The organism is Arsenophonus endosymbiont of Crataerina pallida, assembly GCF_964020125.1.
Taxonomy (GTDB): Bacteria; Pseudomonadota; Gammaproteobacteria; order Enterobacterales; family Enterobacteriaceae; genus Arsenophonus; species Arsenophonus nilaparvatae.
Genome location: NZ_OZ026540.1, coordinates 1822432 through 1937774 on the forward strand (window position 1 = coordinate 1822432; position 115343 = coordinate 1937774).

Below are 115343 nucleotides of genomic sequence, written 5' to 3' on the forward strand. Positions count from 1 at the left end.
TGCAAAAAAGAGTGATGCAAGCGCCAAGAGAAGCGCGATATGCACTTGATAATTTAGCTAGAATTAAACGTGAGCAACAACAAAGTGAGCAGACTAAAACTGAATATCAGCATTTATCGTTATCGCAACTAGAGAGCCAGTTAAAAAATAAATTAGAAATATTACAAAACCAGCAGGAAAATCTAGCCAATATTAATAACAACTTAGTTGCATTACAAACCCAGCCAGAGCGAGCAATGAATATAATGCTAGAAAATGCTCGGCGGCTACAAGATATTCGTTACCAACTAAATAATGATTTTTCTTCCAATGACGATATTCGGCCTTCTTTGCAAGTATTATTACAAGTGGAACAATTATACCTGCAGCAGCAAAATAAATTTCAACAACACGCATTACAAGCTAATACTCAATTACAGGATGTGCTACAGAAGCAACGTGATTATACAGCAACTTATCTTGAGTTAATTCAAAGTGATATACAATATATTCAGGCTACTATTAATAATAAACGCTTAAATTATTCTGAGGAAACCGCTAAAGAAGCGCAACGCTCAACGATAAATAGTCAGGAAGTGGAAGAATATCCGGTAATTAAACATGAAAAAGCGATTAATAAAGCACTGAGTGAACGTTTGATCTCAGTAACTCAAGATAGTAACCAATTAGTACAAAAAGGAATAAGGATTAAATCTTGGCTAGAAAGAGCCATACAAGTAGAGAGTAATTTAAAAGAGCAAATTACTGTTTTACGAGGAAGTCTATTACTTTCACGCATCCTTTTTCAAAAACAGATTAATTTGCCACCGAATATACTGACAAAAAATCTGCCCACCTTAATTGCCGATTTACGGCTGGAACAGTTTGATATTAACCAAGAGCGTGATCAGTTATATCAGTCTTCTAATTATATTAATAAGTTGGCCGATACAATAAATGACTCAATGGTAGATAAGACTAAGACCATGCCACTTTCGAAGGAAGTCTGGCGGGCTTTGGAGTCACTGATTGATATACGCCGTGACCTTTTAGATCAGTTAAATATTCAACTGGGTAATCAGATTTCTCAGGCGATTAATTTACAGTTAGATCAACAACAATTACTGGGTGTCATTGATTCTTTAGAACAGACATTAGCTCAGCAAATTTTTTGGGTGAATAGTAATAAACCGATTGATCTGACATGGCTAACTTCTTTTCCTGATGCGGCGAAAGCTGAAATTACTACTTTTAATTTTAAATTACCATTAGTTAGCATAGTCAAAGGCTTAATTAACTCTTCTGTTGTCACGATTCCTCTTTTGTTGGCTTGTCTGTTCTTTTTTTGGATGAATCGCAAGTTTAAACAGCGTTTAAAAGAAATCAATGAGGAAGTTAGAGTCTTCAAAAAAGATAGCCAATTACATACCCCTGTAGCGTTAATTTTAACCCTAATGATGACGTTTCCTGGTGCTTTTATTGTACTCGTTGTCGGTTACTGGTTTTTAAAAACAGGTAATCCTCATGGTGATTTTGTTTGGAGTTTTGCCCTGCAATTGGCTTTATTTTGGGTTTTATTTAGCTGGTGTATTAATATTCTTAAGCCTGATGGTATTGCAGAAAATCATTTTTTAATTGCTAAAAAAGAGAATACCTGGTTACGCCAACATTTGATAAATTTGATGCTGCCGTTGATTGTGTTGATTTATTGGTCAAGTTATGGCGTCATGTATCCTTTGCGGTTGGCGGATGATGTCATTGGACAATTGATTGTTCTAATATTCCTGTTTTTAGTTTTTCTATTTACTTTGCCGTTTTGCCGTCGGATCTGGCAACTAAAAGGTGGGCATTTAACTCGCACGATTGTTATTACCATACTGGCTTTTTCTCCATTAGTGCTAATTGGTTTAATGATGGTCGGTTATTATTACACTACTCTTCGGCTTTCAAGTCGTTGGATTGATAGTCTCTATTTATTACTCCTTTGGTATATTATTTACCATAGTTGTATTCGTGGATTATCGATTGCAGCGCGCAAGCTTGCATATAAAAGGGTGTTAGAGCGTCGTCATAATATGACGCGAGAAGAACAAGAAAATGAACCGATCACCGAACCACCAATGTCAATTGAATTGATTAGTCAACAATCTCTACGTTTAACCAGTATGGTACTGTTTTTGATCTTTATCGTCGCTTTTTATTGGATTTGGTCAGATTTCATTACTATTTTCTCATTTTTAGATGGTATTCAACTTTGGCATACGAATGTACAAAATGAGGCTGGTCATACTTTACAAGCAGTTACCCTCGCTGATTTAATTTTGGCGATTATTATTTTTATTGTCGCTTTAGTGATGACACGAAATCTACCAGGTTTGTTAGAGGTTTTAGTATTGTCCCGGCTTAAGCTGCGGCAGGGATCAAGCTATGCGATCACCACGATGCTGACCTATATTATCATCGGTATTGGTACAATTATTGTATTAGCAATGTTAGGTGTCACCTGGAATAAGTTACAGTGGCTAGCGGCAGCATTAACATTTGGTTTAGGTTTTGGTCTACAAAAAATTTTTGCCAACTTTGTTTCGGGTATTATTATTCTGTTTGAACGGCCGGTCAGAATTGGTGATACCGTTACGATTGGTAATTTTTCAGGCACAGTGAGTAAAATTCGTATTCGAGCAACCACCATAACTGATTTTGATCGCAAAGAAGTCATTATTCCCAACAAAGCATTTGTGACTGAACGTTTAATAAATTGGTCGTTAACAGATACTATTACCCGTATTATTATCAAGCTAGGCGTTGCTTATGGTTCTGATCTTGATAAAGTGAAGGCGATTTTATTACAGGCAGCGCAAAGTAATAATAAGATCATGTCAGATCCTGCGCCATTAGTATTTTTTACTGATTTTGGCGACAGTACTCTCAATCATGAATTACGTTTTTATGTTCGCCAGATAGCGGATAGAAGTACAACCTTGGACGAAGTTAATCGACTGATTGATCGCTTATGTCGAGAACAAAATATCAGTATTGCTTTTAATCAGTTAGAAGTTCACCTTCATAATAGCAAAGGTGATTCTGTGCAAGAAGTTGAGCGTACGCTAGGTGATGAAAAGCGATCGAAACAGCAGGATAAAAATAATCGAGATAATGTTGTGGAATAATCATTGAATTATTTTTATCAACGCTTTTTAGTTGCATTGGCAAATAATAAAATGGCTTCTTTATTCTCATAATCTTTTTTTACAATATCAAGTGCTTTGAGTGCGGTAGTGGGTTCTATTTGATTAATTTCTAGAATATAAATTAAATCAATGGCAACTTGGATTTCTATTGAAGCATTCTCTAAATTCATTAAATATCACCTATATTATTTTTTATTCAATACTTTGATTTTCATAGCGTTCAATTGCCCTTTCTATGCGTGAAAGAGCCTGACGGCATCTCACTAATCTTCCAGTTAATGCAGCTATTTCTTGTTGCAGCTTCTGGCAAGCAACGTATGACTGCTGTTTATCTAATTTTTGCTCTCGATCATTTATCATTGCGATTAGGCGGCGTTCATAATCTTGATGTTGAACTAAACGTTCGTAAAGATCTATGGTTTTTTCTTTTTGGCTATGTTGACTTTCTTGTTCTCTTAAAGTTTGGGTTGCAGATTCTCGCGTTATAGCACCAATTTGGGCAATGATTTTTTCTGTCAAAAAAGTAACTTGTTCTGAACGTGACGTAATAACCGCATGTTTTAATTGATTAAAATGTTGCTTGATTTCAAATAAACATTCGCTTAATTGATGGCTTTTTCGATGAAATAATTTTTGATCAAAACGTAATGTTATAAAAGAAGAGTGTGCAATTGGTTTTATTTTTTCTGCCAATGCTTCAATTTGCTCTTCAAGCGCGTTTAGCAACTTTTGTGTTTTCATATATTAAGCCATAATAATAAAATATGTAATTGCGATTTGACTTCTTACAGTAAAAACGCGCATATTGGTAAGCTAGTTATTGCATTTTTATAATAGTTTTCATAGATTGTAGCGTTTGATTATTTTATCTATGATGATAATTATGATGGTTAATGAAAAAAAAATACAATTTATAAAAGATAGTATTGAAACAATTCCAGATTATCCAATACCAGGTGTATTGTTTCGTGATATTACAACCTTATTGGATAATCCGGACGCTTATCAGGCCACAATTGATCTACTCGTTGAGCATTATAAAAATAAAGGTATTACTAAAATTGTTGGCACTGAAGCGAGAGGATTTTTATTTGGGGCGCCGCTTGCTTTGCGTTTAGGTGTAGGATTTGTACCAGTGCGTAAAGAAGGAAAATTACCGCGCGCCACATTACGACAAAATTATGAGCTAGAATATGGTACCGATGCACTAGAGATCCATAAAGATAGTATTTCAGCCAAAGACAATGTTTTAGTTGTTGATGATTTACTCGCTACAGGTGGAACGATTGAAGCGACAGTACGCTTGATCCGGCAGCTTGGTGGTAAAGTTAATGAAGCGGCATTTATTATCTGTTTGCCTGATTTGGGTGGTATTGAACGTTTAAAAAAGCAAGGGGTCAATTGTTTTAATTTGGTTGAATTCCCAGGGAGTTAATGCGCAAAATTTTCTAGCAAAATGTGCTGACTAGCGAACAGCGATAGGTTGGCAAATCTATATACTTAACGTCTAATAGGAATCATGAGCTACCAGGTACTTGCCCGTAAATGGCGCCCACAAACATTTACCGATGTTGTTGGGCAACAACATGTTTTGACCGCGCTGGCAAATGGTTTGCATCAGCAGCGGCTCCATCATGCCTACTTATTTTCTGGTACACGTGGAGTTGGCAAAACGACCATTGCGCGGCTGTTTGCGAAAGGGCTTAACTGTGAGGTAGGGATAAGCCAAAACCCTTGTGGTAAATGTGCTAACTGCCTAGAGATAGCGGATGGGCGATTTGTTGATTTGATTGAAATTGATGCCGCTTCGCGCACTAAAGTTGAGGATACCCGCGAGCTACTAGATAATGTCCAGTATGCACCGGCACGCGGTCGATTTAAAGTGTACTTAATCGACGAAGTTCATATGCTATCTCGTCATAGCTTTAATGCTTTACTCAAGACGCTGGAAGAACCACCAGAACATGTGAAATTTCTATTAGCAACGACAGATCCACAGAAATTACCGATAACGGTTTTATCACGTTGCCTTCAATTTCATTTAAGATCACTTGATATTGACCAAATAAGCAGTCAACTTGAACGTATTTTAGCGGCTGAGCAAATATCGAGTGATAAACGTGCCCGCCAATTAATCGCTAGAGCTGCCGAAGGTAGTTTACGTGATGCATTAAGTTTAACCGATCAAGCTATTGCTATGGGGCAAGGGCAAGTATCGGCAGATTCAGTTAGCCAAATGCTAGTCATATTAGATGATGAACAGCCGCTAGCGATCATTGAAGCGATTGTGCATGCTGATGGTCCAAAAATGATGGCTTTAGTAGAAGATATTGCTTTGCGAGGCGGTGACTGGGAAAGCGTATTGATTGAAATGTTATCATTAATTCATCGTATTGCGATGATCCAGCTTTTACCTGTGGAGATGCAAGATACTGCATCACCCATAGACGAGCGTCTACGTTTACTTGCGCGCTTGATTACGCCAACGGATTTACAGCTCTATTATCAAACCTTGTTAGTCGGACGTAAAGAGCTTCCCTATGCGCCAGAAAGGCGGATGGGAGTTGAGATGACATTGTTACGTGCATTAGCATTTCATCCTAAGTCTGTTAATGATATTGAAATTCCATTGGTGTCATCACCAAGTCTCTCTGAAACAACTACTATAGCCAATGATATTGATAATCATGTCGATATTTCTGTTAACTTAAAAGATAAAAAAAAAATCATCAATAAAGCCACAAGCTCATCGGATGAAAAATTAATTAGTACGCCTACATTGCAATTATTGCAAGCAAAAGAATCGCTAAATAAAGAGCAAGAGAAGACGCCGTTAAAAAAGTCTGAAACAGCATCACCAAAGACAAAAACGCCACTAGCGATGTCGGCGTTAGAAAGGTTAGCTACCGTTTCGGCACAGCATCAGCTCTCTGTTTTAAATCAGCCTAAAATAGCTAATAAAAATGAAAAAAATCAAAAGGGTAAATCTTATCAATGGCGCCCGCAAAATGTTTCTGAACAAAAAGTAGAGCGAGTAACCACGCCTGGCAATATTAAACAAGCTTTGGAATATGAAAGGACGCCGGAACTTGCCAATAAAATTGCGCTTGAAGCTCGAGAACGTGACCACTGGTCGGCAGAAATTTGTCAGTTAAAAATGCCAAAATTGATAGAACAACTTGCGTTAAATGCTTATAAGGAAGCGTTAAGTGAAACGGAAATTTGTTTACATTTACGCTCAACGCAACGGCATTTGAATACTGAACCGGCGCATAAAACATTAACAAAAGCCTTGAGTGAGTTATATGGTAAGCCGATAAAACTGGTTATCATTGAAGATGATAATTCAGCCGTCAAGACACCTTTGGAATGGCGGCAAGTAATTTATGAAGAGAAGCTAGCACAGGCCCGTCAATCTATTATAGTGGATAAAACGATTCAGACTTTGCGCACGCTGTTTGATGCGCAGTTAGATGAAGAAAGTATTCGGCCGGTGTAGCCGAATGCATACCTTTAAGTATAATGTTGCAATGTTAAAATCTATTTTTGTAACAGATCAGAAAGAGAGAATATTATGTTTGGTAAAGGTGGGCTGGGTAACCTGATGAAACAGGCTCAGCAAATGCAAGAAAAGATGCAAAAAGTTCAAGAAGAGATTGCTAACATGGAGGTTACCGGCGAATCGGGTGCAGGTCTTGTTAAAGTAACCATTAATGGCGCGCATAATTGTCGTCGGATTGAAATTGATCCTAGTTTAATGGCAGATGACAAAGATATGTTAGAGGATCTTATTGCTGCTGCATTTAATGATGCTGCGCGTCGTATAGAAGAAGCCCAAAAAGAAAAAATGGCCAATGTATCTAATGGCATGCAATTACCTCCAGGCTTTAAGATGCCATTTTGATGCAAACGAGCCCTCTTCTTGAATCTTTAATGGAAGCGCTACGCTGTTTACCTGGTGTAGGACCAAAATCAGCGCAACGTATGGCTTTCCATCTTCTGCAACGCAATCGTAGTGGTGGCATGCAATTGGCTCAGGCATTAACACGTGCAATGTCGGAAATTGGCCATTGTCAGGGTTGTCGAACATTTACTGAAAAAGATCACTGTTCTATTTGTACTAATCCGAGGCGTCAACAAACTGGCCAAATATGTGTAGTTGAAAGTCCGGCTGATATTTATGCAATTGAACAAACAGGGCAGTTTGCCGGGCGTTATTTTGTTTTAATGGGGCATTTGTCGCCATTAGATGGTGTTGGACCTAAGGATATCGGCCTGGAAAGCTTAGCCGATAAACTCGCGACTGAGACGGTATCAGAAGTGATACTGGCGACCAATCCAACAATTGAAGGGGAAGCAACCGCTAATTATATTGCTGGCATATGTGCTCAATATGGGGTGATGGCCAGTCGTATTGCTCATGGCATTCCTGTTGGCGGTGAGCTTGAAATGGTTGACGGAACCACGCTATCACATTCAATTATTGGCCGTCAGAAAATTAATTATTGATAGTATAAGCGTAATATAAAATAAACATATGCAGAGGTTAAAGACTCTGCTTATTTTTTTGTGAAAAAGTTAATCATATCGGCTATCAAGCACGCTTTTCACGACGGTGAACTTGAAATTTTCAAGTTATATCCCCATCTGAGTTTCATAACCATTCAACCTAATAAAATTATTCTAAAATTGAGGCTATTTAATGAGTATGAAAGGACAAGAAACTCTTGGATTTCAATCAGAAGTAAAACAGTTATTGCAATTGATGATCCATTCTCTTTATTCCAATAAAGAAATCTTTCTACGCGAGCTGATTTCAAACGCATCTGATGCAGCGGATAAATTACGTTTTAAAGCACTATCACAATCTGATCTTTATGAAAATGACGGTGATTTAAGAGTTAGAATTGCTATTGATAAAGACAAAAAAACTTTAACAATTAGTGATAACGGCATTGGCATGACGCGCGAAGAGGTTATTGATAATTTAGGGACGATTGCTAAATCTGGTACCAAGGCTTTTTTACAGTCTTTAGGTAACGAACAAGCGAAAGATAGCCCATTAATCGGTCAGTTTGGTGTTGGTTTCTATTCAGCTTTTATTGTTGCAGATAAAGTGACAGTGCGTACTCGGGCAGCGGGCGTAGCCGCCGATAAAGGGGTTTTCTGGCAATCTCAGGGTGAGGGTGAATATACCGTTGCTGATATTGAAAAAGCAGAGCGTGGGACTGAAATTACCTTACATTTACGTGAAGACCAAACGGAATTTTTAGATAACTGGCGTTTACGTTCAGTGATCAGCAAATATTCAGATCATATTGCCCTGCCAGTGGAAATTGAAGCTAAGAACGAAGAAGATGATACTGTTATTTGGGAAAAAATTAATAAAGCCCAGGCGCTATGGACACGTAACAAAAACGATATTACGGCTGAAGAATATAAAGAGTTTTATAAGCATGTTTCCCATGATTATGCAGATCCTTTAATATGGAGTCATAATCGGGTAGAGGGTAAACAAGAATATACCAGCCTACTTTATATACCGACTAAAGCGCCTTTTGATTTATGGAATCGTGATAATAAACATGGTTTAAAGCTTTATGTTCATCGTGTTTTTATTATGGATGAAGCAGAGCAATTTATGCCAAATTACTTGCGTTTTGTCCGTGGGTTAGTTGACTCCAATGACTTACCATTAAATGTTTCGCGCGAAATTTTACAAGATAGTGATATCACCCGTAGTTTGCGCAGTGCATTAACCAAACGCGCATTGCAAATGTTGGAAAAATTAGCCAAAAGTGAACCTGAACAGTATCAACAATTCTGGCAGGAATTTGGACTAGTGTTGAAAGAGGGGCCTGCGGAAGATACAACTAATAAAGAAGCGATTACTAAATTATTACGTTTTGCATCAACGCATAATGAGAGTAATTTACAGAATGTTTCTTTAGAAGATTATGTTAGTCGTATGATTGAAGGGCAGGAAAAGATCTATTACATTACTGCAGATAGTTATGCCGCTGCGAAAAATAGCCCGCATTTAGAACTATTCCGTAAAAAAGGGATTGAAGTTTTATTATTATCTGATCGGATTGATGAGTGGATGATGAACTATTTGCCAGAGTTTGAAGGCAAATCCTTTCAATCTGTTAGTAAGACAGATGAGTCACTAGAAAAACTGGCTGATGAAGATAAGAAAGAGCAAGAAGAGACAGATAAAAAACTGGAGCCTTTCGTTGAGCGGGTAAAAAAATTATTAGGCGAGCGGGTGAAGGAAGTGAAGTTAACACACCGTTTAACAGACACGCCGGCAATCGTGACGACCGATGCGAATGATATGAGTACTCAGATGGCAAAACTTTTTGCTGCAGTGGGTCAATCAGCGCCGGAAGTAAAATATAATTTTGAACTTAATCCTGAACATCCATTAGTTAAAAAAGCGACAGAACTAACTGATGATGGCTTATTTTCTGAGTGGATAGAAGTATTATTAGATCAGGCGTTGTTTGTTGAACAAGGTAGCCTAGAAGATCCTAATCAATTTATTCGCCGTATGAATAAGTTACTTTTGGGCTAAAATTTATTTAATTAACCAAGTTGTTCATAAAACCACGTTTTAGTTATTTTAAGACGTGGTTTGTTTTTTTAACGAAAATAATTTGATTATTCAATGGTTATCTGTTTTCTTGAGTTATAGGTATGCCTAATGATAAGGTAACTTTTCTTTCAAATTATAAAAATGAAATAGCAAGGGGTTTACGCAATGCGTATTATTTTGCTCGGCGCGCCAGGCGCAGGTAAGGGGACTCAGGCACAATTCATCATGGAAAAGTATGGTATTCCACAAATTTCTACCGGTGATATGCTACGTGCTGCCGTAAAGGCGGGTTCAGAGTTGGGTCTACAAGCGAAAGAATTAATGGATAATGGTAAGCTTGTTACTGATGAATTAGTTATTGCTTTAGTTAAACAGCGTATAGCCCAGGATGATTGCCGAAACGGTTTCTTACTAGATGGATTTCCTCGCACTATCCCACAAGCAGACGCAATGAAAAATGCGGGTATTGCGGTGGATTATGTGTTGGAGTTTGATGTACCCGATGAAATTATTGTTGAACGCATTGTTGGTCGTCGAATTCATACGCCTTCGGGGCGTGTTTATCATATTAAATTTAACCCACCGAAAATAGCAAACAGAGATGATATTACCGGTGAAGAATTAAGTATTCGCAAAGATGATCAAGAAGAAACGGTCCGCAAGCGATTAGTGGAATATCATCAGTTAACTGAGCCTTTAATTGCTTATTATCGTCAAGAAGCTGCTGCTGGTCATACTAAGTACTTTAAATTGGATGGTACCCGTAAGGTTACTGAAGTCAGTGAAGAGCTGGCTAACATTTTAGGTTAGTTGTTAGTTGATAAAATAGGCATCCAATTTGGGTGCCTATTTTTTATTTATGGCTAATTAGTGGAAATAAAAATATTTAATAAGTTATGATAAAGTTATAAATAATTAGCGATAAATAAAATGGAGCCAAGTGGCATGAGCATTAAGAAGTATGGTGTTTTATTAGTTAATTTAGGGACGCCTGATGCACCAACGCCTACAGCAGTGAAACGTTTTTTGGCAGAATTTCTTAGTGATGTAAGAGTTATTGATATTTCGAGGATAATTTGGAAGCCACTATTACATTTGGTTATTTTACCAATACGCTCGCCAAGAGTAGCTAAATTATATCGGTCAATTTGGACCGAAGCTGGTTCCCCATTGCTAAATTATAGTTTGCAACAGCAGGCTGCGCTGGCAAAACAACTGCCCGATATTCCTGTGGAATTAGGTATGAGTTATGGTTCGCCTGCTATTGCCGAAGCAATTGATAAACTATTAATTCAGCAGGTTGAAAATATTATTGTGTTACCGCTTTATCCACAATATTCTTGTTCAACCACAGCGGCAGTTTTTGATGCGATTAGCCGAGCGTTAAAAAAATATCGAACGATACCCGGTCTTAACTTTATTCGTAGTTATGCTGCTCACCCTTCTTATATTGATGCATTAAAAAGGTCGGTGGAATTAAGTTTTGAACGCTATGGTAAACCAGAGAGATTATTGCTTTCTTATCATGGTATTCCTAAACGGTATGCAGAAACAGGTGATATTTATCCGCAGGAATGCGAACTGACAACCCGTTTACTCAGTGAATTAATTAATTTCCCTGCTGATAAAATCATCATGACTTATCAGTCACGCTTTGGCCGTGAGCCTTGGCTTACACCTTATACAGACATTACCTTAAAAAGGTTGGCAAAGCATGGAATAAAACATGTTCAGCTGTTGTGCCCAGGTTTCTCGGTGGACTGTTTGGAAACTCTAGAAGAGATTGCTGAGCAGAATAAGAAATTATTTTATGCTGCTGGTGGCGAAAAATATCATTATATACCTGCGCTTAATGCCTCTGACAGTCATATTATGTTAATGGCTGAATTAGTCACAGATTTAGCCATTATTTAAATGGAAATCTAGCTAAAACTAAAAGTTATTTTAATGATTGTAATGCTATTACATATTTAAATTTATCGCTATAACAAATTGTTTTAAATGATTAATTTTAATTAATGCTTATAAAAATCTATATTGAATCCAGTAATATTAATTATTTATTGTATAAAATATTAAATAATTTTTATGACATTTAGTCTGTTTTAAGCAATTTTTTATTATTTACTTTTATATTTAAGAATAATTAGTATTTGGTTAAATTTTATTTGATTATTTTAGTATGCTAATTAGTTGAAATATAGTGATTGCAAAAATAAAAACATTATTGATAAATATGAGTTATTTGTTTCATTAAGGTTGGCAATATAGAATATAATGACTAAACTTTTCTAGTTCAATGATAATTATTTGATTATTTAGTTATTCAAGCCTGTGTAAGATAAAAGTAGATGAACATTTATAATTATTTATTAACAACATAACTGTTAGAAGCTATAAACTATGACAAATAGACCATTATTAGATGCAACTACAGAACTCGACCCCTCTTTTTATTCTGCCGATACGAAACAAGATGATGAAATTGATTTATTTGAACTTTTTTCTATTCTTTATCAATCTAAATTGTTGATTGCGATTTTTGTTGCCGTATTGTCCGCAGCCGCTTTTTGTTGGTCGTTATTTTTACCACAAAAATGGGCAAGCAAAGCCATGATTGTTCAACCTACCGCTCAAGAAACGTTTAAGCTGAATGAGTTCCTTAGTCAATTAAGAGTAATGGATGTTGAAACAAATATCGATGCTGAGCAAGTTTATGCAAAATTTCTTGATGCTTATTGCTCTCAGTTGTTACAGGAAAATTTTCTGAAAAGTAGTGACTATTTTCAGCAGTTAGTTAAATCAACAGAGTCACAATTCTTAGAGAGAGAACAACAGCTTTTACGTGATATGATAAATAATATTACTGTTGGCGACGTCATTTTTAGTAAAAATGCAAATAATAATGTAGATGATATTACGCAGCCGATAGAAGCAAGCGTAGAGTTTTCTGCGGCAACTGCTCAAGATGCCCAGAATTTATTGTCTGGTCATCTGCGTTATGTTGGCTCGAATGTACGGCAGGAAATTAAAGCCGAGTTAAATGAAAAAATAGCTCAATAAATTGTTTATGCTAAAGGTAAATATGCTATTAAGTTGACGGCTTTAAAAAATGCTAATCGGGTTGCGGTTCAGCGGCTGAAGAATTCGTTAACAATAGCTCAATCTGTTGGAGTTAAAAAACCGGTTTCAACTACTCATAACTTTATTCAGGATGATTTAGATTATCCTATTGCATTAGGTTCAGAAGCTTTAGCTAAAAAGTTAGCTATTATTGAACAGGATAATGATCAGCTACCATTAGATCCTGAACTTTTAAATAGCCAACAATATATCCAACAATTACAGGCGTTAAACACTAAAGATATTTGGTTCCAGCCGGTGAAATATATACAAAAGCCAACTTTACCGCTTGCTAAACAGGCACCCAAGCAAATGTATATGGTTGTATTAGCTGGACTAGCCGGTTTAATTTTGGGTTGTGTTTATGTTTTATTACGTCATATGATAAATAGCCGCAAGCAACAAGTCTGATAAGATAATTTTATATAAGCGGCAGGTAATTTTCCTGCTGCTGAATAATGTTAGTTATGTTAGACTTGCTCCTTTCGTTATTACTAATCTACCTATTATGAAATTCCCTGGTCAACGTAAGTCCAAGCACTATTTTCCTGTTAGTCTCCGAGATCCCTTATTATCCAATCAAGAGTTAATCAATAGTGACAGTGATCATGCATATATAGTTGGTATAGATCAAACTTTGGTTGATATTGAAGCAAAAGTTGATGATGATTTTATTCAGCGTTATCAACTTAGTCAGGGGCACTCACTCGTTATTGAAGAGACTACTGCTGAAGAGCTTTATCGTGAGTTAACGGAGCGCAATCTTATTAGTCATGAATTTGCTGGTGGCACGATAGGGAATACTTTACATAATTACTCGTTATTAGCTGATGATAGATCTGTGTTATTGGGTACGATGTGTAATAACATTCAAATTGGCAGCTATGCCTATCGTTATTTATGCCATACTTCGAGCCGGATGGATTTAAATTATTTACAGGGTGTTGATGGTCCGATTGGTCGCTGTTTTACCTTAATTACGGAAAATGGTGAACGAACATTTGCAATTGTCCAGGGTTAATGAACCAATTGCGTCCTGATAGTATTCCAGAGCAAATTATTGCAGAAGCATCAGCACTGGTTATTACTGCTTATCTTGTCCGCTGCCAACCTGGTGAACCGATGCCTGCCGCAACAATGCAAGCAATAGAATATGCTAAAAAACATGATGTGCCGGTGGTACTGACATTGGGCACTAAATTTGTTATTGCCGATGATCCCTCCTTTTGGCAAGATTTTCTCGCTAAATATGTTTCTGTTGTGGCAATGAATGAAGATGAAGCGTTAGAGTTGACGGGGATCAAAGATCCCTTATTAGCTGCCGATAAAGTGCTTGATTGGGTTGATCTGGTGCTTTGTACCGCCGGTGCTGATGGACTCTACATGGCTGGTTATACCGAATCAACCTATAAAAGAGAAACTCAGCATCCTCTATTGTCTGGCGCGATTGAGCAATTTAATCGTTATGAATTTAGCCGGGCGATGAGGAAAAAAGAGTGTCAGCTTCCTTTTAGGATCTATTCACATATTGAGCCTTATATGGGTGGGCCAGAAAAAATCATGAATACCAATGGAGCTGGTGATGGTGCACTGTCTGCTTTATTACACGATATTACCGCCAATCGTTTTCATCGTTTAAATATACCTAATTCAACAAAACATTTTTTGCCCTACCTGACATATTCTTCCTTAGCACAGGTGTGTAAATATGCTAATAGAGTAAGTTATCAGGTACTTATTCAACATTCACCACGTTTAACGCGAAGTTTGCCTGAAAAAGAAGATAGTTTAGAGGAATCTTACTGGGAAAGGTAATTAAATAAAATCAGGAGAAAGCCAATATTTCCCCTGATTTATTTTTATCGGCTAGTTAGAAGCATCAGGTTTTAAGTATTTATCTAAATCTTTAGTGCCTGATAATAAATTATCGTCATTATTAATGGTACAGCCTACTGTTTTCTTTTTAGACAGGAAATGTGCCATGGTTTTGGCTATTTCATGTTCACCAACAACGATGTGATTTGCGCCACGTTCACGAATATATCTAACTTTATCATCATAGTGGGCACGAACAATAATAGTGATATCAGGGTTTAATGACCTAGCCTTTTCAATAATTTGTCCAGCTTCATAACCATTTGGAACGGTGACTAATAGTGTTTGGGCACAATCTATGCGAGCCAGCTTCATTAGTGCTTTATTTACAGCATTGCCAATTAGTGAACGGAAGCCATTTTTAGCTAATTCTTCAAATCGGGCGCGTGTATTTTCGATAACGACAATCGGGATATCTTTTTGGCGTAATTTTTCAGCCAGAATAGTACCAACACGACCATAACCAACAATAATTGCATGACCGCAAATATCGACAGGAATTTGTGCGACTTCTTCCTGCGTTTCATCTAATAATTCTTCCTCTGTTGTTTCGGTTTTTTTCAGATAACGGTCAAGTAAGCTAAATAGTAATGGATTAATCATAATAGATACGATAGCACCAGCTAAAACCAGGTTTGGCGCTTGACTATCAAATACATTGAGAGTTATTCCCATTCCGGCCAGGATGAAAGAGAATTCACCGATTTGTGCCAGACTTATTGCGATAGTTAAGGCGGTTCGGCGGCTATGACCAAATAGTCTCACTAACAGTAATGCGGCGAGTGATTTACCAATAGTAATAATTGCTAAAACCGCCAATACCGCGAGTGGATGTTTTATTAATATGATAGGGTCTAGAAGCATACCAACCGATACAAAAAACAGAACTGCAAATGCATCTCGCAAAGGTAGTGTATCTTGTGCAGCTCGATGACTTAATTCAGATTCATTTAGGATCATACCGGCGAAAAATGCGCCAAGGGCAAAAGAAGCATTAAATAGAGTTACCGCGGCATAGGCAATACCGAGTGCTAGTACTAAAACCGCTAGTGTGAATAATTCACGAGAACCGGTTGCCGCAGTACGGGCTAGCATCCATGGAATAAGTTGGCGACCGATGAGAAGAGTAATGATGATAAAAATAGCCACTTTACCAACGGTAATGGTTAATTTAATGGCGAGCTCACTAAAACTGGCATTATTACTATCGAGAATACCGGCAATTGCTGGCAGCAATACCAGGGTCAAGACCATGACTAAATCTTCGACAATCAGCCAGCCAATGGCAATTCGGCCTCGTTTACTATCGATCAGTTGACGTTCTTCTAATGCTCTTAATAGCACTACAGTACTGGCTGTTGAGAGACAAAGACCAAAAACAATACCAGCAAATATACCCCAACCAAATAGCATGGCTAAACCAAGACCTAATAAGGTGGCAGTAATTATTTGAGCGATAGCACCAGGAATAGCAATCGATTTTACGGCTAAAAGATCTTTTAAGGAAAAATGTAAGCCAACACCAAACATCAATAATATAACACCAATTTCGGCGAGTTCACTGGCTAAATTTGTATTTGCAACAAAACCTGGCGTAAATGGACCAATAAGAACACCGGCCAATAAATAGCCGACTAACGGTGATATTCTTAGCCGTTGTGCAATCATACCAAATAGATAGGCAAGAGCTAAACCACCAACAATTGTTGTGATGAGGGATGATGCTGAATGATCCATTAAATCTCCTCTTTTTGGGATGACAAAATACGTCATGTAGAATTCAAGCTTATTTTATCTGCTATAGACTAAAAAAGCGCTAAAAAATTACGTTATAAATAATAAAAAAGCAGTTAACGATAAAAAGAAAACAAATAGCTTGTTTTTTTTATAAAAATGCCAAGTAAATAACCATATTAACTATTATAACTATAATTTATTATTTTATAATATATTATAATATAAACTATTATTCTTTTTTTTATTCTTATTTGGTAATGATGTGGTCAAAAAAAATGATAATGATAAAAAATCCAGGTTGAATTAATTAATCCAATACACTTTCTGTGTAATATAATTTTAACTGCTGAAACGATGTCAATTGTCTCCAAAGGTTAATGCAAAGGGTATTTATCAATCATCTCAGCAATAGAATCATTAGGTTGATACTTTTACATTTTGGATATAATTAGCAAAATGATGTATAAAATAACAAGTATAGTAGTTATTTATGCTCATAAAATAAAAAAATTTGCAAAAATCAAAATGAATTGATTGATTATTTTTTGACTGAGCATTTTTATTGCCATTTAGGCTAACAATAACAACGATTATCTAATGTTTTTCATATGGTTTTATTATGTTTTTCAGTGAATTAACTGAATTAAAATAATCATTATCCACTATTCCTTTAGCAATAGCGATTCAGTCTCTATTTTGTTATTTAATTGAGATTATGACTAGCAATACTTTTATCTTGCGTAATGGCCAGAACGATTTATGTTGTAATAATCAAATAAAATATTTAGTAAATAACAAAATAGAGACTTATTTTTATAGGATATAAAATAAATTATTTGATGAAATACAGAGGGTATAAATTTTTAATGGTGTGGAGACAGATATGCGATTGTCACTTAAGACTTCCCTGGGTGGGATAATGTTATTTTTATGGTTGTTATTAAGTCCAACCGCAATTGCATGGCAAAAAGATAAAACTTACTCTATCACAATATTACATACCAATGATCATCATGGCCATTTTTGGCATAACAAAAACGGAGAATATGGGTTAACAGCGCAAAAAACATTAGTTGCAGAAATTCGCCATGAAGTTGCAAAAAAAGGGGGAATTGTTTTACTGCTTTCCGGTGGAGATATTAACACAGGTGTGCCTGAATCCGATTTGCAAGATGCTAAACCAGATATTAAAGGCATGAATATGATTGGTTATGACGCAATGGCAATTGGTAATCATGAGTTTGATAAACCTTTGGCGATCTTACGCAAACAACAACAATGGGCAACTTTTCCTTTTTTGTCAGCCAATATTTATCAAACCAGTACTGGCCAGAGATTATTCAAACCCTATCTTATTTTTAATAAACAGGGCATTAAAATTGCCGTTATTGGTTTAACTACCGACGATACGTGAACATGGTTCTAATGCTCCTGGTGATGTTGAAAGGCGCGTAGTTTACCGACTGGATATTTGGATATGATAGTGGGCGGTCATTCTCAAGATCCCGTTTGTATGTCCGTCAGCAGGACAAATTACAAACAAGTTGATTATGTGCCTGGTACATTATGTATCCCAGATCGCCAAAATGGAACTTGGATTGTGCAGGCTCATGAATGGGGAAAATATGTTGGGCGGGCTGATTTTGAATTTAAAAATTGCAAATTTATTTTAACCCGGTATCGACTTATTCCTATTAATTTAAAAAAGAAACGGCTTAATGAAGATGGTTCGACAGAGTTAACTCTTTATACACGAGAAATTCCGCCCGATGTTGATATGGTAAAATTACTTTCTCCGTTTCAGACAAAAGGCCGTCAACAATTAGATATGAAATTAGGTTTCGTTGATGGTCGATTACAAGGTTCCCGCAACAAAATACGTTTTGAGCAAACTAATTTGGCACGGCTGATTTTAGCGTCGCAAGTGGAACGTGTAAATGCCGACTTTGCCATTATGAGCAGTGGCATGATCCGTAATTCTATTGAACGAGGTGAGATCAGTTATCGACAAGTATTTAAGGTTTTACCTTTTGCTAATCATGTAGCCTATGTTGATTTTAATGGTCAGGAAGTGAAAAATTATTTGGCCGCCGTTGCTAGTATGACGCCAGGTTCGGGGGCTTATGCCCAATTCTATAATATCAGTTTAATTCGTCATAAAGATGGCACGATTACAGATATTAAAATAGCGGTCAGCCACTAGATATTAAAAAGCATTATCGGATGGCAACACTAGATTTTATTGCTTTTGGTGGTGATGGTTACCCGAAAATTAGCCATCATCCAAATTATGTCAACACTGAGGTATTAAAGCATTTTATTGAAAAACATGCGCCGTTAAAAGTTAATGATTATGCGCCCGGTAAAGAAATTATTAATCATTGATTAATTCGGTATTATTTATCACTTTTTATATTGGCAAAAATTGCATTTAATAAATGAGCTAAATCGTTGGGATCAAGTTCAATCTCAAGTCCTCTTTTTCCACCTGAAATATAAATAGTAGCAAATTGCTTGGCTTGTTCATCAATAATGATTGGCAGACATTTTTTTTGTCCTAATGGACTAATTCCGCCTAATAAATAGCCTGTTATTTTTTGGGCGATTTGAGGATCAACCATTTCTGCTTTTTTGACGTTAAATGTGCTGGCAACGCGTTTCAAATTAAGTTGTCCAGATACCGGTGTGATAGCAACGATGAGATGTTTGCTATTTCCATTTAATGCTACCAGTAGCGTTTTAAATACTTGCCTGGCATCAAGCGCCAATTTTTCCACCGCCTCTTGACCGAAATGATGTAGATGAGCGTCATGTTTATAGCTATGTAGCACATATTTGATTCTGTTTTTTTGCAATAAGTTAATAGCGGGGGGTCATATAAAAACCTTATTTTAGGTAATGTTATAGCGGGTGGTTAAATTGCCATTTTATTATTTTGATTGGCAATATCGCTTAAATAAAAACTGGAATTGAATTAATCGATTTGTCGTTTAAATAAGTTAGCAAGGTTGTTGTCGCCATATAAATGTAAAGCGCCAACGGCCACGACATAATGACCCGCTGACAATTTTTTTAACTTTTGACACCATAATAAATTACGTTCTTGCATTAATAACTGATAAACATCATCACGAAAGGTTCTCGGTAATTTTAAATTCAGCTCAGGTTTGAAGTTTATCCACCAACTCAACATTATCTGTAGCGAACGAGCATTAGAGCGCCAATATGTCAAGGTATCTTCCAATAAAGATTGTCCATTATTAGGTAAATTCATGAGGAGCTCGATTTGAGAGGCGGCACCTTCTAGTTCAATGATCGGTTTCTGCTGTTGCTGTGCAACTTGCAGCAGTTGATAATCTATCCCGTATTGAGGAAATAATCCTAGGCTCTGCGCTTGATTGGCTTGTAAGAACAACGCAATTTGCCAGTCAGCAAGAGCATCTAATTGTTCGTAGTGCAGTTTGATTTCTTGGCAATAATGTTTAAATTTCAGATATAGTGAAGGTGAAAGCCGTTGTTTGACCGGTGGGCAAGGGATATCAGGATTGTTAGTTAAGGGAGGCACGGTATCAGTAATGTCGGCTTCAACAATCAAAGCATCGCATTGATTGAGTTTGTTTATTAGAGTTTGAGGTAGCGGGAACATATTTTTGCTAGCCATATGAATACTACCAACGAGATGCAGATGAATATTTCCGGCCAGGCTAACATCATAAGCAGGATAAGGATAATGCTTAGTCTTATTGGCAATCAAATATTTTTTTAGCCTAGATAATACAGGCTCTACCATTCTTCATTTCCCCTTAACACAAAAATTGCTCATTGCCAGTTTAATAGGTTAACTGTTTTTAATCATTGAGTACAAGATTTTCTATGCTTTATAAAAAACGGTAACTGAATTTTAGTCACCGTTTTGTTAACTGGTGGATGATAATTTATTACTTAGATTTAAATCGCAATAAACGATTTGCATTACTAACGACAGTAATTGATGACAATGCCATAGCGACACTAGCAATAACCGGATTAAGTAAGGTTCCAGTAAATGGATAAAATAGACCTGCTGCGATGGGGATGCCCAGCGTGTTGTAAATAAACGCACCAAACAGATTTTGTTTCATATTATGCAAAGTCCCTTGGGCAATTTGCACCGCATCAGCAACACTATGTAAGTTATGATTAATTAATGTGATAGCGGCTGTTTCAATTGCAATATCACTACCGCTCCCCATGGCAATACCAACATCAGCACGAGCTAGAGCAGGGGCGTCATTAATGCCATCACCAATCATGGCAACTTTATGACCACTCTTTTGTAGTTGTGCGATGACGGCTGCTTTTTTATCGGGCAATACACCGGCAAACACTTGGTCGATTCCCAATTCTTTAGCAGTGGCATTGGCAGTGATTGGATTATCACCGGTTAACATGATCAATTGATATTTTTGCTTATGTAGCCGCTGTAAAGCGCTAATGGCGGTTTCTCGTAGTGGATCTCGAATTGAAAATAAAGCAGCTAATTGATTATCAATGGCCAGTAAGACCGGAGTGATCCCATTACTGGCTTGTTTAGCAATTAATTGATCAACTTGTTGGCTGCTAATCGAGTATTGTGACATCAGGGCCTGGGTGCCTAACAAAATTGTTTTATTGTCGATTTCACCTTTCACTCCGGCGCCGGCTAAAGTGCGGAACTGATTTACCTCTGGTAACGATAACCCAACGCTTTTCGCTAAAATCGCATTCGCTAATGGATGATTAGCACCTTGCTCAAGGGCGCCAGCAATGGCTAGTACTTGGGATTGTTCAAATTGATTAAAAGTATGAATTTCTGTGACTTCAGGTTTACCTAGCGTCAATGTTCCGGTTTTATCGAAAACTAAGGTGTCTAGGTTGCTAGCTTGTTGTAAGGCTTCGGCATCGCGTATTAGAGCGCCGTATTCTGCAGCGCGAGCAACACCCGCAATAATTGACATTGGCGTTGCTAGACCAAGTGCACATGGGCAGGCGATGATGAGTACGCTGGTGGTAACTATTAATGCATAGCTGATTTGAGGTGATGGTCCAAAAAAATACCAGATAGTTCCGGCAATTAAGGCAATTATGATCACAGTAGGGACGAAAATAGCGGCGATTTTATCAGCCAGTAGTCCTATTGCTGGTTTACTGCTTTGTGCTTGGCGCACTAATTTAATAATGCGTGCTAAGGTGGTATATTGGCCGACTGCCGAAACCCGCAATAATGCAGTACCATCTTGTACCACCGTTCCTGCATGTACTTTTTCACCTACGGTCCTATATTGTGCAATAGCTTCCCCAGTTAATATGGATTCATCTAGCCAAATTTCACCGCTAGTCAGCTCACCGTCAACGGGAATGCGATCACCGGTAGTTAGACGTAATGCCATACCTTGTTCAACTTGTGACAGTTGCACTCTATTTTCGCCCTTTTCACTAATAACCAGTGCAGTGGGTGGCGTGAGATCAAGTAACCGCCTTAGTGCATTTGATGAACGTTGACGGGCACCTTGTTCTAATGCATGGCCAAGATTAATTAAACCAATGATCATTAGACTGGCTTCATAATAAAGATGACGAGCCTGGAAAGGAAATTTATCTGGCCACAAATTAACGCTAATTGAATATAGCCAGGCGGCACCGGTTCCAAGTGCGACCAGGGTGTCCATTGTCGCACTGCCATTTTTTAGACTTCTCCAGGCGTTATAATAAAAATGGCCACCAGTTAAAACCATGATAATCAGAGTGAGCAGACCAATAAGCAGCCAGCTAAATTGATTTTCTTCACTTAACATCATATGGTTGCCAATCATGCCCCAAATCATAACGGCGATACCAATTAGTAGTGCTAAAGCGGCTTGCCAACGAAATTTGCGTATAGTGTCCTTGGTTAGCTGCTGTTGTTTTTCTCGATGTTCCATTTCATTGTCAATGATTTCGGCGTCATAACCCACTTTTTGCACCGCTTGAATTAATGCGTGATGTTTAGCTTGTCCGGTGATTAGAGCACTGCGTTCGGCTAAATTAACCTGAGAGTTTTGTACGCCTGGAATACTAAGTAACGCTTTTTGTACTTTATTAACGCAGCTGGCACATGTCATACCATTGATGAGTAATTGTATTGTCTCACTATCAATATTTACTTTCTCAAGTCTATCTGATGCAGTTTGTTTGCTAACTGTTTGGGTTGTCTCGGGTGATAGTGTGGCTGATTGTTGGCGAATGGAAGGATTGCTTGCTGTTTCCAATGTCGCTTGGTAGCCGGCCGATTTAACCGCCGCAATTAGCTCTGTGGGCTTGGCAGTACCAAAAATTTGAGCTGTTTGAGTGGTTACTATGGCGGCGGCAACACCACTGATATTTTCCAATGTTTGTTGTGTTTTATTGACACAGTTGCGGCAATTGAGCCCTGTAAGCTGTAGCTTAATATCAGGTTGTGTTGCCACTTTCCCTTGGTAACCGGCTTGTTCGATGGTTTTAATTATATCTTGTACTGAAGCAGAACCGGTAACTTTGGCATAATTAAGTGTAACGGCAACTTGTTGTATGTCTGGCAGTGCTTCCAGCGCTTTAGTTAGCTTGCTAATACAATTGGAGCAAGTCAGTCCTTGTAGTGCTAGAATGGTGATATTAGGCATGATTGACACTCCTAATGCATACAATAAATTAATTGGTATAATGCTAATTACGTCCTAACATTATGGCTGAAATAACCTGGATTATGATAAAGGTTAAACCTTCTAGTAAGGGTAAGGTCAAGGAGAAATAATGAATATTACTCAAGTTGCAGAGAAAACGGGATTAAGTGCCAAGACAATTCGGTTTTATGAGGAAAAGTCATTAATTACTCCGCCAGCGAGAAGTGAAAATGGCTATCGCCATTATCAACCTGCTCACTTGGAAGAATTAACATTATTAAAGCAAGCCAGAGAGGTTGGATTTACGTTAAAAGAGTGTCGGAAATTACTTGAACTTTTCCGTAATCCACGTCGCCACAGTGCGGATATAAAAGCGGCGACGTTAAATAAAATTAGTGAAATTGAAAAAACCATTACCGAACTTAATCTGATCCGCGATAGCTTGCTTTCATTGGTTGCATCGTGTCCAGGGGATGACAATGCAATAATGCCCGATTATTGATCATCTGGTTGGTCATCATGTTGATTAGACCAAACCGGTTTGACGGTTAGCGTAATACCATTGACATCAATCACTTCGACTTCAGTGTTAGCTAATAATTGCTGAGAACAATAAACCCGCCAGCTACCATCAGCCAGTCGTATTCTGCTATAGCCATTATTGGTATCTGAGATTAAACGTGCTTTTGTGCCAATTAATTGATGTTGCTTTTGATTAGGTTCATCGGGCATTGATTTATTACGTATGCTAAGCCATTTACGCCAACCCAATACAGAAAGAATGATCATAATGGCAAATAATAGACCTTGCCAATCCCAACTCATTTCAGGTATAAGCCAGGTAATAAGCGCCATGATAACGGCAGCAACACCAGACCAGAGTAGATAACCGCCGGCACCGAGTAGCTCAGCAATTAGCAGTAATCCACCTAAACAGAGCCAAAACCAGGCTGGTTGCGCAATTATTTGCTCAAGCATCGTTTAATACCTCTAGTTATGTTTGATTGCTTTTTTGGCTATCGTGTTTTTTGTTGTCTTGAAATAGTTCACTGATGCCACCAATAGCACCCATTAAATTACTTGCTTCAAGCGGCATCATAATCACTTTGCTGTTATCAGCTTTACCAATATTGGTTAGCCCCTCGGTATATTTTTGTGCAATAAAATAGTTTATCGCCTGCATATCACCATTGGCAATGGCATTAGAGACCATTTGGGTTGCTTTGGCTTCGGCTTCTGCCGCGCGCTCTCGCTTCAGCATGTAGAAATGCTGATTGACGTTCACCTTCCGCTTTTAAAATTTGTGACTGCTTTTCACCTTCAGCTTTTAGAATAGCTGCCTGGCGTATCCCTTCAGCCTCAAGAATGTCAGCGCGCTTAGTTCGCTCTGCTTTCATTTGCGCATTCATGGCATTAATTAATTCTTTCGGCGGCCGAACATCACGGATTTCAATCCGGGTGATTTTAAGCCCCCAGGTATTGGTAGCTTCATCGACAATATGCAGTAAACGACCATTGATTACATCTCGTTGAGACAAAATTTCATCCAGTTCCATTGCACCTAATACCGTACGAATATTGGTCATGGTGAGATTAATTACAGATAATTCAAGGTTATTCACTTCGTATGCGGCACGAACGGGATCAACAACTTGAATAAAGCAAACGGCATCAATAGTGACATTGGCATTATCTTTAGAAATAACTTCTTGCGATGAAATATCGAAAACTCGCTCCATCATGTTGATTTTTCTTCCAATTTTATCCATGAACGGAACAATGAAATGTAAACCCGGTAGTAGTGTACGGGTGTAGCGGCCAAAACGTTCAACCGTCCATTGAAAACCTTGTGGCACGGTTTTCACACAAGTTAAAACAATGACAATAGCAACAAAAATAATGATGGGTATGGCACCAAAAGAAAATAAGTCCATCGCGTTTTTCCTGTTTGATGTTAGTAAAGTAGTGAGTAAATTTGATGACGGTAGCGATTTGTTAAGGGATCACTAGAGCCTAAGGCAGATAAAATATCCATCATCGTTTTTTTCACAGAACCGTCTCCTGCCGACAAATCTTTCTTAAGAAATGTTAGCAAAATTTCTAATGCTTCTTCATTTCTATTTACTTCATGTAGTTTAAGTGCCAGTTGTACCGCTAGTTCTGCGTTTTCTGGCTGTTGAGCGAAGGTTTCTTGTAGTTGCTTAATTTCCGGTGTATCTGCGGCTTTCTTTTGTAGTTCAATTTGGGCTAATAAACCTTGATAACGGCTATCTTGATCTTGAATAGCAATGGTGTTCAAAATTTTCTGGCTTTCATCTAACTGATTGAGGGTAATTAATGCTTCTGCATAAGTTAGGCTAATGTCACTATTTTTAGGCGCTAGTTGATGAGCTTCTTTTAGCAAGGGCAAAGCTTCGGCGGTTTTTCCAGCGGCCATTAATTCAGTCGCTTGAGCAATTTTTAATTCTTCTGCTGTTGGTAGGACATGCGTTAACATTTCGCGGATAAATTCTTCAGATTGAGGTCCTTGAAAGCCATCAACCGGTTGACCTTGCTGTAATAAATAGACAGTTGGAATGGCACGTAATCCAAACTGAGCGGCAACCATTTGCTCGGTATCACAATTGACTTTTGCTAGCGTGAATTGGCCAGCATATTCAGCCGCTAATTTATCCAGCGTGGTACCTAAGGTTTGGCAATGAGGGCTTTGTGGTGACCAAAAATAGAAAACAACCGGTTGCGTCATTGATTGTTCGATGACTTGTTGCAGATTAGATTCGTTTACGTCGATGGCATAAGCAGCTGCTAGCATGATGTTTCTCTTAAATTATGTTCGGTGATCCCTATAAAATAAGCTCAAACTTGGTTATTTCAAGTGGAAAAAGATATTTGTTATGTTAAAAATTTATCCATTAACCGATCAGGTAATAGACGTTTCATAAAGGCAATAGCGTAAGTTAATAGTGTTACTGGGTAGCGAATTTTAGGCTTGGGACTCTCTAATGCATGGAGTAGTCGTTTGACAACGTGTTCTGGCGTTAATGCTAGCCTTGCAGCGATAGTTGGATTTTCAACCGGATTATCTTTGTTGGTTTGATCGACGTTGTCAGTAAAACGTGTCTTAATTGGGCCAGGTTCGATAATACAAACTTGTATACCCGAGCCTTTTAGTTCAAGACGAAGTGCATCTGACCAAGCCTCTAAAGCATGTTTACTGGCCGCGTAGGCTCCACGACCAGCAGAAGAGACAATTCCTAACACAGAGCTGGTCTGAATAATACGCCCTTCGTTATAAGGTAGCATGGCCGGTAGCAATAAAGTGGTGAGCTGATGGATACTAAAAAAATTAGAGGAAAACTGCTGCTCTAGTTGTTGTCGGCTGATGGTATTTAGTGAGCCATAGACACCATAACCGGCATTGTTAAATAAGGCATATAATCGGCCATTAGTTAATTCGATAACTTGTTGGGCTGCTTGTTTTACACTTTCTGCATTATCCATATCGATTTTAATCGGTTCAAAGCCTAGTGTTTTCATGGTAATTAAATCGGCTTCTTTACGACAACCCGCTAATATTCGATAACCTTTGGTTAGCAAAATTTTGGCAGCGCATAATCCAATACCACTTGAGGTTCCGGTAATAAAAATCACTCTTTTCATAGTTTTGATCTCAATAAAATTATCATTCTACGTATTAGTATTGATTCTTAATGCCAACAGATAAAGCGCTAAATAAGTAAAATAAGTCTGTTTTTAATTACAATTTGTAATTTTGTGGCAATCGCTGTACTGGCGGTTTCATGAATAATGTTAGTGATAAAATGATGAAAACAGGAATAGTAATAATTAAAAATGCCGGAGTAAAACTCGCTGTATAATCTTTTATTATTCCGCCGAAGAATGGGGCAAAACAGGCGCAAGTAGAGAGTAAGTTCATGACAGAAAAAAGCTCCAGGTATGGATCTCGACCAAAATAGTTAGCCAGTAAAACACTTGAGGCTAGAAAGGTCATGCCATAACCGACTCCAACACCAATAGTAAATAAGATTAGCCACAGCCAGGTTGTGGCAAAACTGAGGGCAATAAGTCCACAAATAATAATTATTAGACTGATTATTAATAATTTTTTGGGCTCTAGCTGCTCGCCGACTGCACCGCCAGCCAGGCGAGAGAAGGCGTTGATAAACGCCATTGCACTTAAGGAACCTGCGGCAATTGTTTCGCTAAAACCTTGTTCTATAATGTGGGCAACGGCAAAGCTATTAACGGTAATACCACACCAAAGAAAGGCGGTATAGCTAGCAGCAATGATATAAAATTGCCAGGTGCGTAGGGCACCACTGGCAGTCCATATTTCTTTCGTTTTGTAAATTGTTTCTGAAGAGTGTTGTGTCAATTTGTCAGCGATCGTTTTGGCATGTGAAATTTCACGTTGGCCTTCGCGTAAGGTTAATAGTGTAATAAAAACAACAATGGCCAAACAAAGCGCTGAAATGACCCAGTGTATGCGCCATGAACCCCAGACACGTGTTGCCAGAAAATAGATCCAAGGGCCGACCACACCGCCTAAGCCACCAATAGTGAAGTAGAAGCCAAAAGCGAGTGATTGTTTTTCAAACAATCGCGAAATAACATAAGTACCTGGTACCGTTGCTAAAAAAGTAAAGCCAATGCCTAACAAGGCAGTACCAGAAAAGTAATCAAATAAACTGGCGGTAGAATAGAGGCAATAAAAGCCAAGGATAAAAATAGTAAGGCCGAATAATAATGTTATTCGAAGACCCAGTTTAAGGATCATTAAGGTGGGTAGATAGCTTGATAAACCACAGGTTAATCCTAATATCGTGAACTCCAGTCCTGCTTCTGCCCAGTTCCAATTGAATTCATTAATCATGCTAGGTAGTACGACACCTAGAGAAGTGAAAGTGGTGGCTGTTGATAAGAAGTAAATTAATCCCAATAAAACTAACATATACCATGGGTAAATAGGACCAAATATTTGTTGTTGTGCAGGCATTATGACTCCTAAGCAGACAAATATTGCATGAAAACAGTAAGCTTAACAATAAACTGGCTTATTCAACATGGTAGTTGTTTTTATTTTCACTCATCGTGTCGTGGGGAATGCATTAATTTTGTGTTTAGCCATCCAATACTATCGTTATATTCACTAGGAAGTAAGGTTTGTATTGTATTTAATGAGTTTTTTATCGCTTGCCGATTGTTACTACACAAATTTAGATGGCCTACTTTGCGCGCTGGACGAACGTCTTTTTCATACCAATGTAGGTGAACTAAAGGTAATGACAACCATGCAGGATTTAATGCTGTACCTATCAAATTAATCATGACTGCCGTAGTGTCTATATTAGGGGTAGGAATTGGTAGATTTGAAATGGCTCGCAGATGGAGTTCAAATTGACTAATAGATGCGCCATTTTGCGTCCAGTGACCGCTATTATGAACACGTGGCGCTAATTCGTTAATTAGCAGTTTATCATTTAAAATAAAACATTCCATTGCCATCACACCCACATAATTTAATTTTGTCATAATGGTCGACAGCATCAATTCTGCCTGAGTTTGCAATTTTTTATCTGGCTGAGGAAAAGCGATACTTGCCCGTAGTATGCCCTCTTGATGCAGATTGTATGTTAGCGGGTAAAAAACACATTGGCCATTTATATTACGTGCACCGACGAGTGAAACTTCTCCTAAAAAAGGAATGGCTTTTTCAACAATTGCTTGGCCATAAATCTCAGCTGGCAGTATTGATAGGTTATCCGGTGTGATACGCCATTGTCCACGGCCGTCATAACCACCAGTACAACATTTAACAATAACAAAATCGCCTAACTCGGTAAATAATTGTGGCCATTGTGTTTGATTGGTAAGAGGTTGCCAGGGAGCCGTTGTTAAGGCTAAAGAATCTAGCAATTGCTTTTGTGGCAACCGGTCGGCCAGTCGCGGAAAGATATCGCGATTAATAAAGCTAGCTTGGCGAGCTAATTCACAGGTAAGCGGCGTTTCGGGCCAGCGCTCAATTTCGGCTGTTATGATGCTGTGTTGATAGGGGATAGTTTCTAATTTATCATCGATACCGATAGGATAGACACTAATACCTAACGGCTCTCCTGCTTGGCGTAACATGCGGCCCAACTGGCCATTACCAAGGATGCAAATCGATTTCATTCCACCTCCCGCGGATCGGGATTGCTTAAGACGTCATTAGTTTGTTTTAAACGCCAGATTGATAAACGCTCATAAAGTTCATTATCTGTACCAGCAAGAAATTGGGCTGCCAGTAATGCTGCATTGGCTGCCCCAGCTTTACCAATTGCGAAGGTAGCCACCGGAATGCCCTTTGGCATTTGAACAATCGAATAAAGGCTATCAATACCATTAAGTGTCGCTGTTACAACAGGAACGCCAAAAACAGGAACTAACGTTTTAGCTGCTAGCATACCGGGTAAATGTGCGGCTCCACCAGCACCGGCAATGATAATTTGCAATCCTTTTTCTTTTGCTTGTTCAGCAAAGGTGAAGAGTTTATCTGGCGTGCGATGAGCAGAAACAATTTCTACTTGATAGGGTAGTTCTAGTTCATTAAGTATATCGGCTGCATATTTCATCGTGCTCCAGTCGCTTTTGGAGCCCATTACTATGGCAATTTTGGCGTTAGAATGTGACGGTTTCTGTGCATCAAATTGAGCGATCATTAATTTGTTGCTCCTGGATTTAAGTCATTTATTGATGGCAAATTAAGAGAGATCATATCATGGCCGATAAAGAAGGAAAACGTTTGCCTAAATTTTTCATCACAGGATTAAGCTGAGATGGGAAACGTTAATAAAAAGGGAAATGAAGCAGTTCGATAGTTTTAGGCGTTATTTTGATCACTGAGCCATTTTGATCCCAGGCACCTAACACCGCTCGGTGTAATATTTTACCATTAACATTAATTTCATGGATAGCAGGTCGATGCGTATGGCCGTGGATCATCCAATCGACTTGATATTTTCGAAATTTTTCAATTACTGTTTGTTCATTAACATCGGTAATATACTCTGGCTTAAGTCGGGTGGCAGATTGGCTATTCTTACGCATTCTTTCAGCGATGCGGTGGCGGGTAGATAATGGAAGCGCTAGAAATAGCCGTTGCAACCAGCGATTATATACTCGTTTTCGATAACGCTGATAGGAAATATCATCAGTACAAAGTGTATCACCGTGTAAAATGAGGATATTATGGCCATGTAGCGTTAATACTTTCTCTGCTGGTAATAAAATCATGCCACTTTCTTTAGCAAATTTCTTACCCAGTAAAAAATCACGATTACCATGAATAAAGTAGCAGGGAACACCTTTACTTTGCAGTTCCTTAAGTTCTTGCGCTATAGCTTCATGTAGCAGGCTGGGATCATCATCACCGATCCAATAATCAAAAAAATCACCTAAAATATACAAAGCCTTAGCTTGGCTCGCCTGTCCGCGTAAGAAATGCAGAAAACCGGCAGTGATAGCCGGCTCTTTTTCACTTAAATGTAAGTCAGCAATAAATAAGATTGCCATAGTTTGTAATTATTCGTTAACCGTTATGCGTTTGATGATAACATCTTCAACTGGTACATCTTGATGTAAGCCACTACGACCTGTTTCGACTCCTTTAATTTTATCAACAATATCCATTCCTTCAACTACTTCGCCAAAAACACAGTAACCCCAGCCATTTTGCTGTTCTGAACGGAAATTTAGAAAGTCGTTGTCGACAACATTAATAAAGAATTGTGCTGTGGCTGAATGTGGGTCATTGGTTCTAGCCATCGCGAGCGTACCACGGTTATTTTTTAATCCGTTATTTGCTTCATTTTTGATTGGATCCTTGGTCGTTTTTTGCTGCATTCCGGGTTGAAAACCGCCACCTTGGATCATAAATCCATTAATAACGCGATGAAAAATCGTGTTATCGTAAAATCCATCACGACAATAGTTTAAAAAATTTTTTACCGTTATGGGCGATTTCTCATCAAAAGTTTTAATGACAATATCGCCTAAATTGGTGTGAAAAGTTACCATAATCACTATCCTGATAAATCGTTATAAGTAATGTAAAAATCAAAAAGCAAAGTAATCAATTTAAAGTAGATCAACTATTTTATACCATATTGGGCTAATTGCGTCAGTATTTGTGGAATATTGAATAATTTTCTTGCGCCTTGTAGTTGCATAACTCAGAATATAGGGCTCCAATAGTTGTGTTTATTGGTAGCAATGGCCTCTTGCATAATCTTGTAATTAAAATAAACCATTTACCGCATGTACCGGCTGATGATGGAAAAAGTCTCAATGTTAAAAATTTATAATACACTAAGTCGTCAAAAAGAAGAGTTTAGACCAATTACCCCAGGCAAAATTGGCATGTACGTGTGTGGTGTTACTATTTATGATTTATGTCATATTGGTCATGGCAGAACCTTTGTCGCTTTTGATGTTATTAGCCGTTATTTGCGTTATCTTGGTTATGACCTGACTTATGTACGTAATATTACTGATGTTGATGATAAGATCATCAAACGGGCAGCTGAAAATAATGAAACATGCGACGCTTTGACATCACGCATGTTGGCTGAAATGTATAAGGATTTTGATGCGTTAAATATTTTGCGCCCCGATTTTGAACCAAGAGCAACTGACCATATTAAAGAAATTATTGATTTGACTGCGCGCCTAATTGAGCGTGGCCATGCTTATATTGCAGACAATGGTGATGTCATGTTCGCTATTAATAGCGATCCTGATTATGGACTATTATCCCGCCAAGATCTCGAGCAATTACAAGCTGGAGCGCGGGTTGAAGTCACGGATGCCAAGCGTAATCCATTAGATTTTGTGCTATGGAAAATGTCTAAACCGAATGAGCCCAGTTGGTCTTCTCCTTGGGGAGATGGGCGACCAGGTTGGCATATAGAGTGTTCAGCCATGAATGGTAAACAACTGGGTGAACATTTTGATATCCATGGTGGTGGGGCAGATTTGATGTTTCCTCATCATGAAAATGAAATAGCTCAATCATCCTGTGCCCATAATGGCCCCTATGTAAACTATTGGATGCATACTGGAATGGTTATGGTAGATCGGGAGAAAATGTCAAAATCATTAAATAATTTCTTTACCATTCGTGATGTATTGACACATTATGATGCCGAAACAGTGCGTTATTTCTTATTATCAGGACATTATCGTAGTCAATTAAATTATACCGAGGAAAATTTAAAGCAGGCTCGCACCGCGCTTGAGCGTCTGTATACCGCTTTACGAGATACTGATACTAATAATTTTATATCTACTGATAATGAAATATTTAAGCGGCGTTTTATGCAAGCAATGAACGATGATTTTAATACGCCGGAGGCTTATTCAGTTCTATTTGATTTGGCAAGAGAAATTAATCGACTGAAAGTCGATGATATGGCAATGGCGAATGGATTAGCAGTACAATTACGCCAATTAGCCAATGTCTTGGGGTTATTAACACAGGATCCTGAACAATTCTTACAAAGTCGAGCACAAGTTTCTCACAGTGCTGACATAGAAAAAATTGAGGCATTAATTAAGCAACGTAATGATGCACGCGAAAACAAATTATGGGCGCAGGCTGATTCAGCGCGTGATGAACTGACTAAAATGGGCATTATATTAGAGGATAGTTCGCAAGGAACCGTATGGCGTCGTAAGTAAAAAACAGGTTCAAATTTTAGTCTATATATGGTTGTTAGATTGATTGTTTTTAGCTAAGTTTTGGTTTGTTGTGTAAATAGCGTGGTTAAACGGAATGTTTCTTTATAGGATTTATTTCATCAGTAAACTATAAATCAATTCAGCCACCATGAGATCGATAGCGCCGGCTGTACCAATAATTTTACAAGCCGGCAGTTTTGCCAACTATATTCCGCTATTATTAATCCATATAGGCTCCTCTTTACCTAATGATATTATTATGTGATTAATACACTCTTTTGTGATCGTAAGGCTGTTTGTTGAATATCCAGTAAAGCAGCAAGTGAATGATCAGCCCATATTCCTGTTGGTATCGATTCTAATTTATTTACACTGGTACTTAAGAGATTCTTTAAGTTTGGTAACTTATAAGCTTAATTTATTATTAATGTGTTAAAAACAAATATTGCTTTGATAGTTCGTCATGTTTTCATTAATAAGTGAATTTGATTGAGCATGAATTATTTCTAAATAGCCTCATGTTTTGCCAAAGCTTTTCCTGTTAATACGACATTACCTTTATTTTTCTATTTTCATTATGTTTAAAGCTTCGGAGGTTGAAACAAATCGGCAATCATTACATAAATAATCAATATATAATTTACCATTTAAATGATCTATTTCATGCTGAATAAGCCTAGCCAAAAATCCTTTTGCGTGAACACTTATTTTCTTACCTTCTAATGTATAAGCCTCATAATGTATTTCATTATAGCGATAAACTTCGCCGATCTTATTTGGTATTGAAAAACAACCTTCCCAATCTTTAATTTGACCGGCATTTAATATAGGGGTATAAACCGGATTTATTAGTATCGTCGGTGATAAAGTATCATAAACATATTTACGTTTTTCTTTTGCCTCTGGAGGTATCTGAATAATTACGATTTTAAATGGATAACCAATTTGAGGTGCGGCTAAACCGGCTGGTTTTCCTAAAGGACTTTTTAAATTATGGAAAAATTTTTGCAAAGTAGAAATAAATTTTTTTTGCTTGCTATTTAGCGGGAATACTACAGATGTTGCTGACTTGAGTAATATATTATGATCGTCTTCTTCAATAGTAACTAATCGTACCGTATCTTTCATATTATTACCTTTATTACTATTTGTTAATGCATAACAGAAACCGATTTTATAAAGGAATAGTAGAATCAAATACAAAAATATTTTCTTCATAATTGCTAATATTCTTTTAGTTTATATAGGTGTCACTCAGAATATTGATTGACATTTGAGTTGAATAATCAAGCGTATTTTTTACTCTTCATTATGTGTTTTAAGCGATATTTTATAATGAAATCAAAAATATCGCTCAATATCAAGATAATTTATTTATCTGACAACTATGTTTTTTAGCGGTGGAATAAAGCCATAATCAAACTGTTTGACGACAAAAGTTCTATTACCAACAATTTTAATTTGCACAGTCGGTGCTTCGGTACCTCCGATACGAAATTTGTCACCACGACCGGGAACATTATCGATGAATGAAGTGACAAGACCGTTAGGCATAACATAATGTGAGTAAGTCTGAAACGGTTGGGAAGATGGATTGCCTAACACTAAACCAGAACCGTTAAGTGGTGTATAAGGGCCGAATAATGAATCGCTGACAAAACCATAAACCCCATCTGGGCCTTTCAAACCATCGGCATAAGTGTATTGATGACAATGGTAAAAAGATAATATTTACCATCTTTAAATACAAAATGTGGACGCTCTGTTTGATCATTTACACCTACGGCGGTGAGCAATGGAGGAAGTATTTCCCAATTATTTCCCGTGTTGTCTCTTGCAACTGCAAAACCAATACAACCAACTTGATACTTAGCGCCGCCTACATCCTCAAAACCTGGCGGTACATCGCCCATATCAGCGCTAGAAATAATATGGGAGCCTCTATCACCGGCAACATTACCCTCAAAGACTATATAAAGATTGCCATCATTGGGATCAATGAAAGGGCAAGGATCGCGGAAATTCCAATACTCATTCTGTTCTTCTGTCTGATAATAAACGCCATCGGCAGAGAAAAGCGGGATAACCTTGTCAAAGCCACTTAGTTTTACACTATTATTGTCAGTTTGCACTTTACCACTGACTTTAGCGATAGTAGCGCCAGGTGTAACACAAGTATAATAAAGATCAATGTCACCGTTATCATTTAGTAAAATAGGAGTACCGGCCCACTCACGTTCTGTTGGTGATACGCCATCATTCATTACTCGGCCACCGTATTGCCAACTCTTACTATTTCTGGCGTACCAAAAGCACATGCGGGCTCGGCCATGTCGATCATTCCAGTCTTTAACAATATCGTAATTACCATTTTTGTCTTTAAATCGGTCGGGTTGTTTCACCCAGATAAACAACTTTTCACTCATAACGGGGAAGTCAATATTGACCTTGGGTTGCGTTGTTGTTGGATCATCGAAATGAACCTTAAGTGCATCAGCTCGCGTCCAACAACTAGTAATAACTCTGTCTCTTAGTATGTCCATGATTTAAGTTAATCTCCTTATCTTTACAGGAGTCTTTAATCTAACAATAAAAAAACAAATTTTTAACGTTAAAAAAATCTGTCGTCAACCACACAACAAAAAGGATAAAACGCCGCGTTGCGGCTTAAAAAAGAAAAGCGAGTGGTGATGTAGGTAGTGGTAAATATATTGAAATATCAAATAATCAACAAAAAATAACAAAAAATAGATGGTTGTTGCTATCTAACCTTGGTATAACGAGTTGATGTTCCATTTTCAATGGATATTGATTTAAATAGCGCTAGTACTGAAGTACAAGGTAGAGATTTATAACGAAAACAGATCATTTTACCTCTATATAAATTACTCAATCTTAAGTTTTAGGAGGTGTATATGATGCGTTGCCCTGTTTGTAAAAATACCGCTCATACTAGAACGAGCCGTTACTTAACTAACAAAACTAAGGAATCTTATCATCAATGTCAAAATATAAGATGTTCTTGTACCTTTAAAACATTAGAAAGTTTAGCCAGAATAATTTCTGCTCCAGAGACAGAAGAAAATTTTACTATTGTTACCTGATAAGAATAATATTATGAAATATTCACTCATTAGCTTTAAAAGCTGTAAATCATTACTTAAAAATGAGTAAAAATTAAGCAGAAGATTAGCCCCCGTTATAAGGGGCATTGTTAAATATTTTTTTATAATTGATGATTACTCTTTAACTATTACGCTGTTATTAATTAAAGTGACAATATTATTTTTGCTAATTTTACAGCGTTTACGGGTTTCAATTTCACCATCAACTTTTACATCACCTTGGGCGATAAGTGCTTTGGCTGCGGCGCCGCTATCCACCCAACCTTGCAATTTCAATAAATCACATAATTTAATATAAGGCTGCCCATTTAGATGAAAGATTTCCATTTTATCGCCTATTGGTTAGTATTTTGAATATCATGATATTCTTCACAAGCTTGTAAGGTATTTTGCATAAGTGTTGCCACTGTCATTGGGCCAACGCCACCAGGCACAGGAGTGATCCAGCTAGCGCGTTGTTGTGCTTCTTGATAGCAGACATCGCCAGTAACTGTGCCATTTTCAAGCCGATTAATTCCCACATCCATAATAATGGCACCCGGTTTTATCCATTCACCGGGAATAAAATTTGGTTTACCAACAGCGACAACTAATAAATCAGCCTGCTCTATATGTTGACGTAAATTAGTAGTAAAGCGGTGGGTGACAGTAGTTGTACAACCAGCAAGTAACAATTCCAGGCTCATTGGGCGACCTACGATATTTGAAGCACCAACAATAACTGCATTTAAACCAAGTAGATTAATTTGGTAGCGCTCAAGTAAGGTAATAATGCAGCGAGGTGTACAAGGGCGTAGTCTTGGGGCTCGTTGGCAAAGACGGCCTATGTTATAAGGATGAAAACCGTCAACATCTTTGTCTGGATGTATATGTTCTAGTATCTTGATATAGTCAATAGTTTTGGGCAGTGGTAATTGAACCAGGATGCCATCAATTGCCTTGTCATTATTAAGTTGATCAATTAATTGTAAAAGTTCAGACTCAGTGGTTTTTTCCGCTAAATCATATGAGCGAGAAACAAAACCAACCGCTTCACAAGTACGACGTTTACTGTTTACGTAGATCTGTGAAGCCGGATCATTACCGACTAAAATGACTGCAAGTCCGGGAGCTCGCTTGCCTAGTGAAAGTCTCAATTTAACTTTTTTGGCAATTTCCTGTTTGATTGTTTCGGAAATCATTTTTCCGTCAATAATTTTTGCTGACATTTATTTCATTAATCCATAAAAACATTGTGATACTGCTATTTTGTCAGAAGAAAGCGATGCTGTCAGTTTTATTAGTAGTCAGAAAATGAGCAGATAGATAATTTGTCATTGAAAAGACGTTGACTCAGTGCTCAGCAACCGTATAATCCAACGACATTATTTTATTATTGAATAAGCGTTTTTCTAAGCGCCCTTAGCTCAGCTGGATAGAGCAACGGCCTTCTAAGCCGTAGGTCACAGGTTCGAATCCTGTAGGGCGTACCAGTTATTTCAATGGGTTACATCAAATTTAACTTTTCAGTTTTTTTAAGTGGGACAAATTTGGGACATGATTTTTGAATTTATTGAAAACATCGTCGATTTGTTTTGCATGTTCAGTGAGATGATTAGGCGCCAGGTGAGCGTACCTACGTACCATCTCGATAGATTCCCAACCGCCCATCTCTTGTAATACTGAAAGCGGAACACCTGACTGAATTAACCAGCTAGCCCAAGTGTGTCTCAGATCATGAAATCGAAAGTTTTCTATACCGGTTCGGTTTAGTGCGGTTCTCCAGGCAGTGTTAGAATCAACACTCATCCAAAAGTAGTCGCTGTGCTCACTTGATTTTTAATCAACTGCAAAAATATTTTTCAGTTGGCTATTTGTGCAGAATGGAAAAAAGCTAATAAAAAGTTTAATTAAATCTATTGGTAGAGGTCGTAGGGATGTAACGCCTAGTTTTGCGGGGATGTCAATGGTTTGGATATTGTTAGGTTTTATTGTTGTTGGCGGTGGTTTTACACTTTAATATGAGAGTTGATTGAATTGATATTATAGAACGCTGAGCGATAAGTTCTACTATCGCTTATACTCAGCGAAATTGATAGTTAGTTATTTTGATTTTTGCCAAGTTAGTATGTAAGTTTAATAATATGTGTGCTTAATAATATGTTTAAGCGCCCAATCATACATCATTTCTATTTTATCATCTAGTGAGTCTTTGGTGTCATTATCTCCAGAGTAGTACTCTGTATATTTGTTAGTAAAATCTATTGGATAAAATGTGTTGGTCTCTTTATCATATAGAATATTATTACAGTGTAAATCATCATGTATTATCTCTTTATCGCCTAAATCACAGATCATATGTCGAAAACGTTCCTGTGCACTCAGCGGAAATATTTTATCTTTAATGCTAGTGATTGTTACTCCAGGTACTTTATACATTCTAATATAAAATGTATCACCACTTTCTATTAGCGCGGCAGCTCCTTCTCCGTAATATTTATTAAAACAGTTTACTTCTTCTCTGGCGCAGGATTCTGTTCTATGTCTATCAATTAAATTATATAGTTTTTTTAATATGAAATTTTTATTATTGGCATCAAAATATGTTTTTCCGTGAAGTCCTTCTCCGATTAGTTCTCCTAGTTTTATATTTTTATTTTCTATATCATTTTCTTTTTGTAATGCGGCAGATATGCTGAACTGATTATGATTAAAAACACTCAATATTTCTTTTGGCATATATTCACCATTTACATAATTATGTTATTTTAATGAGGATTAATCATAACAAATGTTTTTTATGAAACAAGTTTATTTTATTAACTAATATTATTGCAATTGACGTATAATAATGATTTGTATGTAAATTTTCATAATTATACAATTAAATTTAATAGTAGCTGTTAATTTCAGTATGTGATGCAAAATATTTAAGCGATATCAATAGTTAAAGTATTATAAGATTTTAATACTTAATACTTAATACTTAATACTTAATACTTAATACTTAATACTTATTACTTATTACTTATTACTTATTACTTATTACTTATTACTTATTACTTATTATTTAGATGTTGATAATTTTTTATTGATAATAAAAAATTTGTTTTGAGTATTTTATTTTCTCTATACTTAAATAGGTTTATATGCTGTTAAAGCAAGTTTTAAATTAATTTATAACAATTAAGATAAATATTTTAATATAAAAAATATCATAAAAGTGGTGTCTAGAATATATTTAACGGTTACTTATAGTTAAGTTGAAATTTTGGATTTTAGTTGTGTATTACTTTTTTGTTGTTAGTGCATATATGATTTGCCAAAGTGAAATATACTAATTGGTTTATATTTTTGCAATAAAAAATGGGAAAATATTAAATTAGTCTTCTTCTATACTTTTGTATTTACCTAAAGAATGAAGACAATCTGTATAAAGTAGAGCTATTTAAATTCTTTGATAACTTGTTGTTGCTGCTTTTACTAAAAAACGCCGCAAATCCTTGTTATTTATCTTGGAGAGGATGTTAATAGTACAATAAAAACCAATTTTGGTTGTTCACCAAATAGAACATAGATACAGTAATACTGTACCTATGTATCAAAATTTTTAATTAAAATTAATTTATTTTAAATTATGAAGAATATAATTTTAACATCAGAGAATCAGTAGGAATTTAATCATGAGTTTATCTATTGGAAATAGTTTTTTTATAAGAGAAAAGATAACTATTGGCGATATTAAAGAAATACAAAAAAATAATTCGTCTATTCAATTAACATTATGGGAAAAAATAAAAGATTTCTTTTTTTTCACGGGAAAAGAAGAAGCTTATTCTTGTGTGGCAAAATTAAATAACTTTCTAGCAGAATTAAATTCTAAAGAAGCAACAAAAAATTTTTTAAAATTAAAATCTTTAGCATCTGAAGGACATAAAAATCACTTTCTAGAATACGGCTATCATGATAATTTTTGCGAAAAAATAAAAATTTTTGAGTTAAAAGACGATAGTTGGAATACTTTAATAAAATTTTCATATTCAAGTGATGGAGATTTTTTTTCATATCAAATTTTAGATATAAAAATAACTAACTTATAAATTCAAAAACTATTTCTGGCTTAAAATGATATGACTTAATCATGTCGCTAAATCTAATTGATTATAGCGGCAATTTTTTATTAACTATTTAAGCAATAAAACGGCAGAGGTTTATAGATAAAAAATAATTGGCTAATACTGCAGAAAATTAGGAGAAGTCTATTTTTGTTACTGAGGTGTTGCGATAGAAGCCGAGCGGTAAATTCATTTTGCAGGGCATATGTGTATAACACAAACCGGATATTCTTTTTGGTATAACATACATTGCCTGTCGCTTTATCTTTTTAGGTTTGTTTAGTCTGACTTGTTATTATTTGCTAAAGAAAGTTAAGTTCTCCTAAAAGAAGAAACAGTGAATATTTTAAGTAATAATTTGATAATTCATCCTCTCATTATTAAATAAAACATTTTTAAACTTAATCACAGAATACTTTTTTTACTGTTAAAATTAAAAATCACTGCGTATTAGCTAAATTGTCGTTGATTGTGTTTATAGGAATACAATTATCAGGGTCGTCAAAACGTATAAAACATTTAGCGCTTGATTTTCTATTTGTATCTTTAGTTATATTGCCATTTTCAGCTAATAATAAATAACTAAAGGATAAAAAAACGTAACAATAAGAATTTTGTACAATGATTGCATAATTTACGTTCCATAGATAAATAAAATTTATTAACCAATAATACGCAACTTATATGCTAACTCAATAGCATTAGTGTAAAGGCAATAAAATTCTATCAAGATGTAAGTATTGTATTTTTTATATAACTTTTTACACTACCAGTGTGAGAGACTATTTGGTAGTTAACCAATAAAAATTTTCTTAATACTAAATATAAAATAAAGGGTAAATCTCATATTATTTGGCATCCACTTTTCCTGTCGTAAAAGAGGTGGGGCTAAGATAAAAATGCTAGCGGGAATGGTTGGATGTATAAGTTTCATTAGCCACAGCTGGTAGCTGTGGCTGTTCGGATGATAAGAAAGAAATTGTCAAAGTTGTTTAATCGTGGATGCTTCTTCTTTTCGGGGGAGTTTGTAAGTAAAAAACGTAGCTAAAAGCAACCAGCATAACCCGCAAAATAAATTTAGCAAATTAAAGGCACCTTCATCTCTCCATAGATAAACTATTTTGGCAAGCTCTATGCCTAAAATAAATATTACCATGTTAATGATGCCCATAGCGGCAGAAACAGTGCCTTTGCTGACATCACTGGAAAATAAGGTTAATCGGATTAAACAGGCGTTCGTCATTCCAAGCCCGAATGCGTATACAGTTAGACCCGCAGTTATCCATAGGTAAGCGCCTGATGAGGAAAATATTGAACTGGCAGCTATTATCAGACCAATGATTATCGGCTTACCACCAAATTTGATTAACTGAACTAAAGTTTTTTTTCCAGTTAGACGGCTTAATGTTAGGTTCCCAATAATTAATCCACCGAAAACTGGTATTTGTAATAATCCATAGATCAGCATTGAGAGCTGTTCTCCACTTATGATAATAACAGGGGAGAGTGCTATCCAAGCTAGTAGCGGTACGGCGGCAAATCCTATTGCAAGTGCGCCGCTGATAAAATGCTGATTCTTCAGTACCTGTTTATAATCACGCCATAAATGGGGAAAAGATAATGTTTCCTCTTTTTGCGTTACGGTTTCTGGCATGAAGAAGAATAAGCCGACGAATGCGATCAAAGCTAAAATAGCAAAAATAATAAATATGCCTTGCCAGTGAAGGATATTGATTAAGGTAGCTCCGGCCAATGGCCCCAGTAATGGTGCTATCAAAGCCACATTGGCCATTAGTGCAATAATTTTGACGCAGACGGTTTCGTTGAAAGCCTCTTGAATAGTTGCATAGCCGACTGAACCGATAAAGCACAGCCCAATGCCTTGTAAGAATCGCATGGCAATGAATTGCTCAATATTCGAAACGAGCAAAATGGCTAAACAGCTAATAATAAAGAACAAGACGCCAATAAGCATAATTGGACGTCGACCACGTCTGTCTGATAATGGGCCAAACAACCATTGTAAGAAGACGCCCCCGGCCAGAAATGCTGTCATGGAGGTGGGGATCCATTTTACGCCAGCATTGAAATTTGCTACCACTTCTAACATGGCGGGTTGGATCATATCGTTAGCGATGTACACGCTAAATTCAAATAACGTTAAACTTAACGGAAAGAATATACGTTCTGACTTTGACAAAGAGGATGTGCGCATGAATTTATTCTTATTAAAATAGGTAACTGTATGGCCCGCTTTGAGTATTGATACAATAGTCAATAACGGATAGGTGTAATTTTATTGCAATTAGTATAACAAAATCCAGTCTCTTTTATCGCACAGTAGATTAAGGTAAGCATGGAATTTTAGTGTTGTTATTACACTATATCAGATATTTTGTAGCCGAAATTTTTTAGCGATAGCGACCCATTTTAGGATTTGGCTGTTATTTTCTATAATATTATGTGCATTATTAAGGAGCAGGTCGATTATATAAAAATGATGGTCGCCATCTTTGTCGATAAAATAAGAATAAATAATAATAAATAATAAATGCATCACTGGTACTGTTCCACTGTACCTGGTATCCATCATCATCTTCCCATACACATCCTTCCTGCCAAAAATGTATATGATGAAGTTCTTCATATCTGGCACTACGAGGTCTATCCATTGGTTTATCTCTACCTATAGTATCACTATGGGAAGGATGTTTTAATTGAATATGATAAGGAGTAATGGGTATGTCGCCGAATTCAATGCACATTTGCTTGTATTCTTCGAATTTTATAATTGGTGTTTCAGCGTACGGACCATTATTTTTAATAAGATTATTAACTGAATTACATACTTCTACACTTCGAGTTATTTTTAACCCCATTTATCCCTATCTCACTTTATCCATTTCCTTTGCCAGCTTTTTAAAAGCTTCGGATATAGCTTTTTTTTCTTCTGGCAATGTTCGAATAGTTTTTCGAACTTTTTTATTTTTCGCTACTTGTGACATAGTCTACCTCGATTTGTCATCTTACGCTATTCAAGTTTTGCTTGTTAACCTTTAGCCTGATTCTATTGTTAACAAGTAGATTTTTAAATAACTATTTATTACATTATGAACGTTATTTGCTCATTATTACTATAGTTATATTTTAGAACGCTTTTTATACAAAAAATTCCTTTTAGGTATAACTATTATTCTCTTAGTTATAGATTAGAACATATTTTAGCCAAAAATATCTCTAAAGCTATAATCCATTATTACTTTAGTTATCATACTGAAAACAACCTTGCTTGTAAAAAAACAAGATTTACTTTTGCTTATAAATGGATATAAAAGCACCACTTGGGTGCTTTAACCCATAATGCAGTATTTGTTTAGTTCTTTAACGATATATCTAAAATGTTCCTTGATTTTGGCAATACTTTTTAGTTTCTGACGGATAGTATTTTTCATTGTGCTAAGTCCAATCAAAGTAGCGCTGACATAATGGTTACTGTTTAGTGTTCGCTATAGGTTTTATTTCACATATTTAGTTAAATGCGATAGTTAATACTGATTATATCTGCAAATTAGCCTAGATATTCGGCTGAATTCCTTATCTCAACCAGAGCAGTGCTATGTAATTGGTTGTTTTTTATCATTTAAAATAAAATTATTTATTATTCACTTTTGGATTACCACATATTACATTTTGATTAACATCAAAGTAATTAATAGAATGGTTATTATTTGAACATTAAAGCTTATATTCATTATTTTTAATAATTTTGTGTTGTATTATAATTACATAAATTATTGTCGAATTTGTTGTTTTCCCTGGTGTTGGCCAGCTTGAATGCTGGCTTTTTTTAGTTTTAAGAAAAAGTGATACTAAATTAATTGCAGCGTTGTTATCGGCTTATGGGCATAATATTTCAGTGCTAAGGTGAAAGAATAATTAGCTTATAGATTTATATCGAGTGAACTGTGTCAACGAATTTAGTTAATTAATAAAAGACATAGCCAATCAAATAGCATTAATCTATTGATAAATATTATCAATAATAGCTTCAAGGCAAGAGTGGTAGTATTTAAACGATATTAATAAGATGGATGTTGTTGACACTTAGTTGCTAAATAAATTTTTCACTATCGGTCATTTTTTTTGACAAAACATTAATTTGATAGAGCTAAATGCCACCTTAAAGGTGGCAATAAGAACAAACCATATGCTTAATCATATTTTCGCTGTTTGTTTTTTAATCTATTTGTTTTATTTTACTGAGACTTTCGGCTAGCATGCCGGGATCAGCAATCTTTGAGACTAGCGCAAGATAATCAATCCCCCATTTTTCAGCATATGCTGCACCATTAAAATCTTGTTCATAGATTAGCTGTTCGTTAGTAATACTATTCCATAAATATCCGGCAAACCAGGTGCAGTTGTTAATTTTGGTATAGGCGCCATTAGCAGGATTTTTTACCGCCATCTCCATTAATTTGGCCATTAGATAACTTTTTCTATTTAAACTGGGAATAATAGTTTGCTCTAATTTATCAGGACAATGGTCTGGGTTTGTTAAGCGTATGCAACGCTGAATATAAAATTTACGTTCAGGGCTATCATTAATTTCTTCTGAGTCTGCGTTCTTAACAAATCCGAGATCTCCATGACATGTGTAGCTGGTATAATTTCCTTTTTTATCACTATTAAAAATAATTATCCACGCGTAACCTAAATCTCCACTGCTAAATATTGTCACTAATGCTTCCATTGCCACTTTGGCACGTTTTTCTTTTTCATCAATAGGGTATTGGTTTGCCGCTGCGTCTAATATTTTTATGACTTCATCTAAATTTGTTCATATTTGTCTGGTGTTACACTCATAATAGGAATAACTAAATTAGACATAATCAAACATCTCCTTTTTTATAATAAGAGGATTTATTTAATAAATCCTCTTATTAAGATAAATATATCTATTGCTGTTTAATTTTTTATATATGCAAATATTTAATATAAATAATGATGTGAAATCTATTTGCTAGATATATTTAACAGAGAGAGTGATACATGTATAATAAAAATAATTTAAAAAATTATATTCTATTTTTTATATTATATTTATTTTTTATTTACTGGTTTACTAAATGAAATTTATCAGGTTTTTTTGCATAAGTTCATCAATTGTAATTAATAGAGAACAACATAATTTTTTCTTTCAACATATATTGTTTCAAGGTTAAATAATTAAATTTATTGTTACTTAGGTTATTTTAACTATAGATTTTGATGAAAAAAAACTTTTCATTTAATTTTGTTTGCTGTTTTTTATTAACATGATTATGATAAATCTAAATTTTATAATCATGATACAAATTGTAATTAATGAAAATATTAAAAATAGCTACGTGTTTTGTAACTATTTTTTAGCTAGCTAAATTGTAAACCAGAAAGATTTTAATCAGTCTATTAATTAAAAAATATTTGCCGGCCTCTGAGTGATTGGATTTTTGCAACATCTTGATTAGAAAGTTAAAATTTTAATCTGGTTGCTTATTATAGTGTTAATAAATTATTCTAAATCTTTTTTAAGCAAGTCAGCAGGTAGTTTTTTAATATCACTATTTTTTAATATAAAGAGTAAATTACCTTGCCAAAATTCAGCAATAAATACATTTTTTTCTTGGATTTTTATTTTTTTCATTTTTTTTAATAACCAATCCTTATCTTTTTCAATTTCAATAAGGCCCGCTTTTCTTATTTTATCATCTTTCATTAAGATCACTGATGGCATTTTTGCTCCCTCGCAAACAGCGGTCATCTGTCCATCTGGTTCAATTTGCGCATAAACAACTTCTTGAAAAGAATGTATTCCTTTTGATCTCAGCTGTGAGGAGATTTTTAAAATATCTATTTTATTTTTGTTTTGCAGAATATTTTCCATTAAAAATTTGCCGTGTTTAATAATTGGAATTGGGTCACCAATGGTAACAGAACGAATACAGTGGATATGCTTGCTAATAAAATTCAATAAGGAAACCAATGAAACACCGATAAGCAAAACAATAATATATTGATATAGTGGAATAGAATCTGTGTAAATGACCCCACCAATTATGCCTCCTAGAACAAAATTGCCTATAAAATCAATCGGCGTCATTTGCGATAGTTGTGTTTTTCCTGAAAGGTTTAAATGGGTAATAACAATGACAAATCCAATGATAAATTTGACAAGAACCCATCCATAATAAGCCATATTCCCCCCTTAAAGGTTAACTGAATGTAAAATATTATTATTTAAAAATATGCTAATTTTTGTCAAAGTCTATTATTAAATAAATTAGCTTGTTGTTTATCAGTAAGGGGAATAAATAATAAAAGTTGGGAAATAAAAAAATGTTCTTCAACAAATCATCGCTGATTTGCCAAACTTTATCTGAACAGGATGTGATTAAATTAGAAAAATAGTTCTGCGCTGCAATTGTCATAACGTACAGGAAATGCTGGCAAAACAGCATTCTGTAGTGCCTGACCGGTCTTAGAATGTAAGATCAATGGTGATTTTACTATCGAAGTTTCAACAATTTGACCATTTTCCATTATCATAATCTGTTGACAGAGACGTTCAACTAACCGTAAGTCATGTGTAATGAATAAACAGGCAGTGTGAAATTGTTGTTGAAGGTTTTTAAGTAATTGGATGATTTCAGCTTGGAGTATCAGATCGAGATTAGAAACTGCCTCATCAAGGATCAGCAATTTAGGCTCCACAACCATAGCGCGTGCCAGGCATACACGTTGTAACTGACCACCGCTTAGTTGAGGTGGACGTTGATTGAGTAGAAAACTATCCAATTCAACAGCATTTAGCATTTTAGTTATGCGCGCATGCTGTTCCTTTTTAGTTAGCGATAAAAGGTGACGAATGGGTTCACGAATAATTTCGTCTATGGTTTTACGTGGGTTAACGGCAGTTATAGGATCTTGAAATACGATCTGAACATCTTTACGAAATTGGCTAATTGCTTTTCCTTTCAGCTTGGTTAGAGAAGTTCCGCACCAGCGGATCTCGTCACAACTAGGCGAGATAAGACCCACCAATAAACGTGCTAGCGTACTTTTTCCACAACCACTGCGACCCAATAAAGCAACGGTTTCTCCAGCCTTTAGTGTTAGCGTTATTTGGTTTAAAAGCAGGGGTTGATCGGGATAGCCAAAAGTGACTCTATCAATATCAAGCAATGTCATACAGAGAACCTCAGATCATATAATGCCAGATGCGCGGCTACTAAATTATGCGTAATTTGGTGTTTAGGTGTGTTAAAGATGGTGTTAACGTTGCTATATTCGACAATTTTACCATCGTGCATGACAGCGACGTCATCAGCCAAACGCGCTACTACTCCCATATCATGGGTGACTAATAACATACCAACCGCTCGAGTTTGGATAGTGTTTTCTAGTAGATCAAGAATATGTGTTTGGGCAACCGTATCAAGATCAGTCGTTGGTTCATCAGCAATGATAAATGGTGCATCACTGAGTATCGCTATTGCTATCATCATGCGCTGTAACATCCCTCCACTCATTTCAAAAGGATAAAGTGAAAGTATATGGCTAGCATTTTCTAATCCAACTGACTGTAATGTTATGTTAATCCTCTCGATATCGACAGGTTTGCCAAGTGCCCGGCAGGTTTCTTGAATATGGCTAGCCATTGTATTAAGCGGATTAAAAGCACTGCGTGGATTTTGCATGATGGTTGCGATGTGGCTACCACGTAATTGTTGAGCGGAGGTAATATTTCCATCTAGTAGTAAGCTTCCGGCGGTCTGATTTACGCCCGCAGGTAATATTCCGAGCATGGCGGCGCATGTTAATGGCTTGCCACAACCGCTGCTACCGACTAATGCTAACACTTTGCCTTTATTAATGGTGAGTGATACATCTTGAACCAGCAGTCGTTGTGCTTTTAGTGTTATATTTTGTAGCTCAATTTTCTGTGACATTAGCCGTTACGCTCCGCTAGCAGATAAGGATCGAGGTGATCGCGTAGGGCATCGCCAAGTAGATTAAAAGCCATCACCGTTAGAAATAGGGCTAAACCCGGCCACAACTTTTGTAGAGGTTGAGTCCAGATATATTGGCGAGCATCATTGATCATAACTCCCCATTCAGCCGTTGGCGCACTAACACCCAGTCCAAGAAAAGACATGCCTGCCACATGTAACATCATATGACCAAGATCTAAGCTTGCCAAAACCAATAACGATGGAATAATTGCACCGGCTAGGTGATCAATGAATAAACGGCTGTTGCTGGCGCCATACATCCTTGCTATTAGAATAAATTCACGTTGACGCAGAGAAATAACAATGTTTCGCACCATACGTGCATACCAAGCCCAATGTGATAAAGCGATAGCAATGATTACGTTTGTTAGCCCTGTTCCTAAAACGCCGACCATAAAAAATGATAAAATTGAAGTAGGGAACGTCATAAAAAGCTCAGTGGTACGCATCAGGATTTGATCTATTTTGCCACCCAATAACCCAGCGCTGCCACCAATGATTAATCCTAATGACAGTATCAAAATAAGACAGAGTATGACGGAGCCTAGCGAAACACGCGTAGCTGCTAATAAACGAGAGAAAATATCGCGGCCTAAATGGTCGGTGCCAAGCCAGTGTTGCTGATTTGGTGGTAGTAGTCGCTGTGTTAACTCGATCGCTTGTGGATCGTAAGGTAGCCACCAGTGGCTGGTAATGGCTGTTATAACCAGTAGTACAATAATGATGATCGCTAAGCGGACAGACCAACGAGTTGAAAGATAAAAATTCATGCATTTCCTCTTTCATGACGTTGGATCCTTGGGTCAAGAATGGCGTTAAGGAGATCAACCAGCAGATTGCATAACACATAAACTACAACCATCATTAAGGTGAAACATTGGATCACCGGATAATCTCGATTAAAAATTGCCGATACGGCATAGCGACCTATACCGGGCCAGGCAAATATGCTTTCAATAATCAGGGTACCACCGATGAGCTCACCAATGTGCATTCCAAGTGCAGTTACTATCGGTAATGATGCATTACGTAAAATATGTCGTCTTTCAGTTTGTTGCTTGTTTAGTCCCCGTAACCTTGCCCAGCTAACATGTCGTTGTCCTGCAACTTCTAACATACTGGCACGTAGCAATCTGGCATTAATGGCTAGTGACATAAAAGCAATAGAAAATGCCGGCAAGATAATATGTTGCCAGCTACCATAACCAAAAGCAGGTAGCCATTTTAGCCACACTGAAAATAACATGATTAATAGAAAGGCTAGCCAGAAATTTGGCATTGAAACGCCTAAAAATGCGATAATACGTACGACAAAATCGGGTAAACGATTACGATGACGTGCCGCCCATATCCCTAAGGGTATCGAGGTAAATAAAATAATCAGTAATGCTGATCCAGCGAGTTGCAGTGTTGCTGGCATAAATTGTAAAAGATCATTTAGTACAGGACGTTGCGTTGCATATGAAGTGTCAAAGTCTAGATGCAGAGCTTGCCATAACCATGTTCCATACTGCACAGTGAGCGGTTGATCAAGACCAAGCATTATTCGTGTTGATGCCAACATTTCTGGCGTAGGCGGCAGATTTGACAGCCGCAAATAGTCCATGGCTGGGTCACCGGTGCCATAACGCAGTAGGACAAAAACAATCACTGAAGCTGCTAATAGCAACGGTATTAGTAGTAAAATACGCCGTAAAATATAACGTAACATTATGATTTCTTGGGCTTGATTTGCTCAAATGCAATTTCTGTCGATATAGGTGAAAACGGAATATAACCCAATTGTGGACGAGAAATGGACATTAGTGATATATAACTAATTGGCAGATAAACAGCTGAATGATGTAATCGAGTCAGTACATCGGCATATAGCATTTTACGCTGTTGTTCATCTGTTGTTGTCAGGATCTGGGTGATTTCACTATCAATTATCTTTTTGTCGGGCAAACCTAATTGAGCTTGATAATCAGCATGTGAAGGAACCCGCATCGAGCTCATAAAAGCGTATGGATCGTAAGGCGCACCCCAGGTGCGATTAAAAATCATGCTAAAACGGCCATCGCGTTGACGGGCATAAAAGCTGCTTTCTTCTTCGCCAATTAGTCTTGTATCTACCCCAATTTGCCATAAGTTAGCCTGAATAACTTCAGCCATTGTTTTATTGAGGGAGTCGGTTGCAATAAAAGCAAGTTCAATTGTTAGCGGTTTGCCTTCCTTTTCGCGGATTGTTTTACCTACCGGTAATATCCAGTCAGCACTATCCAATATTGCTTTAGCTTTCTGCGGATCATACTCTCTGGCCGTGAGCTTGATATTCGCATAAGGTACCGATGGGGCAAACAGGGTATTGGCTACTTTTTGGGTAGAATAAAATGTATTGGCGATCAGCTTTTTTTTATCAATAGCATGATTAAGTGCTTCCCGTACCGCTAACTCTTTAGTTGGTGTTCGAGCGGAGTTTAGAGCTAGCATCACCGTTTCAATTGGCGCAGAAAGCTGGGTATGGTACTTTGGATTATGGCTAAATCGTGCAAAAGTTTCGGGTGGTAATAGCCCTTCATTACCATATAGTAATTCGATATCGCCAGCTTCAAATGCGACGGCGCGGCTAGTTGGATCGGGAATCACTTTGATGGTTATTTTTTCTAGAGCCGGTTTTTTGCCCCAGTATCGATCATTACGTAGCAGAATATCATATTGATTAAGTTTTGATGTCTGTAACTTCCATGGTCCAGTACCAATTGGCGCTATGATACCATCCATAGTTTCATGTTTTTTAAACTGCGAAGGTGCGATAAAACGGAAAGGGCGAGGTAAAGATAGCTCCTGTAGGAAAGGGTAATAAGCGCTTTTCAGCGTAATTTGTAACTCAGTGTTATTTAACGCTTTAACATTGGTTATCTGGTTAGTTAATTCTAGCCAAGCATGACGTTGGCGGTTATTGAGAATAGCCCGAAAGTTTTTTTCGGCTGCCTGCGCGTTAAAAGGTTCACCGTTAGAAAACTTGACGTCATCGCGTAAGGTAAAAATCCACACTCTGCCATCTGAGGAATGCTGCCAACTTTTTGCAAGCCAAGGTTTTACTTGCCCATTAGCTTGGTATTTAACCAAGGGCTCATAAATCATACTTTGGGCAAACATCTGGTTTGGGGTGTAGAGGTGTGGATTAAGTGGTCCTACATTAACTGGCCAGGCAATATTTAATTCTTTATTGGAAGCCGCATAGATGTATAGCGAAGTACAACTAAGCAAGATAATTAACGTGCGGCGTACGATAGACAAAATTTTTTCCTCAGTGGGTAAATCGTTAATGGAGGTATGTAGATTTTAATAATTCATCATACTTCTGGATTGAGCGGGATCAAAGTGGGCGACTAATCGGCGTGGTTAAAACTTGGAATTGGTAGTGATGTTAGTACTTTTAATATGATATATGGTATGTCTAATAATTGGTTATATAAAATTCTATAAATATTGAATAACAAATTAATATCGCCATTATCTTAGTTGAAACCTTCCTAAAATAGTTATCAATAATTTCATTTGTTATAAAAGGGCTATTTTTTCACCAAAACCAATATTACATTATAACATAACATTTTGGTGGGATTAAATAGCACTCGTTTATAGGAAATGTAAACAAAATGAAGAAAATTTTATTGTCCAGTTTGGCAACAGCAATTGGGATGGCTATTTCATCTGATGTTATGGCAGATGAAAAACTAAGTACGGAAAAAATGAACAAGGATGTTATTGTTGTAAAAACAAATCCATTAAATCGTTCTTCTTTATTGATGACAACGCCAACTAAGGTTTTGTCAGGGGAGGAATTAACGCAGCAAAGTAAAGCTTCTATTGCCGAAACATTAGAGGAAATACCCGGTATTAGTGGTAGCCATTTTGGTGCTGGATGGTTAGGAAATTGAATGTTAATTATTTCTTTTTTTCTGACCTTAATTGCTGATACGGATGACCGATCTCTAGTTTCACCATCAAGTAGTCGCCTGGCTTTTCGTCAACCAGAGGTTTTTTTATACAATAAATTGAATTTAGTTAGATCTTCCCTACGCGGTTTTCCGTAACCCTCGCGCCTTTTTGACTATCTTACGGCGCATTTCCAGTAATACTTCTGCTCTGATACCCACCTGTACGCTGTTAAAAATCATCCGGCTCCCACATAATATGCATTGATACGGATCCACATTCGTAAAGTGTTTCATCAGCGACGCAAAGCCCGGTTTATGCGGTTTTTTCTTCACCTGCATACCCAGTGCCGCATAGACTTTCGGCAGCAAAATACCCCGTTTCCGGTTGGCCAGAAAGCCGTAATACCGCACCATCTTAAAATGCTGTGACGGGATATGGCTGATGTAGCGCAACAACATTGCTTCCTGGCTCAGATATTGGGTGCGGTGCTTTCCCGTCCGGTGATCATAGTAATGATGGACAACAGTGCCGCCGTTATAATGACGCAGTTTTGAGGCTGCAACCGGCGGGCGTTTCAGGTAACGGCCAAGATAATTGACATTTTGTCGGGCATGTTTGGTTTTTTTCGCAAAGTGAATTTTCCAGCGCCGCTGGTACTGTGATTCCAGAAACTGACACCATTCCCGGTAGTCGCGGATATGCACATAGCCGGCAGCAGGTAAATTCAGCCCGCCGTAATTCTCTCGAAGTAACGCGATGACAGCCCGGCGCCAGTACCGCTCTACTACTTTCTTTTTGAAGAAAACCGGTCGCCAGACGTCGTGTTTGCGGCATAATCCGCCGCGGGTCACCGATAAATGGATATGCGGGTGTTGGTTAAGCTGACGCCCGTAAGTATGCAGGGCGACAAACAACCCGATTTCGATATTGAGTTTTTCTGCCCATTTCAGCAGGGTTCGAGCGGCACAGGCAAACAACTGATTCAGTAATGGCCAGTTGTGATTAAATGCCGGCCAGAGTTTATCGGGCATAGTGAAAGTGATGTGCTGCCATTCGCAGTCTGGCAAAATGTGTTGCTGCTCGGCTATCCACTGTTCGGTGGCTTTCATCCCGCAGGCGCTGCAGCCTTTGCTTTTGCAGCTCTGACAGAAATATTTGGTGTGCGGGCAGTCAGGGGAGTCGTAGCAATAACGACGGATACCCATAGCACCGGTGCCACAGGCGAGCATCCGTTCGACGACCAGTTTAGTCCATTCGGGAACGGAAGAGCCGTATTTCATGAGTAACCGGTTCCAGCCGTCATCTATCTGGAAGAGAAGTTTTGCGGGTCGGGGAATATACATACACCGGATTATAACGGGAGGCGGTTACTAAGGACAGCCATTTACTTACAGCGTCTTAGCGCCCGACGCAGGAGGGCTACTGTCCTGCAATAAAACCGATTATTCGTGGCATGTCGGGCGCACGCGTTAAAGTACTGAATGATGGCATTGATGTACTCGATGCTTCGATTGCTGGACCTGATCATGCGATCACCAGCGAACCTCTATTAGCTAATCGAATTGAAGTTTTAAAAGGGCCGGCAACATTACTTTATGGCGGTGGTGCGATTGGTGGTGTTATCAATGTGCTAGATGCTCGGATCCCGACTTCAGTACCAGATAAAGGTTATGCAGGGCAAATCAATCTACGGGCGAATAGTGTCGCTAATGAAAATACTGGAGCTGTCGGGTTAACATTAGGTAAAGAGAATTTTGCGTTACGATTGGAAGGATTAAAACGTCATACTCAAGATTATCGTATGCCAAAGCGAGCCGGTGAACTAGATTCTTATCGTTTGCAGGGTTCCTATAATCGAACTAATAATTTTAATATCGGTGCCAGTTGGATTGGGGACAAAGGCTATATTGGCTTGGCCTACGGTATTCAACATAATGAATATGGTTTACCGGGACATAGCCATGCTCATTGCCATGAACATAGCTCTTCAGGCAATTGGCATTGTGAGAAAGATGATCATACGCATCATCATGGACATTCTCATGGGCACTCTCATGCACACGATCATCAGCATCATCATCATCATCATCATCATCATAGTCATGGTGTTCCTTTTGTGAATATGAAACAGCAACGTTGGGAAATTCGTGGCGAATATGAGGATCCATTTAGCGGTTTTGAACGTATCCGACTACGTGCAGCACATACGGATTATACTCATGATGAGATTGAAGGTCGAACAGTTGAAACGACATTTGATAATAAAGCAACAGAGGGGCGGTTAGAATTAACCCATGCACCCATTTGGGGTTGGCGTGGGGTAATGGGTGGACAGTTTACTCAGCGCAATTTTTCAGCTGAAGGCTTAGAAGCTTATGTTCCTGCTACTTTAACGCGAAATCAGGCACTTTTTTTAATTGAGGAATTTGAAGCCGGCCCGTTGCGTTATGAATTAGGCGTTCGTCATGAGTGCAAAAAATTGATGTAACAAAAGGCAGTCGTTCTCGCCAACATGGTGGCACTTCCGGATCGGCAGGTGTAACATGGACATTAGCACCTGAGTATGCATTGACAGCTTCATTATCCCATTCTAAACGTTTACCTATTGCTGAAGAACTTTATGCCAATGGGATCCATGCCGCAACAAGAACGATTGAAACCGGTAATGAGCATCTTAAGGCTGAATCAGCAACTAATATTGACATTGGGTTTACCAAATTTGCTGGTGATTTCCAATTTGGCCTAAATACTTACTATAACTATATTGATGGATATATTTATGGCAAAGATGCAGGTTATTCACCTGGCGCCGGTTATCGCCATCTACACTATGTTCAGCAAGATGCCGTTTTTAATGGGCTAGAAGCTGAAGCATCTTATCAACTTACTGATAATACCAAGTTCACGGTCCAAGGGGATATTGTTAACGCCAAGCTTCGTAGTGGAGGCTATTTGCCGCGTATTCCGGCTACCATTGAACATCAATGGTTTGAATCTTTAACTGGAAGATTACGATTTACTCATGTTGGTAGCCAACATAAAACAGCGCAATATGAAACACCAACAGCCGGTTATAATCGAGTTGATGTTGGTTTGACCTGGCAAAATCATTTAAATGACTTGGATTATATGTTGTATGGGCGCATTGAGAATCTATTTAATGGCGCAGCCCGGGATCATACCTCGTATATTAAAAATGAAATGTATTTGCCTGGTCGTAATTTTGTCATCGGGGCAAGTTTATCTTTCTAAATTTCAGGGGGAATTGGTTTGGTATCAACACTATTTAGTCATATTGAAATGATCCAAGGCAATAATCCTTGGGGCAAAGTATTAGATGCGGGTACAGGCATTAATTCACTAAGCTGGATAAGCCAGCTTAAGAGTGAAAGTTGGACCGCAGTAACTTGTGCAATTAATATGAAAGCTGATATTCAGCAAATTATTTCAGCTAAGCAAAGACCTCAGGATCGTCTTTTATTAGGTAATTGGGCTGATAGTGATTTTATGGTTAATGAGCGATTTGATACCGTTATTGCTGACTATTTATTAGGTGCGGTAGACGGTTTTGTGCCTTACTGGCAAATACCTTTATTGTACCGTTTAAAATCATTAACCCTTAATCGGCTATATTTTACTGGCTTAGAGCCTTACGTGCCTTACAATGCAAGTTGTCGAGCGGGGCATCTTGTGGTAAGTATTGGCCGTTTACGTGACGCGTGTTTATTACTTGCTGGTGAACGTCCGTATCGAGAATATCCAGCCGATTGGGTGATCTATCATTTACAACAAATGGGATTTGAAATAGTAGATCTAAAACATTATCCAATTAATTACGGTCACAATTGGTTGATAGGTCAAATGGAAATGTGTCGCCAGCGGATCGGTAGGCTCGTTGATCGACAATTATCGATGACTATGCTTGAGCATATTAATCAATTAGAACAACAGGCACTGGTATGTATTGCTCAACAAGGAAGCTTAAAACATGGGGCAGATTATGTGATTTCCGCTAAATTAGCGAAATAAAATTTTATTGGCATAATATACTAATAAATGAAAACTGGAGACTGTTTATATTAACAAAATGGCGATAATTTAATATTGAATTTTATTGTAAAAATACTTATGACCTATTCTCCCTGTCATATTGAGGAAATAAAATAGATAACATTAACCAGGGTTAAAATATTGTCATTTACTAGCTGTTGCCATAAACATCAATTTTATTTATTTTGTCTGTTAATCGCGTCCCATAAAGTACCGTAATCTATTACGGTACTTTATGCGATTTTATCTTATTTTGGCTTAAATGTAACTGTAAATTAGCCACATGTTTCGGGTGAAAAATCTTTATGTCCTCTACCTTCATAGCATTTAATTAATACATCTTGAGGTTTTTCTAAGATCCATTTGTCATCTTTAAGGATAAAAGTAAAAATGGTTTTGATTGCTTCGACAGAATCATCTAAAAGGCCAGACTCTACAATGCTCACTTCCACTGAATCTGGAGATTCAACACGATTAGTACGTTGAGTAATAACAACATTACTAACATCAGGCTGGAAATTATTTCCCATCATTTTAATTGCTAATGGGATTGGTTTATTTTCATTATCTGACATAGTTATTTCTGTTTGCTTATCACAAGCAGCTAATAATAAACAGGAAGAAAGAGCGATCGTTAATTTTAATCTATTCATTTTTAACCTTTATTTTTGTGAAATTCACTATCGATTATAAATTAAATAGCAATATTTATCATAGTATATTAATCTGAAATTTTGTTACTTATATAGTGTTTTCTAAATTATTTGGTTATTGATAGTTAGGACTAAGGAATATTTGTTATTTATGATAATATCAATCCTATTTTTTAATTAATAAGAATAGATACAATCTCATTAGAAAGAGGATATTGAGATATCTATAATACAGTTGTCACTAACAATCTATAGAATTTTCAAGTTACTTGGTTATAAGTGGCGTTTTTATCATTTACAGATATAAAAACTGATTATTAATGATTAAGGGGTAATAATTGAAAATCAATAAAACATTATAGAATAACTTTATTCCATATTGGAATAACATCTAGCAGTTAGAGTAATATTTACACAATATAAAAATTAATATAAATTTTTTATTTAAAACTATGAGTAAATAAATTTTTTAATAAAATTATTTGTATTAATAAATTATGTTATTATCAAATTTTATTAATGTTATTTAAAATATAATTTTGCGACGATTAGCAAATAATCGTAATTATTAAAACAGAGATAATATACTTTTTCTTATTCAAGAGTCATCTCTAACTTAGTTAGATAAATGTGGAACATTATTTGTGATTTCGAGGGTGGTATCAAGGATATCTGTCATTATATTTTCAATAGCAGAGTTTAAACCTGTATTAGTAGTTATATCTGTGTCTTTTGTATTGTCATTTGATATATCAGTTGTGGCATGGCCAAAATTAATACTAAAAATAGAGATAATTGCTAAAGTTTTCAATAACCCTATCATAAAATTATCCTCCAATGATAAATGAAAATGATGATTAATTATGCGCCATTTTTTTAACATTGCAATAACATTTATGAAGTGTTATAAATCTGATTTATATAAAGGAATTTATTGTATTTTATATCTATTTTGCTGTTTTATCTTATTAACAAATAGCGTGTTTGCTGGTTTAAATATTATAGTAAAGTTTATTTGAAGGGATTGACTATAAAGATGAAAAATTATCATATGAAAATATTTTTACCATTAATTTTTTTATTTTTACTTATTTCTGGCTGTAATATTATTCAACATGAACCAGCACCTGATACGTCTATTGAAAAAATTACGCCGGCGGTAAGACAAAATTGTGGAATAGGTTGTCCATTGGGAGGGAGTAATACAACAATATACCGTGAGGTTTATACGCTAAATAATAATAGTAATACCAAATTTGCTAATTGGGTTGCCTACTTAATAATAATCGACAGTATAGCTTCTGGCAAGCAGAGAAATTGGAAAAAAGATCCTGACCTAAGTAATGATGAAACTTTATCTCCAGCTGATTATATTGGTGCTAATAAAGTTTTAAAAGTAGATAGAGGACATCAGGCGCCATTAGCTTCTCTGGCTGGTTTGGTGGACTGGCCGGCACTTAATTATTTATCTAATATCACACCGCAAGCTGCTGAGCTTAATCAAGGCCCATGGGCACGTTTAGAAGATCAGGAAAGAGCTTTAGCCAAAGCAGGTAATAAGGTATTTTCAGTAACAGGTCCTTTGTATGAAAAAAATATTGGTAAGCTACCTAATAGCGACAAAAATCATTTTATCCCCAGTGGATATTGGAAAGTGACATATATAAACGAGAGCCCTGAAAAATCTTCTTATGCAGCATTTATTATGGAACAAAATGCATCGCAGAGCAGGAGTTTTTGTCAATATCAGGTAACAGTAAAAGAAATTGAACAGAGAACGGGTTTAATTATTTGGAGTCGCTTACCAGCGAATATTCAACTAGCAATAAAATCAAAACCAGGAAAATTAGTTGAGAAAATGGGTTGTAGTATAATTCAACCTAGATATTAATTGTTACTAAATTATACTTGGTTAAAATTAAATTAATGGAACATCAACCACGATTGGTATTATTGAATTATCAAAATTAAATAAATCAAGAGGATTTATTAACCAATATTATCATGGTAATCATCAAGTAAAATCTTTGGAAGTGGGGCTCTTAAAATTTATTTGCCAGATGCAAGAAAATATAAATTTAAATTAATATATTAAATTTGATGCTGGTTATTTTTCAACTCTCTGTTTTGATAATAAAAAGCTTAGAATAAATAGATATGAAAAATTAATGTTTTTTCTACTGTAACCAATCGATTAGATAATAGATTTATTATTGAAAAGCATTTTTATTAATAGCCACTGGTTAATACTGGTGGTTTTTCTATTAAGCATTATTTATATTGATTAAGTTTTCATATGATTTTTTATATTTGTTATTTTCTTATATTTAATATTAAAAATAAGTTGCATTTGAAATATATTATCATATTTTATAACAATTAATTTTAATTAAACCAATAATGAGTCATCTTTTTAAATATGGCATTTAAATGATTTAACATGTTGAGTTTTATAAATAAAAATTATTATTAGTTAAAAGATTACCTAAGATATACATTTATTTGGTTATTAATATCTTGTATATATTCTTGATTACCACAAACAAATGAGTATAATTCTCATTTGCGTTTGAGGAAATTCCTATTTCAGTAATAGCTTTTCTATATTTGACAGGGAATTTATATCGTTTTAGATAAAAATGTTAAACGTAAAGAGTTCGTATAAATAACTATATGATAAAACAAAATATTTTTTATTATATAGGATTTCTGTTTTTTTATTATGGCTCAATAATGGCAAGTTGTTTTCAATTAATCTTTGGTATGAAATGGATATTGGCTGCTTTTTCCCTGAGTTCAGTTTCTACTGATTTATAGCAAATCAACTTTCCCATCGGTCATTGTTTATAACACCAGTCTTTTGTTTGAATAATATCAAATATATGAAGGTACCATTTTGTGGCTCGTTATTGATGCTGACAATGAGTACTGCAGCGCAAACAGCAACTGCTGAAATCGGTAATAAAAATAATCAACAGGATACAATCGTCGTGCACGCAAAGTCGCAAAATGACTTTCTGCCTGGTGGTGATTCCCTTGTTCCAGCCTATTTAGATGGCCATATTGCATATGGTGGCCGTCTTGGTATGTTGGGCGCGCAAAATGCCATGGATGTTCCATTTAATGTAATTGGTTATACAGCGAAAATGGTAAAGGATCAGCAGGCAAAAACCGTTGCTGAGGTTGTTAATAACGATGCGGGTGTTCAGAATGTACAAGGATATGGTAATTTTGCAGAAACTTATCGTATCCGAGGTTTTAAGTTAGATGGCGATGATATGACGCTAGGTGGATTGCCTGGCATTCTACCTCGTCAGATGGTGGATACCGCAATGATCGAGCGGGTGGAAATCTTTAAGGGTGCTAACGCATTAGTCAATGGTGCAGCTTCTTCAGGTGTTGGCGGCGTTATTAATCTTGAACCCAAACGAGCAGAAGATATACCCATTACTCATTTAGGCCTCGACTATACTTCAATGTCGCAAGTGGGGGGAGCATTAGACGTTGGACGCCGTTTTGGTGAAAATAATCAGTTTGGGGCGCGTATCAATTTAGTTCACCGCGAGGGAGAAACTGCGGTAAAAAATGATAAGCGTCGAACCACGTTGGCCTAGCTTGCTTTGGATTATCATGGCGATCGAGTTAGAAGTTCATTGGATTTAGGTTATCAAAAGAAAACTCTTCACGGTGGTACAATGTGGGGGGATATTAGTGGTGTCGACTTTATTCCACTAGTACCGAATAACACACATAATTATAGTTAAAAGTGGGGCTATAGTAATATTGAGAATCAGTTTGGTCTGGCACGAGCTGAATATGATCTGACAAACAACTGGGTACTGTATGCTGGCGCAGGTGGTCAACATGGTCAGGAAATAGGCACATATAGCTCACCGAAGATCATAAATAGCAAGGGTGATGCCACAGTAAGCCGATTGGATACAAAATTCTTTACCGATACATTTAGTGCTATGGCGGGAGTACGTGGGCAGTTTACGACAGGCTTTGTCTCCCATCGCTTGAATATGGGATATTCTGCACAGAATAAACGTAATAAAATGGCATGGCGAATGTCCAGTAATGATCCGTTTACCAACATTTATCACACACGTGATGTTGCTATGCCGGATAATGCTATTTTTGGTGGCAACTATTCCGATCCATTAACAACAGTGCGCAGCTATACTCAGGGTTGGCTATTAAGTGATACATTGAGTGCTTTTGATGATAAATTACAGTTTTTGATTGCGGCGCGTCACCAGCTAGTAGAACTTCGAAATTATAATATTGAAACAGGTGCTGAAGAGCGTGATGAACGTTATAGCAAGAGCCACTGGATGCCTACTTATGGAATAGCGATAACTTAAACGATTTGGCTGTTCTTATACAGCGTTTCGCTTATATTGATCGATATAACAACCAACCATACTTTACGAGAAATTTGCCGCAAAAATTACAGCAGGGTATCTCTCAGTTACCACGTTATGCCCCCTTAATTAATAAGCTTTCTCATTCCTTGCAGTTAGTAGCTGTAACACAATTAGTCTCTGCAACTCAATCCATAGTTATGCAATTAAATAACCCTAATTTAGCTGATAACGAACGAAAAATATTGGAAGACAATCTAATTGTTACTTGGGCGGCAGGACTAACCAATTTCAGTTCTCAGGTTTTACAGCCGCTACTATTAAAAGCCGCTTATCGAGTGGAAGGCAAGCCAAGCCAAGCGAGTTAGGTGTATTTGCTAACCGGGTAAATGCAGGGATCACCCTAGCGACAGCCGGTTTTGATCTCTATTATGCCTATGAGAATTTTAGTCAGTTAAATAATGAACATAATCCAGCAATTAGACAAGATTTAATTGTTAATGGCACATTATCATTGATTAATGCCGGTGTGACGGTTTCTACCGCTTTGGCTATTTTAGCTGGTTCATCAACTGCAGGACCATTAGGGTTGGTGATCGGAAATGGACTAATGTTAGGTAGTATGTTTTATAATGCTTATCGGGTTGTTGAACGAGTAGAGGAAAAAGTCGAACTAACCGCACCTGAAAAGTTACAGCTAGGCATCGGTGCAATCTTTGGACTGCATCCGACCTATTAATACAAAATAAATTATTGCAACAGCAAACTGAAAGTCAATTAAAGCTTTATCGCCGACAAAGTGAAGAGAATTTTTTTAAACAAGTATTACAACCAGCTGGTTATAATTTAAGCATTATTAGCGAGGAACAAGAAAATATTGTCGCGTTACCATTGTATCATCTGTTTGATAACAAAAATAATTGTTATTTAGTAGAGCAAAAATATAAAAAATTTGAATATGATCTGGAGTTTTTAAAACATGATTTAAATATTGTGACACTGCCTATTAATTTATGGAAGCAACAACAAATTGATGAAGCACAACAGTTAATAAAACGGAAATTTACGAAACGAGAAGTTGAGAAAATTATAGTGCAATACCCTAATCGTTATCAGATAGAATTTGCTAAAATAGAAACTTATATTCCAGCTTCCTCAGAACCAATAAACGAAATGATATTGTTGAGTAGCAAATTCAATAATGTTGTTAAGCAAATGATTAATCAGCCGCATATACGACACAACTTATCAAATATAGAGCAAGTTAACACGATTTATTCCTTACAATTAAATAATCAAAGCGAATATTTAAATGAAAGTTTGAGCAGTTATTTATCAAAGGACAGTATAAAAAATTACATAACCGGCATCAGTTTTAATTTAGCTAATGGTGACGATACTATCGTTGGATCTCAGACCGTTAAGAATCAATTTATTTGTGCTAATGGAAAAAAAATATTCATTGGTGGCGAATTAGATGATGTATTTATCTTATTATTTGGCAAGCTTAAAATGGATGAAAATAAGTTTTTTGACTGCAATAGTGGAAATGATACCTTATATGTTGAGCAATTACCCTATTATCAAATAGTTATAACTGATAATGACCGACAGCAAACTGATGAGCTAATAATAACTGTAGGAACATTTATTAATTTACAACAAGGCGAATTTAGGTATTTAACCAACAATTATATTGATGATTTTGCTAGTGTATCCTCACTAATAAGAAAAAAATATGCAACAGACGTCTGTGTTGATTTTATTAGTATAGAAAATGTAATAGCTAGTAAAAATAGCCAAGATTTAATTTTAGGTGATGAAAAAGATAACATACTAAATGGTAATGGTGGGGAAGATATTATTTATGGTATGGCCGGTAAAGATACCTTGATATTAAATAATGGTTATGCCAATGGTGGTGAAGGACAAGATACTTATGTTATCGGACGTTATAATAGGTATTTTAATCAAGATGCACTCCCATGGCTCGAGCAGAACTATTCTTGGGATGCGGATAATTAACAATGGAAAACATTTAATACAATAAAAACTGAACTTAAACCAGACTATGATTTTGCTATCAATATTGTTATTGATGAGTAGAAAAAGAGAGTAGAAGTATTGTCAATCTAAATTATCAACTTGATGAAATTAAAGAGGTTAAATTAATTGATGGTGATATTTATCTACAAATATTATTAGACAACAAGCTAATCGATAGTGAAATTAAATCAGATAAAGTCAATTTAAGGTTAAAGAATGTTTATATCAGTTTAGCTAATGATGAGTATGGGCTTAATCATCAATACCTACTGCAAACAATGGATGGTTTTTTATTAACAATGTGCTTACCACAAAAATTAAAAAAACAAACCATACCAGAAAAAATATTTGAAGCAATGTATTTTGAAAAATTAGATAAAATTAATAAAGGTGTACCAATTAACAAAGTTGAAATTGATTTGAGTAAAAATAGTATAAAAACCACCCGAAAAAATTATTTATTACCTGATATGATAAAACCTATGATTAGCGTTAATAATAATCCACATACAGTTTTTCATGGTGATAAATATAATAATTATTTTACTTCAATTAAGAAAAACAGCTATATTTATTTTTCTCATGGTATCGATATTTATTTACTTGATGATTTAATTATAACAGATAATATTAAAGATAGCATTACATTTGATTTTAAAGAAATTACCGCCTCATATACTAATGAAGATATATTTATTATTGTGCTAAAAGATTATAGTGGTTATGATTTTAATTTTAATCAAAATGGTTTATTTTATCAAGGTTCAATAAAACTAGCTGAAATTAAATTTATCAATAATGTTGGTAATTTTTATGGCAAAATTTATTTACTGGATAAAAATAATGAATATTTTTCGATAGAATATCAAGAGAATTGTTACCAAATTACGCCTTGTATAACTGTAGCACAACCATCAGAATTTGATGATATTATTTTTTATCCAAAAGGTTATTCGCAGATTATAAAAGTTAATTTATCAGCTGGTAATGATATATTAACGGATATGAGTGAAACTGGAAAAATTATTTTAGAAGGTAAAGGTAATGATATTATTACTGCCAGTAGCGGTAATAATATCATTATTGATGGTGATGGTAATGATGCTATTTCAACGGGGGAAGGTAATGACATTATTATATCAACACAGGAAGGTAATGACATTATTATATCAACACAGGGTAATAATGTTATTGATGCCGGTAAAGGTAATAATGTTATTGTGGTAAATTATAGTACTGGTAATGTAGAAATTTTTTTGCAGTCAGGAAATAATAAAATTTTTACTCAGGGTTTGACGAGTAATGCTATTTTTAATTATTCAGATAATAATTTAATTTTATCATCAAAAGATAATAATAATAAAATTATTATTTATAATTATGAGAAATATAAAGATTGTGTAGAAATTAGTAGCTCATTGAATAATGGTTTATTATTGGCTAATAAAGATATTGAATTATTAATTAATGCGGCATCAGCTTTTCAACAGGGAGATATTAATTCGTTACTCTCTAATTTTACCGTAAATGAAAAGAGTCTCATTAATCAAATATATCATTATAATAAATTAAGTTAATTTTAATGATTCAATAATATTTAATCAATATAACAATAAATATAATTCACTATTAAATTAATAACATCCTAAATTTTTTATCATTCATAAAATTATTATTTTAATATAATTTTTATTTATAAAAATTTATTTATAAGGAAGCTTATGATGCCAAAACCTAAAAAATATCATTTCAACCCAGGTTTTTCTCAACAGAAATATATATTTGATGCGTCTAAAGAACGTTTCGAGCATATTGCTAATAAATTTATTTCGTATAACGATCCTAGTGTAGCAAAAGAAATAACAGGCATATGTTTGGCATTAACTGCCGCTTATTTAACACAGGTACGGGAAGGTGGATTAGAGCAGGGAGAAAAATATATTAAAGGTATCCAGAGTTTAGTTAAAATAATTGATTCAGAAGCAGAAATTAATGATCCACCTTATATTAAGGCCAGGCATAAAGCAAGGCAATTGCATGCTAAACAGAAAATGAATCTTTTATTTATTGATTTAATTGGCAGACAAAGACTATCATTTGATTTATATGAGATGGTAAATTATCAACCTAGTTACTCAATGTGGCCACAAATACAACAAAATGAGAATATTCAAGATTATTTTACTCAGATAATTAAATTTGAAGCTAATCAAAATAATGAATTTGTTGAAAGATTTTGGTTTAAAGAATTAATGATAGAAATTCAGCGTAGAATTAATATACATGATAACGATCTTATGAATTTCAAATTAATAGTACAAAGAACTTATCTGGATTTAAAGAAAAAATATCTTACTGCCTATGTTGACTATTACAATGATAGGGGGATAAAAATAAATAAAAAATATGAAAAAGCCATAGCTAATGATATAAAATTTGAAGAATTTATAAAAAATTTTATTGATAAAGATGATATTAATAGTAATAATTATTTTGAATTATCATCTGAAAATCATATGATGGCAATTGTGATAGAAAAAAATAATGATACTGGATTATTAAAATATGCCTTTTTTGATCCCAATTATGGAATTATTTATTTTGACAGTCGAGAAGAATTTAAACAGTTTTTAACTTATGTCATTAAAGAACGGCAGGATATTTATAGTTTTCTGACTTATGATGATAATACTTATATTACTTCAATTATAAAATTAGAAAATAATGATGTAATTAACAAAACGAATATTTTTCCAACTATTGAACGTGATTTAGTAAACATAACAACTACTAAAATACTTTGTGAAGAACAAAGTATTTTTTATCTTACTAATAATATTAAATTACTATTTAAGGAATTTAATGCACCAGTTGGAATGACAACAATAGCCTTAATTGATGAAAATGAAAGTTCAAAAATAATTAATTTAACTATTAATTCTATTGATTCCGATATAATTTTAGAAACTATAACGGAACTATATAAAAACTTCTTAGCATTGGATAATAACAACCTCTATCTAAATATAGACAATGATAAATGTATTGTTTCGAGAATTAATTATGCTGGAGACTCAGAAGCCATCGCTGAATTTTTATTAGAAAATTTTTTAAACGATACACTGCAAATACATAAAAATGAATCTTTAAATGACGATATAGCAGTTATTCTTGATGCATGGTGGGATCCTAAAGTTAACCCAGAAAAAATTCCATCTCATTCTGATATTGAAATAGAAAGGTTAGCAGACACCAATTATCGCCATAATTTAATTATTCAATTTGAAGGTGACGAAATTGTTAGTAAATCAGTTGCCAAATTAATTAGTAAGCATCCAGATATGACCACAGTAATTCAGTATGATCTTGAGCTCGATCGTTATAGAGTGGCTTATGGTGATATTAACAAAGTGTCAGGCGAGCGAGCAAGATGGTTTCTTATTGCCCATGGTAGAATTGATAGCGCAACTAAAAAAAGAACCTTTGCCAGGAAAACTGCGCAACATATTGTCACTAAATTAAAATATTTAAAACAGACTGAATTTAAGAATAGCGATCCTGAGAAAATAGCTTTGTTGGGTGGCAAATTAGGAGAAGCAAGAATAGAAGATAATTTTGCTTTAGATATTAGCCAGCAACTTTGGCATGAAGGGTTTAATTCAATAATAACTGCTTATACACAAGATTTGCATATTTGTCATAATGGCAGAAAAATAGTTTATTTAAATGAATATGAAAGTAGCCGTAAAGATGCCAGATATTACAAAACTATTTTTAATAAAGAAATTTCTCCGGTAGGAATACAAATTAATCATGAAATATTAATCAATTATATTTTAAGAGAAATTAATTTTGGTAATATTTCATTGGATAGTGATTTTATTAAAAATAGTGATTATGTAAAGCAATATTTTTATCTTCCAAATGGTAAATTAGATATTAATTTATTAAAATTGGTTGCTTTAGATAATCGAGCATATAATCTATTTGTTGATTATATTTATGAAACAAGAGCTATTTATGGTAATTTTAATGTAAATGGTTTGCTAGAGAAATTATATGAAGAAAAAATTTTTGACACCCCGTTATGGAAAACAGTCAATAATGAAGCAATACAAAATAACTCATATCTAGTAGATAAAAATAATATAAACAAAATTATTTTTCGTTTTACTGATGAGAAAAAACATCGTCAACAAGCTGAGTTATTAGCTAGTGAAAACCCAGAAAATACATTCATTTTTCAAGTAGATAAAAATTCAAATACGATTATTTTAGAATATGGTAAATTAGATAATTTACAAACTACCTCAATTGATAAATGGATATTGTTGGGAGATGTTCAACTGCAAGATACTGTTTTTTTATTTGAAGGAATGACGACAGAAGATTTAGTCGATGTAATGAATGACATTCATAAACAGCATTTATTAGCTATCCCTGGTGAAATTAGTTTTTTTAATAAAAAAGCATTAGGCCGATTGTCAAACCCATATGATACTTCAGCAATTGCCTGTCAGCTGGCAATAAAATTAGCGCAGAAAAATATAACAACCAATATAACTACTTACCAGGCAAACATTGATCCTTTTCCATTACCATCATTAGATGGAGTGGCTGAATATTTTGATTTGATTAAAAATAATAAATTTAGTAAATTTAGATATGATCAAGCCACTGAACAACTATTCTATAATGATTTTAATATTTCTCATGCTTTATTTATGGATATAGCTAAAGGTAATATTGATCCTGATTTAGACTTTGCAAGTTATCCTTATTATTTAAATCAATACCTACTTGATCAAGATGGTAATTTAATTACTAATAGAATAAAAACCATTATCTATGATCCAATTATTAGTCGTAAAGTGAATAATTATTTTTTACGTAATATAAATCAATTACCAAATGCGCTTGAACAATGGCAAAGAATATTTTCAATTGATAATAATGAAGCATTAAATATAAAAATAAGAAATATTGATCTATTATTAGAAAATATCAGTTATCGACCAGAAATTATTTATTATCTTAGTGATTATTCAAAAAATTTACTCACAGAATTATATTCACGCTCCGATGGAGCACTTGATGTGGCTAGTTTAATGATCTTAATTAATGAACCACCACAGTTAAATAAGTTACATATGTCTTTGACAGAGCTTGCTGGGATTGATGAAAGAAGTGGACTTAGCGAATTGCCGTTACAAGAGTCATTATTTAGAAGTCAGCAATGGCATCAATATTATCTTAATAATATCATCTCATTAACTAAAAAAGGTAATCAAGATCCTAACTTAACCATAAAACCATTGTCACATGCTTTTTATTTTGAAAAAAATGTAAATTTAGCTAAGTATATAGGCCTCTTTTATGCGTTAACTTCTAATAATACTAGTGATATAAATAGAATATGGCAATATCACCGTGATTTAATCGAAGTTTCCACCAGGAGAAAATTATTGACTAATGAGCAAAAGTTTTTAAATAACTTTAATGAAGTTGTTGATTGGATTGTCTATTTTGCTGATAGTGAATCGTTACTCTATGATCAGCAAAATTTAATTTTATCTGAAAGCTTAGCTAATGATCCTATTGTCAAATATCAATTAAGTATTAATCATATTGTTTTCACTATTCTTATTGAAGATAAAGGATATGGTTATTATCAATGTAAAATCTTTGATCCAGGCATGGGTGAAATAAAAATAAATCAGATAGCAAAAGAAAATTTAGATATAAAAATTATTTCATATATTAGAAATTATCTTAATAGTGATGTTGTTATTGATAATAATAGTTATAAGCGCTATCAATTGATGGGATTAGAAAAGGATCCGAGTGAAAATTATCAATTTAAGCTACAAAAAATTTCTGATAATTTGATAATTAAAACCAGGGGGAAAGATTTAATTGATAAAATACCAATTAATGAAAATATATTCGAAGCTAATGTAAATGTTAAGATAGGAGAATATAATATTTCATTATTAACCTTACAGCAAGCTGGTGCTCATATAGAGGATATTCCTATTTCATCATTTGCTATTAGAAACATTGCTAATTGGCAAACAAAAATAAGATTTGATGCTGAAAAACTTAATGATTATTTAACTTTATTTTCGGGTACTAGAGAAAATATTAATATTATTAAATTAATTAAAGAAAAAATAAAACTTTTACCTGATCATAAAAGTTTTTTATTGGAAAATGGCAATTTAAATGATTATTCTGTAGCGATGGAGCGTTTAACAGACATTAATAACTATGTTGAACCACATTTAATAAACAGAAAATTATGGAAAAATTTACAACTGAATATGGCACAATTACCACGTTACGCACATATTCTGAATAAGATTTCTAATATTACTCAGTTAACAAGTCTTATACAATTGGTTTCATCAACCCAATCAAGCTTAAACTATTTAAATAATCCTGATATTTCAGTAAATGAACGACAGCAGATTGAAAAAAGTCTGGTTATAGCCTGGAGTGCTGGCATCGTAAATTGGGGCAATGAAATTTTACAACCTTTACTAGTAAAAGCTGCGTATCACATAACAGGAGCCAGATATAGTGCTAATTTGTTTGCTGCCAGATTATCTATTGGCATTAATATCGCCGCTAGTGGATTTGATCTTTATTATGCCTATGAAAACTTTAATCAACTAAACTATGAGACTGATCCGGTAATACGCCAGGATTTAATTGTTAATGGTACGTTATCTTTGCTAGGGGCTGGCGTAAGTATTACCAGTGCATTAACTATGTTAGCTGGTAGTTCGTATGCGGGTCCAGTAAGTATTGCGATCGGTACCGGTTTAATGGTAGTAGGTATGTTTTATAACGCCTATAGTACTGTTGAAAGAATTAAAAAAATGTGCAATTAACAGCCATGGAAGAATTTCAAACAGGTTTCAATGCTGCATTAGGGCTAACAGCTGGTTATTCAGTGCGCAATAAGTTATTAAAACAACAGACAGAAAATGCGGTTAAAGCTTATAGAATAAAAATCTAACTATTCAATATGATTATGAATATTTAAAAAATGATTTAAATATTCTTACTTTATCTCTCGATTTATGGAAACAACAACAAATTAGCGAAGCAATTGAAGTGGCTAAACGAGAATTTACTGCTGGTGAGGTCAGAAAAATTATTGCACAATACCCTGAACGTTATCTGGTAGAACCGGCAAAAATTAAAACCTATATTCCGATTAACACTCAAGGTGAAAATGAAGTTATTATGTTTAGCCGAGAGAAGGATAATATAATTAAAGTATTAACAAATCAACCTTACCTGGATAACTATCGATTTTCTGATGCATACGCTATTTATTCATTAGCAGAAAAAAATCAGCCAGAATTTATTTATGAAGGTTTACATGATTATTTGATGAAAGGTAGTTTAAAACGACAAATTACTGGTATTAATTTTAATTTAGGCCATGGTGATGATGTTGCAGTTGGCTTAGTAGCAGTAAAAAACCGTTTCCTTTCCTATAATGGCCATAAAATATTTATTGGTGGCGAACAGGATGATGTTTTTATTTTATCAGGAGAAATGTTGGGTACTACAGAATATAAATATTTTAATGGTGATAAAGGAAATGATACTTTAATTATTGCTCAATTGCCTCGATATTATAGTAATGTATCGTTAAGTAGTGATGGAATTCTATCTGATAATGTAACTCTTTCATTAACAGGAACTTTTATTAATTTAGAGCAAGGTTCATTAAGATTTCTTCACCAATCTATCTATGCTGGTTTTGAAAATATTGAATTGTTGATTAATAGTAATAATAAAACCGATATTCATGCTGATTTAGTCAGTTTTGAAAATATTATTGGAATAAAAAATAATCAAGATGTTATTTTAGCCAATGAAAAAGACAATATTTTAAATGGTAATGGAGGTTTAGATATTATTTATGGTAAGGGTGGAAAAGATACTATTATACTGAATAATGGTTATGCTAATGGTGGCGAAGAACAAGATACTTATATTATAGAGCGTTATAGTTGGAATGAGTATGTTGCAAGTTTAACTTGGCGAAGTGTAGATTATATCTGGGATGCTGAAAATCAAACATGGATAAACATTGCCATAAATAGAGCAACAGATAATATTGATGCGAAGATTATTATTGATGAATATGAATTTCAAACGAAAAGTATCGTAAATCTTGATTATTATTTAGATGAAATTAAAGAATTAGCAATAACTGGTAATGATATTAGCATTAATATTTCTGCCTTTGATAATCAAAGGAATATTAGTGTTCAACGTAGTCTAAATATAAATAATATTAATTTGGTTTTAAAGAACGCGTATAGAAATTTTGATAATAATAATTTAATGGTTAACCATGAATATATTTTACAAACAGCAGATGGTTTTTTATTATCGATGGATTTAACTGACAAAATAAAAATATCAATACCACCAAACAATATATTTGAAGCTATATACATTAGTGAATTAGATAAAAATAAGAGTGCTATAATTAATAATCAGATTGAGATTGATTTAAACCATAATAGTATAAAAAATTATCTATTACCCCCTATGATAAAACCATTATTGGCTACTCATAATGCAGAAAATTCCTTATTTTATGGTAATAATGCTAATAATAAATTTTTATCAATTAAAAATAATTCATATATTAATTTTTCTCATAGCATAGATACTTATATTATTGATGATCTTGAGATTAAAGACTTTAGTAATAATAAAAGTATTGTTTTTGATTTTAAAGAGATCATAGCAGGCTATACACATGAAGATGTTATTATTATTGCGATAAAAAATTATAGTGGTCATGATTTTTTCTTTTATGAGAATAAGTTATTGTATAGTAAAAATGATAATATAGCTGAAATTATATTTATTAATATTACAGCAATATCAGGTAGCAGATAGTTTTAAACAAGCATTATTTGAAAAACAGCGCAATCAATTTCAATTTGAATTACAACCATTTGGTTATACTTTACATTTTTATATTGAAGAAATGCAGCAAGCAGAAGAGTTACCTTATTTTCATTTAATAGATAAACAGACAAATAAATATCTGGTCTATCAAGACATTGAACATCATATGATAGCAAAATATCTCAATATATTTTCAAATTCAGCCATCACCTTATGGATAAATGAATCTATTAATCATGAGATAGAGCAGAATAAAAGACGTTTTTCCGAACAGGAAGTCAGATTAATTTTACAGCAATTTCCAGACCGTTATGATATTGAACCTGTCAAAATTAAAGAATATATTCCACATTCACAAATAGCAACTAATGATACGATTTTATTAGAGGAAAATTCAGATAATATATTTTTAGACTTTACAGATAATTATTCTAATAGGCATAAATTGTTTGCATCGGATAGTCAAAAATCAATGGTCATTTATACAACATCATTGTGGCCTAGATTAACACACTCCTATGATTATGTTGAAAGTTTTTTTGGAAATACCTATAACAAGGCTTATATTTCTGGCATAAGTTTTAATACAGGTAATGGCGATGATATTATTATTGGATTGAAGGATGTAGCCAACCGATTTGAAATATATGATGGTAAAAAATATTTATTGGGGGTAATAGCGATGATATTTTTATCTTTAATAATAAGCAATTTGAAATTAGTAAAATAAAATATCTTTACGGTAAAGATGGTAATGATATTATTATTATTAATACATTACCTATTCAACAAAATATTGGTCTTATAGGGCCAGATTTTTCTATTTATAATAAACATAACAATACCAGTTTTCGCGGTTGTTATATTGATTTAGAAAATAGTACCGTAAAATATTTAACGCGACCTTTTCGCACTTTTGACTATTCTCATCATAGAATGACAAGTTTTGTTAGTAGTAGTAACAATACTTCACAACTTGTTGCATCTATTAATGATTTAGAAAATGCCAGTGGGCCGAATAAAGCACATAATATTATCATTGGTAATGCCAAAGATAATATTTTAGCAGGTGGCAATGGGCATGTAATTTTATATGGTAAGGACGGTAATGATACCCTTTTATTAACAAAGGGCTATGCTAACGGCGGTAATGGCGTTGATCGATATGTTATTCAACGTTATAACTGGACCGATCATATAAAAATCTTACCTGACTATCGCTTTTTTAATCAGTGGCATCCAGAACAGCAAATTTTTATCAATCCCAGCTCACAAAAGCAGCGATTTAAATTTAATCGACTGTTTAATTATAATTCATATGTAGTAATAGATGAAATGAGCAACAGTGATGAATCTATTATCGGACTGGAGTATCAGTTAGATGAAATAAAATCACTTGAATTAATTAATAGTGATATTATTCTGAAAATTGAAATAGATGCTTCATCTGAGCTGAATAAAACAGCAAAAAGTGTTATTCAAATAAAACTAAAAAATGCCTATAATTATCATAGTGATGGCAAACGTTTTTTAACTCATCAATATAATATACTTACTCAGGATGGTTTTTTATTAACCCCTTATTTATCTCAATTGTTGGACTCCACCTCTTATCAAGATGTTTTATTTGAGATTATGTATGTTAGAAAGTTTGAACGTCATGTCAGCGCGGCCAGATCTTATTATGTTGGTATTGATCTGCGAGAAAATACCCTTGAGACATATAAAAAAATATATTACTTACCAAATAATATTAGACCAATGAAAACCGCATTAGAGGCAGTGGAAACAAAGTTTTCTGGCGATCAATTTGATAACCACTTTTATAATATAAAAAGTAATAGCTATTTTTATCTAACAAAAGGTATAGATCATTTTTATATTAATGATATGTCAATTCCTAATTTAGTGGCTATTTATATTACTTTTGATTATGGCGCAGTAAGTGAGCTTTATACTGAAAATGATAGATTAATTATTTATTTAGCTGAATATAGTGGGTATGACTTTTTCTTTGAAAATAATGAGCTGGTACATAAAGATAAAAAAAATGATATAGCCAGAATAAAATTTGTAAATTGGCAGCAGTTAGCATCAATAAATATTCTAATTCAGGATAAAAATCAGCAAAAATTTAATATAATTTTGTCTGAACAGGGCAACTTTATTAAGCCACTGGCTCCTATTCAAATGGCAACAGAACAAGATGATATTATTGTGTTGCCATTAGATTATCGTCTGAATGAAAAATTACTTGATGCCGGTGATGGTAATGATATTGTCACCGATATTAGTCGAAGGGGACATATTATTAAGGGAGGAAAAGGTAATGATATTATTACGGTTACAGCGGGTAATAATATTCTGTTTGATGGTGAAGGCAATGATGCACTCTATGGTGGTGATGGTGATGATATTCTTATCACGACCGGTGGAAATGTCACCTTAACGGCAGGAAAAGGTAACAATATTATTTTCATTAATCAGCTTAATGGCTATATTAAAATTATTAACAGTGGTGGCAAAGATACCATTATTTTGCAGGATAAAAAGATCACTGATTATCAGATTATTGATCACAACGGCAATCGCTCATATCTCTCTTCGGATAGTTTATCTGGCATATTGATTGAAGATTATGAGCAACAAAATATTACTGTTAAAACTGGAATTGGACGTAATGAACCGCTTAATAATGAACAAATTAATGGTTTAATTGATTTCATGGCTGCGTTTGATAATAAAAGCGAAAATAGCAGTATCGATTTAATCACTTATCTATCTACCTTTAATGTTGAGGCAGATTTTAGTGTTGCGACAACCATATAAACACTATTATTGATAAATAGAAATTAGATAGTGAGTATTGGTTATTGTAAATAATCGCAGTATTTTGTTTCACTTATTATTAATAGTAATGATGTAAAAATAACCAGCTAAATTGATTTTAATTAATTTAGGTATGAGCAAATAATCAACTATGTTATTCTGTTGGCAAAATAAACTTTTTTTGAAAAATTATGCTATTTGAAGCTAATTGTTAAATTTATTTAAATAACAAAAAATTATTTTAGGATAGGGTAGTTATTATGACGCCAAAAACCAAGATTATCATTGTCGGTGGTGGGGCAGGAGGATTAGAACTCGCAACCAAGTTGGGGCATAAATTAGGACGCAAGAATAAAGCTGAGATTATATTAGTTGATCGCAATCAAAGCCATTTATGGAAACCTTTACTGCATGAAGTTGCGACCGGCTCTTTAGATGATGGAGTAGATGCTCTGAGTTATTTGGCGCATGCCCGTAATCACTATTTTCATTTTCAATTAGGTTGTTTGACAAATATTAATCGTGAAAATAAAACCATTACGCTTGCAGAGATACATGATAAGGAAGGCCAATTATTAGTTCCTGAGCGGCAATTAGATTTTGATATTTTAGTGATGGCGTTAGGCAGTGTATCTAATGATTTTGGTACCGCCGGCGTAAAAGATCATTGTATTTTCCTGGATAACCCACAGCAAGCACATCGTTTTCATGACGAAATGTTAAATTTATTTCTCAGTTATTCGGTGCGACATAAACCGGATGATAAGATTAATATCGCCATTGTTGGTGGTGGCGCAACTGGGGTGGAACTTTCTGCTGAACTCTATAATGCTATCGAGCAATTAACCAGTTATGGTTTTGAAGGCTTGGATAAGGAAGCGCTTAATGTAACCCTGGTTGAGGCGGGAGAACGTATTTTACCGGCATTACCGGTACGGATCTCAACAGCTGCACATCATGAATTAACCAAATTGGGTGTTCGTGTTTTAACACAGACCATGGTAACTAGTGCGGATAGAGATGGCCTTAACACTAAATCGGGAGAAAAAATTAACGCCGATCTTATGGTTTGGGCTGCGGGTATTAAAGCACCTGATTTTATGCACCAAATTGGTGGCTTAGAAACTAATCGAATTAACCAATTAGTCGTTAAACCAACACTACAAACGACGCTAGATAATGCTATTTTTGCTATTGGTGATTGCGCATCTTGCCCTAAAAAAGAGGGTGGATTTGTGCCTCCTCGCGCCCAAGCTGCACATCAAATGGCCACTTTGTGTTATAAAAATATCCTGGCATTACTCGATCATAAAGCGTTGCAAGAGTATGTTTATAAAGATCATGGATCTTTAGTCTCATTGTCTCGTTTTAGTACGGTTGGCAGCCTAATGGGAAATTTAGTGCGCGGTGATATGATGGTTGAAGGGAAAATCGCTCGTATCGTCTATATTTCACTTTATCGTATGCATCAAATAGCGTTACATGGTTATATTAAAACCGGATTGATGATGTTAGTGGGTAGTATTAATCGTATTATTCGACCTAGATTAAAATTACATTAATTTATGCCGATCACCATTAATAATAGCAAATTTGATATTAACCATCGCTTCTTACTGTAATCAAAATAAGAAGCGATGAGTTAATTTATACTTGGTGTGACTGAAAATCAGTTATTAATTGTCTGACGAAAGCGAGCCTTTCAGCATAATTGATTAGTGGTTTAACAAATTTCAATTTATTAGGCCCATCTAGCCGATAAATATCAGCTGAGTTTTGCAGTAACGCGATAAGAAAAGTCGCGTTTACTTTATTTTGTTCACTAAATTCAATAAATCCGCCTTTTTCATGAGCTTCTATTCGTTTAATGCCTAATGCTTGTGCATGCATCCGGATGGCAGTAGATTGTAGTAACTGCTTGCCTGCATCAGGCAGGCTACCAAAACGATCAATAAGTTCAATTTTTAACTCATCCAGCTCATTGTCATTTTTGGCGCTGGCAATCCTTTTATAAAACGATAATCGGAGATTTACGTCGGGAATATAGTCATCCGGCAGTAGTACCGGCATTCTTAACTCAATTTCAGTCTGTTGGCTGGTAAGTTCTTCTAAAGAAGGTTCCTTGCCTTGCTTTAAAGCCTCAACGGCGTTTTCTAGCAGTTCCATATAAAGTGTAAATCCGATGGTGGTCATCTGTCCGCTTTGTTCTTCACCGAGCAACTCGCCAGCACCGCGAATTTCTAGATCATGGGTAGCCAATGCAAAGCCAGCGCCAAGATCTTCTAGTGCTGCGATCGCTTCAAGCCGTTTTTGCGCGTCACCCGTCATAGCTTTCGGGTGTGGTGTTAAAAGATAAGCATAAGCTTGATGATAAGAGCGGCCAACTCTGCCACGCAGTTGATGTAATTGCGCTAAACCAAAATGATCTGCCCGTTCAATAATAATAGTATTAGCGGTAGGAATATCGATTCCGGTTTCAATAATGGTGGTGCAAATTAATACATTGAACCGTTGTCGATGGAAATCGGTCATTACCCGCTCCAGCTCTCTTTCGCGCATTTGACCATGGCCAATTACAAAACGCGCTTCAGGTACCAGCGACTCTAAACGCTCTTTGGCTTTCTCAATATATTTTACATCATTAAACAGATAGTAAACTTGTCCACCCCGTAATATTTCACGCAAAATTGCTTCCCGCACAATTAAATCATCATATTGACGAACAAAGGTTTTAACCGATAATCGACGAGAAGGCGGAGTGGCAATAATCGACAGATCACGCATGCCACTCATTGCCATATTAAGGGTTCGAGGAATAGGTGTTGCCGTTAATGTTAGAATATCAACATTAGCTCGCATCGATTTAATTAATTCTTTATGGCGAACACCGAAGCGATGCTCTTCATCAACAATTAATAACCCAAGTGTTTTCCAACGGATATCATTTTGCAGTAATTTATGGGTACCAATTAAGATATCCACTTTTCCTTCAGCCGCTGCGTTGATAATCTGTTGCTGCTCTTTGTTACTACGAAAGCGTGACAGCATTTCAATCCGTACTGGCCAGTTTGCAAAACGGTCGCGAAAATTATCGAAGTGTTGTTGCGCCAATAGCGTTGTAGGTACCAACACGGCAACTTGTTGATTATTGGTTATTGCCAGGAATGCTGCTCGCATTGCTACTTCAGTTTTACCAAAGCCGACATTACCACAAACTAAGCGATCCATGGCAATGGGTTGACACATATCGCTTAAAACGGCATTAATTGCCTGTTCTTGATCAACGGTTGTTTCGAAGGGAAAACCTTGGCAAAAAAGCTGATATTGCATTTTATCGTGCTTGAAAGCAAAACCTGGCTTTATGCTACGCTGAGCATGAAAATCTAACAGTTCTGCCGCCACATCACGAATTTTTTCAGCTGCTTTTTGTTTTGCTTTAGTCCAAACATCAGCACCTAATTTATGTAGTGGTGCACTTTCATCACCGCCGCCACTATAACGGCTAATTAAATTTAGCGATGAAACCGGAACATAAAGTTTATCATTGCCTGCATAAGTCAGCATTAAGTACTCAGCTTGAATACCGCCTGCGGCTAAAGTGGTTAAACCTTGATAACGTCCAACCCCATGTTCAAGGTGAACAACCGGTTGTCCGGGGCGTAACTCTGCCAGATTACGGATCAATAAATCGGTATTAATTGGTTTACGTTGTTCAGTATGACGTTGAATAACCCGTTTACCTAAAATATCGCTTTCACAAATAAGAGCTATTTGTTGATCCTGATTAGTAAAACCCTGTTCAGCTGCCCCCATGGTGATATAAAAGCCTGGATTATTGGCTTCACGCAGCATTTTAATCTTAATAGGGTTGATTTTTATCCGTGCTAATAGCTCTAGTACAGTTTCACGCCGTCCGGCACTTTCTGCAGAAAAAATAATTCGGCCAGCAAAATTTTTGCTGAACTGCTCCAGTTTATCAAGTGGGGCTTTATTTTGCTGGCTGATACTTAAATCAGGTAAAGCTAAGTAGGGCAGGTTAGTGTTGCCTGCTTTTTGACCGACCAGCTCAACTGAAATTTTGATACGTGGCCAAGTTTTAAGGGCGTGATTAAGTTGCTCGCTATTTAGCCAAAGTGTATCAGGCGGTAGTAGCGGACGCATGGGATCAACATTTCGGCTCTCATAGCGCTGATAAGTGTCAGCCCAAAATCTATTAGCCGCCGCTGTTAAATCTTGCGTGATCAATAAAGTATCAGCAGGCAAGTAGTCAAATAAAGAAGATAGTGGTTGATTGAAAAAAAGAGGCTGCCAATATTCAATTCCCGCTGGCATTATTTTTTTACTAATTTGTTGATAGATATGCTCAGGATCACGCCGTACGTCGAAATGTTCACGCCATTGGCTACGGAATAACTCAATAGCTTTATCATCTGTTGGGAATTCGTGAGCGGGCAGTAGATTTATCTGCTCAACTTCGCTGATAGTCAGTTGACTATCAACATCAAAAGTTCTTAAGCTATCAATTTCATCATCAAAAAAGTCAATCCGGTATGGATTATCGCTGCCCATTGGAAAGAGATCAAGTAACGCTCCACGAGTAGCATATTCACCATGTTCGAGTACTTGTTCAACATGTCGGTAACCGACTTTATCAAGATTGTTACGCAAATTTTCACGTGAGAGCTTGTCGCCTTTATGCATGACCAGTGCATTGCTGATTAGGAAATCAGCAGGGCAAACTTTTTGCATTAATGTATTAACCGGAACAATTAACAAACCTTTTGTTAAGGTTGGTAGTCGATAAAGATTGACTAAGCGCGCAGAAATAATTTCTTGATGTGGTGAAAAACTATCATAAGGTAGTGTTTCCCAATCCGAAAGCATTGTCACTGAATTTTGCGAAAATTGTTGTATTTCATCACATAATTTTAAGGCATTATGCGTATCTTGAGTGATCAAAACGACAAGACCCTGATGGTGTTCGACAATATCAGCATATTCAACAGCGGCTGCCGCGCCAATTAGACACCCCAAATGGCGTGTATCACCTTGCTTTTTGGGTAGTTGGTAATAATATTTTGCCGGCATAAGGATTAATTAATTCTCATTGATAGAAATTGTAATACTTGTTTTGTTGACACTAAAACAAACGAAAAATAGTCTAATCTGTTAAGTTAGATATAAAAAATCGTAAAACTTTGGCTTAGGGTGGTTCCATTCAGTGACGCTACCCTTTATTATCGCCAAACACTTTGCTTTGGCAACAGAGGTATATCGGATTTCATGTCTCAGTCTGTTATCTTTTATATTGGTCTACGTTACATGCGTGGACGAACAGGCGACCGATTTGGTCGGTTCGTATCGAGTTTATCTACGATTGGCATTGCATTAGGCGTTATGGCATTAATTACCGTCACTGCTGTTATGAATGGTTTTGAACGTTCATTACAGCAGAGTATTTTAGCATATATGCCACAGGCTATTTTAACGACACCTAAAGGTAATCTCAATCCCAATCAATATCCAGCAAAAAATGTAACCTATCTAGAAGGAATCGAAAGCATTGCCCCAATTGTAGAAAGTGATGTTGTATTGCAAAGCAGCCAAAATGTGGGGGTTGCGGTCATGATTGGCGTTGATGAAAAGTCAACCGAGCCTTTGTTAAATCATTTGCAAGATGTTGATCCTTCAGTATTAACTGCCGGTAGTTACCACGTTATTTTAGGCGTAAAGTTGGCTGAACAGCTTGAGCTAAAGAGGGGGGATCAATTGAGATTAATTGTCCCAGGTGTTAGTCAACTTACGCCAATGGGCAGAATACCCAGTCAGCGTTTATTCACGGTAGCCGGTTTTTTTGCTACCGAAGGTGAAGCCGATAATAGCGAATTATTGGTTAATCAACAGGACGCGGCAAGATTAATGCGTTATCCGATCGGTAATATTACGGGTTGGCGACTTTATCTTAAGGCACCTTTAACCGTTGATAGCTTGAATCAACAGACGTTACCAGCAGGTATGGTATGGCAGGATTGGCGCGAACGAAAGGGTGAGTTTTTTCAGGCAGTGAGAATGGAAAAAAATATGATGGGATTATTATTGAGTCTCATTATTGCCGTGGCAGCCTTTAATATTGTTACTTCACTTTCATTATTGGTTATGGAAAAACAGTCTGAAGTGGCTATTTTGCAAACATTAGGTTTAAAGCGGGGCCAGATTATGGCTATTTTTATGTTACAGGGAGCAGGAGCAGGCATCATTGGTACCATCATTGGAACATTATTAGGTCTATTTATCGCAAGCCAGCTTAATATAATTATGCCTATGTTAGGTTTGTTGGCTAAAGGAATCGAATTACCGATATCTATTGATCCTGCTCGTATTATATTAATCGCTTTATTTTCAATCGCTATCTCATTATTGGCCACCCTTTATCCATCTTGGCGTGCAGCCACCGTTCAACCTGCAGAGGCTTTACGTTATGAATAATTCTCCGCTATTAGTTTGCCAGGACCTCTGTAAATGTTATCAAGATGGCAAAATTTCGACTAATGTACTTAAAAATATCTCCTTCTCAATCAAAAAAAGTGAAATGATGGCAATTCTGGGTAGTTCAGGCTCTGGCAAGAGTACGCTACTGCATTTATTGGGTGGATTAGATACGCCAACTAGTGGTGATGTCATTTTTGATGGTAAAAAAATTAGCTCACTTTCTACCAATGGGCGAGCTGAACTACGCAATCAGAAGTTGGGGTTTATTTATCAATTTCATCATCTATTGCCGGATTTTACTGCGTTGGAAAATGTAATGATGCCATTGTTAATTGGCGGAATGACACGTGTGAAAGCGCAGCAAAAAGCGAGTGAGGTGTTAGCAGCAGTAGGTTTATCTCATCGAGTTAATTATCGCTCCGCTGAATTATCTGGCGGTGAGCGACAGCGAGTTGCAATTGCTCGGGTAATTGTTAATGAACCTGCTTTAGTACTGGCGGATGAACCGACCGGTAATTTGGACTTACACAATGCAGATGTCATTTTTGATTTATTAATGGATCTTAATCGACAAAAAGGGACGGCATTTTTAGTTGTGACTCATGATTTGCGACTTGCCGGTCGTTTAACTCGTCAGCTGGAAATGCGGGATGGTTATTTACAGGATGATCCGAGCTTAATAGGAGTGCAATGATCATGGCGGAATTACCCCGTGCGTTAAAAATTGCACTTCGTTTTAGTCGAGGTAAAAAAAGAGCTGGTTTGGTTTCACTGATCTCGATTATTTCTACACTGGGTATTGTGCTTGGCGTTGCAGTGTTGATTATTGGCTTAAGTGCAATGAATGGTTTTGAACGTGAATTAAAAAATCGCATACTTTCAGTTGTCCCTCATGGACAAATTGCGGCAGTCAATCAGCCTTATTTAAATTGGCAAGCTGATTTAGCTAAGGTTCGACAAACACCAGGGGTTGTTGGTCTATCACCCTATATTAATTTTACTGGGTTGCTCGAAAAGGGGAGCGCATTGAAGGCGATCCAGGTAGCCGGTGTTGATTTATCGTCAGAGCGATCAGTTAGTTCGTTACCTGATTTTATCTTGAATGATGCCTGGCAAAAATTAAAACCAGGTAATAACGAAATTATTTTAGGTCAAGGTGTGGCAGAAACATTAAAAGTTTCGCCTGGGGATCATATTACCATCATGATCCCTAATCATGATGATAAATTACGTATTCAGCAACCGAATCGAATTAGTGTCACGGTTATTGGCGTATTCAAATTAAATGGTATGTTAGATCATCAGCTGGCAATTGTGCCATTGCAAGATGCGCAGCAATATTTAGCCTATGGTGATGGTGTTACTGGTTTTCAGATCAGTGTGAATGATGTTTTTGCTGCCAATAAAGTGGTTTACGATGCCGGAATAAATACTGGCCATTATGTCACTATTAAAAGTTGGATAGCGGATTATGGTTATATGTATAACGATATTCAAATGGTGCGTGGCATCATGTATCTGGCCATGATTTTGGTAATTGGTGTCGCCTGTTTTAATATTGTCTCTACGCTGGTAATGGCAGTGAAAGATAAAAGCACCGATATTGCGGTGTTGAGAACACTCGGTGCTAAAGATAGTTTTATTCGTGCTATTTTTTTATGGTATGGATTAATAACGGGAATGGTTGGTTGTTTTATTGGTATGTTAGTCGGGATTTTTATATCACTAAATTTAACGACTATCATTAAATGTATAGAAAGTATTGTTGGTCATCCTATTTTATCAGGTGATGTTTATTTTATCGATTTTTTACCCTCTGAGCTCCATATTACCGATATATTTTATGTCATGTTAACAACATTAATTTTAAGTTTACTCGCAAGTTGGTATCCAGCTAAACGGGCAACAAAAATAGATCCGGCGCGAATTTTAAGTGGGCAATAACCGTTGTTGTTTTTGCTGTCATTATCTAAAAGAGGCGATGGTTTGATTGAAAGTAATGGGTCGTTTAGCATGAAAAAGGATACTGTCCAATGATGCGGTTTTATTGTCGACTTAGAAAGTTACGTAAAAAGAAAAACTTACATCGACAAAGATTTCGTTGTTGCCTTTTTTACCGAGACAAACAGTTGATTGATAAGATGAAAACAAAAAAAATTGTCGTGTTAACCGGCGCCGGGATTTCAGCTGAGTCTGGAATTCGTACTTTTCGCGCAACGGATGGTTTATGGGAAGAACATCGGGTTGAAGATGTTGCAACACCTGAAGGTTTTGTTAGAGATCCAGAATTAGTACAACGTTTTTACAATCAGCGGCGTTATCAATTACAGCAAGCGGATATAAAACCCAACGCAGCCCATCATGCTTTAGCAAAATTAGAACATTTCCTGGGTGATAATTTTTTATTAGTTACGCAAAATATCGATAACTTACATGAAAAAGCGGGTAATAGACGCATTGTTCATATGCATGGTGAATTATTAAAAGCTCGCTGCTGTCAATCAGGTCAGGTTATTGAATGGAAAGGAGATCTAACAACCGATGATCGTTGTCACTGTTGCCAATTTCCTCAACCTTTGCGTCCCCATATTGTCTGGTTTGGTGAAATGCCACTAGGTATGGAGGTGATTTATCAGGCTTTATCATCAGCGGATATTTTTGTCGCAATTGGTACATCGGGACATGTTTATCCTGCCGCTGGGTTTGTACATGAAGCTAAACTTGCTGGTGCACATACCGTTGAATTGAATCTTGAACCCAGTCAGGTTGAAAGCCAGTTTGATGAAAAACATTATGGTGCTGCCACAAAAATTGTTGAAAAATATATTAGCGGGCTACTTGCAGAGCTCAAAGTATGATTAAGTAATAATGCATTTTATTAATATATCTGCTAAAACTGATTTGACGCAATAATTGTCATTAATTCCTTTCGCATAATGCGGTAATAGCTCATTGGGGGAAGAGAAATGGATAGGCTTTTAGAGCGTTTTTGGGAATATAGTGCGATTAATACTCAATCAAAGAGCTACACTAAATCTAAGCCCAGCAGTATAGGCCAGGCAAAATTAGCAAAGTTATTATTGACTGAACTGACAGAGCTAGGAGTTTCTACTAGCGAGTTGCTAGAAAACGGCTGTTTAATGGCGAAGCTGCCTGCCAATATTGAACATTCGGTTCCTGCGATTGGCTTTATTTCCCATCTTGACACTTCACCCGATTTTGTTGGTAAAAATGTTAAGCCACAACTGATTGAAAATTATCGTGGCGGTGATATCGCATTGGGTATTGGCAATGTGGTGTTATCGCCAGTAATGTTTCCCATTTTGCATGAAATGATAGGTAAAACGATAATTACTAGTGATGGTAAAACGTTATTAGGGGCAGAAAATAAGGCAGGTATTGCTGAAATTATGACGGCGATAACTCATCTAATACAGCAAAATATTTCTCATGGTGACATTTATATTGTGTTTACACCCGATGCCAAAATAGGTCGCGGAGCAAATAACATCGATTTAAAAAAATTTAATGCTCAGTGGGCTTATAATTTGGTTGGTAGGGGGATTGGTGGACTTGAATATGAAAATTTTAATATCGCGAATGTGAGGATAAAAATTATCGGTAAAGGGATGCTAAAGGAGAGCTCCAGAGAGGATATGGTAAATGCCTTAACATTGGCTACCCGCATTCATAATCAGATCCCAAGCCAAGAAATAGCAACGTATTCAATAATGGATCAAGGTTTTTATCATCTGAGTTGTATTAAAGGCACAGTAGAAAAGACTGAAATGAATTATATTATTTGTGATTTTGATGAACAAAACTTTGCCAAACGTAAGCGAGCTATGTTCCAAATAGCGGAAGAACAGGGAAAAGAGCTGCATCCTGATTGTTACATTGAATTGACGGTTGATGACATTTGTTACAACATGAATAAAGTGGTTTGCAAGTATCCACATGTTATTGATATTGCCAAGCAAGCAATGATTGACTGCTATATAAAACCTAATGTGCAACTGAATCGAGATATTACCCATGGGGAATTGTTAGCCGATTATGGCATACCCTGTCCTAATATTTTTACTGGCGGATATAATTTTCATAGTAAATATGAATTTATCTGTTTATAAGGTATGCAGCAGGCAGTTGATGTGATTGTTCGCATTGTGGCATTAACGGCGCAATATGTTAAATTTGATCGAGTTGCTGCGAACCAATGATAATTAACCTGCAAAATAAAATTATCAACTAGTTAAGCCAACATGTTTTATTATATACAGGTTAAACAATTCTAATCGTTAAAATACCAATATCCATCATTAATTAGTTTAGTGACTAATTGCATGAAATCCTTGTCATTCAATGCGTTGCCTAGCATATCAGCGTGAATTTCCTGTTTTTCACAAAGTATATTGATAGCTGTTATGTTTAATTTAGGCGATATTAATTGTTCACCATTAACAAAGTATTGATCCGCAACATTCAGGGTACGTAAGCCATTAAGTTTGTAAAGGGTATTTCCTTGACAAAGAAGCTGGATAACTTGCTCAACAGTATAGGATGGCTCGGGCGGCGCAATATCTAACTCATGACGAGACTGAGAGATATATGTGCCAAACCAATGATTAAAAATATGTGGTTGAGCAAGCAATTGTTGCATTATATGTTGTATTTCAGTTAATTCTGTTGGCAAGATCATAGCAGGATTGTCACGTGTCGCTATATCTGGATCGCTATAATGATATTTACCTAAGTCATTAGCGATAAGATAATCGGCAAAACTACTAAATAATTCACGGCTAGTCGGTGATCTAAAACCGACTGAGTAATTAAATGAAGTCTTAATGGAGTAGCCTTCATGGGGGAAGCCTGGCGGGATATAAAGGATATCGCCAGGCTCAAGTTGTTCATCAATAATGGCAGCAAAAGGCTCTACCTGGAGTAGATCTGGATGTGGACAATGCTGTTTTAGTGCAATTTTTTCACCTGCTCGCCAATGACGGCGGCCAAGACCTTGAATAATAAAAACATCATATTGATCAATATGGGGGCCAACGCCACCTGCTGGAACAGAATAAGAAACCATTAAATCATCAATTCGCCAATCAGATAAAACACGAAAGGGCGCTATTAAAGCAGTCGATGGATAATGCCAATGGTTAACGGCTTGTACTAGCAGTGACCATCCTGTTTTAGCCAATTGATCATAGCTATCAAAAGGGCCATGAGTGACATTCCAACTTCCATCCTGGAAGCTAACTAATCGACTATCCACTTCATCTTCCATTGCTAATCCAGCTAAATCATTAGCTGAAATAGGATCAATAAAATTAGTAAATCCTTGTTTAATTAATAATGGCTTTTTTGCCAATAATTTTTGATGAAATCTGGCCAATTGATGTTAAGTTGATAGTTTATTATTTTATTTTGCATATTTATTTTGTCAGATTAAAAATAAGAAAATGGTATTAGTGCTATTAGCTATCTGTCATGGGCGATTGCTGTCTAAAAGTCACAATCACGCGTGCTCCACCTAATGGATTATGAGTAATAGCAATATCTCCGTCATATTGTTCAATAATTTCAGCTGCAATAGAGAGCCCTAAACCTTGTCCTGGCCGTAGAGTATCAACACGTTGACCGCGTAAAAAAATCAAATCTCGTTTATCTTCAGCAACACCAGGACCATCATCATCGACGATAATGGTTAATGAATTTTCAGTGCTACTAGCGCTAACTTCGACAAATTCAAGGCAATATTTACAAGCATTTTCAATAATATTACCCATAATCTCCATAAAATCTATCGGTTGACCTATCCAAGTGATTTCAGGCGAGACATCGAGAGTCAAATTGACGCCTTTTTGTTGATATACTTTGGTTAAGGCACTGCATAGATTATCTAATAAGGCAGAAACTGAAGAAATTTCTTGGATTGCGAAATGATCTTCATTATGTATGCTTGCACGATGCAAATAATAGCCTATTTGTTGTGAAATTCGGCCAATTTGTTCCAGCATGATAGGCTCGGCTTGTTCAATGGTCATTTGTTTGCTTGAGCGCAGAGAACGGAGGGTTGATTGTAATACCGCTAATGGGGTTTTTAGGCTGTGGCTTAAATCAGCAAGTGTAGTTCGATATTTGGTATAGCGTTTTTGTTCATTTACTAGTAAATTATTCAAGTTACGCACTAATCCGTTGAGCTCTAATGGCGGATTTTGATCCAGCGCTTCTCGCTCACCTTTTTCGATGCCACTTATTTGTGAACTTAATGATTCTATTGGGTATAAACTCCAGGAAGTTACTAGCCAAAGCATCGGAATAACCAGAATAAAATTGGCTAATATAACATAACCAAACCATTCCCAAACTAATCCAGTTTTCTGTAGATCTAAAGGTAAAGTATCTATTACAACAATAGTAAGTTGTGGCAGATTTTTAGTTGCCTGATAGTGGTTGACAGAAACTGAGTGAGTTAAAGAGGAGTATTTATCTTTAATATCAGTCACTTTTTGCGCCGGTTTACTGCCGTTAGGTGAGACTTTAATTAATTCACGAGTGGTATTTAAATCGGTATCTAATTCGTACAATCCATCCTTTTTTAACCACTCTTTTTCGATGGCGTTTTCAATCGCAGGAATATGGCGTTGTCGCCACAAAATTTCACCTTGTTGATTATAAATTAAAATAAAGGCTGGGGCATTTAAGGTAAAATCAGTTGGGACATGGATATCTAACTTATTATTACGCCATTGCGCCAAGCTATAAAATAGATTACTTTGGCTACGTAGTAAGGTATAGGTTGTTTTATCAAAACTAACTAAATAGCCAACGATTGCAACGGCACCATATGAAAGTGTCAATGCTAATATTATCCCCGAAGTTGCGAGTAAAAAACGTGTTCGCAACGAAAAGGGTTTTTTGCGTTTTAAAAAATTAAATTGCGTCATCTGAATGTTCTGCGTCAAAGCGATAACCTTGCCCACGAACGGTCACAATGACATCATTAGGCCACGCTTGCATAATTTTTTTTCTTAATCGTCCCATTAAAACATCAATAGTATGGCTTTCGTGTAATTCTGCATCCGGATAGAGCTGGCGCATTAATGACTCTTTACTCACTACTTTACTATTATTACGCATTAAGGTTTCTAAAATAGTATATTCAAATGCGGTGAGTTTGATATTTTTATCTTTAATAGTGAATTCTTTACGTGACATATCAATAATAAAATCACCTAGTTGAAGTATTTGCGAAGCAAGTCCGCTGTTACGGCGCATTAATGCTTGAACCCGTGCTAAAATCTCCTCCAGATGAAAAGGTTTTGTCACATAATCATCGGCACCACTATTTAAGGCAACCACTTTTTCTTGCCAGCGTTCACGAGCTGTTAATATTAGAATAGGCAATTTAATGTTGTCCTGCCGCCAACGCCTGATCATACTTAATCCATCTTCACCCGGTAATCCTAAGTCAACAATTGCAATATCGGGATTACCCTCTTGTAAAAAATAATCGGCTTCTTTAGCATCTGCTGCATCAACTTGATGACCGGTCTTCTTTTAACTGGACAGTTAGATGGTGACGTAAAAGCGCATTATCTTCTACAATTAATATCCGCATAACAACCTCAATTTCTGAATAAATCTACTAGAAAAAGTAGTAATAAATCCTATGTTAGAAGGATAGCTGGATGACGGCAAGATATTACTGAATGAAAAGAAAATAATTATGTGGTTTGATTGGCTAATTAAACGAAAAAGTAGGGTGAGCAATCAATATTACTCACCTATTAATGTTATTTTAAATGGTCCACCAGATTGACTGAATAACCAATATAGTTGGCTGGTGTCATTGTTTTTAAACGATTTTTTTCTGCTTGTGGTAAATCTAAGCTATCAATAAATGCTTTGATGTCGCCTGCTGTAGCGCGTTTGCCGCGGGTTAAAGCTTTTAGTTTTTCATAAGGCTTTTCAATTCCATAACGGCGCATAACCGTTTGAATAGCTTCAGCCAGCACTTCCCAATTAGCATCCAATTCAGTTTGTAAATTCTGCTCATTGACTTCTAATTTACTCAAGCCTTTCAATGTCGCTTGATAGGCTACCAATGCATAACCAATACCGACCCCTAAATTACGTAATACCGTTGAATCAGTGAGATCACGTTGCCAACGTGAAATCGGTAACTTATTCGCCAGGTGATTTAATAAGGCATTGGCTAGTCCAAGATTACCTTCGGAATTTTCAAAATCAATCGGGTTAACTTTATGTGGCATGGTTGATGAACCAATTTCACCAGCGACAGTTTTTTGTCTGAAATGATTAAGGGCAATATAACCCCAGATATCTCGATCAAAATCGATCAAAATGGTATTAAAACGAGCAATACAATTAAAGAGTTCAGCAATATAGTCGTGGGGTTCAATTTGGGTTGTGAACGGATTCCATTTGATACCTAACGAAGTAACAAACTGTTCGCTAAACAGATGCCAGTTTATATCAGGATAAGCGGATAAATGGGCATTATAATTACCCACCGCACCATTAATTTTGCCTAAAATTTCGATTTGCTCAAGTTGCTGATATTGCCGCTCCATACGATAAGCCACATTAGCAAACTCTTTACCTATCGTCGTCGGCGTCGCGGGTTGACCATGGGTTCTTGATAGTAGCGGCAATGCGCGATAAAGACGCGCCATCTCTTTTAGGCTATTAATGATTTTTCGCCATTGAGGGAGAACCACTTGGTCACGGGCGATTTTTAGCATTAAGGCATGGGAAAGATTATTAATATCTTCAGAGGTACAGGCAAAATGAATAAATTCAGCCACTTTTTCAAGTTCAGGCATGGCTGCCATTTTTTCTTTTAGAAAATATTCAACCGCTTTTACATCATGGTTAGTTGTTTGTTCAATTTGTTTGATCTGAATGGCGTCATTTTCATTGAAGTTAGCGACAATTTGCTCAAGATAAGCCGTTGCTTCGGCACTAAATGCAGGTACTTCTTTAATGTCAGCACATGCTGCTAATTTTTGTAGCCAGCGTACCTCTACTTGTATACGATATTTCAGTAAACCAAATTCACTGAAAATTGGACGTAATAGACTGACTTTATCACTGTAGCGGCCATCAATTGGCGATACAGCAGTCAGTGAAGATAATTCCATTGGTAGTGACTCCCAAATTTATTAACAATGAGCAAGAATTTCTTTTGCTTGAGTGATCAAACGTTGTCGCGAAAACATTAATTGTAGGCGGCTTCCACCGACTTGTTGCCAGAGAACGGCGCTACGAATGCCAGTAAAAAGTAATGCGCGTACTTTAGCTTGTATCGAGCTATTTTGCAGCATGTCAGGAGAACCTGTTACCTGAATACGTGGGCCAATAGGGCTAATAACATCGACATAAATCCCTGCCAGCGCATTAAAAATACCGCTGGACATAGGTTCAAAATAATTTTTTTGCTGTTGAAGTAATTCAATACGTCGTTTAAGTTCATCACTAGCCGATAGATTTTTTCTTAGTCGGCGTTCTAAGCCAATGAGACTTAATAAGTAGCGGGTTAAATCGGAGGAAAGCGTATTACTTGAAGCGGTAAGTATAGCAAGTAAAGTATTTAAACCAACACGAAGATTTGCCTCGCTATTGCCATAAACCGCTAATGTGGATGTTGGATTAATATTTAGGGTGCTATTAATCATTACTTCTGCCGTATTATCGTCAATTTTACCTTCATGAGCCAATTGTTGAACTAGACGACATGCTTGGCAAATACCGGCAAATGCAAGAGTAATATCATAAAAATTTTTGCTCACATTGACTCCTGAATACGTGTTTCAATGACGCCACCGCCTAAACAAATTTCACCTTGATAAAAAACTGCTGATTGGCCAGGTGTAACGGCTACAATAGGGTAGTCAAATTGCACAGCGATTTTATTGTCACTAAGTGGCTTAATTGTGCAGGGGATATCTGGTTGTCGATAACGGGTTTTAACTGTACATTGATTGGCTTCGTTTAACGCTGGTGGATTAATCCAATGGATTTGTTGGACGATAAGTCCTGTGGACATCAAACGTGGGTGGTTATGGCCTTGGGCAACAATTAGCTGATTATTTTTAATATCTTTATCGACAACATACCACGGATCGTCGTTTGCTTCTTTTACACCACCAATACCTAATCCTTTACGTTGACCTAACGTATGATACATTAAACCTGTATGTTCACCTAAAATTTTGCCATCAACTGTTATAATTGTACCTGGTTTAGTCGGCAGATAGCGAGCGAGGAAGTCGCGAAACTTTCGTTCACCAATAAAACAAATTCCTGTTGAGTCTTTCTTTTTGGCGGTAATTAAACCAACGTCCTCAGCGATACGGCGAACGGCTGATTTTTCCAGTTCACCGATTGGAAAAAGACTTTGTGCTAGTTGAGCTTGATCCAACGCATAAAGAAAATAGCTCTGATCTTTGTTGTTATCCAAACCACGCAATAATTGATGGCGACCATCAACAGTTTTGCGTCGAGCGTAGTGGCCGGTGGCAATATAGTCTGCTGCCAGATCTTGCGCTGCGAATTCTAGAAATGCTTTAAATTTAATTTCTTTATTACATAGAATATCGGGATTCGGTGTGCGGCCAGCTTTATACTCAGCAAGAAAATGGGCAAAAACATTGTCCCAATATTCGGCGGAAAAATTAACGGTATGCAGTTCTATATCGAGTTTATCGCATACCGATTGCGCGTCGGCAAGATCGGTAGCTGCTGAGCAATACTCATCATTATCGTCTTCTTCCCAGTTTTTCATGAATAAACCGGCAACCTGATAACCTTGCTGTTTCAATAGGTAAGCGGATACGGATGAGTCAACGCCACCGGACATACCAACGATGACTTTTTTTAACTGGCTATCTGACATGAATAAATCTCATTGCGGGTAAACATAAACACAAATATTTTAACATGCAGTGGCAAGTTGCACCATAGTAGCATAAGGATTAATCTCTATTAGCCGGTATGAAATTGATAAGGGTCGATTAATGTTAACGGGAAAAATTCTCGACTGATAAAGCAGCGGATGCTTTCTGCTACTAAAGGCGAGCGCAGGCATGGACTGGATAATATTTCATCAGCAGTAAGCCATAAACATTGGTGGATATCATTATCTTGTGGGGAGGTTTTAGGCATCTCATCCAGTTCAATCAGAAAAAGAAACCGCAGGAAAGCACAGCCATCAGGGGCTATCCATTGATGAATTTTTATTAATTGCTGGGGAAGTACATTAATACCGGTTTCCTCATATAGCTCGCGGCTCGCGGCAGCAAAAATAGTTTCGTTAGCTTCTAAATGTCCAGCTGGTTGATTCCAGACTGATTTATTATTAATAATTTCTTCTACAATTAAAAACTTACCTTTAACGTGAACGACGTTAGCAACCGTAACGTGTGGTTTAAACAAAATCGACCTCCTTCCACTCACCTGGCTGTAAGTTACCTAATTGAAAATTAGCCATACTATAGCGAATCAATCGTAAGGTTGGAAACCCTATGTTGGCGGTCATACGACGTATTTGTCGATTGCGGCCTTCTGATAAGGTAATTTTTAGCCAACAGGTTGGAATATTTTTTCTTGGGCGTATAGGAGGATTACGCGGCCAAAGCCAGTCGGGTTCAGCCACAAGCTCAGCTTTTGCTGGCTTGGTCATACCATCTTTTAATAGTAAACCGTGACAAAATTTTTGTAATGCGGTTGATTCCGGTATACCTTCAACTTGCACATAGTAAATTTTTTCCATTTTATTGTTTGGTTGGGTCAATTTGGCTTGTAATTTGCCATCATTAGTGAGTATTAACAGACCCTCGCTATCGCGATCTAAACGCCCAGCAGCATAGACATTGGTGATAGGAATATAATTTTTTAATGTCTGGCGACCAATTTGGTCAGTAAATTGTGACAATACATCGAACGGTTTATTAAAGAGTAATATTTTACGTGAACTAATCATATGTTTGACAAAATTTGTGCTATTTTTGTCATGATATTGTTTTGATTTGGTCTTTTTATGCTGCAGATTTGTCATAGCAATGATTAATAAAAAATGAGATCCCTATTATACCTTAAATTAGCAAACATTGGCGTAGAAAAATTATTCAAGTACCATGCAATATTCTTACCATAAGTTAACAGGTATTGCGCTAAGATAATAAAAGGAGAGATTGATGGAAAGCAAAGTAGTTGTTCCTCAACAAGGTGAAAAAATTACACTTGCAGCAGGTAAGCTTAATGTCCCTAATAATCCAATAATTCCTTATATTGAAGGGGATGGTATTGGTGCTGATATTACTCCGGTGATGTTAAAAGTGGTTGATGCAGCAGTAAAAAAAGCCTACCACGGTGATAAAAAGATTTCTTGGATGGAGATTTATACTGGTGAAAAATCAACTCAAATTTATGGTAAGGATGTATGGTTACCCGCTGAAACACTCGATTTGATCCAACAATATTATGTGTCTATTAAAGGGCCATTAACGACACCTGTTGGTGGCGGGATCCGTTCCTTAAATGTTGCTTTACGACAGCAACTCGATCTCTATATTTGTTTACGACCAATGCGCTATTATCAAGGTACTCCTAGCCCAGTAAAACAGCCAGAATTGACTGATATGGTGATTTTTCGCGAAAATTCTGAAGATATTTATGCAGGTATTGAATGGAAAGCAGGCAGCTCTGAGGCAGATAAAGTAATTAAATTTCTGCAAGATGAGATGGGAGTAAATAAAATTCGTTTTCCAACCAATTGTGGTATCGGTATCAAGCCCTGTTCAGAAGAAGGAACTAAGCGGCTAGTACGAGCAGCAATTGAGTATGCTATCCAAAATAATCGTAAATCGGTCACTTTAGTGCATAAAGGCAATATAATGAAATTCACTGAAGGTGCCTTTAAAGATTGGGGATACCAGTTAGCACAACAAGAATTTGGTGGTGAATTACTTGATGGTGGCCCATGGATGAAAATTAAGCATCCAGAGACGGGTAAAGATATAATTATCAAAGACGTGATTGCTGATGCGTTTTTACAGCAAATTTTGTTGCGGCCAGCTGAATATGACGTTATTGCTTGTATGAACCTCAATGGCGATTATATTTCTGACGCATTAGCGGCCCAAGTTGGGGGCATCGGTATCGCCCCAGGCGCCAATATAGGCGATAGTTGTGCACTATTTGAAGCAACCCATGGAACAGCACCGAAATACGCAGGTCAAGATAAAGTCAATCCAGGCTCGATTATCCTTTCCGCTGAAATGATGTTACGCCACATGGGCTGGACAGAGGCAGCCGACTTAATCATTAAAGGCATGCAAGGGGCGATTGCCGCCAAAACCGTCACCTATGATTTTGAACGTTTAATGCCGGGTTCTAAGCTATTGAAATGTAGTGAGTTTGGCGATGCGGTCATCAGCCATATGTAATTGCCTGTTTTACTTAATTGATAACGGGAGCTTAACTGTTCCCGTTTAATTTATGCGCTGTTTTTTCTTCCCCAAAACTCCACCAAAACTCTTCCCCAAAACTGAACAATTAAACAGCAATAATTTGCCATTCCTTTCCACGATCATCGTGGTATTTATCTGTCATTTTTCTAGATTTATGGCCAAGTAATTTTTGCGTATTGATTCCTTGCGTTCGATATAAACGTTCAGATAAAGATCTTTGTTCATGAAAAGTTGGTTCATTCCCATCAATCCATATTAATCCACATTTTTTTCTAGCTTTCTTGAATGTGGTAGTTAATGTATTTGCTGTAACTCTTTCGCCTCTTTTGGCTTGTGATGTAGTGTGTCGATAGTGAACTAAATATGGACTTACAACCGCATCACGGCACAGAGAGATAACTTCACGTAATGAAAATCCAATTGCGTCACAACGTATTGATAAAGGAATGGCAACTTTAATGCCGGTTTTTTCTTGCTCAATATGTAACATGTCATTCCAGATATCAGAGAATTTCATTTTAGTGATATCTCCTATCCGTTGTCCGGTTACAATAGCGAGCAACATTCCGCACTGTAAGTAGGGCGGATGATTTTCAGCCTGCTTATAAATAACCTTCCATTCATCAAGAGAAAGCCTTTCTCTTTTGACGCGATTGCGAGGTTGTTTTGTTGCCAGTGCTGGATTATAGCCCGGTGGAACATGACTTGCGTGTTGTGCTTCCTTGAAAATATCAATTAATACCATACGCACAACCTGTGCCATTCTGTTGCGCCCACGGATTTTTACTGACTCAATGATCTCTGCGATATCAAGCGCGGTGATATCATTTAATGCTTTCATGCCGCAGTACTGGCGAAATAATTTAATTGGTTTTATTTTTTGTTTATAAGAGTTTATTTTTATTTCTTCAGCATCTAAACGTTCTTGTTGTATTTCGAGAAATTTATCCAGCCAGATTGCAACTGAAATACCCGATGAAGTATTTTTTATTCTTGCCAGTCTGTCATTAATGCTCATTAGCTGACGTGTATGTTGTTCAGCAATGATGGTATTTACCTCAATCGCAATATTTATTGCTTCTTGTTCAATTGTACCAAGACTGTGAAATTTACCCGTCAATGGATGTTTGTATTGCCAGTAGACTTTTCCATTTCGTTTATCAAGCTTTCGATAAAGACCTGGCACGGTGATTTTATGAGTACGTGGTCGAGCTGCCATCTAGAATTATCCTGCAAAGTTTCTCATTGGCGCTTTTGGCTAGTTGAGGTTTAGCTAAAACACCGACATAACGAGCATCACGATCTACCATCCACTTACGACCAACTTTTATAGCTGGAGGTAAAATCATGCTTGATTTGGCATATTTTTGCAGAACACGGCAGCTTGGTATGTTATCGCCAAACTCAATTTTTCCCCATTCTTCTAACGTCACCATTCTTGACATAACTTACCCCAAATCATTTTGTATGTTAATCACATAATCTTTTGTTTAATTAAATGCTGATGGATAGCTGACACATAGTTAACCTGATGAAGTGCATCATCGAGTGCGTCATGCGCAACAAATAGCTGACAACTAGACCGCTCTATTAAACAACTTTAACTTGCGGAAAAAGAGCCGATAAATGTTTCTATTTTTGAATCAATAAAATAGGTTGATAATAAATCACTGAATTCTTGCGCTATTTTTTCTTCCAGGTTTTCAAGTTGAACAATACGCAGGACAAAGGCAGGAACTTCACCACCGGTCAGAATGCTGTAACGTAGTTTTATCCGACGTTTACTTAATTCTTCGTATGGCACACAAGTAAACTCGAAATAAGCGGGCATCACGTCTTTGCTTTTCGCTTCGACGTTTTCAAGCACGGAACGTTTAGCGCTAAAATCGCTGTCTTCATGCTCAGATGAGTGGGTGGCTTCAATAGTGATGCGACGAACAGCACTAATCGCTTTTTTGATATCTAACGCATTTTCTTCAGCGTCAAACGCGGTGAGATAATCTCGCCAGTCCTCCAACCATTCTGCAAGTTGTTTTTGACTTTGTTTATAGCCATCGATTATAAGAAGATCTCTAAAAGGTGCGGTCTTTTTAAGACTAATAAGCGCTTGATTATCAGCATGACCGGGCTCATCGAGTGTACCAATATTAAAAATCGTTTTTGCTGTCATTTTCTCTGTATCAATAAAGCAACGGACACCGTCAGTTTGTGCATACCGCATACTATAATTAACAAAATCGACAATGCTGATAGTCTTCATAACACCACGAAAGCGATAACGGGTTAAATTAAGTCCCTCAAGTGATCTGATTTCATGGTTTTCAGGCATAATAACAGCTGGGCAATCCGTTTTTTTAATCGGATCTAAATAAATACCGGCAATGGTGAGATCCTGAATTTGTGAAATGGCTGTTCCATCTAATTGAGACATAAAAAAGCTCCTACTTTTTTAATAAAGCATGAATAAAAGGTTATTTAACGAATAATGATTAATTAACGGACTTTAATTTTCCGTCAGTTTGACCTGCAAGCGTAAAGAGTTGTCCCTGGTCTTCCTGCAAGATAGTTAATTTACCGCCTTTACCAACAAACATTGGTGTTTCTGTTGTATCTTCTTCCGATTGTTTACCGCGACGAGTAGGCGTGATGAATTTCAATTTATGGGATATTTTTACCTGATTTTCATCAAATTGGGTTAATTTAAAAACAATATGGATCTCACCCGTGCCACCATTTTTATTAACACCATTACCGACAAGATTTAATGCAGCCGATATTTTATTTTGGAATACGCCAGCATCTAATTCAGAAAGAAACTCTGGAACATCTGTTTTTCTATCTTCACTCATGCTTAGATCCTCTTTAGTATTTACTACAGATAAGGCCACTAACACTTACTTTATTTACCTGCATGGACAACAAACGAAACCCTTGTGTTAATGGCCTTATGTGTTAAGGTGCCGTCTTTCCGGCTGTCATCACTCCCACTGTTACGTCGGTATTTCTCTCAAAATACCCAGTCGTCACCAGATTGCGATCCCCCTTGTATCTTGAAAACGGTTTAAAATAGTTACGATTAGATTTGGCAAGGTGCATGCAGCCCGATTCCTCCTTGTATCTTGAAAACGGTTTAAAATAGTTACGATTAGATTTGGCAAGGTGCATGCAGCCCGATTCCTCCTTGTATCTTGAAAACGGTTTAAAATAGTTACGATTAGATTTGGCAAGGTGCATGCAGCCCGATTCCTCCTTGTATCTTGAAAACGGTTTAAAATAGTTACGATTAGATTTGGCAAGGTGCATGCAGCCCGATTCCTCCTAGGGTTTTAAGCCCGTTAATTAGCGACCGGCGCATACACTGAGTCACTCATCTGAAACCCGAACAGTTGTCCGTACTCCATAACGCATTTGCAAGGATGGGTAATCATGAGTCAGCGAAATCCACTTTGTGTGGGTATTGATGTTTCTAAAGCAACGCTGGACATAGCAGCCAGCTGTGATATTGCACAGTTTACGGTCAGTAATGACTCTGACGGTTTTGATGCCATTATCGCCGAATTGAGAAAGCATTCGGTGGTGTTGGTTCTGATGGAGGCAACTGGCGGGCTTGAAGCTACTGTGGCCTGCTCGCTCCAGGCTGAAGGCTTTGACGTCACTGTGATCAATCCCAGACAATCCCGAGACTTTGCCCGCGCTATGGGCTATCTGGCAAAAACTGACCGTATTGATGCCAAAGTGCTTGCACAAATGGCAGAGGTTATTAATCGACATCCGGAGCGAGAGCGCTTTATCCGGACTCTGCCAAATGCAGAACGTCAGGTTCTTGCTGCGATGGTCGTACGCAGACGCCAGTTGATTACAATGTTGGTGGCAGAACGTAATAGGCTGTATACCGCACATCCACAGAATAGAAAAAGCATCAACATCATCATCAAGGCGCTGGAAGATGAACTTGCCAGAATCGATGAGGATATGAACAACCACATAAGGAACCACTTTAAGGATCTGGCCGCTAGGCTGAGCAGCATTAAAGGGGTTGGTACCATGACAGTTGCTGCGTTGTTGGCGGAGCTTCCCGAACTGGGCAGCCTCTCGAGGCGAGCTATTAGCGCGCTTGTAGGCGTTGCCCCCATAAACCGGGACTCGGGTACCATGCGTGGTCGGCGAACCATATTTGGCGGAAGGGACGGAGTCCGAACAGCACTTTATATGGCCGCGCTTGTAGCAACTCGCTTTAATCCGGTGATAAAAGCCTTTTACATGCGTCTGCTTGCAGCGGGAAAAGCCAAAAAAGTGGCGCTGGTCGCCTGTATGCGCAAGCTGCTGACTATCCTGAACGCGATGCTCAGAAAGAACGAAGAATGGAATGAGTCGTACCATCACGTTTCTCCATAATTTTAACGTTCAAGACAGTTGCTAACTATTAGGTCACCCGTTAAGGGAGGGAGTGAACCCACCCATCAGTTCGAATAAAAAGCGGTTAACTAACAGCATTATCATCACTCCCCTGGCCAGTGTGACAATAGTTAACCGCTGGTTGCTACTACATAGAAAATTAACTAACGAACAGCATTGTTATTTTTGTGCGTTACTCCACACGGTTTTTGATGCCTGCATGTTTTACCACCTCAGGCTGCAGTGGTCCTTCTATTCCCCAATAGAAAGAATTTTGGTATTTTTATGATTCCCCAATAGAAATAAGGAAAAGTGTAGTGACATCAATAAAAGAGAGGCATGAAATGCTAATTAGAGAATTGAATATACCTGACAGACCTATGCAACCGATAAGCCGTGAAAAATTTGAGTTTTTAAGGAAGACACTAGGCGAAAATCAATTAGCAATAGATCTTGATTATTTAATTTCTATTGGCTTGGTAAAAAAGGGTGCGGTTGTTTTAGGTCAAAATAATAATTCACTATTTTATCCTCATCTTATGGCATTAACAGCAAAAGGTTATGATTATGCTAATATCGATACAATTGGAAACGACCTAAATGCTGTCACAATTAAAATTCACAAAAATACACTTGAACATATTGAGACGATTATCAAGTTAGCTAATTTGCCAGAATCAGAAAAGAAAATACTATTAAAACTAGTAAAAGAAAAAGGCGCAGAAGCTATTGTCGGAAAATGTGTTGATACTTTGTTTACAAACATTGGTGCTGTCACGCAGGTTCTTTCTGAGCTAGCCAAAAGCGCTTTTTGATATTAGTTATTAAAACATTAAAAATTACCTTAATGTAATTAAAAGCATTTATCTGCCATATCACATAGCACTCACATGGGTTTCGTATTGTTAAAGAGCATATTACATAACGACATCAAAATTATTTGATGCCTGTCTTTTTGCCACTTCAGGCTCGGTGGTATTCTTGGAGTACCAAACAACCAAGAAGGATAATTAACAATGTGTAATATCAGATTTAAGTGCCCTGGTTGCGGCCATAACCTGATTGTAAAAACTTTCCTCGAAATCAGGAACGTAGATGACATTGAAGGTACCATTTGCACTCACTGTAGCCGGACTATTCTTAAGGATGATATTGTCAAGCAAGCCACTGATCATGCTGCTGATATCGTCAGGGATATCTTTGGGAAGGGCGTCAAATAATTTTTTTAGTTTTTCTTCGACAATACTGTCATCCATGTATAGCGATATTGGTATTTTTTGTTTATTCATAAATCCTCCCTTCCGCTATTTTAACTGCTTGTTAAATCAGCTTTAGTGATGCCTCTCAGTGTCCGATACAGTCATTACGGATTGGCTTGCGAGGATAGCTTAACTATGCAACTATACTAGTAGCGTTCGTACATCCTGAAACTGAATTTTAATTAATTTCGATTCTTTGTGTTCACCATAAAGCTGAACCAAAAGTGCTCATTTTTCAGGTGCTATAAGTACGCAAATTTATTTTTTTGATTTTTGCCAGATCAACTTTATGATTTAAATAGAATTATTTTTTGTAAATTTCTTAGAAAGATAAAATGGGAGATTTAGGTGGAAAGATAGGTAGCGAAGGAGAGAAGAGGGCAATAAAAAACCCTCGGGGAGGGTTTATTAAAATTTAGGTGTTAGTGGTAGATCTTTTATATTGAGCATATCTAATCCTGACATATTTAGTAGGTTTACAATATATGTTCTAATATAAGGATAAGCTAATCGATGAAAGTTAACCTCAGCCATAAAATCATTTAATTTACTACTTGAAATTTCTTTTTTAAATTTTAAGAAAAAATTATATTTGAAAGATAATTCTAATGTGCCAGCAATTAATAGTACTGTTTCCATGGTTGCTTTAATGTTTTTTTTATCTTTCTGATCAACAAAGTAAAACGATGATATAGTTATGTTGCTTTTAGTATGAGATGTATTTTCTTCAAGCTTAATCTCTGAAACGTTTGCTTTAGTTATTGTAAATTCCATTTAAACCTCAAAGAGACATTCTCATAGTGTTATGAGTAACAGATTGACATTCAATCCATATCGGTTTTCCATTAACCTGCTTGCGATTAGGTTTTGATAGTGAAAATACAAAGCGATTCATTTGATTCTTTTTGTTCTCATTATCAAGCAAGCCAACTTCTGTAAGAATGGTGATAAATTCATCATCACTCATACGGCCAAGTTCTGTGAGAGCTTCTTTGACTATATCTAATTGTGATTTTTTCATACATCACCTTTTTTTTCTACTGAAATTCTGTTACCTATAGCTGACATAGGATCTTTGACACATATAATTCTACAGTTAGGAATTCTGGAATAGTATTTAATTTTCCTAATATTAGGATCAAACTTTATAAATTCTTTCCTAATGATAGCATCAAATCCAGATACTCTCATCAGAAGGTTGCATATATAACAATCATTTTGTAATAGAGTTTTTTTAATTTTTAATCTTCTTTTTTTCATTTCTTCAATTACTTTATTTCTAAAGTAATTGAAAGCCAATAAACCTTCTTCTGTATCTAACTCAATAGGTTTTTTTAGTGTTATATTAGCTTGTAACACAATATATTTATTTATTTGTTTATTTTTAAATTATGGTCATAAGCCTGAACTATTGCCCAGCGTTCAGCGTCATTAATTGGATCACTTATGCCGGCGATAAAAAAGTATGCTCCAGTTCCTAGCCATTCGTCGTCCTTTGTACTGACGCGAAAATTACCACTCAGAATCATATCTTCATTTTCAGCATTTGTACCGTGATAACCTATTAATTCCATATTAAAACCAATAAATTTGCATCCATTATTGTAATTACCCTTTTTTACTGCTCTCCACCCACATTACGATGCTCTTTTACCTTTTCTTTCCTTGACCGCTTTCATTTCTTCATAAAGCTGATCAAGCTCGTTTTTACGCGTATTAATTGCCTTCATGAAACTGTCTTTTTCTTTTTGTGGTAATTCGTTGAACATTTCTAGTAAAATTTCTTCGGTTTTTGTTAGCCTGTGATATGGTTCATCGCTTTTGGAATCAAAATTTTTTCCGTGCTGCAACCACACAACATCACATTTTAGAAATTTAGCAAGGGCATCAATCTTATCTTGTCTTGGTAGAGCTTCCCCATTAAACCATTTGCTAACTGCTTTCGACGAGACTCCCAGGGCTTTCATTATTGCAGCCCCACGTCCTCTTTCATTTAAACCAGCATTATTACATGCCTGCGCTAGCCGCTGGGAAAATTCTTCGCGCAATTTTTCTATGTGTACCATAGGTACAATAATAAACCTCTTGAAAAAAACTTTCAGTACGATAATAATGTGTACTAAAAGTACGGATTTGAGGGTGAAAATGAATGATTTGCATGAACCAATAAAAGATATCGGAATAACAAAGGTTGCTAACGCATGCGGTGTTAGCAGAAGGGCTGTTTATAAATGGCTAAAAAATGGCTTTTTACCAAAAACAGAATTTTTTCAAAAAACAAACTATGCAGAAAAAATTCAATCCATTTCAAATGGAAAATATAAGGCAAAAGATTTACTCGCTCTAAGTAAAAAAATATTGTCTCAATAAAAACCACTCTTTCACAACCCAACCTCTTTATATAAAAAAGAGAATCAACCAAATCCAATTAAAACTTTGAGACAAAAATACACGAAAACAGCGAGTTAATTAACTACTAATTAAAGTTCGGGCAGGTAGTCATGAGTAAAGCATCGTTAAAAGAAGTGGTAAAAAAGATGTGTAAATCAATGCCAGGTGGCAGATCGGCGATGGCGGGCGCATTGGGCATGTCATTAGAGACGTTTAATAACAATTTATACGAAAAAAACGGCTGTCGATTTTTTGAGGTTGATGAGTTAGAGGCTATTGAGGATTTGTCCGGCACAAATTATTTAGCCGAATATTATGCGTTACGCAGAGATTGCTTGCTGGTGGAAACGCCAAAACTGGATGAATTAGATCAGGTTGAATTATTTACTAAAAGCATTCGCACCGCAGCCCATGGCGGTTATGTCGATCAAATTATCAATAACTGATTACAAAATGGCGTTATTACCGATCATGAAGCACAAGAGATAGTGAAATATCACCGTAAACATCTTGCCGCCCGTGATGCAGAAATCAGGGCCATTATCATGCTGTTTTGCAAGTCTAAAAAAGGTGAAGCCTCAGAATTCGGGTCTGAGGCTTCGTGCGTCAAAAACACGAGTGTGGAGTATTCAACGCATGACTAGTTTAACTAAAAATCACGGTATTTCGCAACTACGTTGTCGGCCAATTTCAGCTAAAAATTGGTTTTATTGCTATGAAATCAGGCTGGTGGATCGCTGGATACCCGTTAGTCACCGATTTGCTAAGTGGGCAATTGATCATGTCAATCATTTGTACCGAAAACAGAAGCTTTTCGGCCAATATTTTCGTGATAAACGGGGTCGTATTGTGCGTTTTACTGGCTATGACTCTAAAAAAGGCTGGATATTGTTTACCTATGAAGATGGTTCGCAATGCTTTTCACCGATAAGAAAATTCCATCAGGACTATAAGCGTATTGAGGTGACGTCATGATGGTAAGGTTATTTAGCTGTACAGTTATGGCGTATGATTTAATAGCGAATAAACCGACTTATGCTATCAGCCCATTAATTCGGGCTGATAGAACTGACACAAAGTGGAGTAGTGATATAGTTGCTCAGGCGGCTTTGTTTTCGATAGTAAAATCAAAATGTACAGCTTTAAAAGGGAACACAATTTTATCGCCATCACGTTCAATAATATCTGATTCAAGCATCATTTGTACATCACGGTGGACAGCTCTAAAGTCACGATTTAAGCGGCGAGCCAGCTCTCTTATCGACATTGGTTCCGCTCCCGCCATAGCATTGATGATATTCAACCGATTTGGTTGCAACATCACTTTTGTGAGCTGTTCAATGCTGGGAAAAATATGTACGAAAGGTTCGGCTATCTGTTTTCCCGACAGCGTTTTTTTGAAGTCAGCCGTCATTTTTTCCCAGGCCGATTGTTCAGACATCACTTTAACAATAAGTGTATTCATCATATTACCCCTTCAGTGTATTGACGTCAGTCTGGAATTGGCTGATCAACTCTTCCAGAGTAGAAAATATCACTGGATATTCAGCGTCGCCGATGTGTTTATGATCGCCTTTGCCTGCTTCATTATCGTAGCGCAAAGCACACACACCATTAACAACATAAACCAGACTGTATTTGTAGTTATGCCGGCTGGCCCTAACTTTTGGATCAACTTTCCAGACTTTAATACGAATAAAGTTATTTTCTTCAGGAAAATCGAATCGTTGAAACATCATTATCTCAGACGGCATATACCAGATCTCCATATTGATGACAATTATAACATCACTATTGTCATGATGTCAATAATGTCATCATTGCTAACAATAAACAGTCAAAAGCGAGGTGATAAATGAGTTTATTGCTGTTAAAAACTCGGCCTCAGATTGTGATCCCTGAACTTGCCGCGCGTATTGGCCTGAATGAGTCCTTGGTACTCCAGCAAGTTCAATACTGGCTGACAGAAACGGACTCAGGCATTAAGCATGATGGTCGTCGCTGGATTTATAATACTTTCGAAAAATGGTTAGAACAATTCCCGTATTTTTCAGAGAAAACGTTAAAGAGAGCGTTCACGTCATTAAAAAAAATCGGCGTCTTGTACATTGAGCAGCTTAATAAGTGTAATCATGATAGAACAAATTATTACGCCATCAATTATGAGCATGAAGTGCTAATCAATCATTTTGAAGTAGATGAAAAACCGGCAAAACAAGCGCGTAAACCTAGTAAAATTCGAATAGGTCAAAATGACCCGATCGAACAGGCCAAAATGACCTCATCGACAGGGTCAAATTGTCCTGATCGACAGAGTCAAAATGACCCGATGGACAAGGTCAAAATGACCCGTTCTCTTACAGAGAGTACAACAGAGATTACTACAGAGAGTACAACAGATATCTCTTGTCAGGTTCATGACGAACCCGACGAGACAAATCCCGCCTTGCAGGTTTTAAATCATTTCAATCGAGTGACCAACTCAAACTACCGTGAAGGGAAAACCACCATGGGGTATATCCGTGGGCGTTTGGCGGAGGATTATGTCGCTGATGATCTGATTTTAGTCACTGATTACCTAGTGGCCAAATGGTCGAAAGACCCACGGATGAGAGATTACTTACGGCCAAAAACCTTGTTTAGCCCTGAGAATTGCATTGAGTATTTTGACAAAGCCAGGAAATGGCAGGAGGCTGGACGACCCGCTTGTATCGATGGGCGCTGGTTAAAACCGGGTGAGGTGGCGGTGAGTGTCGATACTGTTGCTCGCGATGAAGCGTTTCGACGATTGATCTGCAGTAGTTCAAAACCAAAAAATCGACTTGAAGAAATTGCTGCCCAATTAGCTGGCAAATCAGGGATCAAGCGAATGACTGAATTTTCCGCACAGGCCGCATGGCGAGGAATTTGGGCAAAAGCGGCGGAGCAGGTCGCGAAGGAGGAAACATGCGCTTAGCTGCAAAACGAATTTATGGGCTGGAAGTGTTACCGCTGCTCTGTTTGGTGCGTCGTTTGTGTCGCTATTTGCTGATCCGTGAGCTGAGAGGCTTTTGGCAAGATAGAGCGTTAACATTTTCCGGTTTTGAGCAGAAATATCAGTTGTTGAAGTTGGTGATAAAAACCGAACAGGCAAGGGGAAATATCTGATGGCGGATTAGGTTAGTCCAAAAATGGCAGGGTGTTGTAGCATGAGCACCGGATTTTTACTTACTGCAATTCCGGTTCAGGCACTTGGTATTGTGATGTTTAAACCGGGTAACAACCTGTTGCCATATTTCAGTGGCCGGATGTTACTTATGCCAGCGCCATCCGAATTAAGTGACGCAAAGATAGGTGAAATAGATAAACAGGTGCTAAATCTACTCATTGATGCTAACCCACCAGCAAGCTTAATGAAAATCCCGAAACTGAAACGCTGGGAAAATCAAAAATATCTGCAGTGGGTTAAGTCGCGTCCATGTTGTGTTTGCCAGAAACCAGCGGATGATGCCCATCATATTATCGGTTATGGCTACGGCGGTATAGGCGTAAAAGCGCATGATTTATTTGTATTCCACTATGTAGGGGACATCACAGTGAATTGCATCACGATACTAAGGCATGGGAAGTAAAACACAGTAGTCAGTTAGCGCTACTATTTCGTTTTCTTGATGAGTCATTGGGGCTTGGAGCATTGAGTTAAGGAACAGTTTATGAGAGAGCATGATTTAAGTTATTTAAGGAACATGGTTAAGCAAGCTTTTTATTATTTTCCTGCCACAAAAGGACAATTAGAAGCATTCATGCACACTAGTGCGACGGAAACGAAATGGCATTCAAGATTAAAAAACCGTGACGTAAAATTAGAGGATCGTTCAGTCTGTCGAATAACCGATCCCGTGAAAGTCACTATAACGCATCGTTCAGGTAGAGAGACACCACTGATTCACCCTTTGGCGTATCTTTTTTGTGATCGTAGAAGAGCAATTAGACGATTAGCGGATCATCAACGCTCATGGATATTGTATTGTTATTGTCATGAGATGAATTTTTAACATCAAGTGAATATATGTTCATATTTGTGGAGAAAATTTACTTATCAGACTGCAGATATAAAAATAACTAAAAAGGTCAAAGAAAGATTAAAAATACTGGTCTGGCTGTGTGCTCAAAAATGCGCAGAAAGTTTTGTCGATTCAGCTAGTCGGGGATATAGTCAATCTGATCTTGCTAGGTTAATGGGGGTTAAGAGGGACAATTGGAAAAAGAATTATAACCATTTTTGGTTAAGGATGGTTTCACTTTGTAGGGTATTGGATAGAGAGGCATTATCGCATCTGGCATAATGTGTCTAATAATAGGAAAAATATCAAAAAAATCATTTCTACATCTTGCAAAAGTCAACAAAATAGGTGATATTTTAGGGTAAATTGATATCTTGCCAGAATTGTATAAAACCTCTTTGATGAGGTTTTTTGTTATTAAAGGATGTGATGATAACGCTAGACGAGAATGATGTCATAAGTTATATTTTAAATCAGGTGCTCAAAACACCTCAAACAGCGGCCTCCACACCCGACAGAATTGGGGTTTTTTTATGTCCATAGAATTTTGATATGGTCGGGCGTGCGGCTAATAAAACACCCGCAAGGGAAATATGCCCGCCGTCTGTTTGCGGTTTTGAGCGCCTGGCCACCCTAGCTTAATTACTTTAATCTTGTTCTATCTCTAATTTAACAAACCTATTTCTTTTTGCATTGACGAGAAAGCAAATCATGCGCTATAGTTTACCTGCAACTGCTAAATCAGATGTCGGGATTGGAACACCGATGTGATTATCGCGACATATGCACGCCGCGAGCGTGTTTTTTTGTCGCAATCTAGCCATATTCAATGGTGGGCTGAATGGGGCAATCGAAAGGTTGGCCGTTTGATAATCGCGGTAGTTCCAACCCTGTTCAGTTCACCACCAATATAGAGTCTGGAACCTCTTTGGTGGTGGTAAATTCAGATTATCACCGGAGGTCATTGTGACACTTCAATTATCTGCTATTAATCCAAATGTTACCCTTCAGAATGGCAAAGCTATCACTACATCTCAAGATGTTGCAAACTACTTTGGTAAACTTCATAAGGATGTCCTAAGAAAAATAGAATCGTTAGAATGTTCGATTGAATTTACATCAGCGAATTTTTACGCTCATGTTCAAAAAATTGATATTGGTAATGGAGCAGCTCGTGAATCTAAAATTTACCACATGACCAAAGACGGGTTTGTGTTCTTGGTAATGGGTTTCACCGGCAAAAAAGCAGCTGCCTTCAAAGAGGCATATATTTCTGAGGTCAACCGTATAGAAGCTCAGTTACATAATTCTATTACTGTAACAGCTAATAAGATCCTGCTGACTCTACTTCCTAATGGTAAAGTGGATAGTGCACGAGTCGTGCATGACAATGAGTATGTTTCTTCTCTCGATACGCTATTTGAAATTGGTCGCCGATCTGGTTATGTGATTATTCACAAAGATGAGTTGATTAAAAAACTTTCGGAATAAATGAGTCATCTCATTGAAAAATCCGGATAGATAATGCTTAGCCTCACTTGTTTAGAGTGGGGTTTTTAATTTTTAGTGTTTTTCATCATTTTTCTTCTTTGTTTGAGGATTAGATAGAAGTTCGCTTGGAAACAAGTAAAACAAGAGTAAAAAATAAGGGTTTTGATTTAGCATGCAAAAATGAACAAAATAGGAGATATTTAAAAGCAATTTAGTATATTAGTTTATTTTATGTGTAAATTCATTTTTTATACTAAATAATTTTATTAATTTATATATATTAATAATATTGTAAGTAGTTTGTCTTTAGTTTTCTTATGATAGTAAAGTTTAGGATTGAAAATTACGGAAATATTAAAAGGGAAATAAATTAATATGTTTAGTATTAAAATATTATCTCATGTCGCTATATTTAGGGATAAATATTGAATCCTACTTTAGCAAGACTTGTTTTTAGTTGAGAAATAAGCCGACATGAAAGCTAAAATTGTGTGGAGGTTTATTTGTCTGGCTTATCTCAATCAAAATTGATAGCACGGTTATTGCAATGGATAATTAGCTGTAGTTTGTTAATAATCGCAATAATATTAATTATTTTCCTAATCAAAGAAACTATCGTCTTATCAGCATTGCTATTCAAAAATTCAGAAACTATGCCATCTTACCTTTTACTTGAAGGGATAATTACTTATTTTCTTTATTTTGAATTTATTGCTTTGATAATCAAATACTTTCATTCAGTTTACCATTTCCCACTACAATACTTTATTTATATAGGTATCACCGCAATCATTAGATTAATTATCGTCGAACACAAAGAACCAATAAGCGTGTTAGTTTATTCAGTATCAATTTTAGTGATGATTTTAGCCTTATATATAGCCAATACTAAACGTTTAATTAAATAAATGTTGTTTAACATTAAAAAGTATGTCTTAATGTACTCCTGGTTTGGAATTATCTTTTGTTATAAAAAATTTAAATTAATTCAGAGAGTACCAATATTATCGAAACATCTCTATTCTATGGATTCCTTTTAATTTAACTACAATAAGCATTCAAATCTACTTTTATTGAAACAAAAAATAAACAATTATAAGGATTCATAATGTCAAATATTATTCACGGATTGGTTAAATGGTTTGATGGTAATAGAGGATTTGGTTTTATTACTCCAAGTGATGGTAGTAAAGAAGTTTTTGTACACTATTCTGAAATCAAAAACACTCATTATCAAGTTCTTTATGAAGGACAGGAAGTTAGTTATACACCTTTTCAGGGCATGAAAGGCAATACAGCAACTAATGTTGTTGTCCTCAATAGCTAATAAAATTAGTAACAAGAAATCAAGAATAAAAGACCTTACTCTTTGGGAGTATGGTTTTTAGCTTTGTAATTTTATCATTGTTTTTCATCGTTGTTTTTCATCTCTTATTTTTCTATTCATTTTGTTTATATTGATGTCGTCATTCCAGTTTTGAAAACTAATGCGTTAAGGTAACTCGGTGTGTTAAGCGATTAGCTTAACGCATAACTTTTAACTTATCACACTAAACTCATGGACACACTCTGTAGGGAGTGGATATGCGTATGCCTGAAAAATACTCCAGCCCGATAGCCTATCTGTGGGGCATTCTGATCACCATTTTAAGTATTTTCACTTTAGAGCAGTGGGTGGCTATTGTCGGTATTGTCTGCACGATAGGCACTTTTTTAGTTAATTAGTACTACAAGCGTAAGGAATATAAATTGAAGGAATATCATTATGGTGAAGATACCTAAAAAGATAGTAGTGGCGGTGGGCGGCGGAGTAATGATACTTGCTTCTAGCATGATAATGCATTTTGAAGGGCTAAGGTTTGAACCTTATTTTGATGGCGGTGGGGTGCTTTCAGTATGCTATGGCCATACTGGAAAAGATATCAAACCCAACACCATTTATAGCCAGGAAGAGTGTGAACAGTGGCTTAATAGTGACTTACAAACGGTTAAAAAACAGGTTGATCAGCTAATTAAGTTCAAAATAAATACCTTAACTCAGGCGGCTATTTACTCTTTTGTTTATAACGTTGGCATTGGCAATTTTCAGCGTTCTACATTACTCAAAAAACTTAATGCCAACGATCTGGATGGTGCATGTGAAGCAATGAAGCAATGAAGCAGTGGGTTTATGTCGGTAAGGAAAAATGGCAGGGACTGATGACGCGTCGTGAAATTGAGTCAGCCGTATGTGCAGGCAATATATGAAATTAAATAGCTTGCCATTTTTTATTGCCATATTGGCTTCTACGTCGCTTGTAATTTTATATAACTACTATGCCCAACTTAAGATCAATATAACCAGATGGTGGCTGAATTAGACAAGCAGACAGAGCTCAAAAACAGCTATTTAAAAAAAGTAAAATTACTGCATCAACTAGATACTAAACGGACACAGGAACTTACTCATGCGAAAGTTGAAATTACCAGGCTTACTGACGATCTGCACGATAGTTCACTATAATCAATCAGAAAATTTAACCAGCCTAATGCTTGATTATGATGGAAATGGAAAAGCGGACTTACTAATCGAAATTATCGGCGAAATTAATTCGATAGAGGATATCGTGACTTAGAGCTACCAAAGCGGTTGATAATGTTGCAACCCTATGTAAATGGTAAATTCTAAAATATAACAATCAGAATTTTACCCGAAGTTATAAAATTTACAGTTTAATATGAGAAATCAAAATAGGGTAACAAGATTACCAATCATTACGGGTGGCAATAAGCTACCCTTTTTTATGAGGCGCACATGACGGTTGTTTTTGCAGCTGGCTATTTGATTGTAGTTTGTGACTTTGAATTGTGTTCGGCAATTTGTGGTCGCTATAACAAGTAAAGCAGGAGTTTCGCGACTATTTTTAAACAACGGTTATTATATTTAAAATAATATCCATTATAAGAAATAAATTAAATATTTTTTTTAATTTTAATTAAATTTAATTTTCTAAAAAGAAAAATAATCATTTGTTATCTTTTTTATTTTGATTTTTTATTACAAATTAGCGACAGTTAGGTTGTTTTAAAACTTAATCTAAATTTGTATTTTCATTGATAGTTAATGGTTTATTGATTAATAAGTCGAATAATAAAAACCGCTTTTATTGGTAAAGAACACGGCAGTTAACATACGAGGAAACGTTTGAAAAAACGTCTTTTATTATGAAATTAAATTCTATCATAATAATTATAGCAACTTTAATATCCGCAATATTTGCGGTGGTTTATAACAATTACACTCATCTAAAGTATCAATACAAAAAACTTAAAGATGAATTACAACAACAGATAGAACTTAAAAATAATTATTTATACGAAATAAAGTCGTTGCAACAAATTGATGTTAAACGTACTCAGGAACTTAATAATGCGAAAATGGAAATACATAAGCTTAGTGATGATTTGCGTAATAACCATAAGCGCTTGTTCGTCAAAGCAGTGTGTCCCCCAGATCAAAATGTTGCCACCACCACCGGCTTGGATGCTATCAGATCCACCGAATTGGCGCCAGACGCTGGACGAAATTATCTTCGTCTCAGACGTCAACTTGAAACATTAGAAGCCCAATTTTTGGGATTACGAGTAAGAGTGCAGGAAATTTATAAATAGTGATAAATTTGTTATTCATGTGCTCAATCATGATTGCATCGTTTGTGATTAATATTGCTTTGAAATTAATTGTTACATATTAAATAAGGAGTTGAAAAACCGTTTCATTTATTGTTGAAAATAGTTAAACGAACAGAGGAAAAAAACATGTACTTCATCGATTATAACTCATATCGTTCAGTCAAAAGTTTTAACCGTAGGATTCGTTTTCTTGTTATGCATTATACGGCTTTAAATTTTCAAGCTTCAGTTACTGCATTAACGGGTAATAGTGTTAGTGCGCATTATTTAGTACCAGATCCAACTGATAAAACTTATCAGGCTGCTGGTTTTAATGATGTCAGAATTTTAAATTTGGTAGATGAAAATGAGCGAGCATGGCATGCGGGTGTTAGCTTATGGGCTGGACGATCAAATTTAAATGATACGGCGATAGGAATCGAAATCGTCAATGAAGCGGGTTATGCTAATGGAAAAATGATTTTTCCGCCGTTTAATGATAAACAAATTGATGCAGTAAAAGAATTAGCATTAAATATTATTCAACGTTATCCAGATATGTCACCAACGAATATTGTTGGGCATTCAGACATTGCCATTGGTCGTAAAAGTGATCCAGGCGCTGCCTTTCCATGGAAAAAACTTTATGACGCCGGAATTGGTGCCTGGTATGAAGAAGAAATAAAACAGAAGTATATGGAGCAATTCAAAAATAAAATACCGGCAAAGGCGGAGATTGTTAAAAAACTAAAGTCCTATGGTTATGATGTATCTCAGGAAGCCAATAATAATGACTATATAAAATTGATCAGAGCTTTTCAGCTACATTTTCGGCAATCAAATTATGAAGGCATAATAGACGTTGAAACCGTGGCTATTCTTTATGCTTTAGTAGAAAAGTATTTTCCTTAATCGTTTATTAAGATTTAGCTTATAAAAAACTATCATTTAATTCTGATGGTTTTTTATATTTAAACATAACAACCCATTGAAAATAAGTGAAAATTTTTATTAAAACAAATGCTATGTTAATTTTGAGAGTTTTAAAATATGGCTAAACCGATATAGGTCAGTTAAGTTCTGATTGGATTTTAATATAAATATTCTTTTACTATAATAATTATTTTTTTAGAACTAACTATTAATATTTTATCTGTAACATACCGTTTATTAAACTATATTTACCGGTAAATTCATTAAACTTTCATTCTTGTACTCAATAAAATGTATGCTAATTAGCCACCGTAATAATATGCTCTTATATTTTATGATTTAAGTTGTTACTTTATTTTGATAACCAGCCCTAGCGGCTGGTTTTTTTGTATTATGATTATGCTTTTGGTTACCAAGTCGGCTCAATTATTACTTTATATTATGGATAATCTCTATTTAAATCGGTCAGATCTTCATCATCAATTTCTAAGTTGGTATCATTATGGCTATAAACTGGACTGCCTGAATTATAGGTTTTGGGGGTAATGTCAGTGTTATCTATCGCCATAGGATCAGTGAGGTTGGTACCATTATGGACATTTATTGCGGCATAAGTGTCCAAACTCTTTTTGATTGCCATATTTGTTGTTTTGTAAGCCTCGTTGTTAGCATTTTGTGCAGTAGTCAAAATTTTATCAATGTTAGTAACCCCGGTTTCTAAGGTTTTATTGGTTATATTATTAGCAAAATTCAGGGTGGGTGTTAGCAATTGATCATTATGTGTTATTGTACTGTTATTAAGAGCGTTATGCGCAAGTTTTAAACTTTCTTGGACAGTATATTTCATTAAATCTGTACTTTCGTGAAAAGCATATTTAGCGAAGTCAATATTTTGTTGTGCCATAACATAAGCTTGAAAATAATTTTTGTCGAGAATCGCGTTTATATCCTCGTAACTATGATATTGATTGTTATTATGTCTAGAAGTGTCAGTGATTGTTGATGTGGGAGATAAATGAGTATTGTCGGCTATTGCTGACATCAAATGACAACTCAATAAGACAATAACAATGAATGCTTTATATAATAATTTCATAAATTATCTCCTCACGATAAAAATTATTATTAAGTATAGTTTATTTTGACATTTATTTAACATATTGGCCTGTTATTCAAAAAACAGTCTGGCTACTTGATTTTTACCCTGAATAGAATAATGTAACCAATTAATAGACAAATAATTTTGTAACAAATTTTGGCTATTGATTGTTATGGTTAATAAAACACTTTATTTAAATAGAGTTAGCTAACTAAAGATAACCATATTCATAATAATATCTCTCTTTCATAACCAGCAATATGAAAGAGAGATATGATGCACATTTGTTATAAATCGATAAATAGTGCTTAATAATAATGGCTATCCTTGGTATCTATTTGCAATTTCATCTTCTGTAACACTATCAATATCACGATTATTATTGGTGGAAGTTGTACCTGCGCTATTGTTAATAATAGCTCCAGCATTATTGGCTGGGTCAGCAATCGTAAGAGCGCGGTTAGTTACAGAATTTGCCAAATTAAGACCTTGATTAGTAGTGGAATTAACAAGTTCTGAACTGGCATTGGCGGTGTTACCAGCCATATTTATACCATGATTAACAGTATCTTTAACCGCATCTATCGCTTTTTGTGAAATAGTTTTGTTTGAATCAAAAGTCTCGCTGAGCGCTGTGTCCGCTGCCTGAAATGTCGTGTCGATAATACGATTAGCCGTATTTAAGCTACCGTCAGCGGTATCCTTCACCATTCCTAAGGTCTTATCTATCGTTTTATTGGCAGAATTTAACCCCGCGTCAATGGCTTTGATAGCCACGGTTAACCCTTGAGGACGTGAGTTATTTCCATATTTTATTTGTGAAACTTTAGCGGAAAATGCGGTTGTTTTATCAAGAACATCACTGGCTGATTTTAAACCGCCACTAGCCGCAGCACCAACCATATCAAGCGTTTTATTAGTGATATTTGCGGCTATTTCTAGCCCTCTTTGCGTAGTGTCATGGGCCAAATTCAAACCGCTTTCGGTCGTTGTTTGATTAGCACTTAAACCTGTTTTAGCAACATTGTCTATAAGCCGGGAGCCATTATTAACAACTGACTGACTGAACTGATTGGCAGCGGTATTTGCTTTTTGAACTGTG

At 36.1% G+C, this 115343-nt stretch carries 98 protein-coding genes, 1 tRNA gene and 13 pseudogenes (2 of these 112 only partly in view); 55 read left to right on the forward strand and 57 right to left on the reverse strand.

Annotation, left to right across the window (positions count from 1 at the left end):
* Window positions 1-3149, forward strand: partial view of a mechanosensitive channel MscK gene (mscK, locus tag AACL31_RS09705; protein ID WP_310511904.1) — the 3' portion only. The gene continues 280 nt to the left of window position 1, outside the view; the window shows 3149 of its 3429 coding nt (coding positions 281-3429); the start codon falls outside the window, past its left edge; the stop codon is at window positions 3147-3149.
* A gap of 17 nt (window positions 3150-3166) precedes the next feature.
* On the opposite strand, the gene AACL31_RS09710 is transcribed toward mscK, so the two are convergent.
* Both AACL31_RS09710 and priC read right to left on the reverse strand, forming a co-directional pair.
* A complete protein-coding gene (locus AACL31_RS09710) occupies window positions 3167-3340 on the reverse strand; it encodes a DUF2496 domain-containing protein (protein ID WP_310511905.1) in 174 nt (57 codons plus the stop codon).
* A 22-nt stretch (window positions 3341-3362) separates the two neighbouring features.
* Entirely contained in the window at window positions 3363-3911 is a 549-nt protein-coding gene (gene priC / locus AACL31_RS09715) for a primosomal replication protein (RefSeq protein ID WP_310511906.1), read from the reverse strand.
* A 142-nt stretch (window positions 3912-4053) separates the two neighbouring features.
* Here priC and apt point away from each other — a divergent pair, with 142 nt between their 5' ends.
* From apt to AACL31_RS09765, 10 genes and pseudogenes are all read left to right on the forward strand, one after another.
* On the forward strand, window positions 4054-4605 hold the full coding sequence (apt, locus tag AACL31_RS09720; RefSeq protein ID WP_310511907.1) for an adenine phosphoribosyltransferase: 552 nt from the start codon (window positions 4054-4056) through the stop codon (window positions 4603-4605).
* An 84-nt stretch (window positions 4606-4689) separates the two neighbouring features.
* Window positions 4690-6669 carry a DNA polymerase III subunit gamma/tau gene (gene dnaX, locus AACL31_RS09725; RefSeq protein ID WP_310511908.1) on the forward strand — a complete coding sequence of 660 codons (1980 nt, stop codon included), beginning with the start codon at window positions 4690-4692 and terminating at the stop codon, window positions 6667-6669.
* A 75-nt stretch (window positions 6670-6744) separates the two neighbouring features.
* A complete protein-coding gene (locus AACL31_RS09730) occupies window positions 6745-7074 on the forward strand; it encodes a YbaB/EbfC family nucleoid-associated protein (protein WP_032115143.1) in 330 nt (109 codons plus the stop codon).
* Window positions 7074-7679 (forward strand): recombination mediator RecR, encoded by a 606-nt coding sequence (gene recR / locus AACL31_RS09735; protein ID WP_032115144.1) that lies wholly within the window; start codon window positions 7074-7076, stop codon window positions 7677-7679. The genes AACL31_RS09730 and recR overlap by 1 nt, the downstream gene beginning before the upstream one ends.
* A 193-nt stretch (window positions 7680-7872) precedes the next feature.
* Window positions 7873-9747, forward strand: coding sequence for a molecular chaperone HtpG (htpG, locus tag AACL31_RS09740; protein WP_310511909.1), 1875 nt, complete (start codon window positions 7873-7875; stop codon window positions 9745-9747).
* 186 nt (window positions 9748-9933) lie between these two features.
* On the forward strand, window positions 9934-10578 hold the full coding sequence (gene adk / locus AACL31_RS09745; protein ID WP_310511910.1) for an adenylate kinase: 645 nt from the start codon (window positions 9934-9936) through the stop codon (window positions 10576-10578).
* Window positions 10579-10713: 135 nt separating this feature from the next.
* Window positions 10714-11682: a ferrochelatase gene (gene hemH, locus AACL31_RS09750; protein WP_310511911.1), complete on the forward strand. Its 969-nt coding sequence runs from the start codon at window positions 10714-10716 to the stop codon at window positions 11680-11682.
* Window positions 11683-12171: 489 nt separating this feature from the next.
* Window positions 12172-12831 (forward strand): Wzz/FepE/Etk N-terminal domain-containing protein, encoded by a 660-nt coding sequence (locus AACL31_RS09755; protein WP_310511912.1) that lies wholly within the window; start codon window positions 12172-12174, stop codon window positions 12829-12831.
* Between the two features lie 33 nt (window positions 12832-12864).
* Window positions 12865-13302, forward strand: a complete 438-nt coding sequence (locus AACL31_RS09760; protein WP_310511913.1) for a hypothetical protein — start codon at window positions 12865-12867, stop codon at window positions 13300-13302.
* Window positions 13303-13399: 97 nt separating this feature from the next.
* A pseudogene (locus AACL31_RS09765) lies at window positions 13400-14706 on the forward strand (inosine/guanosine kinase).
* Between the two features lie 51 nt (window positions 14707-14757).
* Here AACL31_RS09765 and ybaL read toward each other — a convergent pair.
* Entirely contained in the window at window positions 14758-16503 is a 1746-nt protein-coding gene (ybaL, locus tag AACL31_RS09770; protein WP_310511914.1) for a YbaL family putative K(+) efflux transporter, read from the reverse strand.
* Between the two features lie 883 nt (window positions 16504-17386).
* Here ybaL and AACL31_RS09775 point away from each other — a divergent pair.
* A pseudogene (locus AACL31_RS09775) lies at window positions 17387-18888 on the forward strand (bifunctional UDP-sugar hydrolase/5'-nucleotidase).
* A gap of 11 nt (window positions 18889-18899) precedes the next feature.
* Here AACL31_RS09775 and ybaK read toward each other — a convergent pair.
* From ybaK to copA, 3 genes are all read right to left on the reverse strand, one after another.
* Window positions 18900-19334 (reverse strand): Cys-tRNA(Pro) deacylase, encoded by a 435-nt coding sequence (ybaK, locus tag AACL31_RS09780; protein ID WP_339053959.1) that lies wholly within the window; start codon window positions 19332-19334, stop codon window positions 18900-18902.
* 143 nt (window positions 19335-19477) lie between these two features.
* Entirely contained in the window at window positions 19478-20293 is an 816-nt protein-coding gene (locus AACL31_RS09785; protein ID WP_310511915.1) for a TraB/GumN family protein, read from the reverse strand.
* Between the two features lie 148 nt (window positions 20294-20441).
* A complete protein-coding gene (gene copA / locus AACL31_RS09790) occupies window positions 20442-23159 on the reverse strand; it encodes a copper-exporting P-type ATPase CopA (RefSeq protein WP_339053960.1) in 2718 nt (905 codons plus the stop codon).
* A gap of 130 nt (window positions 23160-23289) precedes the next feature.
* On the opposite strand from copA, the pseudogene cueR reads away from it, so the two are divergent.
* A pseudogene (cueR, locus tag AACL31_RS09795) lies at window positions 23290-23689 on the forward strand (Cu(I)-responsive transcriptional regulator).
* On the opposite strand, the gene AACL31_RS09800 reads toward cueR, so the two are convergent.
* The 9 genes and pseudogenes from AACL31_RS09800 to ppiB form a co-directional block, all read right to left on the reverse strand.
* Entirely contained in the window at window positions 23655-24137 is a 483-nt protein-coding gene (locus AACL31_RS09800) for an NfeD family protein (RefSeq protein WP_310511916.1), read from the reverse strand. The pseudogene cueR and the gene AACL31_RS09800 sit on opposite strands and share 35 nt — an antisense overlap.
* A gap of 16 nt (window positions 24138-24153) precedes the next feature.
* Window positions 24154-25093: pseudogene (locus AACL31_RS09805) on the reverse strand (SPFH domain-containing protein).
* A gap of 20 nt (window positions 25094-25113) precedes the next feature.
* A complete protein-coding gene (locus AACL31_RS09810) occupies window positions 25114-25971 on the reverse strand; it encodes a co-chaperone YbbN (protein ID WP_310511917.1) in 858 nt (285 codons plus the stop codon).
* 80 nt (window positions 25972-26051) lie between these two features.
* Window positions 26052-26819, reverse strand: a complete 768-nt coding sequence (locus AACL31_RS09815) for an SDR family oxidoreductase (protein WP_310511918.1) — start codon at window positions 26817-26819, stop codon at window positions 26052-26054.
* Between the two features lie 97 nt (window positions 26820-26916).
* Entirely contained in the window at window positions 26917-28176 is a 1260-nt protein-coding gene (locus AACL31_RS09820) for a CynX/NimT family MFS transporter (protein WP_310511919.1), read from the reverse strand.
* An 86-nt stretch (window positions 28177-28262) separates the two neighbouring features.
* The gene (gene purK, locus AACL31_RS09825; RefSeq protein WP_310511920.1) at window positions 28263-29351 is read right to left on the reverse strand and encodes a 5-(carboxyamino)imidazole ribonucleotide synthase; all 1089 of its coding nucleotides are present in this window, start codon (window positions 29349-29351) and stop codon (window positions 28263-28265) included.
* Window positions 29348-29878, reverse strand: coding sequence for a 5-(carboxyamino)imidazole ribonucleotide mutase (gene purE / locus AACL31_RS09830; protein ID WP_032115159.1), 531 nt, complete (start codon window positions 29876-29878; stop codon window positions 29348-29350). Before purE ends, purK begins: the two co-directional genes overlap by 4 nt.
* A 127-nt stretch (window positions 29879-30005) precedes the next feature.
* A complete protein-coding gene (lpxH, locus tag AACL31_RS09835) occupies window positions 30006-30731 on the reverse strand; it encodes a UDP-2,3-diacylglucosamine diphosphatase (RefSeq protein WP_310511921.1) in 726 nt (241 codons plus the stop codon).
* 9 nt (window positions 30732-30740) lie between these two features.
* A complete protein-coding gene (gene ppiB, locus AACL31_RS09840; RefSeq protein WP_310511922.1) occupies window positions 30741-31235 on the reverse strand; it encodes a peptidylprolyl isomerase B in 495 nt (164 codons plus the stop codon).
* A 270-nt stretch (window positions 31236-31505) separates the two neighbouring features.
* On the opposite strand from ppiB, the gene cysS reads away from it, so the two are divergent.
* On the forward strand, window positions 31506-32897 hold the full coding sequence (gene cysS / locus AACL31_RS09845; RefSeq protein ID WP_310511923.1) for a cysteine--tRNA ligase: 1392 nt from the start codon (window positions 31506-31508) through the stop codon (window positions 32895-32897).
* A gap of 558 nt (window positions 32898-33455) precedes the next feature.
* On the opposite strand, the gene AACL31_RS09850 is transcribed toward cysS, so the two are convergent.
* Window positions 33456-34025 carry a peptide deformylase gene (locus AACL31_RS09850; RefSeq protein WP_310511924.1) on the reverse strand — a complete coding sequence of 190 codons (570 nt, stop codon included), beginning with the start codon at window positions 34023-34025 and terminating at the stop codon, window positions 33456-33458.
* Window positions 34026-34271: 246 nt separating this feature from the next.
* Window positions 34272-35440: pseudogene (locus AACL31_RS09860) on the reverse strand (glycoside hydrolase family 68 protein).
* A 372-nt stretch (window positions 35441-35812) separates the two neighbouring features.
* Between AACL31_RS09860 and AACL31_RS09865 the strand changes: the two are divergent.
* On the forward strand, window positions 35813-36001 hold the full coding sequence (locus AACL31_RS09865; protein WP_310511927.1) for an ogr/Delta-like zinc finger family protein: 189 nt from the start codon (window positions 35813-35815) through the stop codon (window positions 35999-36001).
* A 135-nt stretch (window positions 36002-36136) separates the two neighbouring features.
* Here the strand turns inward: AACL31_RS09865 and AACL31_RS09870 are convergent, their stop codons facing one another.
* The gene (locus AACL31_RS09870) at window positions 36137-36349 is read right to left on the reverse strand and encodes an RNA-binding S4 domain-containing protein (protein ID WP_310511928.1); all 213 of its coding nucleotides are present in this window, start codon (window positions 36347-36349) and stop codon (window positions 36137-36139) included.
* An 8-nt stretch (window positions 36350-36357) separates the two neighbouring features.
* Window positions 36358-37230 carry a bifunctional methylenetetrahydrofolate dehydrogenase/methenyltetrahydrofolate cyclohydrolase FolD gene (gene folD, locus AACL31_RS09875; protein WP_339053961.1) on the reverse strand — a complete coding sequence of 291 codons (873 nt, stop codon included), beginning with the start codon at window positions 37228-37230 and terminating at the stop codon, window positions 36358-36360.
* 187 nt (window positions 37231-37417) lie between these two features.
* Here folD and AACL31_RS09880 point away from each other — a divergent pair.
* Window positions 37418-37494: transfer RNA gene (locus AACL31_RS09880), tRNA-Arg, on the forward strand.
* A 25-nt stretch (window positions 37495-37519) separates the two neighbouring features.
* Here AACL31_RS09880 and AACL31_RS09885 read toward each other — a convergent pair.
* Both AACL31_RS09885 and AACL31_RS09890 read right to left on the reverse strand, forming a co-directional pair.
* Window positions 37520-37810: pseudogene (locus AACL31_RS09885) on the reverse strand (tyrosine-type recombinase/integrase); the annotation flags it as partial.
* 327 nt (window positions 37811-38137) lie between these two features.
* Window positions 38138-38740, reverse strand: a complete 603-nt coding sequence (locus AACL31_RS09890; RefSeq protein WP_310511930.1) for a hypothetical protein — start codon at window positions 38738-38740, stop codon at window positions 38138-38140.
* A 944-nt stretch (window positions 38741-39684) separates the two neighbouring features.
* Here AACL31_RS09890 and AACL31_RS09895 point away from each other — a divergent pair.
* Window positions 39685-40101: a hypothetical protein gene (locus AACL31_RS09895; RefSeq protein ID WP_310511931.1), complete on the forward strand. Its 417-nt coding sequence runs from the start codon at window positions 39685-39687 to the stop codon at window positions 40099-40101.
* Between the two features lie 997 nt (window positions 40102-41098).
* Here AACL31_RS09895 and AACL31_RS09900 read toward each other — a convergent pair.
* The 9 genes from AACL31_RS09900 to nikA all read right to left on the reverse strand — a co-directional run bounded on the left by AACL31_RS09900 (window position 41099) and on the right by nikA (window position 51455).
* Complete coding sequence (locus AACL31_RS09900) at window positions 41099-42331, reverse strand: MFS transporter (protein ID WP_310511932.1); 1233 nt, start codon at window positions 42329-42331, stop codon at window positions 41099-41101.
* Window positions 42332-42587: 256 nt separating this feature from the next.
* A complete protein-coding gene (locus tag AACL31_RS09905; protein WP_339053962.1) occupies window positions 42588-42995 on the reverse strand; it encodes a type II toxin-antitoxin system YafO family toxin in 408 nt (135 codons plus the stop codon).
* 1358 nt (window positions 42996-44353) lie between these two features.
* Window positions 44354-44857: a hypothetical protein gene (locus AACL31_RS09910; RefSeq protein ID WP_339053963.1), complete on the reverse strand. Its 504-nt coding sequence runs from the start codon at window positions 44855-44857 to the stop codon at window positions 44354-44356.
* An 813-nt stretch (window positions 44858-45670) separates the two neighbouring features.
* Window positions 45671-46354, reverse strand: coding sequence for a DUF421 domain-containing protein (locus tag AACL31_RS09915; protein WP_310511935.1), 684 nt, complete (start codon window positions 46352-46354; stop codon window positions 45671-45673).
* Window positions 46355-46554: 200 nt separating this feature from the next.
* On the reverse strand, window positions 46555-47346 hold the full coding sequence (gene nikE, locus AACL31_RS09920) for a nickel import ATP-binding protein NikE (RefSeq protein ID WP_310511936.1): 792 nt from the start codon (window positions 47344-47346) through the stop codon (window positions 46555-46557).
* Window positions 47343-48107 carry a nickel import ATP-binding protein NikD gene (locus tag AACL31_RS09925; protein ID WP_310511937.1) on the reverse strand — a complete coding sequence of 255 codons (765 nt, stop codon included), beginning with the start codon at window positions 48105-48107 and terminating at the stop codon, window positions 47343-47345. Before AACL31_RS09925 ends, nikE begins: the two co-directional genes overlap by 4 nt.
* Window positions 48107-48940, reverse strand: coding sequence for a nickel ABC transporter permease subunit NikC (gene nikC / locus AACL31_RS09930; RefSeq protein ID WP_310511938.1), 834 nt, complete (start codon window positions 48938-48940; stop codon window positions 48107-48109). The genes AACL31_RS09925 and nikC overlap by 1 nt, the downstream gene beginning before the upstream one ends.
* Entirely contained in the window at window positions 48937-49881 is a 945-nt protein-coding gene (gene nikB / locus AACL31_RS09935) for a nickel ABC transporter permease subunit NikB (protein ID WP_310511939.1), read from the reverse strand. The genes nikC and nikB overlap by 4 nt, the downstream gene beginning before the upstream one ends.
* On the reverse strand, window positions 49881-51455 hold the full coding sequence (gene nikA / locus AACL31_RS09940; RefSeq protein ID WP_310511942.1) for a nickel ABC transporter substrate-binding protein: 1575 nt from the start codon (window positions 51453-51455) through the stop codon (window positions 49881-49883). The genes nikB and nikA overlap by 1 nt, the downstream gene beginning before the upstream one ends.
* Before the next feature lie 401 nt (window positions 51456-51856).
* Here nikA and AACL31_RS09945 point away from each other — a divergent pair, with 401 nt between their 5' ends.
* Window positions 51857-52096, forward strand: a complete 240-nt coding sequence (locus AACL31_RS09945; RefSeq protein ID WP_310511940.1) for a hypothetical protein — start codon at window positions 51857-51859, stop codon at window positions 52094-52096.
* 138 nt (window positions 52097-52234) lie between these two features.
* Here AACL31_RS09945 and AACL31_RS09950 read toward each other — a convergent pair whose 3' ends face one another.
* The gene (locus AACL31_RS09950; protein ID WP_339053964.1) at window positions 52235-53440 is read right to left on the reverse strand and encodes an IS91 family transposase; all 1206 of its coding nucleotides are present in this window, start codon (window positions 53438-53440) and stop codon (window positions 52235-52237) included.
* 101 nt (window positions 53441-53541) lie between these two features.
* Here AACL31_RS09950 and AACL31_RS09955 point away from each other — a divergent pair, with 101 nt between their 5' ends.
* From AACL31_RS09955 to AACL31_RS09965, 3 genes are read left to right on the forward strand one after another with little or no spacing between them, the layout of a single operon-like run.
* The gene (locus AACL31_RS09955) at window positions 53542-54585 is read left to right on the forward strand and encodes a TonB-dependent receptor plug domain-containing protein (protein WP_339054003.1); all 1044 of its coding nucleotides are present in this window, start codon (window positions 53542-53544) and stop codon (window positions 54583-54585) included.
* The gene (locus AACL31_RS09960; RefSeq protein ID WP_310512181.1) at window positions 54567-55349 is read left to right on the forward strand and encodes a TonB-dependent receptor domain-containing protein; all 783 of its coding nucleotides are present in this window, start codon (window positions 54567-54569) and stop codon (window positions 55347-55349) included. The genes AACL31_RS09955 and AACL31_RS09960 overlap by 19 nt, the downstream gene beginning before the upstream one ends.
* Window positions 55350-55367: 18 nt before the next feature.
* On the forward strand, window positions 55368-56126 hold the full coding sequence (locus tag AACL31_RS09965) for a class I SAM-dependent methyltransferase (RefSeq protein WP_310512182.1): 759 nt from the start codon (window positions 55368-55370) through the stop codon (window positions 56124-56126).
* Between the two features lie 296 nt (window positions 56127-56422).
* Here the strand turns inward: AACL31_RS09965 and AACL31_RS09970 are convergent, their stop codons facing one another.
* The gene (locus tag AACL31_RS09970) at window positions 56423-56800 is read right to left on the reverse strand and encodes a hypothetical protein (RefSeq protein WP_310512183.1); all 378 of its coding nucleotides are present in this window, start codon (window positions 56798-56800) and stop codon (window positions 56423-56425) included.
* A gap of 616 nt (window positions 56801-57416) precedes the next feature.
* A complete protein-coding gene (locus AACL31_RS09975; protein WP_310512184.1) occupies window positions 57417-57623 on the reverse strand; it encodes a hypothetical protein in 207 nt (68 codons plus the stop codon).
* Between the two features lie 228 nt (window positions 57624-57851).
* Here AACL31_RS09975 and AACL31_RS09980 point away from each other — a divergent pair, with 228 nt between their 5' ends.
* The 11 genes and pseudogenes from AACL31_RS09980 (at window position 57852) to AACL31_RS10030 (ending at window position 76553) form a co-directional block, all read left to right on the forward strand.
* The gene (locus AACL31_RS09980) at window positions 57852-58691 is read left to right on the forward strand and encodes a DNA/RNA non-specific endonuclease (protein WP_409013929.1); all 840 of its coding nucleotides are present in this window, start codon (window positions 57852-57854) and stop codon (window positions 58689-58691) included.
* 991 nt (window positions 58692-59682) lie between these two features.
* Window positions 59683-61155, forward strand: a pseudogene (locus tag AACL31_RS09985) (TonB-dependent receptor); the annotation flags it as partial.
* A gap of 280 nt (window positions 61156-61435) precedes the next feature.
* A complete protein-coding gene (locus AACL31_RS09990; RefSeq protein ID WP_339053965.1) occupies window positions 61436-61906 on the forward strand; it encodes a hypothetical protein in 471 nt (156 codons plus the stop codon).
* Between the two features lie 14 nt (window positions 61907-61920).
* Window positions 61921-63192: a calcium-binding protein gene (locus AACL31_RS09995; RefSeq protein WP_310512187.1), complete on the forward strand. Its 1272-nt coding sequence runs from the start codon at window positions 61921-61923 to the stop codon at window positions 63190-63192.
* Window positions 63193-63512: 320 nt separating this feature from the next.
* On the forward strand, window positions 63513-64790 hold the full coding sequence (locus AACL31_RS10000) for a calcium-binding protein (protein ID WP_339053966.1): 1278 nt from the start codon (window positions 63513-63515) through the stop codon (window positions 64788-64790).
* A 147-nt stretch (window positions 64791-64937) separates the two neighbouring features.
* Window positions 64938-70109, forward strand: a complete 5172-nt coding sequence (locus AACL31_RS10005) for a C80 family cysteine peptidase (protein WP_339053967.1) — start codon at window positions 64938-64940, stop codon at window positions 70107-70109.
* Window positions 70110-70114: 5 nt separating this feature from the next.
* Entirely contained in the window at window positions 70115-70237 is a 123-nt protein-coding gene (locus AACL31_RS10010; RefSeq protein WP_310512190.1) for a hypothetical protein, read from the forward strand.
* 98 nt (window positions 70238-70335) lie between these two features.
* Window positions 70336-72150: a calcium-binding protein gene (locus tag AACL31_RS10015; protein WP_339053968.1), complete on the forward strand. Its 1815-nt coding sequence runs from the start codon at window positions 70336-70338 to the stop codon at window positions 72148-72150.
* A 91-nt stretch (window positions 72151-72241) separates the two neighbouring features.
* A complete protein-coding gene (locus tag AACL31_RS10020) occupies window positions 72242-72892 on the forward strand; it encodes a hypothetical protein (RefSeq protein ID WP_310512192.1) in 651 nt (216 codons plus the stop codon).
* A gap of 206 nt (window positions 72893-73098) precedes the next feature.
* A complete protein-coding gene (locus AACL31_RS10025; protein ID WP_310512193.1) occupies window positions 73099-74991 on the forward strand; it encodes a calcium-binding protein in 1893 nt (630 codons plus the stop codon).
* 257 nt (window positions 74992-75248) lie between these two features.
* Window positions 75249-76553 (forward strand): NAD(P)/FAD-dependent oxidoreductase, encoded by a 1305-nt coding sequence (locus AACL31_RS10030; protein ID WP_310512209.1) that lies wholly within the window; start codon window positions 75249-75251, stop codon window positions 76551-76553.
* 85 nt (window positions 76554-76638) lie between these two features.
* Here the strand turns inward: AACL31_RS10030 and mfd are convergent, their stop codons facing one another.
* Window positions 76639-80079, reverse strand: a complete 3441-nt coding sequence (mfd, locus tag AACL31_RS10035) for a transcription-repair coupling factor (RefSeq protein ID WP_310512194.1) — start codon at window positions 80077-80079, stop codon at window positions 76639-76641.
* A 195-nt stretch (window positions 80080-80274) separates the two neighbouring features.
* On the opposite strand from mfd, the gene lolC reads away from it, so the two are divergent.
* The 5 genes and pseudogenes from lolC to pepT all read left to right on the forward strand — a co-directional run bounded on the left by lolC (window position 80275) and on the right by pepT (window position 85700).
* Complete coding sequence (gene lolC / locus AACL31_RS10040; protein WP_339053969.1) at window positions 80275-81477, forward strand: lipoprotein-releasing ABC transporter permease subunit LolC; 1203 nt, start codon at window positions 80275-80277, stop codon at window positions 81475-81477.
* Window positions 81470-82174, forward strand: a complete 705-nt coding sequence (gene lolD / locus AACL31_RS10045) for a lipoprotein-releasing ABC transporter ATP-binding protein LolD (protein WP_310512196.1) — start codon at window positions 81470-81472, stop codon at window positions 82172-82174. The genes lolC and lolD overlap by 8 nt, the downstream gene beginning before the upstream one ends.
* Window positions 82175-82176: 2 nt before the next feature.
* Window positions 82177-83424, forward strand: a complete 1248-nt coding sequence (gene lolE / locus AACL31_RS10050) for a lipoprotein-releasing ABC transporter permease subunit LolE (RefSeq protein WP_310512197.1) — start codon at window positions 82177-82179, stop codon at window positions 83422-83424.
* Window positions 83425-83516: 92 nt separating this feature from the next.
* Entirely contained in the window at window positions 83517-84338 is an 822-nt protein-coding gene (cobB, locus tag AACL31_RS10055) for a Sir2 family NAD+-dependent deacetylase (protein ID WP_310512210.1), read from the forward strand.
* A 108-nt stretch (window positions 84339-84446) separates the two neighbouring features.
* Window positions 84447-85700, forward strand: a pseudogene (gene pepT / locus AACL31_RS10060) (peptidase T).
* Window positions 85701-85771: 71 nt separating this feature from the next.
* Here the strand turns inward: pepT and AACL31_RS10065 are convergent.
* The 8 genes and pseudogenes from AACL31_RS10065 to rluE form a co-directional block, all read right to left on the reverse strand.
* A pseudogene (locus tag AACL31_RS10065) lies at window positions 85772-86898 on the reverse strand (JmjC domain-containing protein).
* Window positions 86899-86957: 59 nt separating this feature from the next.
* Window positions 86958-88430, reverse strand: coding sequence for a two-component system sensor histidine kinase PhoQ (phoQ, locus tag AACL31_RS10070; RefSeq protein ID WP_310512211.1), 1473 nt, complete (start codon window positions 88428-88430; stop codon window positions 86958-86960).
* Window positions 88417-89104 (reverse strand): annotated as a pseudogene (gene phoP, locus AACL31_RS10075) (two-component system response regulator PhoP). Before phoP ends, phoQ begins: the two are co-directional and overlap by 14 nt.
* Before the next feature lie 175 nt (window positions 89105-89279).
* On the reverse strand, window positions 89280-90650 hold the full coding sequence (gene purB, locus AACL31_RS10080; protein ID WP_339053970.1) for an adenylosuccinate lyase: 1371 nt from the start codon (window positions 90648-90650) through the stop codon (window positions 89280-89282).
* Between the two features lie 21 nt (window positions 90651-90671).
* Window positions 90672-91298 carry a high frequency lysogenization protein HflD gene (hflD, locus tag AACL31_RS10085; protein ID WP_310512199.1) on the reverse strand — a complete coding sequence of 209 codons (627 nt, stop codon included), beginning with the start codon at window positions 91296-91298 and terminating at the stop codon, window positions 90672-90674.
* Window positions 91295-92404, reverse strand: coding sequence for a tRNA 2-thiouridine(34) synthase MnmA (gene mnmA, locus AACL31_RS10090; RefSeq protein WP_310512200.1), 1110 nt, complete (start codon window positions 92402-92404; stop codon window positions 91295-91297). The genes hflD and mnmA overlap by 4 nt, the downstream gene beginning before the upstream one ends.
* A gap of 89 nt (window positions 92405-92493) precedes the next feature.
* Complete coding sequence (locus AACL31_RS10095) at window positions 92494-92943, reverse strand: NUDIX hydrolase (protein WP_310512201.1); 450 nt, start codon at window positions 92941-92943, stop codon at window positions 92494-92496.
* Window positions 92936-93565: a 23S rRNA pseudouridine(2457) synthase RluE gene (gene rluE, locus AACL31_RS10100; protein WP_310512202.1), complete on the reverse strand. Its 630-nt coding sequence runs from the start codon at window positions 93563-93565 to the stop codon at window positions 92936-92938. The genes AACL31_RS10095 and rluE overlap by 8 nt, the downstream gene beginning before the upstream one ends.
* A 139-nt stretch (window positions 93566-93704) precedes the next feature.
* On the opposite strand from rluE, the gene icd reads away from it, so the two are divergent.
* The gene (icd, locus tag AACL31_RS10105) at window positions 93705-94955 is read left to right on the forward strand and encodes an NADP-dependent isocitrate dehydrogenase (protein WP_310512203.1); all 1251 of its coding nucleotides are present in this window, start codon (window positions 93705-93707) and stop codon (window positions 94953-94955) included.
* Between the two features lie 109 nt (window positions 94956-95064).
* On the opposite strand, the gene AACL31_RS10110 is transcribed toward icd, so the two are convergent.
* The 5 genes from AACL31_RS10110 to AACL31_RS10130 form a co-directional block, all read right to left on the reverse strand.
* The gene (locus tag AACL31_RS10110) at window positions 95065-96198 is read right to left on the reverse strand and encodes a phage integrase Arm DNA-binding domain-containing protein (RefSeq protein WP_310512204.1); all 1134 of its coding nucleotides are present in this window, start codon (window positions 96196-96198) and stop codon (window positions 95065-95067) included.
* Complete coding sequence (locus AACL31_RS10115) at window positions 96173-96424, reverse strand: excisionase (RefSeq protein WP_310512205.1); 252 nt, start codon at window positions 96422-96424, stop codon at window positions 96173-96175. Before AACL31_RS10115 ends, AACL31_RS10110 begins: the two co-directional genes overlap by 26 nt.
* 155 nt (window positions 96425-96579) lie before the next feature.
* Window positions 96580-97410 carry a YfdQ family protein gene (locus AACL31_RS10120; protein WP_310512206.1) on the reverse strand — a complete coding sequence of 277 codons (831 nt, stop codon included), beginning with the start codon at window positions 97408-97410 and terminating at the stop codon, window positions 96580-96582.
* 58 nt (window positions 97411-97468) lie between these two features.
* Window positions 97469-97828, reverse strand: a complete 360-nt coding sequence (locus AACL31_RS10125) for a hypothetical protein (protein WP_310512207.1) — start codon at window positions 97826-97828, stop codon at window positions 97469-97471.
* 103 nt (window positions 97829-97931) lie between these two features.
* Entirely contained in the window at window positions 97932-98282 is a 351-nt protein-coding gene (locus tag AACL31_RS10130; RefSeq protein WP_339053971.1) for a hypothetical protein, read from the reverse strand.
* Between the two features lie 123 nt (window positions 98283-98405).
* Between AACL31_RS10130 and AACL31_RS10135 the strand changes: the two genes are divergently transcribed.
* On the forward strand, window positions 98406-99374 hold the full coding sequence (locus AACL31_RS10135) for an IS110 family transposase (RefSeq protein ID WP_339053972.1): 969 nt from the start codon (window positions 98406-98408) through the stop codon (window positions 99372-99374).
* A gap of 317 nt (window positions 99375-99691) precedes the next feature.
* Window positions 99692-100189 carry a hypothetical protein gene (locus AACL31_RS10140; RefSeq protein ID WP_310512351.1) on the forward strand — a complete coding sequence of 166 codons (498 nt, stop codon included), beginning with the start codon at window positions 99692-99694 and terminating at the stop codon, window positions 100187-100189.
* 195 nt (window positions 100190-100384) lie between these two features.
* Here the strand turns inward: AACL31_RS10140 and AACL31_RS10145 are convergent, their stop codons facing one another.
* The 6 genes and pseudogenes from AACL31_RS10145 to AACL31_RS21020 all read right to left on the reverse strand — a co-directional run.
* Window positions 100385-100663, reverse strand: a complete 279-nt coding sequence (locus AACL31_RS10145) for a hypothetical protein (RefSeq protein WP_310512352.1) — start codon at window positions 100661-100663, stop codon at window positions 100385-100387.
* Window positions 100664-101041: 378 nt separating this feature from the next.
* Window positions 101042-101407: a hypothetical protein gene (locus AACL31_RS10150; RefSeq protein WP_310512353.1), complete on the reverse strand. Its 366-nt coding sequence runs from the start codon at window positions 101405-101407 to the stop codon at window positions 101042-101044.
* Window positions 101408-101414: 7 nt separating this feature from the next.
* Complete coding sequence (locus AACL31_RS10155; protein ID WP_310512354.1) at window positions 101415-101654, reverse strand: hypothetical protein; 240 nt, start codon at window positions 101652-101654, stop codon at window positions 101415-101417.
* A complete protein-coding gene (locus AACL31_RS10160; RefSeq protein ID WP_310512355.1) occupies window positions 101651-101992 on the reverse strand; it encodes a hypothetical protein in 342 nt (113 codons plus the stop codon). The genes AACL31_RS10155 and AACL31_RS10160 overlap by 4 nt, the downstream gene beginning before the upstream one ends.
* An 11-nt stretch (window positions 101993-102003) precedes the next feature.
* Window positions 102004-102207 carry a hypothetical protein gene (locus AACL31_RS10165; protein ID WP_310512356.1) on the reverse strand — a complete coding sequence of 68 codons (204 nt, stop codon included), beginning with the start codon at window positions 102205-102207 and terminating at the stop codon, window positions 102004-102006.
* Between the two features lie 237 nt (window positions 102208-102444).
* Window positions 102445-102699, reverse strand: a pseudogene (locus AACL31_RS21020) (helix-turn-helix domain-containing protein); the annotation flags it as partial.
* A 79-nt stretch (window positions 102700-102778) separates the two neighbouring features.
* On the opposite strand from AACL31_RS21020, the gene AACL31_RS10175 reads away from it, so the two are divergent.
* The 3 genes and pseudogenes from AACL31_RS10175 to AACL31_RS10185 all read left to right on the forward strand — a co-directional run bounded on the left by AACL31_RS10175 (window position 102779) and on the right by AACL31_RS10185 (window position 103999).
* Entirely contained in the window at window positions 102779-103003 is a 225-nt protein-coding gene (locus AACL31_RS10175; protein WP_310512358.1) for a DNA-binding protein, read from the forward strand.
* A gap of 131 nt (window positions 103004-103134) precedes the next feature.
* Window positions 103135-103668, forward strand: a pseudogene (locus tag AACL31_RS10180) (YmfL family putative regulatory protein).
* Window positions 103661-103999, forward strand: a complete 339-nt coding sequence (locus AACL31_RS10185; RefSeq protein WP_310512359.1) for a DUF4222 domain-containing protein — start codon at window positions 103661-103663, stop codon at window positions 103997-103999. Before AACL31_RS10180 ends, AACL31_RS10185 begins: the two are co-directional and overlap by 8 nt.
* Window positions 104000-104123: 124 nt before the next feature.
* On the opposite strand, the gene AACL31_RS10190 is transcribed toward AACL31_RS10185, so the two are convergent.
* Together AACL31_RS10190 and AACL31_RS10195 are read right to left on the reverse strand one after the other, a co-directional pair.
* Window positions 104124-104489, reverse strand: a complete 366-nt coding sequence (locus tag AACL31_RS10190; RefSeq protein WP_339053973.1) for a helix-turn-helix domain-containing protein — start codon at window positions 104487-104489, stop codon at window positions 104124-104126.
* Window positions 104490-104493: 4 nt separating this feature from the next.
* Complete coding sequence (locus AACL31_RS10195) at window positions 104494-104778, reverse strand: toxin-antitoxin system TumE family protein (RefSeq protein WP_310512361.1); 285 nt, start codon at window positions 104776-104778, stop codon at window positions 104494-104496.
* A gap of 101 nt (window positions 104779-104879) precedes the next feature.
* Here AACL31_RS10195 and AACL31_RS10200 point away from each other — a divergent pair, with 101 nt between their 5' ends.
* The 12 genes and pseudogenes from AACL31_RS10200 (at window position 104880) to AACL31_RS10255 (ending at window position 113121) form a co-directional block, all read left to right on the forward strand.
* Window positions 104880-105980: a conserved phage C-terminal domain-containing protein gene (locus AACL31_RS10200; RefSeq protein ID WP_310512362.1), complete on the forward strand. Its 1101-nt coding sequence runs from the start codon at window positions 104880-104882 to the stop codon at window positions 105978-105980.
* Entirely contained in the window at window positions 105971-106171 is a 201-nt protein-coding gene (locus AACL31_RS10205; RefSeq protein WP_310512363.1) for a hypothetical protein, read from the forward strand. Before AACL31_RS10200 ends, AACL31_RS10205 begins: the two co-directional genes overlap by 10 nt.
* 41 nt (window positions 106172-106212) lie before the next feature.
* Window positions 106213-106635, forward strand: coding sequence for a DUF968 domain-containing protein (locus tag AACL31_RS10210; protein ID WP_310512364.1), 423 nt, complete (start codon window positions 106213-106215; stop codon window positions 106633-106635).
* Between the two features lie 81 nt (window positions 106636-106716).
* Window positions 106717-107349, forward strand: a pseudogene (locus tag AACL31_RS10215) (bacteriophage antitermination protein Q).
* Window positions 107350-108033: 684 nt separating this feature from the next.
* A complete protein-coding gene (locus tag AACL31_RS10220) occupies window positions 108034-108558 on the forward strand; it encodes a Rha family transcriptional regulator (RefSeq protein ID WP_310512366.1) in 525 nt (174 codons plus the stop codon).
* Window positions 108559-109061: 503 nt separating this feature from the next.
* Window positions 109062-109466, forward strand: coding sequence for a phosphate-starvation-inducible protein PsiE (gene psiE, locus AACL31_RS10225; protein ID WP_310512367.1), 405 nt, complete (start codon window positions 109062-109064; stop codon window positions 109464-109466).
* 200 nt (window positions 109467-109666) lie between these two features.
* Window positions 109667-109885 (forward strand): cold shock domain-containing protein, encoded by a 219-nt coding sequence (locus AACL31_RS10230; protein ID WP_310512368.1) that lies wholly within the window; start codon window positions 109667-109669, stop codon window positions 109883-109885.
* A 257-nt stretch (window positions 109886-110142) separates the two neighbouring features.
* Window positions 110143-110283, forward strand: coding sequence for an HP1 family phage holin (locus AACL31_RS10235; RefSeq protein WP_409013932.1), 141 nt, complete (start codon window positions 110143-110145; stop codon window positions 110281-110283).
* Window positions 110284-110323: 40 nt separating this feature from the next.
* Window positions 110324-110716 (forward strand): lysozyme, encoded by a 393-nt coding sequence (locus tag AACL31_RS10240; protein ID WP_310512369.1) that lies wholly within the window; start codon window positions 110324-110326, stop codon window positions 110714-110716.
* Between the two features lie 289 nt (window positions 110717-111005).
* Window positions 111006-111173, forward strand: a complete 168-nt coding sequence (locus AACL31_RS10245) for a M10 family metallopeptidase C-terminal domain-containing protein (RefSeq protein ID WP_310512370.1) — start codon at window positions 111006-111008, stop codon at window positions 111171-111173.
* 589 nt (window positions 111174-111762) lie between these two features.
* Window positions 111763-112209 carry a lysis system i-spanin subunit Rz gene (locus AACL31_RS10250; RefSeq protein ID WP_339053058.1) on the forward strand — a complete coding sequence of 149 codons (447 nt, stop codon included), beginning with the start codon at window positions 111763-111765 and terminating at the stop codon, window positions 112207-112209.
* 147 nt (window positions 112210-112356) lie between these two features.
* Window positions 112357-113121: an N-acetylmuramoyl-L-alanine amidase gene (locus AACL31_RS10255; RefSeq protein WP_310512372.1), complete on the forward strand. Its 765-nt coding sequence runs from the start codon at window positions 112357-112359 to the stop codon at window positions 113119-113121.
* A 460-nt stretch (window positions 113122-113581) separates the two neighbouring features.
* On the opposite strand, the gene AACL31_RS10260 is transcribed toward AACL31_RS10255, so the two are convergent.
* Complete coding sequence (locus tag AACL31_RS10260) at window positions 113582-114238, reverse strand: hypothetical protein (RefSeq protein ID WP_310512373.1); 657 nt, start codon at window positions 114236-114238, stop codon at window positions 113582-113584.
* Between the two features lie 324 nt (window positions 114239-114562).
* Window positions 114563-115343 carry the 3' portion of a hypothetical protein gene (locus tag AACL31_RS10265; protein ID WP_310512374.1) on the reverse strand. 182 nt of this gene lie beyond the right edge of the window, so the window shows 781 of its 963 coding nt (coding positions 183-963); its start codon lies beyond the right edge, outside the window; it ends in the stop codon at window positions 114563-114565.

Coding starts and splice junctions, on each gene's coding strand:
- rluE (WP_310512202.1), bottom strand. CDS start 93,565: ATGACAAATCTGCAGCATAAAAAGACCAAATCAAAACAATATCATGAC.
- htpG (WP_310511909.1), top strand. CDS start 7,873: ATGAGTATGAAAGGACAAGAAACTCTTGGATTTCAATCAGAAGTAAAA.
- AACL31_RS10210 (WP_310512364.1), top strand. CDS start 106,213: ATGAGCACCGGATTTTTACTTACTGCAATTCCGGTTCAGGCACTTGGT.
- lolD (WP_310512196.1), top strand. CDS start 81,470: ATGAATAATTCTCCGCTATTAGTTTGCCAGGACCTCTGTAAATGTTAT.
- purE (WP_032115159.1), bottom strand. CDS start 29,878: ATGATCGCTCAATTTGATGCACAGAAACCGTCACATTCTAACGCCAAA.
- priC (WP_310511906.1), bottom strand. CDS start 3,911: ATGAAAACACAAAAGTTGCTAAACGCGCTTGAAGAGCAAATTGAAGCA.
- AACL31_RS10135 (WP_339053972.1), top strand. CDS start 98,406: ATGAGTCAGCGAAATCCACTTTGTGTGGGTATTGATGTTTCTAAAGCA.
- phoQ (WP_310512211.1), bottom strand. CDS start 88,430: ATGACGCAATTTAATTTTTTAAAACGCAAAAAACCCTTTTCGTTGCGA.
- AACL31_RS10020 (WP_310512192.1), top strand. CDS start 72,242: ATGCAGCAAGCAGAAGAGTTACCTTATTTTCATTTAATAGATAAACAG.
- AACL31_RS09925 (WP_310511937.1), bottom strand. CDS start 48,107: ATGTCACAGAAAATTGAGCTACAAAATATAACACTAAAAGCACAACGA.
- AACL31_RS09850 (WP_310511924.1), bottom strand. CDS start 34,025: ATGAAAGATACGGTACGATTAGTTACTATTGAAGAAGACGATCATAAT.
- AACL31_RS09730 (WP_032115143.1), top strand. CDS start 6,745: ATGTTTGGTAAAGGTGGGCTGGGTAACCTGATGAAACAGGCTCAGCAA.
- AACL31_RS10155 (WP_310512354.1), bottom strand. CDS start 101,654: ATGAAAAAATCACAATTAGATATAGTCAAAGAAGCTCTCACAGAACTT.
- lpxH (WP_310511921.1), bottom strand. CDS start 30,731: ATGGCAATCTTATTTATTGCTGACTTACATTTAAGTGAAAAAGAGCCG.
- AACL31_RS09945 (WP_310511940.1), top strand. CDS start 51,857: ATGGCTATTTCATCTGATGTTATGGCAGATGAAAAACTAAGTACGGAA.
- purK (WP_310511920.1), bottom strand. CDS start 29,351: ATGAAATCGATTTGCATCCTTGGTAATGGCCAGTTGGGCCGCATGTTA.
- hemH (WP_310511911.1), top strand. CDS start 10,714: ATGAGCATTAAGAAGTATGGTGTTTTATTAGTTAATTTAGGGACGCCT.
- AACL31_RS10115 (WP_310512205.1), bottom strand. CDS start 96,424: ATGTCAAGAATGGTGACGTTAGAAGAATGGGGAAAAATTGAGTTTGGC.
- AACL31_RS10000 (WP_339053966.1), top strand. CDS start 63,513: ATGTGCTTACCACAAAAATTAAAAAAACAAACCATACCAGAAAAAATA.
- AACL31_RS09975 (WP_310512184.1), bottom strand. CDS start 57,623: ATGATAGGGTTATTGAAAACTTTAGCAATTATCTCTATTTTTAGTATT.
- lolC (WP_339053969.1), top strand. CDS start 80,275: ATGTCTCAGTCTGTTATCTTTTATATTGGTCTACGTTACATGCGTGGA.
- AACL31_RS10130 (WP_339053971.1), bottom strand. CDS start 98,282: ATGCACCTTGCCAAATCTAATCGTAACTATTTTAAACCGTTTTCAAGA.
- folD (WP_339053961.1), bottom strand. CDS start 37,230: ATGTCAGCAAAAATTATTGACGGAAAAATGATTTCCGAAACAATCAAA.
- apt (WP_310511907.1), top strand. CDS start 4,054: ATGATGGTTAATGAAAAAAAAATACAATTTATAAAAGATAGTATTGAA.
- AACL31_RS10260 (WP_310512373.1), bottom strand. CDS start 114,238: ATGAAATTATTATATAAAGCATTCATTGTTATTGTCTTATTGAGTTGT.
- purB (WP_339053970.1), bottom strand. CDS start 90,650: ATGGAATTATCTTCACTGACTGCTGTATCGCCAATTGATGGCCGCTAC.
- AACL31_RS10240 (WP_310512369.1), top strand. CDS start 110,324: ATGGTGAAGATACCTAAAAAGATAGTAGTGGCGGTGGGCGGCGGAGTA.
- recR (WP_032115144.1), top strand. CDS start 7,074: ATGCAAACGAGCCCTCTTCTTGAATCTTTAATGGAAGCGCTACGCTGT.
- AACL31_RS09890 (WP_310511930.1), bottom strand. CDS start 38,740: ATGCCAAAAGAAATATTGAGTGTTTTTAATCATAATCAGTTCAGCATA.
- AACL31_RS10185 (WP_310512359.1), top strand. CDS start 103,661: ATGACTAGTTTAACTAAAAATCACGGTATTTCGCAACTACGTTGTCGG.
- copA (WP_339053960.1), bottom strand. CDS start 23,159: ATGCCTAATATCACCATTCTAGCACTACAAGGACTGACTTGCTCCAAT.
- AACL31_RS10230 (WP_310512368.1), top strand. CDS start 109,667: ATGTCAAATATTATTCACGGATTGGTTAAATGGTTTGATGGTAATAGA.
- dnaX (WP_310511908.1), top strand. CDS start 4,690: ATGAGCTACCAGGTACTTGCCCGTAAATGGCGCCCACAAACATTTACC.
- AACL31_RS09905 (WP_339053962.1), bottom strand. CDS start 42,995: ATGGGGTTAAAAATAACTCGAAGTGTAGAAGTATGTAATTCAGTTAAT.
- cysS (WP_310511923.1), top strand. CDS start 31,506: ATGTTAAAAATTTATAATACACTAAGTCGTCAAAAAGAAGAGTTTAGA.
- AACL31_RS10025 (WP_310512193.1), top strand. CDS start 73,099: ATGACAAGTTTTGTTAGTAGTAGTAACAATACTTCACAACTTGTTGCA.
- AACL31_RS10175 (WP_310512358.1), top strand. CDS start 102,779: ATGAATGATTTGCATGAACCAATAAAAGATATCGGAATAACAAAGGTT.
- AACL31_RS09895 (WP_310511931.1), top strand. CDS start 39,685: ATGAGTTTATCTATTGGAAATAGTTTTTTTATAAGAGAAAAGATAACT.
- AACL31_RS09950 (WP_339053964.1), bottom strand. CDS start 53,440: ATGTATATTCCCCGACCCGCAAAACTTCTCTTCCAGATAGATGACGGC.
- nikB (WP_310511939.1), bottom strand. CDS start 49,881: ATGTTACGTTATATTTTACGGCGTATTTTACTACTAATACCGTTGCTA.
- AACL31_RS10120 (WP_310512206.1), bottom strand. CDS start 97,410: ATGTCTCAATTAGATGGAACAGCCATTTCACAAATTCAGGATCTCACC.
- AACL31_RS10255 (WP_310512372.1), top strand. CDS start 112,357: ATGTACTTCATCGATTATAACTCATATCGTTCAGTCAAAAGTTTTAAC.
- AACL31_RS09800 (WP_310511916.1), bottom strand. CDS start 24,137: ATGCTTGAGCAAATAATTGCGCAACCAGCCTGGTTTTGGCTCTGTTTA.
- nikC (WP_310511938.1), bottom strand. CDS start 48,940: ATGAATTTTTATCTTTCAACTCGTTGGTCTGTCCGCTTAGCGATCATC.
- AACL31_RS09785 (WP_310511915.1), bottom strand. CDS start 20,293: ATGGTAGAGCCTGTATTATCTAGGCTAAAAAAATATTTGATTGCCAAT.
- ppiB (WP_310511922.1), bottom strand. CDS start 31,235: ATGGTAACTTTTCACACCAATTTAGGCGATATTGTCATTAAAACTTTT.
- ybaL (WP_310511914.1), bottom strand. CDS start 16,503: ATGGATCATTCAGCATCATCCCTCATCACAACAATTGTTGGTGGTTTA.
- cobB (WP_310512210.1), top strand. CDS start 83,517: ATGCGGTTTTATTGTCGACTTAGAAAGTTACGTAAAAAGAAAAACTTA.
- AACL31_RS10005 (WP_339053967.1), top strand. CDS start 64,938: ATGCCAAAACCTAAAAAATATCATTTCAACCCAGGTTTTTCTCAACAG.
- AACL31_RS09900 (WP_310511932.1), bottom strand. CDS start 42,331: ATGCGCACATCCTCTTTGTCAAAGTCAGAACGTATATTCTTTCCGTTA.
- AACL31_RS09970 (WP_310512183.1), bottom strand. CDS start 56,800: ATGAATAGATTAAAATTAACGATCGCTCTTTCTTCCTGTTTATTATTA.
- nikE (WP_310511936.1), bottom strand. CDS start 47,346: ATGACATTGCTTGATATTGATAGAGTCACTTTTGGCTATCCCGATCAA.
- AACL31_RS10010 (WP_310512190.1), top strand. CDS start 70,115: ATGGAAGAATTTCAAACAGGTTTCAATGCTGCATTAGGGCTAACAGCT.
- AACL31_RS09810 (WP_310511917.1), bottom strand. CDS start 25,971: ATGCTAGCAGCTGCTTATGCCATCGACGTAAACGAATCTAATCTGCAA.
- AACL31_RS10125 (WP_310512207.1), bottom strand. CDS start 97,828: ATGAGTGAAGATAGAAAAACAGATGTTCCAGAGTTTCTTTCTGAATTA.
- lolE (WP_310512197.1), top strand. CDS start 82,177: ATGGCGGAATTACCCCGTGCGTTAAAAATTGCACTTCGTTTTAGTCGA.
- AACL31_RS09865 (WP_310511927.1), top strand. CDS start 35,813: ATGATGCGTTGCCCTGTTTGTAAAAATACCGCTCATACTAGAACGAGC.
- icd (WP_310512203.1), top strand. CDS start 93,705: ATGGAAAGCAAAGTAGTTGTTCCTCAACAAGGTGAAAAAATTACACTT.
- AACL31_RS10145 (WP_310512352.1), bottom strand. CDS start 100,663: ATGAATAAACAAAAAATACCAATATCGCTATACATGGATGACAGTATT.
- AACL31_RS10205 (WP_310512363.1), top strand. CDS start 105,971: ATGCGCTTAGCTGCAAAACGAATTTATGGGCTGGAAGTGTTACCGCTG.
- AACL31_RS09755 (WP_310511912.1), top strand. CDS start 12,172: ATGACAAATAGACCATTATTAGATGCAACTACAGAACTCGACCCCTCT.
- AACL31_RS09710 (WP_310511905.1), bottom strand. CDS start 3,340: ATGAATTTAGAGAATGCTTCAATAGAAATCCAAGTTGCCATTGATTTA.
- mnmA (WP_310512200.1), bottom strand. CDS start 92,404: ATGTCAGATAGCCAGTTAAAAAAAGTCATCGTTGGTATGTCCGGTGGC.
- AACL31_RS10235 (WP_409013932.1), top strand. CDS start 110,143: ATGCGTATGCCTGAAAAATACTCCAGCCCGATAGCCTATCTGTGGGGC.
- AACL31_RS10150 (WP_310512353.1), bottom strand. CDS start 101,407: ATGGAATTTACAATAACTAAAGCAAACGTTTCAGAGATTAAGCTTGAA.
- adk (WP_310511910.1), top strand. CDS start 9,934: ATGCGTATTATTTTGCTCGGCGCGCCAGGCGCAGGTAAGGGGACTCAG.
- AACL31_RS10245 (WP_310512370.1), top strand. CDS start 111,006: ATGCGAAAGTTGAAATTACCAGGCTTACTGACGATCTGCACGATAGTT.
- AACL31_RS10190 (WP_339053973.1), bottom strand. CDS start 104,489: ATGAATACACTTATTGTTAAAGTGATGTCTGAACAATCGGCCTGGGAA.
- AACL31_RS09815 (WP_310511918.1), bottom strand. CDS start 26,819: ATGAAAAGAGTGATTTTTATTACCGGAACCTCAAGTGGTATTGGATTA.
- AACL31_RS10165 (WP_310512356.1), bottom strand. CDS start 102,207: ATGGAATTAATAGGTTATCACGGTACAAATGCTGAAAATGAAGATATG.
- AACL31_RS09820 (WP_310511919.1), bottom strand. CDS start 28,176: ATGCCTGCACAACAACAAATATTTGGTCCTATTTACCCATGGTATATG.
- AACL31_RS09870 (WP_310511928.1), bottom strand. CDS start 36,349: ATGGAAATCTTTCATCTAAATGGGCAGCCTTATATTAAATTATGTGAT.
- AACL31_RS10110 (WP_310512204.1), bottom strand. CDS start 96,198: ATGGCAGCTCGACCACGTACTCATAAAATCACCGTGCCAGGTCTTTAT.
- AACL31_RS09915 (WP_310511935.1), bottom strand. CDS start 46,354: ATGGCTTATTATGGATGGGTTCTTGTCAAATTTATCATTGGATTTGTC.
- AACL31_RS10250 (WP_339053058.1), top strand. CDS start 111,763: ATGAAATTAAATTCTATCATAATAATTATAGCAACTTTAATATCCGCA.
- AACL31_RS10200 (WP_310512362.1), top strand. CDS start 104,880: ATGAGTTTATTGCTGTTAAAAACTCGGCCTCAGATTGTGATCCCTGAA.
- AACL31_RS09980 (WP_409013929.1), top strand. CDS start 57,852: ATGAAAATATTTTTACCATTAATTTTTTTATTTTTACTTATTTCTGGC.
- mfd (WP_310512194.1), bottom strand. CDS start 80,079: ATGCCGGCAAAATATTATTACCAACTACCCAAAAAGCAAGGTGATACA.
- AACL31_RS10195 (WP_310512361.1), bottom strand. CDS start 104,778: ATGCCGTCTGAGATAATGATGTTTCAACGATTCGATTTTCCTGAAGAA.